81 protein-coding genes, 2 tRNA genes, 1 other RNA gene and 2 pseudogenes (1 of these 86 cut by a window edge) are annotated in these 96,621 nt (G+C 42.4%); 3 read left to right on the top strand and 83 right to left on the bottom strand.

All coding sequences use genetic code 11. The features are described 5' to 3' along the window. Window positions 1–371: 371 nt before the first annotated feature. Window positions 372–1,844, bottom strand: a complete 1,473-nt coding sequence (locus WJP93_RS08000; RefSeq protein WP_337547666.1) for an alpha-L-fucosidase — start codon at window positions 1,842–1,844, stop codon at window positions 372–374. Between the two features lie 185 nt (window positions 1,845–2,029). On the opposite strand from WJP93_RS08000, the gene WJP93_RS07995 reads away from it, so the two are divergent. Continuing rightward, on the top strand, window positions 2,030–2,956 hold the full coding sequence (locus WJP93_RS07995) for an AraC family transcriptional regulator (RefSeq protein WP_337547664.1): 927 nt from the start codon (window positions 2,030–2,032) through the stop codon (window positions 2,954–2,956). Between the two features lie 23 nt (window positions 2,957–2,979). Here the strand turns inward: WJP93_RS07995 and rnpB are convergent. From rnpB to dnaG, 6 genes are all read right to left on the bottom strand, one after another. Then, window positions 2,980–3,321: RNase P RNA component class A (gene rnpB / locus WJP93_RS07990), an RNA gene on the bottom strand. A 253-nt stretch (window positions 3,322–3,574) separates the two neighbouring features. Further along, window positions 3,575–5,260: a nucleoside kinase gene (locus WJP93_RS07985; protein ID WP_308732020.1), complete on the bottom strand. Its 1,686-nt coding sequence runs from the start codon at window positions 5,258–5,260 to the stop codon at window positions 3,575–3,577. Window positions 5,261–5,262: 2 nt separating this feature from the next. Then, window positions 5,263–6,099, bottom strand: coding sequence for a Nif3-like dinuclear metal center hexameric protein (locus tag WJP93_RS07980; protein WP_337547662.1), 837 nt, complete (start codon window positions 6,097–6,099; stop codon window positions 5,263–5,265). Window positions 6,100–6,141: 42 nt separating this feature from the next. Continuing rightward, complete coding sequence (locus WJP93_RS07975; RefSeq protein WP_262537088.1) at window positions 6,142–6,858, bottom strand: class I SAM-dependent methyltransferase; 717 nt, start codon at window positions 6,856–6,858, stop codon at window positions 6,142–6,144. Between the two features lie 54 nt (window positions 6,859–6,912). Beyond that, on the bottom strand, window positions 6,913–7,983 hold the full coding sequence (gene rpoD, locus WJP93_RS07970) for an RNA polymerase sigma factor RpoD (RefSeq protein ID WP_308732021.1): 1,071 nt from the start codon (window positions 7,981–7,983) through the stop codon (window positions 6,913–6,915). Between the two features lie 70 nt (window positions 7,984–8,053). Next, window positions 8,054–9,805, bottom strand: a complete 1,752-nt coding sequence (gene dnaG, locus WJP93_RS07965; RefSeq protein ID WP_337547659.1) for a DNA primase — start codon at window positions 9,803–9,805, stop codon at window positions 8,054–8,056. Window positions 9,806–9,978: 173 nt separating this feature from the next. On the opposite strand from dnaG, the gene WJP93_RS07960 reads away from it, so the two are divergent. Next, window positions 9,979–11,682: a S8 family peptidase gene (locus WJP93_RS07960; RefSeq protein WP_337547658.1), complete on the top strand. Its 1,704-nt coding sequence runs from the start codon at window positions 9,979–9,981 to the stop codon at window positions 11,680–11,682. Between the two features lie 44 nt (window positions 11,683–11,726). Here WJP93_RS07960 and WJP93_RS07955 read toward each other — a convergent pair. The 16 genes from WJP93_RS07955 to WJP93_RS07880 form a co-directional block, all read right to left on the bottom strand. Then, a tRNA-Leu gene (locus WJP93_RS07955) sits at window positions 11,727–11,810 on the bottom strand. Window positions 11,811–11,850: 40 nt separating this feature from the next. Continuing rightward, a tRNA-Leu gene (locus WJP93_RS07950) sits at window positions 11,851–11,933 on the bottom strand. 250 nt (window positions 11,934–12,183) lie between these two features. Next, entirely contained in the window at window positions 12,184–13,032 is an 849-nt protein-coding gene (locus WJP93_RS07945; protein ID WP_337547656.1) for an undecaprenyl-diphosphate phosphatase, read from the bottom strand. 30 nt (window positions 13,033–13,062) lie between these two features. Next, entirely contained in the window at window positions 13,063–13,740 is a 678-nt protein-coding gene (locus tag WJP93_RS07940) for a uracil-DNA glycosylase (protein WP_337547655.1), read from the bottom strand. Window positions 13,741–13,811: 71 nt separating this feature from the next. Continuing rightward, complete coding sequence (gene hisF / locus WJP93_RS07935; protein WP_337547654.1) at window positions 13,812–14,573, bottom strand: imidazole glycerol phosphate synthase subunit HisF; 762 nt, start codon at window positions 14,571–14,573, stop codon at window positions 13,812–13,814. Further along, complete coding sequence (gene hisH, locus WJP93_RS07930) at window positions 14,573–15,190, bottom strand: imidazole glycerol phosphate synthase subunit HisH (protein WP_337547652.1); 618 nt, start codon at window positions 15,188–15,190, stop codon at window positions 14,573–14,575. The genes hisF and hisH overlap by 1 nt, the downstream gene beginning before the upstream one ends. A gap of 52 nt (window positions 15,191–15,242) precedes the next feature. After that, entirely contained in the window at window positions 15,243–15,746 is a 504-nt protein-coding gene (locus tag WJP93_RS07925) for a hypothetical protein (RefSeq protein ID WP_337547651.1), read from the bottom strand. Then, the gene (locus tag WJP93_RS07920) at window positions 15,724–17,265 is read right to left on the bottom strand and encodes a HAMP domain-containing sensor histidine kinase (protein ID WP_308732026.1); all 1,542 of its coding nucleotides are present in this window, start codon (window positions 17,263–17,265) and stop codon (window positions 15,724–15,726) included. The genes WJP93_RS07925 and WJP93_RS07920 overlap by 23 nt, the downstream gene beginning before the upstream one ends. After that, window positions 17,262–17,936, bottom strand: coding sequence for a response regulator transcription factor (locus WJP93_RS07915; RefSeq protein WP_118614423.1), 675 nt, complete (start codon window positions 17,934–17,936; stop codon window positions 17,262–17,264). The genes WJP93_RS07920 and WJP93_RS07915 overlap by 4 nt, the downstream gene beginning before the upstream one ends. A 145-nt stretch (window positions 17,937–18,081) precedes the next feature. Beyond that, window positions 18,082–18,945, bottom strand: coding sequence for a 5-dehydro-4-deoxy-D-glucuronate isomerase (gene kduI / locus WJP93_RS07910; protein WP_227101325.1), 864 nt, complete (start codon window positions 18,943–18,945; stop codon window positions 18,082–18,084). A 58-nt stretch (window positions 18,946–19,003) separates the two neighbouring features. Then, window positions 19,004–20,839, bottom strand: coding sequence for a translational GTPase TypA (gene typA / locus WJP93_RS07905; protein ID WP_066563500.1), 1,836 nt, complete (start codon window positions 20,837–20,839; stop codon window positions 19,004–19,006). Between the two features lie 158 nt (window positions 20,840–20,997). Then, on the bottom strand, window positions 20,998–21,930 hold the full coding sequence (locus WJP93_RS07900) for an SPFH domain-containing protein (RefSeq protein WP_337547649.1): 933 nt from the start codon (window positions 21,928–21,930) through the stop codon (window positions 20,998–21,000). 38 nt (window positions 21,931–21,968) lie between these two features. Next, a complete protein-coding gene (locus WJP93_RS07895) occupies window positions 21,969–22,436 on the bottom strand; it encodes an NfeD family protein (RefSeq protein ID WP_337547648.1) in 468 nt (155 codons plus the stop codon). A gap of 102 nt (window positions 22,437–22,538) precedes the next feature. Further along, window positions 22,539–23,459 (bottom strand): ATP-binding protein, encoded by a 921-nt coding sequence (locus WJP93_RS07890; RefSeq protein ID WP_227101310.1) that lies wholly within the window; start codon window positions 23,457–23,459, stop codon window positions 22,539–22,541. Window positions 23,460–23,485: 26 nt separating this feature from the next. Then, window positions 23,486–24,202, bottom strand: coding sequence for a LytTR family DNA-binding domain-containing protein (locus WJP93_RS07885; protein ID WP_227101309.1), 717 nt, complete (start codon window positions 24,200–24,202; stop codon window positions 23,486–23,488). Further along, window positions 24,202–24,864: a YigZ family protein gene (locus WJP93_RS07880; protein WP_227101307.1), complete on the bottom strand. Its 663-nt coding sequence runs from the start codon at window positions 24,862–24,864 to the stop codon at window positions 24,202–24,204. The genes WJP93_RS07885 and WJP93_RS07880 overlap by 1 nt, the downstream gene beginning before the upstream one ends. 228 nt (window positions 24,865–25,092) lie before the next feature. Here WJP93_RS07880 and WJP93_RS07875 point away from each other — a divergent pair, with 228 nt between their 5' ends. Further along, window positions 25,093–27,666 (top strand): transglycosylase domain-containing protein, encoded by a 2,574-nt coding sequence (locus WJP93_RS07875; RefSeq protein WP_337547647.1) that lies wholly within the window; start codon window positions 25,093–25,095, stop codon window positions 27,664–27,666. A 118-nt stretch (window positions 27,667–27,784) separates the two neighbouring features. On the opposite strand, the gene WJP93_RS07870 is transcribed toward WJP93_RS07875, so the two are convergent. From WJP93_RS07870 to WJP93_RS07575, 60 genes and pseudogenes are all read right to left on the bottom strand, one after another. Further along, window positions 27,785–31,537: a phosphoribosylformylglycinamidine synthase gene (locus WJP93_RS07870; RefSeq protein ID WP_337547646.1), complete on the bottom strand. Its 3,753-nt coding sequence runs from the start codon at window positions 31,535–31,537 to the stop codon at window positions 27,785–27,787. Window positions 31,538–31,764: 227 nt separating this feature from the next. Next, window positions 31,765–32,121, bottom strand: coding sequence for a 50S ribosomal protein L20 (gene rplT, locus WJP93_RS07865; protein WP_066563479.1), 357 nt, complete (start codon window positions 32,119–32,121; stop codon window positions 31,765–31,767). Window positions 32,122–32,202: 81 nt separating this feature from the next. Continuing rightward, window positions 32,203–32,400 carry a 50S ribosomal protein L35 gene (gene rpmI / locus WJP93_RS07860; protein WP_227101302.1) on the bottom strand — a complete coding sequence of 66 codons (198 nt, stop codon included), beginning with the start codon at window positions 32,398–32,400 and terminating at the stop codon, window positions 32,203–32,205. Between the two features lie 19 nt (window positions 32,401–32,419). Continuing rightward, a complete protein-coding gene (gene infC, locus WJP93_RS07855) occupies window positions 32,420–32,917 on the bottom strand; it encodes a translation initiation factor IF-3 (RefSeq protein ID WP_066563474.1) in 498 nt (165 codons plus the stop codon). A 355-nt stretch (window positions 32,918–33,272) separates the two neighbouring features. After that, window positions 33,273–34,295, bottom strand: a complete 1,023-nt coding sequence (locus tag WJP93_RS07850) for an IS30 family transposase (RefSeq protein WP_066556584.1) — start codon at window positions 34,293–34,295, stop codon at window positions 33,273–33,275. Between the two features lie 189 nt (window positions 34,296–34,484). Further along, entirely contained in the window at window positions 34,485–35,060 is a 576-nt protein-coding gene (locus tag WJP93_RS07845; protein ID WP_066556609.1) for a recombinase family protein, read from the bottom strand. A gap of 161 nt (window positions 35,061–35,221) precedes the next feature. Continuing rightward, window positions 35,222–36,016 (bottom strand): DUF6036 family nucleotidyltransferase, encoded by a 795-nt coding sequence (locus WJP93_RS07840; RefSeq protein ID WP_066556580.1) that lies wholly within the window; start codon window positions 36,014–36,016, stop codon window positions 35,222–35,224. Next, entirely contained in the window at window positions 36,006–36,383 is a 378-nt protein-coding gene (locus WJP93_RS07835) for a hypothetical protein (protein ID WP_066556577.1), read from the bottom strand. Before WJP93_RS07835 ends, WJP93_RS07840 begins: the two co-directional genes overlap by 11 nt. A 97-nt stretch (window positions 36,384–36,480) precedes the next feature. Beyond that, window positions 36,481–37,155: a 3'-5' exonuclease gene (locus WJP93_RS07830; protein ID WP_066556575.1), complete on the bottom strand. Its 675-nt coding sequence runs from the start codon at window positions 37,153–37,155 to the stop codon at window positions 36,481–36,483. A 159-nt stretch (window positions 37,156–37,314) separates the two neighbouring features. After that, window positions 37,315–42,045: pseudogene (locus WJP93_RS07825) on the bottom strand (SNF2-related protein); the annotation flags it as partial. 1,638 nt (window positions 42,046–43,683) lie between these two features. Beyond that, a pseudogene (locus WJP93_RS07820) lies at window positions 43,684–43,902 on the bottom strand (ArdC family protein); the annotation flags it as partial. A gap of 129 nt (window positions 43,903–44,031) precedes the next feature. After that, window positions 44,032–45,093 carry a zincin-like metallopeptidase domain-containing protein gene (locus WJP93_RS07815; RefSeq protein WP_337547643.1) on the bottom strand — a complete coding sequence of 354 codons (1,062 nt, stop codon included), beginning with the start codon at window positions 45,091–45,093 and terminating at the stop codon, window positions 44,032–44,034. Further along, complete coding sequence (locus tag WJP93_RS07810; RefSeq protein WP_156500728.1) at window positions 45,093–45,233, bottom strand: hypothetical protein; 141 nt, start codon at window positions 45,231–45,233, stop codon at window positions 45,093–45,095. Before WJP93_RS07810 ends, WJP93_RS07815 begins: the two co-directional genes overlap by 1 nt. A gap of 19 nt (window positions 45,234–45,252) precedes the next feature. After that, window positions 45,253–45,558 (bottom strand): BlaI/MecI/CopY family transcriptional regulator, encoded by a 306-nt coding sequence (locus WJP93_RS07805; RefSeq protein WP_066557638.1) that lies wholly within the window; start codon window positions 45,556–45,558, stop codon window positions 45,253–45,255. 14 nt (window positions 45,559–45,572) lie between these two features. Continuing rightward, window positions 45,573–46,811: a MobP2 family relaxase gene (gene mobP2, locus WJP93_RS07800; protein WP_337547642.1), complete on the bottom strand. Its 1,239-nt coding sequence runs from the start codon at window positions 46,809–46,811 to the stop codon at window positions 45,573–45,575. A gap of 11 nt (window positions 46,812–46,822) precedes the next feature. Then, the gene (locus WJP93_RS07795) at window positions 46,823–47,209 is read right to left on the bottom strand and encodes a hypothetical protein (protein ID WP_337547640.1); all 387 of its coding nucleotides are present in this window, start codon (window positions 47,207–47,209) and stop codon (window positions 46,823–46,825) included. Further along, window positions 47,206–47,517 (bottom strand): hypothetical protein, encoded by a 312-nt coding sequence (locus WJP93_RS07790; RefSeq protein ID WP_066557630.1) that lies wholly within the window; start codon window positions 47,515–47,517, stop codon window positions 47,206–47,208. Before WJP93_RS07790 ends, WJP93_RS07795 begins: the two co-directional genes overlap by 4 nt. 335 nt (window positions 47,518–47,852) lie before the next feature. Next, the gene (locus tag WJP93_RS07785; protein ID WP_337547637.1) at window positions 47,853–48,305 is read right to left on the bottom strand and encodes a hypothetical protein; all 453 of its coding nucleotides are present in this window, start codon (window positions 48,303–48,305) and stop codon (window positions 47,853–47,855) included. 390 nt (window positions 48,306–48,695) lie between these two features. Beyond that, window positions 48,696–49,301, bottom strand: coding sequence for a hypothetical protein (locus tag WJP93_RS07780; RefSeq protein WP_337547636.1), 606 nt, complete (start codon window positions 49,299–49,301; stop codon window positions 48,696–48,698). 39 nt (window positions 49,302–49,340) lie between these two features. Continuing rightward, the gene (locus WJP93_RS07775; protein ID WP_337547635.1) at window positions 49,341–50,279 is read right to left on the bottom strand and encodes a hypothetical protein; all 939 of its coding nucleotides are present in this window, start codon (window positions 50,277–50,279) and stop codon (window positions 49,341–49,343) included. Then, entirely contained in the window at window positions 50,276–51,340 is a 1,065-nt protein-coding gene (locus WJP93_RS07770) for a hypothetical protein (RefSeq protein ID WP_066562654.1), read from the bottom strand. Before WJP93_RS07770 ends, WJP93_RS07775 begins: the two co-directional genes overlap by 4 nt. Then, window positions 51,337–52,203 carry a hypothetical protein gene (locus WJP93_RS07765; protein WP_337547634.1) on the bottom strand — a complete coding sequence of 289 codons (867 nt, stop codon included), beginning with the start codon at window positions 52,201–52,203 and terminating at the stop codon, window positions 51,337–51,339. Before WJP93_RS07765 ends, WJP93_RS07770 begins: the two co-directional genes overlap by 4 nt. After that, entirely contained in the window at window positions 52,193–52,459 is a 267-nt protein-coding gene (locus WJP93_RS07760; protein ID WP_066562657.1) for a hypothetical protein, read from the bottom strand. Before WJP93_RS07760 ends, WJP93_RS07765 begins: the two co-directional genes overlap by 11 nt. A 22-nt stretch (window positions 52,460–52,481) precedes the next feature. Continuing rightward, window positions 52,482–53,744, bottom strand: a complete 1,263-nt coding sequence (locus tag WJP93_RS07755) for a phage tail tip lysozyme (protein ID WP_337547633.1) — start codon at window positions 53,742–53,744, stop codon at window positions 52,482–52,484. Next, on the bottom strand, window positions 53,745–56,198 hold the full coding sequence (locus WJP93_RS07750; RefSeq protein ID WP_337547632.1) for a hypothetical protein: 2,454 nt from the start codon (window positions 56,196–56,198) through the stop codon (window positions 53,745–53,747). It abuts the gene before it with no gap. After that, window positions 56,182–56,499, bottom strand: a complete 318-nt coding sequence (locus WJP93_RS07745; protein ID WP_066562665.1) for a DUF5592 family protein — start codon at window positions 56,497–56,499, stop codon at window positions 56,182–56,184. The genes WJP93_RS07750 and WJP93_RS07745 overlap by 17 nt, the downstream gene beginning before the upstream one ends. Window positions 56,500–56,520: 21 nt before the next feature. After that, window positions 56,521–58,830, bottom strand: a complete 2,310-nt coding sequence (locus WJP93_RS07740; protein WP_337547630.1) for a hypothetical protein — start codon at window positions 58,828–58,830, stop codon at window positions 56,521–56,523. Window positions 58,831–58,855: 25 nt separating this feature from the next. Further along, window positions 58,856–61,369: a type IV secretory system conjugative DNA transfer family protein gene (locus WJP93_RS07735; protein WP_337547628.1), complete on the bottom strand. Its 2,514-nt coding sequence runs from the start codon at window positions 61,367–61,369 to the stop codon at window positions 58,856–58,858. A gap of 22 nt (window positions 61,370–61,391) precedes the next feature. Then, the gene (locus tag WJP93_RS07730) at window positions 61,392–61,565 is read right to left on the bottom strand and encodes a hypothetical protein (RefSeq protein ID WP_337546481.1); all 174 of its coding nucleotides are present in this window, start codon (window positions 61,563–61,565) and stop codon (window positions 61,392–61,394) included. 100 nt (window positions 61,566–61,665) lie between these two features. Then, window positions 61,666–61,935 carry a hypothetical protein gene (locus tag WJP93_RS07725; RefSeq protein WP_156500950.1) on the bottom strand — a complete coding sequence of 90 codons (270 nt, stop codon included), beginning with the start codon at window positions 61,933–61,935 and terminating at the stop codon, window positions 61,666–61,668. Between the two features lie 2 nt (window positions 61,936–61,937). Beyond that, a complete protein-coding gene (locus tag WJP93_RS07720; protein ID WP_337547624.1) occupies window positions 61,938–63,248 on the bottom strand; it encodes a hypothetical protein in 1,311 nt (436 codons plus the stop codon). Beyond that, window positions 63,245–63,415, bottom strand: coding sequence for a hypothetical protein (locus tag WJP93_RS07715; protein WP_337547623.1), 171 nt, complete (start codon window positions 63,413–63,415; stop codon window positions 63,245–63,247). The genes WJP93_RS07720 and WJP93_RS07715 overlap by 4 nt, the downstream gene beginning before the upstream one ends. A 46-nt stretch (window positions 63,416–63,461) precedes the next feature. Then, on the bottom strand, window positions 63,462–64,397 hold the full coding sequence (locus WJP93_RS07710; RefSeq protein ID WP_066562672.1) for a class B sortase: 936 nt from the start codon (window positions 64,395–64,397) through the stop codon (window positions 63,462–63,464). 19 nt (window positions 64,398–64,416) lie between these two features. Next, the gene (locus WJP93_RS07705; protein WP_337547620.1) at window positions 64,417–64,602 is read right to left on the bottom strand and encodes a hypothetical protein; all 186 of its coding nucleotides are present in this window, start codon (window positions 64,600–64,602) and stop codon (window positions 64,417–64,419) included. Between the two features lie 126 nt (window positions 64,603–64,728). Then, the gene (locus WJP93_RS07700) at window positions 64,729–74,859 is read right to left on the bottom strand and encodes a VaFE repeat-containing surface-anchored protein (protein ID WP_337547619.1); all 10,131 of its coding nucleotides are present in this window, start codon (window positions 74,857–74,859) and stop codon (window positions 64,729–64,731) included. 131 nt (window positions 74,860–74,990) lie between these two features. After that, window positions 74,991–76,403, bottom strand: coding sequence for a hypothetical protein (locus WJP93_RS07695; RefSeq protein ID WP_066562674.1), 1,413 nt, complete (start codon window positions 76,401–76,403; stop codon window positions 74,991–74,993). Between the two features lie 19 nt (window positions 76,404–76,422). Next, on the bottom strand, window positions 76,423–77,037 hold the full coding sequence (locus WJP93_RS07690) for a hypothetical protein (protein ID WP_066562678.1): 615 nt from the start codon (window positions 77,035–77,037) through the stop codon (window positions 76,423–76,425). Beyond that, window positions 77,015–77,305, bottom strand: a complete 291-nt coding sequence (locus WJP93_RS07685) for a helix-turn-helix transcriptional regulator (RefSeq protein ID WP_337547616.1) — start codon at window positions 77,303–77,305, stop codon at window positions 77,015–77,017. The genes WJP93_RS07690 and WJP93_RS07685 overlap by 23 nt, the downstream gene beginning before the upstream one ends. Window positions 77,306–77,543: 238 nt before the next feature. After that, a complete protein-coding gene (locus WJP93_RS07680) occupies window positions 77,544–77,837 on the bottom strand; it encodes a HigA family addiction module antitoxin (RefSeq protein WP_337547615.1) in 294 nt (97 codons plus the stop codon). Between the two features lie 42 nt (window positions 77,838–77,879). Further along, the gene (locus tag WJP93_RS07675) at window positions 77,880–78,164 is read right to left on the bottom strand and encodes a type II toxin-antitoxin system RelE/ParE family toxin (protein ID WP_337547614.1); all 285 of its coding nucleotides are present in this window, start codon (window positions 78,162–78,164) and stop codon (window positions 77,880–77,882) included. 603 nt (window positions 78,165–78,767) lie between these two features. Further along, entirely contained in the window at window positions 78,768–79,727 is a 960-nt protein-coding gene (locus WJP93_RS07670; protein ID WP_066562686.1) for a hypothetical protein, read from the bottom strand. Between the two features lie 53 nt (window positions 79,728–79,780). Then, on the bottom strand, window positions 79,781–80,266 hold the full coding sequence (locus WJP93_RS07665; RefSeq protein WP_066562687.1) for a hypothetical protein: 486 nt from the start codon (window positions 80,264–80,266) through the stop codon (window positions 79,781–79,783). A gap of 23 nt (window positions 80,267–80,289) precedes the next feature. After that, window positions 80,290–81,348, bottom strand: a complete 1,059-nt coding sequence (locus WJP93_RS07660) for a ParB/RepB/Spo0J family partition protein (RefSeq protein WP_337547612.1) — start codon at window positions 81,346–81,348, stop codon at window positions 80,290–80,292. Further along, window positions 81,332–82,039, bottom strand: a complete 708-nt coding sequence (locus WJP93_RS07655) for an AAA family ATPase (RefSeq protein ID WP_337547611.1) — start codon at window positions 82,037–82,039, stop codon at window positions 81,332–81,334. Before WJP93_RS07655 ends, WJP93_RS07660 begins: the two co-directional genes overlap by 17 nt. Window positions 82,040–82,251: 212 nt before the next feature. After that, window positions 82,252–82,713, bottom strand: a complete 462-nt coding sequence (locus tag WJP93_RS07650; protein WP_337547609.1) for a DUF6075 family protein — start codon at window positions 82,711–82,713, stop codon at window positions 82,252–82,254. Window positions 82,714–82,717: 4 nt separating this feature from the next. Beyond that, on the bottom strand, window positions 82,718–82,924 hold the full coding sequence (locus WJP93_RS07645) for a helix-turn-helix domain-containing protein (RefSeq protein WP_337547607.1): 207 nt from the start codon (window positions 82,922–82,924) through the stop codon (window positions 82,718–82,720). After that, the gene (locus tag WJP93_RS07640; protein WP_066562696.1) at window positions 82,914–83,345 is read right to left on the bottom strand and encodes a hypothetical protein; all 432 of its coding nucleotides are present in this window, start codon (window positions 83,343–83,345) and stop codon (window positions 82,914–82,916) included. Before WJP93_RS07640 ends, WJP93_RS07645 begins: the two co-directional genes overlap by 11 nt. Window positions 83,346–83,347: 2 nt before the next feature. Beyond that, window positions 83,348–83,536: a helix-turn-helix domain-containing protein gene (locus WJP93_RS07635; RefSeq protein ID WP_066562698.1), complete on the bottom strand. Its 189-nt coding sequence runs from the start codon at window positions 83,534–83,536 to the stop codon at window positions 83,348–83,350. An 82-nt stretch (window positions 83,537–83,618) separates the two neighbouring features. Beyond that, window positions 83,619–84,413 carry a tRNA (guanosine(37)-N1)-methyltransferase TrmD gene (trmD, locus tag WJP93_RS07630; RefSeq protein WP_337547604.1) on the bottom strand — a complete coding sequence of 265 codons (795 nt, stop codon included), beginning with the start codon at window positions 84,411–84,413 and terminating at the stop codon, window positions 83,619–83,621. A 31-nt stretch (window positions 84,414–84,444) separates the two neighbouring features. Further along, entirely contained in the window at window positions 84,445–84,954 is a 510-nt protein-coding gene (rimM, locus tag WJP93_RS07625) for a ribosome maturation factor RimM (protein ID WP_118614405.1), read from the bottom strand. Window positions 84,955–85,043: 89 nt separating this feature from the next. Then, on the bottom strand, window positions 85,044–85,271 hold the full coding sequence (locus WJP93_RS07620; RefSeq protein ID WP_066563466.1) for a KH domain-containing protein: 228 nt from the start codon (window positions 85,269–85,271) through the stop codon (window positions 85,044–85,046). A gap of 58 nt (window positions 85,272–85,329) precedes the next feature. Then, complete coding sequence (gene rpsP, locus WJP93_RS07615) at window positions 85,330–85,572, bottom strand: 30S ribosomal protein S16 (RefSeq protein ID WP_066563464.1); 243 nt, start codon at window positions 85,570–85,572, stop codon at window positions 85,330–85,332. A 37-nt stretch (window positions 85,573–85,609) separates the two neighbouring features. Next, window positions 85,610–86,962 (bottom strand): signal recognition particle protein, encoded by a 1,353-nt coding sequence (gene ffh / locus WJP93_RS07610; protein ID WP_227101298.1) that lies wholly within the window; start codon window positions 86,960–86,962, stop codon window positions 85,610–85,612. Window positions 86,963–86,995: 33 nt separating this feature from the next. Then, a complete protein-coding gene (ylxM, locus tag WJP93_RS07605; protein ID WP_118614399.1) occupies window positions 86,996–87,340 on the bottom strand; it encodes a YlxM family DNA-binding protein in 345 nt (114 codons plus the stop codon). Window positions 87,341–87,603: 263 nt separating this feature from the next. After that, window positions 87,604–89,103, bottom strand: a complete 1,500-nt coding sequence (gene araA, locus WJP93_RS07600; protein WP_066563457.1) for an L-arabinose isomerase — start codon at window positions 89,101–89,103, stop codon at window positions 87,604–87,606. 52 nt (window positions 89,104–89,155) lie between these two features. Beyond that, window positions 89,156–90,139, bottom strand: coding sequence for a family 43 glycosylhydrolase (locus tag WJP93_RS07595; protein WP_337547599.1), 984 nt, complete (start codon window positions 90,137–90,139; stop codon window positions 89,156–89,158). A gap of 20 nt (window positions 90,140–90,159) precedes the next feature. Beyond that, window positions 90,160–91,665, bottom strand: a complete 1,506-nt coding sequence (locus WJP93_RS07590; protein WP_262537043.1) for an alpha-N-arabinofuranosidase — start codon at window positions 91,663–91,665, stop codon at window positions 90,160–90,162. Between the two features lie 384 nt (window positions 91,666–92,049). Then, on the bottom strand, window positions 92,050–93,825 hold the full coding sequence (locus WJP93_RS07585; RefSeq protein ID WP_337547597.1) for an ABC transporter ATP-binding protein: 1,776 nt from the start codon (window positions 93,823–93,825) through the stop codon (window positions 92,050–92,052). Then, complete coding sequence (locus WJP93_RS07580) at window positions 93,822–95,591, bottom strand: ABC transporter ATP-binding protein (RefSeq protein ID WP_337547595.1); 1,770 nt, start codon at window positions 95,589–95,591, stop codon at window positions 93,822–93,824. Before WJP93_RS07580 ends, WJP93_RS07585 begins: the two co-directional genes overlap by 4 nt. Before the next feature lie 160 nt (window positions 95,592–95,751). Continuing rightward, window positions 95,752–96,621: the 3' portion of a carbohydrate ABC transporter permease gene (locus WJP93_RS07575; protein WP_227101276.1), read on the bottom strand. Its footprint extends 39 nt past the window's final position; 870 of the gene's 909 nt are visible here — the last part of the coding sequence; the start codon falls outside the window, past its right edge; the stop codon is at window positions 95,752–95,754.

The following is a 96,621-nucleotide window of genomic DNA, read 5'->3' as shown; positions in this document are numbered from 1 at the left end:
GGCTTTTTAAGAAATCTTCAGGGTTGGTTATACTGTTCAATTATCAAGGTTCTTTTTTTATCAGTTTTAGCACTCATTCGTACTGTTCGCTGACAATTCATTACTTTATCATATCATCTTGTATTTGTCAAGCACTTTTTTCAAACTTTTTTTAGTTTTTTTGTACTAATCGACTGTCTCACAAGCGACTTTGCTATAATAGCACCTTTCATTCTTCTTGTCAACTGTTTTTTCTTAATTTTTTCATTTTTTCGATTATTTCTATTCAGACTCCATTTTCCGCGTTTTTCAGTACTTTTGTAATCAATTTGTTTTCTAATATGAAGAAGGGGCACCTAAGCGCCCCTTCCCAAATCTGCGTGTTGTTGCCATCAATCAATCGTAATACGGAACACAATTGGCTTATCGCTCTCCACTACACACTCAATATGAAGACCTTCCTCGTCTCTTGTCCAAGCAAGCTCTCCATCTTTGCCAAGCACCTCTACCTTGCGAATGATTCCGCTAAAGTTTGCCTTCTTACTTGCATCCTGAATACCAAGTGATTTAATACAGTATGTATGGTCTGTGCTGCATTTTAATACAGTTGCATACAGTTTTCCATTTGCAGTTGTGAAACGAAAATCCTCTGATGTGAAATTCTTCTTGATTCCATCGGAGAATTGTCCCTCAACAATCTGGGTTGGACCTTCTGCGCTCTTGCGCCAAATTGTTGCATCGTAGATTGCCTCTCCATTTACTTTAAGCCAGCTTCCAATTTCCTTTAATACATGCTGATCCTCTTTGGATATGGTTCCGTCTGATTTTGGTCCCACATTTAAGAGCATACGGCCATTCTTACTTACAATATCGACAAGATCACAAATTAAATCTGTCGGATTTTTAAACTGATTATTTTCTGTATAGCACCATGAATTTAATGCAATCGCTGTATCTGTCTGCCACAAATATGGCTTCACATCTGCGAACTGACCTCTCTCTACATCCGGCACTGCTGTTCCAAATAAAAACGCATCATGCTTATAATTAATAACTGCACCAGTTCCCCATTCTGCTGCACGATTATAATAATAAGCTGCTAACTTCTTTAAATATGGCTTTGCAGATGCATGCTGGATCCACCAGTCAAAATATAGAATCTGTGGATGGTAGCGATCAATAATTTCACAAGTACGTACCAGCCAATCTTCCAAAAATTCCTTTGTCGGCGTCGGCTCACTGTTAATATCGTGATGATCTGCCTCCTTCATTGCCGGCCAATAGAAATCACCGCGCTCCATAGGTTCCTTAATGTCACTTTCAAACTCTTTTCCATGACTCATAAAAAACCAATGCTCAATACGGTGTGTAGATGCCCCCATGCGCATTCCTTTTTGGTTACAGCTTCTGCCAAGTTCACCTAATACATCACGCTTTGGTCCCATTTCATAAGCATTCCAATGAGATATCTCACTCTTGTACATTTGGAATCCATCATGATGCTCTGCAACTGGGACAACATATTGTGCACCTGCTTCTTCAAATAATGATGCCCATGCATCTGGATCAAACTTCTCTGCCTTAAACATTGGAATGAAATCCTTGTAGCCAAACTCACTATGCTTTCCATATGTCTTAATATGGTGCTCATATTCTGGCGAACCCTGAATATACATGTTGCGGGAATACCACTCATTTCCAAATGCCGGCACACTATACACGCCCCAGTGAATAAAAATTCCAAACTTTTTCTTCTGGTACCAATCTGGTGCCTGATACTGTGATAATGATTCCCAGGTATCCTTATAAGGACCTTTTTTAATTACCTCATCTATTCTTTTTAAATAAGGTTTCATGTCATACATAAAATATGCCTCCTTTTTGTCCGTTTTGTTTTTATAAGCTGCTGATATCTGCATTATAAAAAAAGTCACCTGTATATTCAAGACAATGCCATGACCTATTTTTTTAATTTATGTCGTGTTTTCGCATTTTTCCATTGACAGAAATCATAATTTCTGACATACTGACGACAAAAGGAGGCTGTTTTATGCATTTAAATCATCTTTCCTACTGTTTTTCAATTGATAATGCGCACTTTCGTGTTTCTATGCTATCAGACGGTGTAATTAATTATGTTATCCCAGGACACAGTCATGCAAAGGGCTGTTATGAAATTCACTGTATCACTGGTGGCAATGGAAGCATTCTTTTAAATAATACACGATTTCCTGTCGCAAAAAGCAGCATATATGTAACAGGACCTCATATTTTTCATGAACAAACGCCAGATCATGCACATCCTATGGCAGAAATGTGTGTCTACATGCAGCTTATCGCATCCCCAGATCAGCATGATGATACACTTTTTGACAAACATCTTGTGCAGTCATTCTTACAGCAGACATGTTGGATTGGGACTGATACTACAGGTATTCTTCCAATTATGAAACAAATCTTTTCAGAAGCAGCTATGCCTGCGCTTGTCGGTCACCAAGCTTACATGTCTGGCCTGTTTATGCAGCTTTTTTGTCTTCTTGTTCGCTGCTATCAGACTAATCCGAATACACCTGCTATGCCACAGCAGCAAAGACAAATAACGCTAAATGAAGCAGCTCAAGATAAGACAAATTTGCTTCAAAATGCGATGTCTCCTCTTGCCATTGAGGAAGCTTTTTTAAACAATTATAAAAGCATCACACTGTCTGATCTGGCTGCTGTCTCCCATATTTCTACCAGACAGCTGCAGCGCATGATTCAAAAGCAGTATGGCACTACATTTCAGAAAAAAAGGACACAGGCTCGCATCAGCGCTGCCTGCATCCTCTTAAAAACTACATCCTACTCTCTTAGCGAAATTGCTGAACAAACAGGATACTCCTCTCCAGAGCATTTTTCCTATGCCTTTCGTCAGCAGATGGGCTGTACACCAGGCACTTATCGAAGAAGAAACAACACAAAAACCCCGAAGACATAATTGCCTTCGGGGTTTTTGTACACGGTTTGACCAGAGCGATAAGCCGGGTTATGTCTGGAGTGATCATCTATCTAGTCCTGATGTTGCCACCAGGCTCAAGCGACCTACCCGAAAGCCGGCGGGCAACCGTATGCTTTCTGTTCGGTCTTGCTTCGGATGGGGTTTACACAGCCTTCTCTGTTACCAGACAAGCGGTAGTCTCTTACACTGCCTTTTCACCCTTACCCTTGCGGGCGGTTATTTTCTGTTGCACTTTCCTGGGAGTCACCTCCACCGGACGTTATCCGGCATCCTGCCCTATGAAGCCCGGACTTTCCTCACCTGCAGCCTTTCGTTTCTGCAGCCGCGATCACTTGTCCTGCTCAAACCATGCCTAACTATTTTACCACATTTTTTGAATTTGTAAAGTGTTTTTTTGAACTGGTATCCCATTATTACAGTTCACGGGACGCCCATTCGCAAAACCGCACGTCCCGTGCGTCGTTGCTAACCGCAAACAAGGTTTGCGCGCAACTTTGTTTTGCTCATGAACTGGCGTCCACTTCGTCATGCTGATCTGTCAAATCTTCATGCAAGCATGAGATTTATCCAGATCTAGCATGACGCGTGAACTGTAAATTACACATTAAAGCAGCTTCCGCCGATAAACTCTCTTAAAATTGAATTGATCGGAATTTTCTGGCTGTCAATACCAACAAAGTAGTCAAAGAATTTCAGCAGGCGTTTTGCCTCTGAATATTCTGGGGCGTTTCTGTCTATTCCAAATAACAGCGGCTCTGCATATGGCTTTAATACAGCCAGTTCATAAATAAGAGCGGAATTAAACACAACATCTGCTGTTTCCTGATATGGAAAAATATTTTTTTCTTCGCCTTTTCTGACATTATTCCACATTGCAATCGTATCCTGTGCTGATGCACCTCTTGTTCTTGCGTCGCGAACCATACGGCGAATCAGACGCCCATCTGTAGTTGGGATTCTATTGTGCTCATCAATATTTAACTGTGTAAGTGCACTGATATAAATACGGAAAATGGATTCCTTTGGCAGTAACGGATAAAGCTTTTCATTCAGGCAATGGATTCCCTCTATAACAAGAATATCTTCTGGACCGAGTCTCAAGAAATTTCCCTTATATTCGCGGCGTCCTGTAATAAAATTGTAAGTCGGCATGGAAACTGTCTTCCCTTGTAACAAATCTTCCATATCCTGATTAAATTGTGCCACATCAATGCACTCAAGATCTTCATAATTATAATTTCCATCTGCATCTTTTGGGCTTTTTTCGCGATCAACAAAATAGTTGTCCACACCAATTGGATGAGGACGAAGTCCTGCTGCCTTTAACTGCACAGACAAACGATAGGAAAAGGTTGTCTTTCCTGATGAAGACGGACCAGCAATAAGAATGATTTTTTTCTGTGGATCCTTTGCAATTGCATCTGCAATATGCGCCATTCTTTTTTCCATCAGTGCTTCCTGCACTAAAATCAGATCCGTAATATCTCTGCAGGAGGATTTTTTATTTGTCTTTCCTGTAATCAGCTCATTAAGCTCACCTACTGTCGCAACACCAAGCTCCTCTCCCCACTTACCAGTCTCTCTCATAACCTTAAAAAGCTTATGCTGCGGCTCAAATTCAGGAATTACCTCTGGTGCTTCCCTAACTGGCATTTGAAGCACAAAACCATCCTCGTAAGAATACAGTTTAAAATACTTTAAATAGCCTGTAGACGGCACCATATACCCATAATAATAGTCCTCCAAGCCATCAAGTGAATAAATATTAACCTTTGAAGCACGGCGAAAGCGAAACAATCTTTCCTTATCTGTCATTTTTGCTTTTCCAAACTGCTCTATAGCAGCTTCAGTACTAATGCTATATTTCTCAATTGGATAATTAGCTTCACGCAGTATCTCCATGGAAGTCTGAACCTGTTTTAATTCCTCTTCGTCTAAAACAAGGCCTTTATCAAAATGACAGAATAACCCCTTGCTCAGCGAGAATTCCACCTTTACCTGATTGCTGCCAAGGCGCTCCTTTGAAATAGTATCTTTTAATGCTTTTAACAAAAGAAGCACGACGCTTCTTCTGTATGCCATGATTCCAGCCTGACTTTGCGTTGTAAGAAAACTTACACTTGCTCCGTCCTTAATATATTTCCACAGTTCCTGAAGCTTGCCATTCACTGATGCCAGTACAATATCATGTTCAAACTGTGGCTGCAGTGTTCTTGCTAACTCTAAATATTTTGTGCTGTCTGCATATTGATACGGCTTTCCATTGTAATAAACAGTTATCATCCTTACTCCTTTCTGCACTTTAAAAAACGGCTCTTTCTTTGCATTGGAATCGTCAAAATCTCAATTGATGAACTCAATACCTCTGACAAATACTGTTCAACACACGTCTCAAATATATGTGCTGCTGTCTCACCAGGCAATTCCAGCACTGCTCTGTGCTCACTGCAAGCCTTCATCGCCTCCTTACTGCTTACGCCGCAGGTAACAATCAATTGAACACCTCGTTCCATAGCAGCATCTATACTCTTTTCATCTGCCCATACAACAACTGCTACATCTGAAAATGTCAGTCCATCATCTCTTTTTGATATATATGCATTGATCCCTTCCAATGAAAATAAATTACAGATCATGTCTGTAAGTTCCTCAAGTGACTTTTTCTTTTTGTAATATCCAATTCGTCCTTTACCACTTTGGCAGACTGTATCTTCCATTCCTGCATATGATGCCTGCGGCTCAGTGATGTACACACCAGAAAGTTCTAATCTTGAGGCAAGCCAATCAGCACTGCCTCCCTTACATTTATCAAAACTGCTTCCTGTCGCGTAACATGCAATATCATGGCGCAGCAGCTGCAGTAAAAGACGTCCCTGATAATTGGTGCTTCCAATTGTTAAAATAGGCTCCTCAATTATTGGCTCGTAAGAAATAATCATATCTGCCTGTGCAGACACAGCGTAATCTATTGTTTCCTGATCAATGCGATAAGCAACTATAATCGTTGAAACATTTTTATCACTTCTGCCTACTATTAATCCCGTATTTTCTTTTTTATCAGTCTGTGCCAATCCTTTTGGAATAAAAAGTTCCAGCTGTTTTTCAATATCACTGCATTTCATATATGTATCATCTGCCTTTCTTAAATTTGTAACTAATCAAAACTATGCGAAGCAACCACAATCGTATACTAACTGTCTGCGTTTTTTCAGACAGGTGATATCCTGATGCAGCTGTGCAATTCGCTGCGCGGCACGATCGTTTTCTGGTGCCTGCTTCATTTTCTCAAGGATCTGCTCATATTGTCTTTCTTCCTTTTCAAGATATGCCAAAAATGTCTTCATATCGTCCTTACAGATATCTTTTCCGTAGCGATACTCTTCCTCTGACCACTCTCTTTCATCTTTTTTTACAAGAACATGAAAAATAAAATAATACTTTCCCTCATCACAAAGCATATGCTCATACTCAATCAAATAACCGTTTGATACAAGATAGCGACGCACATCAAAAAGCTCTGACTGCGGTGATAAAATCAATTCTTTAAAGCTTTTTGCTGTATGCTCCTCATCCTGCAGCAGACGCATCATCAAAATGCCGCCAATGCCCGACATAATTAATGAATCTGCCTCACCTGGCTTTATATTTGCCAATCCATCAGACAGCCTTGTCTGTATTTTTTCTTCTAATCTATGCTCTTTTATATGCTCCTTTGCGCGCGAAAGCGGACCTGGACGCACATCTGCCGCAACAGCCAAAGGTGATATACCCGACTCTACAAGAAAAATCGGGACAAAACCATGGTCACAGCCAACATCCGCAGCGCGGTTTCCCTTTGTCACCATGGATGCAACTGTTTCCAATCTCTTTGATAATTTCATACGTATATTTTATTTCCTCTCTATATTGTATTTCATATTATATTTCTTTACAAATCACTCTAAATAATCCCTTAATTTACGACTTCTTGTAGGATGCTTTAGTTTCCTAAGCGCCTTTGCCTCAATTTGACGAATACGTTCTCTTGTCACATGAAAGATCTGACCGACCTCCTCAAGTGTTCTTGCTCTGCCATCTGTCAGTCCATAGCGAAGACGAAGCACCTCCTCCTCTCTGCGTGTAAGTGTGCTAAGTGCTTCAGAAAGCTGCTCATTTAATAAAACACGTGTTGTCTCTTCAAGTGGAATCATTGAGCCACAGTCCTGAATAAAATCACCTAAATGTGTTTCTTCCTCTTCTCCAATTGGCATTTCAAGAGACACTGGTTCCATATTCATCCTAATAGCATCACTAACCTTTTCCACAGGAAGATCGAGTGCTTGTGCAACCTCTTTAATGCTTGGCTCTCTTCCAAGCTCCTGCACCATACTTCGCGACTTTCGTATGATGCGGTTCATGTTTTCTACCATATGGACCGGAATCCTAATCGTTCTTGACTGATCGGCAATTGCACGCGTAACTGCCTGACGAATCCACCAGGTAGCATATGTTGAAAATTTATAACCTTTTGTGTAATCAAATTTTTCAACTGCTTTCATCAAGCCAAGATTTCCCTCTTGGATCAGATCAAGAAGTGCGAGCCCACATCCATTATAATGCTTGGCCACACTAACGACAAGGCGAAGGTTAGCCTCTGCAAGCCTTCTTCGTGCCTCTTCATCTCCTAGAGAAGCCTGCTTTGCAAGCTTTGTCTCTTCCTCTGCATCTAATAACGGCACCTTACCAATATCCTTCATATAAAGCTTTATCGGCTCATCCTCATCGTAATAAGTGCTTTCTTGCGTATCTATATCCTCTTCTTCCTCCTGACCAATTGAGATCAGGCTGCGTCCAAGAAGTTCTGTCACATGATCTAACCCCTTCTCTGTACGCATGGCTTCCGGAAATTTTTCCTCAATCTGAGAAAGTGCCACAAAACCTCCCTGCGTCTTTCCCAGATGAATCAATTCCATTACTCTTTTGTCAGATTCTAACTTTTTCATTTCAATGTCTGCCTTCATTTTCATGTCTGCCTTCATTCTGCCCGCAGGCTTTTTTGTTTTACTTGTTATGATATCTGACTATATTGTTGCCTTATTAAAAAGATATATTCAAATGATCCAATCCTTTTAACGCTTCCATTACCTCCTGAAGTCTCTTTATATCATCTGTCGTGTCGGCTTCCTTTTGCAGGCTGTGACGCTTTAAGCGAATCACACATTCGCGTATTCCTCTTGTTTTTTCTGATCCAGATGTCTCCTGAACAAGTTCACCATTAAAGATTTTAGCCACTTCCTGATACTGACTTTCATCTTCAATAAAATTTGTTAACAACTCTGCCGGATTTCCTTTTCCCTGCTCGATCTGCTTGTACAAAAGGCGAGCCACCTCTTGATAAAGAGAATCAGAAAAATCTTCTGGCATAATAATATCTGCCAGCTGATTAAGCTGTCCAGGATGATCGCTAAGCCATGTTAAAAGAAGTCTTTGTGCCGCCTTTAACCCCTCATCCTTTTCTCTTTTTTTCTGTACCTGCTTTCTTTCCTGCTGCATAGCCTGAGGTGCTTTGTAGGCATGTTCCTCCACCTTCTGTTTTAAAATTTGATAATCTATGCCGTATGTTCTAGATACTGCCTCTATATAATTATTTCGTTCAAGCACATCCTCAAACGTGCGAAGCTTGTTCGCTGCTTCCTCGAAAAATTCTGTTTTTTTGCTTGGATCTGAAAAATCATAGCCATCTCGCAGCACCTGAATTTCAAACATGAAGGAGGGGATTGCTTCATCAATGCGCTTTTGATATGCCTCAGCTCCCATATTTTTAATAAATTCATCAGGATCCTTATATGGTTTCATCGTCAGCACGCGAGCTGACAGTCCAGCTTCTTTTAGAATCGGTATCGCACGAAGTGCTGCCTTGATACCTGCACCGTCGCTGTCAAATGTAAGCACAACTTCCTTTGTATAGCGCTTAAGCAGCAGACCATGCTGTACTGTAAATGCAGTTCCAAGTGACGCAACTGCATTTGTAAATCCTGCCTGGTGGAGACTGATGACATCCATGTATCCTTCGCAAATCAGAAAATATGGTTTTCTGTTTCTCTTTGCAACATGCATGCCGTAAAGATTTCTGTTTTTTTCAAAAATCGGTGTCTCAGGGGAATTTAAATATTTTGGTTCTCCCTCTCCCATAACACGACCACCAAAGCCTATCACCTTGTTATTTATATCCATAATAGGAAACATAACACGATTCCAGAATTTATCATAACAGCCTCTCTCATCAATCTTTACAAGACCAGAATCTTTAATCTGTGCATCCGAAAACCCCTTCTGCCGCAAAAAGCGATATAAATCGTCTGGGTATTGATTTGCATATCCAAGGCCAAAATTTTTGATTGTCTCATCAGAAAGTCCTCTGCCTCGAAGATAAAGGTAGCCTCGTTTTCCATTTTCACTCATAAGCTGATGGTAAAAATAACGTGCTGCTTCTTTTTGTATGGCAAATAAAATACTTCTATAATCTGCCTGCCTTCTGCTCTCTTCGCTTTCTTCCTCTTGCGGCAGCTCGATTCCAGCTCTTTCTGCCAGCGACGCAACTGCCTCCTGAAAACTTTCATTTTCATAGTCCATGACAAACGTGATAACATTTCCGCCTTTTCCACATCCAAAGCAATAATACATCTGTTTCTGTGGTGACACTGAAAATGACGGTGACTTTTCATTGTGAAACGGACACAGTCCAAAATAGTTGCTTCCTTTTTTCTGCAGATGAATATATCCTCCGATCACATCTACTACGTCATTTCTTGCACGTACTTCCTCTATCACTTCATCTGAATACCGCATGAGCGCCGCTCCTTTCTTTCCCTGTTTTTGTACTTTTAAGTCCTGTTGCATCATACCATATTTTATACAAAAATTCAAGGAAGGGTTAGGTCTGTAAAATTGTAACATCGTAAATATATATGCAGAAATATAACTTTTCATTCTAAAAATTTAAAAATTTAAGGAGAAAATATATGAATAACCCCAAAGCAGATGCCGCTTTAAATTTATCTTTGTCGCTGCCTGAAAGCTTACATGAAAAGTCGACGTCTTTGTCTGCTGTTTTGACTGGCAGTGTATGGGAAATATTAGTGCTGGCATCACAAGATTTGTCTTTTCTAACAAAACAGTACCCTCAAATCGAGGTCTCAATGCTTCTTGAAAATTTTGCACTGCTTCGGCTGCCACCATCACTAATTCCAACAGTTAGCGCACTGCCGCAAATTCTTTATATAGAGATGCCACACTATATTTCTTTTGAAATCCTTTCTGGAAAACGCTCATCCTGTATTACACAGGTAACACTACCGCCACTTTCACTGACGGGAAATGGAGTTTTAGTTGGTTTTGTGGATTCCGGCATTGATCTGACACACCCAGATTTTCAAGATTCAAATGGAAATAGCCGCGTTTTATTTTTGTGGGATCAAACTAGGGATGAAGATCCACCAGATGGATATCTGTTTGGCACAGAATATAATAATGAGCAAATTAATGAGACACTGCGGGCTGGGAAAACTTTGTCAAAAGATGAGTCTGGACACGGTACTGCTGCAGCCGGGATTGCCTGCGGTAATGGCAATGCTTCTAAAGGACGCTATCGCGGTATTGCGCCTGAGACTGAACTAATCGTAGTGAAAATGCGAAAAAATAAAGGGCTGTACCCTAGAACTACAGAATTAATTAGTGGAATTGATTACTGCATAAGAAAGGCATTAAAATTTAATCGTCCTCTCGTACTAAATATAAGCTTTGGAAATAATTACGGTTCACATACAGGAAACTCACTTTCTGAACTTTATCTAAACCGCGTATCACTGCTTGGCCGCATCAGCATAATTGCTGCATCTGGAAATGAAGGTGCATCGCCAATACATACCTTTGGTTTTCTTGATCAGACAGTAAATGTTGATTTTTCTATTTCGGAACGTCAGACTTCTCTTAATATGCAGCTATGGAAAGATTACGCAGATGCTATGCGTATTAGACTAAGAGCGCCTTCTGGAATAGAATACACTCTTTCTGACAAATTTGGAACAAATATGGAAGTGCTGGATCAAACACAAATAGCTTTTTATAATAGTGCACCTTCTCCGTTTCAGCGTCTGCAGGAATATTATTTTGAATTTTTTCCAATAGCTGACAGCTTTTATTTAACTTCTGGTGTGTGGAGTCTTATCATTGAACCAATTTCAATAAAAAATGGTACATTCGAGATGTGGCTTCCTGCTGCCTCTAGCTTAAATGGTGCTACACGTTTTCTTTCTCCCGATCCATATAATACACTCACAGTACCATCTTCTGCTAATTCAGTTATTACTGTAGGAGCCTATGATGCAAAAACAAATACTCCAGCAGATTTTTCAGGGCGCGGAGCTGCTGCAATGCCAAATCTTTTAACAAAGCCTGATCTTGTCGCTCCCGGTGTTTCTGTCACAGTACCTTCATTTCCCGGCGGATATCAAACCGTATCTGGTACATCCTTTGCTGCACCATTTGTCACAGGCAGTGCTGCTCTTTTAATGGAATGGGGAATTGTAAAAAGAAACAATTTATTTTTATATGGAGAACAATTAAAGGCATGGCTGATTGCAGGTGCAAAAGAACTTCCAGGCTATCCCGTACCTAATCCTCGCACAGGTTGGGGAGCTCTTTGCCTAGAGGCAGCTTTACGATAGCATGCAAAAAAGAGAAGACTCTCATCTTCTCTCTTGGCTTGTAATGCAGTTGAGGGGACTTGAACCCCTACCCAAGTACATGGACATGAACCTGAATCATGCGCGTATGCCAATTCCGCCACAACTGCATATTCAATTTTGTTTTTCTAATGATATGCATTAGAAAAATGCAGTTGACGGGACTTGAACCCGTACGAGCTAGGCTCACAAGATCCTTAGTCTTGCGCGTATGCCAATTCCGCCACAACTGCATATTTTGTTTTTGTCTGTTGAGCAACTTCGTTTGTTGTTTCTTTGTTTTCTCTGTTGCTCACCTGACGATATATATATTATCACATGGGCAATGATTTGTCAACACTTTTTTCAAAAAAAATCAAAAAACTTTTTGTAGGTGCCTTTTTGTGTCTCAAAACTAAAAAATACTCCCAAAAAGCAACCAATAGTTTACTTTGTGGGAGTATTCGTGTTTTTTCGTTCTTTTGTTACAATCTCCTGTGTCAATTACAGGCCAACTGCAAAACCAACAATTAAAACAATAATACCAAGTGCTATACGATAAAGCGCAAAGCTGTTGAAATTGTGACGCTTGATATACTGCATTAAAAACTTAATTACAATCATAGAAACGCCATAAGAAACAACCATTGCCAGCAAAACAACAAAGAACTGCTCTGCTGAAAAACCGCCGCCCTTTACAAGGAACTTAACAAGCTTCAGACCGCTGGCACCAAACATAACAGGAATTGCCAGATAGAAGGTATACTCTGCTGCAATAAAGCGGGAACATCCAAACAGCATACCGCCGATAATCGTGATTCCTGAACGAGAAGTTCCCGGGATCAATGCCAATAACTGGAATACACCTATAATAAATGCTGTCTTATAGCTAAGCTGTGTAAACTTTACAATTGATGGACGAACCTTTTGATTTCTCATCTCGATTGCAATAAATGCAATTCCGACTACAATAAGCATAATTGCTACTACAAGCCAATTCATCAGGTATTTATCAATAAGATCATTGAACAATATACCAATCACACCAGCAGGGATACAGCCAATAATTACCTTCTTCCACAGTTCGATAGTATTGTGCTTCTGCTCTTTTGTCTTTCTGGCCGAAAATGGATTCAGCTTATAAAAGAACACCGTGACAACCGCTAGGATCGCACCAAGCTGTATAACAACATCAAACATTTCTGTAAATTCAGCAGTAAACACCTCTGGTGCACTCGTCTTCCAAAAGGCATCTACCAAAATCAGATGTCCGGTACTGCTGACAGGAAGCCACTCGGTAATTCCCTCTACAATGCCAAGAAAAATGACTCTCAGCCACTCAATAATATTCATTTTTTAATTTTCCTTTCTGTTATTCCCTCTTTACATACGATTTTCAATTTGCCAGTCAATTGGTTCAAGACCATTTTCTTTTAAGTACTCATTTGTACGGCTAAATGGTCTGCTTCCAAAAAATCCTCGGTATGCAGACAGCGGACTCGGATGCGCTGATTCAAGGATCAGATGCTTTGAATTGTAAATCATCGGCTTTTTTGACTGTGCCGGTCTGCCCCACAAAATAAACACCATCGGGCGATCCTGTCTGGCAAGTGCTTCAATAGCAGCATCTGTAAACTGCTCCCAACCAATCCCCTTATGTGAGAACGCCTGATGTGCGCGGACTGTTAAAAGAGTATTTAACATCAAAACACCCTGCTTTGCCCATTTTACCAGATATCCATTGTCTGGAATATAACAGCCTAAGTCTTCGTGCAGTTCTTTATAAATGTTGACCAGAGAAGGCGGAATTTCTACGCCCGGCTTTACAGAGAAAGACAAACCATGTGCCTGACCTGGCTCATGATACGGATCCTGTCCGAGAATGACTACCTTTACTTTGGAGAGCGGTGTTAAATTAAACGCAGTAAAGATCTCATCGGATGGCGGATACACCACATGTGTGGTATACTCTTCAACTACTTTTTTATAGAGACTGGCATAATATGGCTTTTTGAATTCTGGACTGAGAGGTCCTAGCCAGTCATTTGCGATTGCTCCCATTCTGTTCTCCTCTTGCTATTTTCTTACTTTAATACCTACAAACGTCTTTTCAGTTCAAAACCCTAATATCATCAAATACGTACACTGATTCCGCGTTCTTTCAGATACTGCTTTAAATCTGCAATCTCAAGCTCCTTATAATGGAACAAACTTGCCGCAAGCGCAGCATCTGCCTTTCCATCTGTGAGCGCCTGATAAAAATGTTCCTTCGTTCCTGCACCACCAGATGCAATGACTGGAACACTAACTGCCTCTGATACTTGTCTTGTCAGCGCAATGTCGTAGCCTGTCTTCATACCGTCGCAGTCCATACTTGTTAGAAGAATTTCTCCTGCACCCATTCTTACAGCCTTTGCTGCCCACTCTACTGCATCAAGTCCAGTATCAATACGGCCTCCGTTTTTATAAACATTCCATCCGCTGCCATCTGCTCTTTTTTTTGCATCAATCGCCACAACTACACACTGACTTCCAAATTTATCAGCTGCATCACTTATAAGCTGCGGTGTATTGATAGCAGATGAATTGATTGATATTTTATCTGCGCCCTCACGAAGAAGCATACGAAAATCCTCTACTGTACGGATTCCGCCGCCTACAGTAAATGGAATAAATACCTTCTGTGCTACCCTGCGCACCATATCAACCACAATGTTTCTGGAATCACTTGACGCTGTAATATCAAGAAATACCAGCTCATCTGCACCTAGCGCATCATAAGCTGCCGCTATCTCAACTGGATCTCCGGCATCCTTTAAATTCACAAAATTAACACCCTTTACAACTCGTCCGTTATGTACGTCCAGGCAAGGAATAATTCGCTTTGTAAACATTAGCCTTCCCTCCTTTGCGCCAAGAAATTTTTAAGAATCGCAAGCCCTGTTTTTGAACTCTTCTCTGGGTGAAACTGACATGCAAAAACATTTTCTTTTTCTACCGATGCGTGGATAGTAACACCATATTCTGTTGTTGCTGCTACGATTTTTGGGTCTTTGGCCTGCAGATAATACGAATGCACAAAATACACATAAGGTTCCTTTTCCAGTCCCTTAAATAATGACGCTCCCTCGCGTACATTCAGGGAGTTCCATCCCATATGTGGAATTTTAAGACCCGGACCTTCTGGAATGCGCACAATCTTTCCCTTAAGAATACCAAGACCAGCTACGCCTGGTGTCTCCTCACTGCTCTCAAAAAGAAGTTGCAGACCCAGACAGATACCTAAAAATGGAATTTTTCTGTTTATTGCCTCATGGATAACATCAATTAATCCAAACTTATTTAAGTTTTCCATCGCATCTCCAAATGATCCCACTCCCGGCAAGATAATATGATCTGCCTGAAGAATCACCTCAGGATCTCTTGTCAAAACAGGTGTCTCTCCCATTGACAGAAGTGCCTTTTCTACACTTTTAATGTTTCCTGCATCATAATCAATAATCGCTATCAACGTGCCACCCCCTGATTCATGTGTTTAAAAACAGCTTGATTATATCATATGATTATTCATGTGACAACTGTTCTGCTATTTCTTTTACAAATTGGATGCAATTTTCCTTCACACCAATACCTCTGCCATTTAAATCGGCCGGCACCTGATACAGCATCGGATGTACACGAATCAGCGTTGCCTTCTGATGCATGGACAGCACTTTCTCAAATGGCCAGCGCATAACCATCGGATCAGCAAAGCCCTCACCAAGCTCTAAAATCGTAAGTTCATGCGTCAATGAGCAGCTAAGCCAGTTCATATAGGCTTCCCACTGCTTTTCTTGTCCTTCCACCTTCGGTGCTGCCGTCAAAAACTTAGAAATTCGCCCATCTAACAGCTTTTGATCCGTATTTGAGGTAATTACAAAACAATTTCTTCCTTTTGCCAGCTTTGCCAGCGTATCATATGCCTCGTCAATTTGTTTTTCATTATCCTCTTTCACTGACAGCTGCGTGCCGATTCCGATTAACAGCATTTCACTGTTTATTATCTTATTCCATACTTCCTGTGTCATTCTCATTCTCCTGTACATCTGTTTCTTCTTTTGGCGCTTTTTTTAAGCAAAACCAGAATGCAACGCCTTCTGCTGTATTATATACACCAAACGGCTGCTTATGAGCATCCATAATGGCTTTTACAATAGAAAGACCGATACCGCTTCCTCCATATTCTCTTGTTCTTGCTTTATCGACCTTATAAAACTTGATCCATACCTTATCAAGGGAATCTTCTGGAATAGGATCGCCCGTATTGGCTACCGTTATCTTTACAGTATCCTCTTGTTCCTCTAGCGTCACACAAATACGCATGTCTCCATTTACATGGTTCATTGCATTGCTTATATAATTAGTACAAACCTCCTCAATTTTAAATTCATCACCAATCACCATACAGGAAGCAGGATACTGTTTTATCACCTTAATTTCCTTCTTTTGCATTTCCAGTGCACTTGAATTGAGAAGTGTTGTAAGCATCTCACAAATATCAAATGGTTCTTCTGTGAGTGCATCCTGTCCAAATTCAAGATGATTGAGTGTAAGAAGCTTTCGCACCATGCGGTTCATTTTTTTTGCTTCATCGACAATTACATCACAATAAAAAGCACGGCTTTCTGGATCGTCACTGATTCCTTCCTGAAGACCTTCCGCATAACCCTGGATCAATGCAATTGGCGTCTTTAACTCATGCGAAACATTTGACAAAAATTCTTTTCGCACTTCGTCAATCTGGATTTTTTCATCAATATCCTTTTTTAACTGTTCATTTGCTGTCTGCAGCTGATTAATTGTACTCTCTAACTGCTCTGACATTGAGTTCATGCTGTTTCCCAAAAGACCAATTTCATTATTCAGATCGCCCGTATATTTGCTCGTAAAATCAAGATTTGCCATATGATCTGCAATCTCAGCAAGCTGCAGAAGCGGTCTTGTCAGACGATTAGATATCACACTGATGACAATAAGTGCAAGCAGCATTCCTCCTAAGCAGGTGAACATGAAAAATTGATTGGAAATCTGTGCACTGTCCTGCACAGCTTCTAACGGCGTAGACATTAAAAAGAAGGTTCCATTGCTCAAAGAACCATAACAGTCCATATAGGAGGTTCCTTCAATAGGATCATAATATTTTAAAATTTTATATCGTTCCCCTTGCTTTAATGTTGTGACTGTGTCCATGCGGTCCCATACCAAAATATACTGCATAAGACGATGACGAAGTTCGCTCGCCTGCATGTTAGATACACAGTTTGCACTCACTTCATCTAGTGACCAGTCTGATGTTGTCTGAATAAAAGAAATATTATCTGCATCACGCATGCTAATCAAAACTGCGCTGACTTTACTATCATTTTCACTTTTATTATTAGTCAGCTGATCAAGCTTTTGATAATAATGAACAACCTTTTCCTGCTTCTTCTGATAATAAAAATCCTTCAGCAGTCCGTTATTTAACCCTATACACAACACCATTGTCAATGTAAGAATTGCAACAAAGGCAGTCATAATCTGTGTTCTTATGGATGATTTCATCATTCTACCTCAAATTTGTAGCCCATGCCCCAGATGGTATGAATATATTCGCCCTTCTCACCCATCTTGCTTCTTAATTTCTTTACGTGAGTATCAATTGTTCTGGCATCGCCAAAATAATCATAATTCCAAACATTATTTAAAATTTTTTCTCTTGACAGTGCCAATCCTCTGTTTTCCATAAAATACGTCAAAAGTTCAAATTCTTTGAAACTAAGCTCAATTTCCTTGCCATCTATTGTTACCTGATGTGCTGCTTTATCTATCACTATTCCGCCGCACTCTAACTTGCTTGATTTTACCTGATTGCTTCTCTTTAATACAGCTCCGACTCTTGCCACTAAAATCTTAGGACTGAATGGCTTGCTTATATACTCATCTACACCAAGATCAAAGCCATGCAGCTCATCCTGTTCCTCACCCTTTGCAGTCAGCATAATAACAGGTACCTGTGAATATTCGCGGATTGTCTTTAACACCTGCCAGCCATTCATCTTTGGCATCATAACATCAAGAAGGATTACTGCAATATCCTTATTCTGGAAAAAAATCTCTACTGCTTCCTCTCCATCTCCAGCCTCGATGACTTCATAGCCGTCTCTTGTCAAAAAGTCACTTACAAGCTTTCTCATTCTGCTCTCATCATCTACTACCAATACTTTTATCTTTTCCATTGCGTATTCCATCCTTTCTTTTCTTTGTCAGCATAATTCGCGTTTGTAAATATTTTATCAAATAAATATGGCAAAGATGTGAACAAAACTGCATGAACAAAAAAAACCGCCCCGGCAAATGCCGGAGCGGAAAATAATGTCTTGATTACATGATATCCTGATTTGCAATACCGTCCATATCATCGAAATCCTGATTCTCGCCAACCATACCCCAGATAAATGTGTATGCCTGAGAACCTGAACCACTGTGAATAGACCAACTTGGAGAAATAACAGCTTCCTCGTTTCTCATAACGATATGACGAGTCTCCTGCGGTTCTCCCATGTAATGCATAACAAATGCATCTTCTGGAATATCAAAGTACAGATAAACCTCCATACGTCTGTCATGTGTATGACATGGCATTGTGTTCCATACGCTGCCTGGCTCAAGCTTTGTCATACCCATTTCAAGCTGACAGCTCTCTACCTGACCTGGAAGGATATACTTGCAGATTGTACGATGATTTGAAAGCTCAAGTGAACCAAGCTCTACCTTGTTCTCATCCTTAACGATGACAACACCTTCCTCTGGTGTACCCTCTGGCTTGATTAAAACAGTTGGGCAGGTACGATGTGCCGGAGCACTGTTTAAATAGAATTTTGCCGGATTAGAAGCATCAGCACTCTCGAATACGATCTTCTGTGTTCCCATTCCGATGTACATACCTTCCTTATAGTCAACGGTATATACCTTTCCATCAACAGTGATAGTTCCCTTGCCGCCGATGTTAATTACACCAAGCTCTCTTCTCTCACAGAAGTACTTTGCACGAAGCTCATCTCCTGCGGTCAGCTCAAGTGCACTCTCTGCCGGTGTTGCACTTCCTGTGATAATACGATCGATATGACTATATACCAGCTTGATTTCGCCTGGTACAAACAGTCCCTGAATCAGAAATTCCTCTCTGAGTCTCTGTGTGGTATAAGTCTTGACATCTCTTGGACTTACAGCAGTTCTTAACTCCATAAAAATCCTCCTTTGCTGCACGGCGCATACGCGCCGCACACATTTTTTATTTATATGCTTACTGCTGCTTACGCAGTGCTGCACGTTTACGAAGTGTTGGATCAAGAATCTTCTTTCTGATACGAAGGTTCTTTGGTGTTACCTCAAGTAACTCATCAGTATCAATGAAATCCATACACTGCTCAAGGCTCATCACCTTCTTTGGAACAAGGCGAAGTGCATCATCAGAACCTGAAGAACGAGTGTTGGACAAATGCTTTGTCTTGCAGACATTAACTTCTACGTCCTCTGCCTTACCAGTCTGACCAACAACCATACCAGAGTAAACCTTCTCACCAGGTCCAATAAACAATACACCTCTTTCCTGTGCATTGTAAAGACCATAAGTGATACTCTCGCCATCCTCAAATGCAATAATAGAACCCTGCTTACGATACTGGATATCGCCCTTGTACTCCTCATAACCATCAAAGATAGTATTGATGATACCATTTCCCTTTGTATCAGTCATGAATTCACCTCTGAATCCAATCAGACCTCTTGATGGGATAGAAAACTCCAGTCTTGTATAGCCGCCCTGTGTTGTTCCCATTCCGTGAAGTTCACCCTTACGGCTGGAAAGCTTCTGGATAACAGTACCGGAAAACTCCTCTGGAACATCAATATAAACAAGCTCCATTGGCTCTAAAAGACGATTTCTCTCATCTCTCTTTGTTAAAACCTCTGCCTTGCTGACTGCAAACTCGTATCCCTCACGGCGCATGTTCTCAACAAGAACTGAAAGATGAAGCTCACCTCTTCCGGATACCTTAAAGCTATCCATGTTCTCAGTCTCCTCAACGCGCAGGGAAACGTCTGTATTCAGCTCGCGGAACAGTCTTTCTCTTAAATGTCTTGAAGTAACAAACTTTCCTTCCTGACCAGCAAGAGGACTATCATTTACCATAAAGTTCATTGCGATAGTCGGCTCAGAAATCTTCTGGAACGGAATCGCTACTGGATTCTCCGGTGAACAAATCGTATCACCGATATGAATATCGCTAATACCAGAAATTGCAACAATAGAACCGATATCAGCACGCTGTACCTCTACCTTATTCAGACCATCAAACTCATACAGCTTACTGATTTTTACGCGGCGCTTCATACTCGGATCATGATGATTTACAATAACACAGTCCTGATTTACCTTTACAAAACCATTGTCAACCTTACCAACACCAATACGACCTACATATTCATTATAATCGATGGTGCTGATCAAAACCTGAGTCGGTGCCTCTGGATCACCTTCCGGTGCCGGAATATGCTCAATAATGGTTTCAAACAATGGAACCATATTCTCTCTAGGATCATCTAAATTTCTAACTGCAAAGCCAGCCTTTGCAGATGCATACAAGAATGGACAGTCTAACTGCTCATCACTTGCATCAAGATCCATCAAAAGCTCTAATACTTCATCTACAACTTCCGCCGGTCTTGCCTCCGGACGGTCAATCTTATTGATACATACAATAACAGACAGGTCAAGCTCAAGTGCCTTGCTTAAAACGAACTTTGTCTGCGGCATTGGTCCCTCAAATGCGTCAACAACAAGAATAACACCATTTACCATTTTCAGTACACGCTCTACCTCGCCACCGAAATCCGCATGTCCTGGTGTATCGATGATGTTGATCTTGCAGTCTTTATAAGTAACTGCAGTATTCTTGGACAGGATAGTGATGCCTCTTTCTCTTTCGATATCATTAGAGTCCATGACACGCTCCTGAACTTCCTGATTCTCACGAAATACTCCGCTTTGCTTTAACAGCTCATCTACCAGTGTCGTTTTACCGTGGTCAACATGCGCAATAATCGCTACGTTTCTTACTGTCTCTCTCTTTGTTTTCATATAGAAAAAACTCCTCTTAATGCTAAAAACTTAATTCAGTTACACAAATCCCCCCCAAACCAGCATCTGTCTTTTTAAACTTTTCATCAGCAAAAGAGAGCTGCCGGTTGGCAACTCTCTTATTGTAGCACAGATAATATTCATTTTGCAAGTAGTTTTCAAGATTCTGGTGCATCCTTTTGCACAGTTTCAGAAAGTGCAGTCAATGTTCCTGCAATCGAAGCCAGATTTGACGGCACAATGATCTTTGTTGCTTTACCGTCAGCTGCCTTCTCAAAAGCCTCCATACTCTTAATCTGAAGAACGGCTGCATCAGCCTTTGCTTCCTTAATATAAGCAATTCCATCAGCCTTCGCCTGAGAAACGCGGCGAATTGCCTCTGCTTCACCTTCTGCCTCACGAAGCATTGCCTCTTTCTTTGCCTCTGCACGAAGAATTGCTGCCTGCTTTTCAGCCTCTGCATCAAGGATTGCAGACTGCTTTTCACCTTCTGCACTAAGGATCGCTGCACGCTTGTCACGCTCTGCCTTTGCCTGCTTTTCCATAGAATTTTGGATGTCAGACGGCGGTGCGATATTCTTAAGCTCAACACGGTTTACCTTAATTCCCCACGGATCTGTTGCCTCATCAAGACTGCTTCTCATCTTAGTATTGATTGTCTCGCGAGAGGTCAGTGTCTCATCAAGCTCCATTTCACCAATAATATTTCTCAATGTGGTTGCTGTCAGATTTTCAATTGCCATCAGCGGATTTTCTACACCATACGCATAAAGCTTCGGATCTGTAATCTGATAAAATACAACTGTATCAATAAGCATTGTAACATTATCTTTTGTAATAACCGGCTGAGGATCAAAATCTACAACCTGTTCCTTTAAAATAACGTTTCTTGCAACGTGATCAACAAATGGCATCTTGATATGAACACCAACTGACCATGTAGTAAGATAACCGCCAAGACGCTCTACGATAACAGCATGTGCCTGTGGCACAATGCGGATACATGAACCAATGATACATAAAATAACAATAACAATAATAACGCCTGCAATAAATTGAGGACTTAGAATAGATGCTGCTAACATACTCATACACTCCTTTTCTCTTAAATGATATACTGCTTATTCTTTTAACTGTTTTCCTGTGCTGTCCTTGACTGCTCAATCTTTGCAACGATCAGTTTGACACCCCGTATGCCTGTGACAACAACACGGCTGCCTGCTTCGATGATTTCATCATCCTTCTCGGCAGCTGCTGTCCACTCCTGACCACGAATTACAGCTTTTCCAAAGCCTTCCTGATTATGTATTCGAGCCGTAACCGTCGCATAATCTCCAATTAAACTATCGACATTTGTCTTGACCGTCTTTGTCTGAAGAAAGCGTCCAGCAATGGGACGAACCAAAATCAATAACAGCATCGACACAGCTAAAAAAACAATAAGCTGAATTTCTAACGATGTCGAAAACAGTGAAGTAATAAATGCTGCAACGGCACCGACAGCAAACCAAATGGTTACAAGCTGAAATGTTGCCATCTCAATCGCTGTCAATACGATAAATACGATGAGCCAAACATAAACTTCGATACTGTCCACATCTAATCCTCCTTTCATCTTCGTTTTTCTTATGCTACCACAAAAATGATTAGTATTTTTCCGACTGTCATTTTTGCCAGATATTTTTGTAACCCTTAAATTTTAAATCACATGATAAATCATCACTCTTAGTGTAAATACATGCTCGTCCCACATTGTTTCAACATTTCCGTCTGCATGCTCTAAAAGCTCATGCATGATGCGAAGCCCCATTCCATGCTCCTGTGGATTTTCTTTGCGGCTTATAAGGCGCCCATCCTGTGCTTTAAAAATGGTGCCATCATAGCGATTTTTAATTTCAATAAAAAGATTTTTTCGCTCAACCTTCATAAAAATCTTCACAAGACGTTCCTTCTCACTAACTCTGTCGCATGCCTCAATTGCATTGTCAAGCGCATTTCCAAGAACACCGCATAATACAGAATCCGCCACCTCCATTTCTCTTGGAATGGAAATAGATTCCTCCACTTCAATCTTCTTTTCTCTTGCCACGGCCTTTTCAAAGTCAAGCACCGCATCTACAGTTCTATTTCCTGTTGTTGATGAGTGCGGTGTCATAAGGCTCTGCTCCTCATTCAAGCGGCAGATTAAAGAATCGAAATCTCCTTTTTTGGCAAGCATCAAAAGCTCCATATTGCGGTTTTTTCGCTCATGGCGCTCCTTTCGCATTGTTTCCTGAAAATGAGAAAGAGCCTCATACTGCTTTGCATAGTACTGAAGCTGACGGCTCGTCATATATTCCCTTCGCCTCGTCTTTTCCTTCCATGCTTCTTCCTTTTGAAACGCAAAAATTGTCTCGAACAGCAAAATAATCGCAGCAACCGCTGCGCTAAATAAGCTTAGAACTCCTTTTGTACGAATCAGAATCAAACAGCACGTATTTAACACACACCATAAAAGGAAATGCGGCAAAAGGCAGCGCCAAGTTTTTTTCTGTTCTTCTTTTTTCAAAACTGCAAGATATTGTGATGTCGTATATAATGCAAAAAAATTGATCAATAATACAAGCAATAAATCTGTCATGTTTCGATCCCTCTCAATGTTTGTTCTTACTCAGAACCCCATTCCCAGAAGCGGCTGCGCACATTAGCGCGGTGTGCCTCACTTATACTTAAAATCGTGCCATCTCTAAGTGCAAGCTTTTCATACTGAAAGGCCTCAACGTGCTCCATATTCACAAGATACGCCTTGTGAATCCGTACAAAATCTGCACTGATTGCTAAAAGTTCTTCCTCTGCCTCATCAAGCTTATGATAATACTCGTATTCTCCACGCACAGTATGAACAATTACCTTTCGCTTGTTGCTTTCCAGATATACAATATCTCGGCAAAGAAGATTCACCACGTTTTTTCCAAAACGAATCGTAAACAGCTCTCTGTGAAAACGGCTGATTCGCTCAAACGCCTTATCTAACACATTCTCAAGTTCCTCTTGCTTTAATGGTTTTGACAAAAAACGAAATGGCTCTGCCTCAAACAGCTGTCGCATATACTGGTCATAACCTGAAACATATATAATAAGTGTCTGGTATGAGCGCTCACGAAGCTTTTTTCCAAGTTCGATTCCATCCATTTTTCGCATCTCAATATCAAGAAACAATATTTCAAAGCCTGCACCGTTTTCAATTTCTTCTAAAAGTTCCTCCGCAGATGCAAATGTTTCAGCCTGCAGCTCCACTCGCTTTTTTTTTGCATAAGCCATTACAAGACTTCTAAGCTGCTCGGCAAATGGCAGTTCATCATCACACATTGCACATGTTATCATTACACTTCCTCCTCAAACAAAAGAAGTTCTTTTCCATTCTTAGCGTAGTACCCATAATCTTCGATCTCTGTCTTAGCACTGCCCTGAAAGCTCTCAAGAAGCTGCTTTTCCATGGATGCGCGTTCAGTAAGAGGTACAAGAAAGCGCACACTTACATCCTCTGCATATTCGCTTTCTAATTGGCTGTAGCCTCGCTGTCCCAACAGATAAAGAAGTGTTCCTATCTGGTTATATGTCACCTTTACTAAAAACTGTACAGCTGGAATTTTTTCAATAACCTCACTTGCTTCAACGCCAGCCTTTGCCGCCGCCGTATAAGCGCGCACCAGGCCGCCCGTTCCCAAAAGAGTACCTCCAAAATAGCGCGTGACAACAACAACCGTATCGCAAAGACCTGCACCCGTCAGCACATCAAGCATTGGCTTTCCTGCTGTCTGTGAAGGTTCACCGTCATCACTGCAGCGCTTTAGCTCCTGTTTTTTTCCGATGCAGTATGCATAGCAATTATGTCTTGCATCCCAATATTTTTTGCGGATCGTCTCAATATAGGCAAGTGCCTCCTCCTCTGACTCCACATGCTCTAAGTTTGCAATAAACCGTGATTTTTTCTCTACAATTTCTGCTGTATCTCCAACATAAACTGTCTTGTAGGCCTCTGACATTTTATTCACCTTATTCCTTTATACTTTTATTTCCATATATTAAAAGCATTTTCTTATTTTTCTCTGCTGCAAAATGCTTTGTAGCTAGTGTATCTTATTTTGCAGCTTCTGTAAAGGTTTGCTTTTTTTCTGGTATTTTTCTCTATTTTTTGATATACTAAAGAATAAATGTCAGTCCATGCTTAGAAAGCGTTTATGCATGAATTTGACGGAAAGGCACTTATCTTTATGATTTTTAATAATGATGCAATAAAAAAGGAGCTGTCAGGTCTTCTTGATACATCAAGGCAGGCCAGACGACACCATCTTATTTTTCTTTTAAAAATAGCACTGGCAATGTTTCTAATTCTTTGCTTCGTCGGCTTTGCTATCGGAATTGGATTTGTCCGCGGAGCAATTGATGCTGCTCCCTCTCTCGATATACTTGATGTACAGCCACAAGGATATGCTTCTCAAATTTACGACGCAGACGGCAATCTAATGCAGACACTTGTCATGGAAGGCAGCAACCGCGAAGAAGTCAGCTTTGACCAGCTTCCTGATGATCTTGTAAACGCTTTTATCGCAATTGAGGACAGCCGCTTTTATGAACATAACGGAATTGATTTAAAAGGAATTTTGCGTGCTGCTTATGTCGGTATTACAAATGGACGATTTTCTGAAGGTGCCAGCACAATCACTCAACAGCTTATTAAAAATAATGTGCTTCAGGGCGGCTACGAGACAAGCATGGCTGACAAACTGCGCCGCAAAATTCAGGAACAATTTCTTGCAGTAAAATTAGAAGATCAGCTAGACAGCAAAGAAACTATTCTTGAATACTATCTTAATACAATTAATCTTGGCGGCAACTGTCTTGGTGTACAGACAGCTGCTCACCGCTATTTTGGCAAAAATGTATGGGAATTAACATTATCTGAATGCACTGTTTTGGCTGCCACCACATCAAACCCATCACGCTATAATCCGCTTACACATCCAAAGGAAAATGCAGTGCGCCGAAAGATCGTTCTTGAAAAAATGTATGAGCAAAATTTTATCACTTATGATCAGAAAAACGATGCACTTGATGATGATGTGTACAGCCGCATTCAGACAGTTGACAATGCCACTTCAGGCAGTACGGTCTTTTCTTATTTTACAGATGCTGTATATAATCAAGTTTGTGATGATCTGCAGTCAAAGCTTGGCTATTCTGCCTCACAATCTTATAAACTTCTCTACAGCGGCGGCCTGCAGATTTATTCAACAATGGATCCGTCCATTCAGGCTATTGTCGATGAAGAGATCAACAATGCTGACAATTACATCTCTTCAACAGGAAGCAGGCTTTTAGAATATTCACTTAATTATGCGCTTACTGTATGCCATGCAGACGGTTCTGAAAGCACCTATACAGAAAATGATCTGATAAGCTATTTTCAGTCAGAAAAAAAACAGGCAACGTTTGCAAATATTTATGCTTCAAAAGAAGATATTTATCGCTCTGTCCGTGAATTTAAAGCATCACTGCTTATTTCTGGTGACTCAGTTACAAACGAAACCATTACTCCTATTCTCGAACCGCAGGAATCTGTCGTTGTCATGAATCAGTCAAATGGTCAGGTTGCTGCCATATCCGGCGGCCGCGGTGAAAAAGAAGGAAGCCTCACCTTAAATCGTGCTCTGCACTGCCACAGGCAGCCAGGTTCTGCTTCAATGATAATCAGCACATTTGCACCTGCTATCGACTCGTGTGGTGCCACTCTTGCCTCCACATATTATGACGCTCCTTATTCATCCGGAAATCAGCAGGTCTTAAACTGGTGGGAAAATCCGTATCTTGGCTACAACAATATACGTCAGGCTATCACATATTCCATGAATGTCATTGGTGCCAGATGCCTGACTTCTCTTGTATCTGATTCTACTGCCTATGATTATTTAGAGCTTTTTGGTTTAGTCGATGCTAACGTGTTTGAATCTTCAGCCTCTCTTGCCTCCGCAAGCCAGTCATATACTGTCACAAACGAAATGCTTACTGCTGCCTTTGCTTCCATTGCAAATGATGGAATTTACCAAAAGCCAACCTACTACACCAAAGTTTTAGACCGCCAGGGTAATATCCTTCTTGAAAGTGTTCCTTCTCAGACAAGAATTATCAAAAGTTCCTCTGCTGCTCTTTTAACAAATGCAATGGAGGATGTGGTTTCATCTGATTCCTCTTATTACTATCAATACGGAATCACACCAACTGGTAAACTTTGTCAAATTGATTCAATGACACTTGCTGGAAAGTCTGGAACAACGACAAGCGGAAGCGACGTATGGTTCATAGGCTACTCTCCTTACTACACCTGCGGCATATGGTCTGGATATGATGACTCAAAAGTACTTTCAAACGGAACTGAATACCACAAAACAATATGGCAGAAAATTATGGCTCGCATTCATACTGATCTTGATAATAAAGATTTCGTCTTTACAGATGAATTAGAATCTGCAAAGATCTGCAGCAAGTCAGGTCTTCTTGCAGTTGACGGCGTATGCAATAGCAGTTCAAGCAACGCTTGTGTATACACAGAATATTTTGCACCTGGCACAGCACCAACAAGCTATTGTGACCGCCACTATGCACTTCGTATCTGCACAGAATCAGGCAAAAGCGCAACAAAATACTGCCCCGGTGATTCAGTCGTGCAGCGCGTTTATCTTCATATCGATGACAATGATCTTTCAAGCGGCACTACGACAGACTCAGATTATCTGGCACCATCGAACCTTCAAAGCTGCGACATTCATACGGGAGATTCTACCCGGTAAGTTTACAAGCGGGCTCCGGTGAAATTTTTGTCGGCGCCTATTTGCTTTAAACATATGAAAACGGCCATACCATTTTAGGTATGACCGTTTTTTTATACTTTTAATAAAGCCGCCAAAATTACTTAAAGTACTTAACACCTGACTCAAACAGCTTCAGATCCTGCTCACCATAGATGTTGATTGCTACAGAATCTCCGATACGCTCTGAATGTGCCATCTTTCCATATACACGTCCATCTGGGCTTGTGATACCTTCGATTGCTGCATAGGAACCGTTCATATTCCACTCTTCGTCCTGTGCAAGATTGCCATTGTAATCAACATACTGAGTTGCAACCTGTCCATTTGCAAACAGCTTATCAAGCCACTCCTTGCTTGCTACGAAACGTCCCTCGCCGTGAGAAACCGGGTTGCAGTAAACACCGCCGAGTGTTGCCTGTGCCAGCCATGGAGACTTATTGGATACTACCTTTAAGTATGCCATCTTGGAAACATGACGTCCAATGGTGTTTGTTGTCAGTGTCGGAGAATCAGACAGCTGGCTGTCAATAATCTCACCATACGGAACAAGTCCTAACTTTACAAGTGTCTGGAAGCCGTTACAGATACCAAGTACAAGACCATCTCTGTTGTTTAACAGATCCATAACTGCTTCTTTGAGCTTCTCGTTTCTAAATGCTGTTGCAAAGAACTTTGCAGAACCATCTGGCTCATCACCTGCTGAGAATCCGCCTGGGAACATGATGATCTGAGACTCGCGGATTGCCTTTGTAAAGATATCAACAGACTCACGAATTTCTTCTGCTGTCTGGTTGCGAACAACCTTAACAATAGCCTCTGCGCCTGCGCGCTCAAATGCCTTTGCACTGTCATACTCACAGTTTGTTCCTGGGAATACCGGAATAAATACCTTTGGCTTTGCAACCTTATTCTTGCATACATAGATTGAATCTGCCTTGTAGATACCTGTATCAACCTTTGGCTGTGTCTTTCCAGATACAGACGGGAATACCTTCTCAAGAGTAGACTTCCAGCTCTTTACAGCCTCATCCATGGAAATTACAATTTCACCGTAAGTGAAGGTTGGCTCTGCACTTACTTCACCAATAACCTCACATGGAACCTCTAAATCTGCGATGCATTCTGCCGGAACTTCTGCAAGAATATTTCCGTATAATGGAGCAAAGAGGAGATTCTTATCAAGCTGTGCATTGATAACTGCACCAAGGCCATTACCAAATGCCATCTTGCTTACTGCCTCTGCGATACCGCCTGTGCCAATTGCATATGAGGATACGATCTGACCATTACGAACAGCCTCGTGAATCTGACCGTACAGTTTCTTCACCTGCTCATAATTTGGAAGGTCATATTCATCCTTCTCAATAGCAAACAGAACAAGCTTATTTCCTGCCTTCTTAAATTCTGGTGTTACAACATCATTTTCAGATGCCACATCAACTGCAAAGGAAACAAGTGTTGGCGGTACATTTAACTCATCAAAACTTCCTGACATGGAATCCTTTCCACCAATTGACGGAAGACCAAATCCCATCTGTGCTGCATATGCACCAAGCAATGAAGCAAACGGAAGTCCCCATGTATGAGAATCCTCTGACATTCTGCGGAAGTACTCCTGGAATGTCATACGAATCTTACTGTAGTCACCGCCGGCTGCCGTAATTTTAGCAATAGACTCTGTTACGGCATAAACAGCACCATGATATGGACTCCATGAGGACAGATATGGATTAAAACCATAGCTCATCATGGTAACAGCATCAGTATTTCCCTTTGCTACAGGAACCTTTGCTACCATTGTCTGAACCTCAGTCAGCTGATTCTTTCCACCATACGGCATTACAACGCTTCCTGCACCGATGGAGCTGTCGAACATCTCAACAAGACCCTTCTGTGAGCAAACATTTAAATCAGCAAGCATAGAAAGCCATTTTTCCTTTACATCAGTAACTTCCTTTGATGCGAAGAAGCTTTCTTCCTTCTTTGGCATACTTACAGTAACATCTGTCTCCTGATGAGCACCGTTTGTATCAAGGAATGCACGGCTAATATTAACAATTTCTTTTCCTCTCCAGCGAAGAACAAGTCTAGGATCCTCACTCACAACTGCAACCTTTGTTGCCTCCAGATTCTCCTCAGCTGCATAAGCTAAAAACTGGTCTGCATCCTTTGGATCTACTACAACTGCCATACGTTCCTGAGACTCAGAAATCGCAATCTCTGTGCCGTCAAGACCTGCATACTTCTTTGGAACCTTATCAAGCTCAACAACAAGACCGTCTGCCAGCTCTCCAATTGCTACAGATACACCGCCGGCACCAAAGTCGTTACATTTCTTAATCAGATGGCTGACTTCCTCACGACGGAATAGTCTCTGTAACTTTCTCTCAGTCGGTGCATTACCCTTTTGAACCTCTGCACCACATGTTTCGATAGAAGACTGTGTGTGAGCCTTAGAAGAACCAGTTGCACCACCGCAGCCATCTCTTCCTGTACGTCCGCCAAGCAGAATAATGATATCGCCTGGATCAGAATTTTTACGGATTACTGCACGTCTTGGAGCTGCACCCATAACAGCACCGATCTCCATACGCTTTGCCACATAATTTGGATGATAAATTTCCTTTACATAACCAGTTGCAAGACCAATCTGATTTCCATAAGAGCTATAACCAGCAGCTGCTGTACGAACAAGCTTCTTCTGAGGAAGTTTTCCAGGAAGTGTCTCAGAAAGCGGACGTGTCGGGTCTGCAGCACCAGTCACACGCATCGCCTGATAAACATAGGTACGACCTGACAGCGGGTCACGGATTGCACCGCCAAGACATGTTGCAGCGCCTCCAAATGGCTCAATCTCAGTAGGATGGTTATGTGTCTCATTCTTAAAGTTGATCAGCCACTCTTCTTCCTTGCCGTCTACCTTAATAGGTACTACGATAGAACATGCATTGATCTCATCACTTTCTTCCTGATCCTGAAGCTTTCCCTGCTTCTTCAACTGACGCATACCCATAAGAGCCAGATCCATCAGACTGATAAATTTGTCATTTCTGCCTTCAAACAATGTTTTATGAGCAGTCTCATACTCACCGTATGTCTTCTCGATTACCGGACGATAATATCCTTCCTCAAATGTAACGTTCTTTAACTCTGTCTGGAAGGTTGTATGACGGCAATGATCAGACCAGTATGTATCAAGTACACGAATTTCAGTCATGGACGGATCACGCTTTTCCTCATCGTGAAAATACTTCTGGATGTGAAGGAAATCCTTAAAGGTCATAGCAAGACCAAAGGAATCATAGAGCGCCTTCAGATCCTTCTCATTCATCTTGGAAAAGCCTTCCAGAATTTTTACATCTTCTGGCTCTGGATGTACCATGTTCAGTGTCTGCGGAATTTCCTCCGATGCTTCTCTTGAATCAACTGGGTTAATACAGTGATTCTTCAGCTTAGCAACTTCCTCACTTGTAAGTGCACCGCTGATCACATATGTGGTTGCTGAACGGATAATCGGCTGTTCATCTTCCTTTAACAGCTTTACACACTGCTCTGCCGAGTCTGCTCTCTGATCAAACTGTCCCGGAAGATACTCTACTGAAAAAATAATATCATCCTTCTCGTGAGGGAAGGTGCCCTCATAAAGATCATCGACCGGCGGCTCCGAAAAAATAGTTCCCTTACTCTTTTCATAAGTCTCATCCGAAAGGTTTTCAACATCATAACGGATCAGCACACGCACCTTCTTGGCATCGTGAATGTCAAGATAGCTGCTCATCTCTTCCATAAGCTCCTGTGCTTTTACTGCATAAGGTTCCTTCTTCTCCGCGAAGATTCTTCTGACGCTCATATCATTCTCCTTTGATTTGTAATTACCCTTCACAAAACGCGTGAATTGTAAGTATATTCAATAGAAGTATATCATAGCTTTGGATTTGAAATCAACCTTTCATATTCCACAAATAATATAAAAAAACGAGCGAAAAGTAAGTAATTTTCACAAAAGCATCACAAAAAGGGAGAGCCAAAGCTCTCCCTGAATTTTTATACACAATATGCGGTTTGATCAACTGCTAATTAAGCAAGCTTGCTCTTTGCAGTCTCAGCCAGCTTTGCAAATCCAGCTGGATCATTAACAGCCATATCAGCCAGAATCTTTCTGTCTAACTGGATGTCAGCGCTCTTTAAACCATACATAAACTTGCTGTAAGACAGACCGTTCATTCTAGCTGCTGCGTTGATACGGGTGATCCACAGCTGTCTGAACTGTCTCTTTCTCTGCTTTCTTCCTGCGTAAGAGCTTGTTAATGCTCTCATAACAGACTGCTTTGCTACTCTATACTGCTTAGATCTGGCTCCTCTGTAACCCTTTGCCAGCTTTAACACTTTGTTGTGCTTTCTCTTAGCGTTCATACCGCCTTTAATTCTTGCCATATCTATCTCCTCCTAAACGATGAGGATTCTCGCGAATCCTGTGCAGAAATGTTTCCCAAACTTACTTATAAAATCACAAAATTATAAATAAGGTAAAATCTTCTTCATGTTCTTTACGTTGGTACTATCTGTCATAGTAGCCTTTCTAAGATTTCTCTTTCTCTTAGTAGACTTCTTTGTTAAGATATGGCTCTTGTATGCCTTCATTCTCTTTAACTCGCCTGTACCTGTTTTCTTAAAACGCTTTGCAGCTGCTCTGCTTGTTTTTACCTTTGGCATTATAATTTCCTCCTGTCAATCACTTGATATTTTTTGCCAATACCAGACTCATGCTCTTACCCTCTAACTTCGGCGGTTTCTCAACCGATGCGATATCCTTGAGGTTTTCAGCAAAGTCATCCAGTATATGTTTGGAAGCACCCATATGGGCCATCTCTCTGCCGCGGAAACGTAAGGTAACTTTTACCTTATCGCCCTTTTCCAGGAACTTTCGCGCATTGTTCACCTTTGTATTCAGATCATTTGTATCGATGTTCGGAGACAATCTCAGTTCCTTTACTTCAATGACTTTCTGCTTCTTCTTGGCTTCCTTTTCTCTTCTGGCCTGCTCATAACGGAACTTGCCATAATCAACAATCTTGCATACCGGCGGCTTAGCCGTTGGTGCAATCTTTACCAAATCTAAACCGGCATCCTTTGCCAGCTTCATGGCATCTCTGGAGGACATAATTCCAAGCTGCTGTCCTTCCTCACCAATTACCCGGACTTCTTTGTCACGGATCTGCTCATTAATCATTAAACTGCTAATTGTTTTGTACCCCCATCGAAAAATGTTGTGAACTGCTTTACGCAAAAAAATGATGGACCGCGACGATCCACCATTAAGATACACAAATATGCAAAATACGATATGTGAACTTAAATATCAACCCGAGACGCCTTTGCGCTAAGGTGAGAGTGAATCCTCTGCTTTCCTGTTTATTGACAACACTAGCAGTATACCGCACTTTTTATCAGTTGTCAAGTGTTTTTTCGGCTTTTTTATTTTTTTGGGTGTTGTCAATAGTAATGCGAAAGATTTTTCAAAAAAATTTTCTAAGTGTAACATGTAAATTACTCTTAGAATGTATTTAAAATTTTCTGTTGTGTCACTAAGCTAAATTTGCAAGCTCTGCCTCAAACAGTTCCTTCGATGTTTTGAATTTAAAGAGTCTTCGAGGATAATTATTGATCCAGTTTTCAATGTACACAATATCATCAGCCGTTCGATCATCAAAATCAACGCCCTTCGGAATATGTCGTCTGATCAGCTTGTTAATGTTTTCATTTGTTCCACGCTCCCAGCTGGAATACGCGTGGCAGTAATAAAGTGCTGTTCTTTTTTCAGCACGCAGACAAGAACGCTCCAATCCAACAGTATCAGAAAACTCAACACCATTATCGACTGTAATCGACTTAAACACAGTCGAAAATAATTTTCCCCACTTTTCTTCCAACATATCCAAAGACGCGACTACAGAAGCTGCTCCCTGATCTGGCATCTTGATTACAATTTCATTTCTCGTTTTACGTTCTGATAAAACGAGTAAGCAGGACTTTGTGACACCGCGCTTTCCTTTAACAGTGTCCATTTCCCAGTGACCGAATTCTTCTCGCGTCATAATTTCTTCTGGCCTTTTCTCAATACTTACACCTGCGCTCGCCCGTTTCTGAACAGGTTTCTGTTTTTCCTTCTTTTTAGCTTTTCCTTTTACTGGAAGATGTGCATTCGTCAATTTCAAAAAAATTCCATCATCAATATAGCGATACAGAGTTCGCACACTAATACACATTTGTTCTCCCTCTTGCTGTAACGCATTTAATGCGGCTTCTGGGCTATATTTTTCATCCAGTATTTTCTTCTCTAGCTTTTCAATATACTTAATATCATTTTTTATTTTTAATGGACGACCTTTTCCGGTTATATACCAATCATGTGCCTGCTGGCCCAAATCACTACTATAACGTTCCTCTTCTGTATAATCAGAGTTACGGTGCATATATTTACCACGATTATACTCACGATATATCGTTGCTTGATGTACATGCAACTGGTTTGCGATTTCTTTCACACTATGTCCTGCATTTAACAATGCTTCCATTTTAATCCGATCTGAATGAGTAAGTCTTGCCATGATTTCACCGTTCCTTTTTGAAAATTCGTTTCGCTTTCGCAAATTAACGTGTTAACATCATCATAGCAAACTTTCATTCTTTTTTCAAGCCTCTGTTTACTGTTTTCAGCACTAAACAGGGGAATCTGCAATTCCCCTACGCTGCCTTGCAGCTACCCTTTTGCCTACGGGCCGTAAAGCAACATCCTTTCAGGATTTTCCTTTATGACCCGTTTCCATCTCTTTAATCAGACGATCTACCGTCGGGCGACTAATCTCCAGCTGCCTTGCAATTTCAGATTTTGTAACTTTGTGATCCCGATACCTTCCATATAATAGTTCAAAGCTATCTGGCTGCTGAATACGCTTCCTCCCCTGATACCGCTTCTCTCTTTTTGCAATCGCGATTCCTTCCTTTTGTCGCTCCAGCAGAATTGATCGTTCAAATTCATTGATTGCTGCAATCATCGTCAGCATCAATTTTCCGGTTGCTGTTGCCGTGTCAATTTGTTCCTGGCAGCTTATCAACTGTATTTCTTTCTGCTGCATTCGCTGTACAAGCCGTAGCAAATCCTGCGTATTCCTTGCCAACCGTGAAAAATCATGAATATAAATGGTATCTCCGCTTCTGGCAAACTCCAACATTGCCTCCAACTGCGGGCGATTCGTATCTTTTGCTGATCGCTTCTCGCAGAACCATTTTTCTATCCGGTATTGTTTCAACGCTTCGCGTTGCCTCGCTTCATTCTGTTCTTCCGTACTGACACGCACATAAGCAATTCGCATTTCATACCTCCATTCAAAAAAGTGTAAAAATAAAGCCTTGATTTTTCCTGCAAACTGCATTTTTCAAAAAATCAGACTCTATTTTTACACTTATCTTTTACTTTTTAAGTGCAGAATAAGGTATACCCTATTCTGCATTAACTATATATTTTTACCATTCTTTACTGATCAAGCTCATCATCTGCTTCAATATCTTGTGCGTTTTCCTGCTTTTGATTTTTCAGCCAGTTCAACGTCTGATTTCGCTTTTGTTTCTTCTTAAAATCAGTTATAATACGCTCTACATTTTCCGAAGTTGTTGCGCCTGGATATTTACTTTCAAAGGAAATCAACAGTTCTTTATTATCCTGTTCTTCCTGACGAATTGCTCCATACGTTTTTTGATATTCACCATTTTGCATAATCTGCTGAATAAACAGCTGAGAGCTTGCTGATATCTGCTCCCAGCCTCCGTATAAATTCGTAACCGCTTGCGTAATCCGATCCATTGTAATCGGCTCTCCACGCTTTTCATGTTCCGCCAAAATACCTGCGATATCTGAACGATCATTCTTATACAAACGACCGGAACGCAACTTCATTGCAATTAAATATTCAGCCTGAACAGTTCTCACACTCAGGATACCGCCAAACGTCCGATAATAGGTAGAATACTGATCTAATTTTGGGGAATAGGATGCAGTTCGCATAAAATCCGTATTTAGCCACCCATTTTGCAAGTGGTATTGGTCTCCAACCGAGTTGATTGCGTCTTTCATCACTGATGCTGCATGAATAATTGCATCAATGTCTGTTGTCATTTCACGAAAACCATAATTTGCAATTACTGCTGCTCCACCTATTAAGATAAGCTCAGCTGGCATAGCTTTTCCGCCCATCTTTTTATATTCTTTTGCTACCGCTTTTAAATAATCATTTAAGTTTTCTCCCGTAAAGACAGAACTATCAGATGACATTTCTCACCTCACTCTCAACAATATTATGTCTTAAAAATTCAGGAATCGAATTTTTTACCGCTTCCTCTTTTATTTGATCATTTTTTAATACATTCGCCGTAACAATAACTCCTGCCGGATATACAAGTTTTTGTAACCGTTGCTGTCTCAGATCATCATACTCACTGCAAAGAGGCGCTCCAATCTCCCTGCTAATATAGTCTACCATTGCCAGCAGATAAAAGCACTCCAGATACCACTTTCGGTTATAATATTCCCGTATCATATCCTTTTCTAATGTTTCAATCAAAAAATCAATATCTCCGCTTTCTTTTAAGCGATGACACACATTGCTTTTAAAGAGTTCAAAATTGCAGCGCTTTTCCATATTCTGATCACCTTCCTTTATTGTTAGTATATCGACATCTTGTTATAAAATCAAGCCATTTAGTATGACAAATTTCTTAATTAACAGATTTATAATTTTACCATTCTTCTTCCTCATCAAACTCATCTTCAGAATCTTCCCAGAAGTAATCCTCGAACAGCTCTCTTTTATTTGAGTGCTGCATCTGATCAAAAATATATAAAGTTGCCCGGACATCTTCCAGACTATCATGCGCCCGAAAATGATACCCATAATATGCCGCAGCCGTACCCAGTTTCTGCCATTTGTAATCGCAGAAAAAATCATTCCACTCTCCATATTCACGAGCAAACGCCAGCATGACATCAAACTGCTTCTTTCCTATCGCCTGAATCCCCCATTCTTCCAAGAAATTCAGATCAAACTGATTATTATACGCAACCAGCAGGTCAGCAGCGGCAAAAATTCCCTTTACTTTTGGGATTAACTCATGTGGGTATGGTGCATTGGCAACCCGATCAGGTGTTATTCCATTCACACGCGCCGCTTCTGACCAGCTCTTTTTCCAATACGGATGTACCAATTCATTGATCAATACATTTCCCAATCCGTCAATAATTGAAATCTGAATAATTTCATCTTCTCCGGGATTCAATCCAGTTGTTTCCGTATCAAATATAATTGTTTTTGATGCGGACAACGAATAGGGCTGTGCGGGCAGCTGTGCCGCCTCCGCTAGCCGTTCTTTTCCTATTTTGATTGTATAAGCATCTGCATCTTGACTACGTTTCATAGCTCTCTCCTTTTCTCAGAAATCAATGTCTTCATCTGCATCTTCCTCTTTTTCATCCTTTTGACGGCGAAAACGAGAAAATCTTGATTGACGAATTCCTGTTGGTTTTGATATTTTCATAGTAGTTTTTTCATTATCTTCATTTTCCTGTGGCTCTCGTCCGGCATCTACATCAAGTTCCACTGCCAGTTCTTCCAGACGCTTTGTTTTTTCTCTCAGCTCATCTTCCTGCGGAAATGGTGTATTCAACTGTTTCTGCGCATCCTCTCTCTGCTGATACAATGCTTCCAACTTACCTCTCTCCAGAATCATTCGTTCTGGAAGCTTATTCAGCGCGGAATCCAAACGTTTTAAGTTTAGGGCTGGAACATCCGATAATTCAAATGGATGACTCAGCTTTCCTTTCACAGCAATCTGGATCTCTGCCGTGATCACATTGACATATCCTTCCAGCTCAAATCCACGATACGAGCCAATCCGTATTGACCTGGTATCCTTACAGGTTTTTCCTGCTTCTAAAAAAGCCTTTGCTGCTTCTTTCTGATCGGTGTACACTTTCCCCAAAATCTCCAGAAAGATGGTGTTCTCAGCAAATGGTGGATACTGCTCTGTTGTTTTTATGTCCGCATCCAGTTTTTGAATGATTCCTTCTTTTTCCCGGATTTGTTCCGGGAATGTCTTAAGCAGCTGATCTTCTAACCGATACTGCATCGACTGATGCTCCGCTTTCAGCATCCGCAATCTTGCAATATCCACTTCCAAATCCATTTTCTCTTTAATGCGATCATCGCCTGCACACAAGGCTTTGACCTCCGCATACGTCAGCACCTGCTCATCCACATCTTCACAGGAACGAACTGGCGATTTACTCGTCATAATCTGCGAAATAAATTTTTGCTTGTTTTCAAGCGTTTGCCATAAGTACGAATCGAATGTTCCCTCAGTAACATAATTATAGACTTGTACAACCGGATTCCTATTTCCTTGGCGGATAATCCTACCATTTCGTTGTATCATGTCTGCCGGACGCCATCCCACATCCAAGTGATGTATCGCAATCAGACGTTCTTGTACATTCGTTCCTGCCCCCATCTTCTGGGTACTCCCCAGTAGAATCCGTACTTGTCCATCATTGACTTTGGAAAAGAGGTTTTTCTTTTTGATCTCTGTATCTGCATCATGAATATACGCAATTTCCATCTCCGGTATCCCTGCTGCAATTAGTTTTCCCTTTACATCATCATAGATATTAAAAGTATTCGGTTTTGGCACACTGTTGTCGCAAAAGATCAGCTGTGTGAGTCGTTTTTCTTTTCCTTCTTCCCAAATTCGTAAAACATTACCGACACAGAGATTTACCTTGCTGGCTGTATCATCCGATAAAAGTGGGTTCATTAAGCGCTGATCCAGTCCAATTTTTCGTCCATCCGATGTGATTTTCAGCATGTTATCTATGGTTGGGTCTACTGCACCATTATGCACAGCTGCCGCTCTCTCTGATAATTCAGCAACCATCTTTTTCTGTAGCTCAGACGGCTGCGCCACAATCGTCTTTGTCTCTACTTCTGGTACTGGAAGATTTAATTGATCTTTCGTCTTTATGTCCGCTGTTTGTTTAAACAGATTCATCAATTCTGGCAAATTAAAAAATTTAGCAAAGCGGGTCTTCTGGCGATAGCCAGTTCCCTCCGGAGCTAATTCGCTTGCTGTCACTGTTTCACCAAAAGTAGATGCCCATGCATCAAACTGAGTCAGTCCACGCTCCTGAAGCGCATCATACTGAAGATAACGCATCATTGTATACAACTCTGTCATACTATTCGAAATTGGCGTTCCAGTTGCAAATATGATTCCTTTTCCACCAGTCAGTTCATCCATATATCGACATTTCATATACATATCTGTGGACTTCTGTGCTTCGGATGTTGACAGTCCAGCTATATTTCTCATTTTGGTATATAAAAAAAGGTTCTTGTATGCATGTGCTTCATCAACAAACAGTCGATCAACTCCAAGCTGCTCAAAGGTAACAATATCATCCTTGCGTTCCTGAGCCTGCAACTTTTCCAGTCTAATCTTCAATGATTTTCTTGTCTTTTCCATTTGCTTGACTGTAAAAGACTGATCGCGCTCATTCATTGATTCCCGCAGTGCATTTTCAATTTCATCCAGTTGTTTTTGCAGCAACCGTTCCTGACGCTCAATCGAAACTGGAATTCGTTCAAACTGGCTATGTCCAATGATGATCGCATCATAATCACCCGTTGCAATTCGCGCACAAAATTTTTTTCGATTCGCTGTCTCAAAATCTTTTTTACTGGCCACTAACAAATTCGCTGCCGGATACAATTTTAAGAAATCATTTGCCCATTGAAGAGTCAGGTGATTGGGAACTACAAATAAGCTTTTCTGGCATAACCCCAACCGCTTACTTTCCATTGCAGCTGCAACCATCGTATACGTTTTTCCGGCTCCAACCTCATGAGCCAAAAGTGTATTTCCGCCGTACAAAATATGAGCAATAGCATTCTTTTGATGGGTACGCAGCTGAATTGCAGGATTCATCCCATGAAATCGGATATGTTCTCCTGAAAATTCCGCAGGGCGCAAGTTATTAAATCTTTCGTTATATACCTGTTCCAGACGTTGACGTCTTTGCGGATCTTTCCAAATCCATCCAGCAAATGCCTCTTTGATTGCTGCCTGTTTCTGCTGTGCCAGCATGGTTTCCCTCGGATTTACAACACTTCTGGTTGTTCCCTCAGCATCCGTAACCCGATCATATACCGTCACAGTTCTCAGATTTAATGTTTGCTCCAGAATCGCATATGCGCCCATACGCGCTGTTCCATAGCGATTATACACACTAACATCATTTTCAAGCGCAAACGTTTTTCCGCTGATCTGCCATTCACCCGTCACCGCTGCAAATGTTAACTTGATTCTCTGCCGCTGATAATACGGCGTATGGAATGTCTCATACATAAATGCTTCAATATACTCCGCATCAATCCAGGTTGCTCCCAGTCGCACATCAATCTCAGATGCCGTCAGATTTTTTGGCTGTGCTTCCTGTAAAGCCCGTACATTTTCTTCATATCTGACATCACGTTGAGCCGCCAGCTGCGCCATCCGAAGCTTATCCCTGACATTTCCACTTAAATACTCATCTGCCGTTTTCCATGCCCGCTGTTCCTCTTTCTCCTGCGGATCACGAAAAATAACACCGCTCAACTCTCTTGTAATTTGCTCTTGTTCCGCTTCTCCTCCTTTTCCCAGAAGATCAGCCATGTATGGCAAATCCACATGACCTTTTTCACCAATTGAGACAGCCAACGCATCCGCAGGTGTTTCCACAAATGTTATTTCTTGTTGTGCGCGGATCGTTCTCTTTGTAAATATATCTGCCTTTGATCGTAGATTTCCATCTTTGTCCAAATTTTCAAGCGAACATAGTAGGAAATAAGACGAATCGCCATCCATCATTAAGGCATTTTGTCTGGAGTTTATCAGTCCATATCTTTTTGAAAACAGATTATATTCAATACCCAGCTTTCTTTGGGCGCGTTGAATTTCCTCATCTGTAGCATCCTCAACCTGAAGCTGTATCACCTGATTTAATGCATCCCTGATTTTCAGCAATCCCTTCGTCCGGTCTCTTGCTGCATCAGAACGGTCAATTTTTCGCATCGTTGAATTTTCCCGATAATATACTTCACCATCTACTAACGTGTATGAAAAATTGCGCACGGATGGGTCTGCGGGAAGAACTGCATTTTGTTGTCGCCTGTCCGAAACGGACACACTTCTAGGTTCTGGCTGCGCCGTTGGTTCATAAGGCTCATAATGTCCTTGAATCTTCGTGACTGCACTCAAAAGCAACTTTGATAAGTCTTGATTCTGGTCAGCTTTTACGGTATATTCCTTTCCAAATTGGGTACTTTGCTCCTCCAATGTACCCAAGATCATTTCCGGATGATCAAGAAAATAAGTATTGATCGCATATCCTTTATCAGTCTGGCCCAGATAAATCCAATCATCTTCCGTCTCCACAATATGTTCCCGCTTCTGAAGGAAAAGAATGTCTGCTACCACTTCTGCTCCCGCATTGGCCCGAAAAGCATGATCCGGCAAGCGGATCGCCCCCAGAAGTTTTGCACGTTGTGCCAGATACCGTCTGGCGGATGGATTTTTGGAATCCATTGTATAATGGCTGGTTACATATGCAATAATTCCCCCAGGACGTATTTGATCGAGTGATTTTGCGAAGAAATAATTATGGATCGAAAATCCCAGCCGATTGTACGCACGATCATTGACCTTATAATTTCCAAATGGGACATTGCCGACTGCTACATCGTAAAAATCACGCTGATTCGTGGTTTCAAAGCCCGCTACCGTAATATTCGCCATTGGATACAGTTTTTGTGCAATGCGGCCACTAATGGAATCCAATTCAATTCCATACAAACGGCTACCCAACAGAGTCGTTGGCAGCATTCCAAAAAAGTTTCCAACTCCCATTGCCGGTTCCAGAATATTTCCTCCTTGAAAGCCCATCCGTTCCAGCGCCGCATAAATTCCCCGGATAATCGCCGGACTGGTAAAGTGCGCATTCAGTGTGCTTGCTCGTGCCGCTATGTACTCTTCTTCTGTCAGCGTTTCTTTTAATTCCTGATACTCATTTGCCCATTGTGCTCGTTTCTCATCAAACGCCTCCGGAATACCTCCCCAGCCGACATATTTCGACAGAATTTCCTGTTCCTGCCAAGTTGCATTCCGTTCTTCTGTTTCCAGTTTCTTCAACATATGAATGGCATCCATATTAGCGCGAAATTTCTGCTTCGGACTGCCCTCTCCTAAATGTTCATCAGAGATGCGGAAATTGATTCCCGAGATACTATCAAGAATCGGTTTCTCTGGCTCTGAAAAAGCAATCGGCTTTTCATCGGCGTTCTGCCCAGACAAGATCGGTTCCTGTTCGACTGCCCCATTTTGTTTTGTGTCCGATTCGGACACAGGCTCCTTTTCGCTTTGAGGTTCTATCAGAGATTCCTGCATTTCCTCTTCATCCAGATTTTCATCTAGCTCTATCTCATCATTTATTTCTGCATCCTCATCCGCCGTCTCTTCTGCTACAGGCTCAACTTCCACTTTCTCTGACTCTAAAAAGTATTGATCGTTCTCGATAAGCTGTCCGATTCTTTTTTCAACTTGCAGCCAGGACAACTTCACAACAGAATTATCCTCATCGTGAAATTTCTTAATAGAAAGACCTCTCGCATTCCAATCCACCCAGCCAGTAACTCCCTCTTCAAACTGAAATGTCCAGCCTCCAATCCCATATTCCTCTTTCAAAAACGCAGCTCGTTTTGCTGCATCCGATTCTTTTTGATAAAAAGCGGCAATGCGAATTTTTCCACCCTCAAATCCAGATCCTCGCTGAAGAATCCGTACAAGCTCCGATTCCGGGATAACAAAAGCAGCCGGTGTCTCTCCGGCTGCTTGCTCTGTCTGTTCTATTTGTATTTCTTCATGTTCTGCTTTTGGTGTGTCCGAATCGGACACATTCTCCCGATCAGTCGGACGAATCTCAAAATAATCGGATAGCGTTAACTGTACACCAGTTCCGTCAGAATAATTTCCTCCACCTGATGGTGGCAGGATTCCATCAGTCCCACCCATTTGAGCTGATCTTTCTGTTTCAGTTCCTCGGTCACTCCCGCGTCCTTGAGCAGTTGCGGTAATACCTGTTCCTTGATCCGATCCGCTGCTTCGTCCACCTTCACCATCTCCTGAAACAGTGTTCCATTCGCTACCAGACTCTCGTATACCTGAAGGTTGTTCTCCTTCAGATAATTTTTCCGCATCATCCCGTACTTCCGTAACTCCGGCTGATTCTCTTCTTTCTCCGGGAGTCCGATGTTCGGAACCAGGAAATCTCCCTCCTGACGATATGTGATCCGTTTCCGAATATCTTCCATTGTCATTTCTTTCATGTTCATTACCCCTTTCTCTTACTTGTTCTCTCTGAACCGTTCGGACAAGTCGGGCTGTCCAACTCAAAATCGCTGAAGCCGCATTTCCAACTCCACTAAACGTCTCCATGTCCAGCTGATTCATGCATGAGAAGTCCAACGATTCTGCTTCCTGCGAGAATCCATACTTTTCCAAAAGCAAATACATTGCACTCGTTGCAGTTGCAATATAATAAGCAGGTATCTCAGTACTTTCGGACTGTGCTGCTGCCTGATCTGGTGACAGATTATAATATTCCTGTGTCATCGACAACGCAATCTGCGACAGTGTATGTTCCAGGTCACCATCCCAACGGGCAGAATCGGCAGCATATGCCGAATTTTCCCTGCTATATGCCGCATTCAGTTTACGGGCAAGTTCCTCTCTTTGCTCTGGTAAAATGGGTTTTGGACGATATTCAAACTCCTGATCTGGCCCAGTTGCTGTCACATCAAAAATATGACGCAGCTTACCGCGCTTTCCCGTTTCATCCAGCAGGACTATACTATGTTCTCCTTTTCGGACATATCGTCCAATCTTCTTCCACTGATCGAATGTGGCACAAGCGGTTGCTTTTGGATTCTGCACATAAATCAATATCTGATCAAAGAATTGATAATGTGTAAACTGTGTGGCAAATTTTAAAAATCCTTTCCACAGTGTTGTATCTTTTCGCAGCACTTCTTTACTGTCTTCCAACAGCTGATTATATTCTTCTATCCTTTGCATGGCACTCCTTTCCTTCTGAAAGCTTTGCCTTGCAGCCTAATTGTATATTATCTGATACAGGTTGTCAAGTGGCTACTTGCATTTTCTTCCAGATTGAGCAATCATTTTCGTGTCCGATTCGGCCACAAATCAATATTCCATTTCTTCCTGCTGTTCGTTTTCCAATTCCTTTTTCCTATGAAAACATCTCTTCTTCTGTGCTTCTGGTGATCTTTTTTCTTCCTTTGGCGTTAAATCCCCTTGTGCTTTCAGTGGCTCCACAGTCTGTTTTACGTTTTTCGTATTTTCAAGATATGCTCCGTATTGCGCCATTAAAAAATCCGATGCTTTTGCTGCATCTGCACTCGCCTGAAACAGCACATTCGGGTTATCCTTCAGTAGACTCATCCAGTTCTGCAAATACGCCGCATGGTTTGTAAATTGCTTTGAGCCAATCTGAACACCCAAATCAGCCTGTACAAATACCGCCGAAAGCTCTGCGACGAGTTCCTCTTTCGCATACGACGTACTTCCAAAGCCACCGCTTATATCCCGTGCCAGCCGGGACGGATGCCCCGTACTGTGTCCCATTTCATGGATTGCGGTTCCTAAAAATTCTCCTGCGGAATAAAAATAATCCCGTGCAGGAAGATGAATCTCATCCCGCGCAGGACTATAATATGCTTCCGTTTCGTTTGCTCCTTCGATTACCGAACACACCGAAGACTTCACAAACTGATCAGCCAGTGCCAACTGTTCATCTCTCGAAAGCGGCTCTTTCTTTTCCTTTTCCGGTATTCCGTCAACCTGATCGGCATTGAACAGAATAAAATAATTTACTTTCGGATGTTCCAATTCCTCATAAACCGTTTCCTTCTCACCAGTAACGGGATCTTCAATTACCTTTTTCTCTTCAAAAATCCATTTTTCACATAATGTTCCCTTCTCACCGCTTTTTATTTTCCATCCCTTGTCTTTCGCCTGGTTAAATGTCACCCAGCGGTTATCCTGAAACTGTCCAAAATGGGATGCAAGCATTAAGCGCAGTCGGTTATTTCCCTTATAGACCGCTTTTGTCACTGGATTATACGGTCTGGTTCCGGTTGTTTTCCATCCTTTCATCCACGGCAGCTCGCCCTGTTCCATTTCTGCAAGCAGTTGTTTTGTCAGTTCTTTTCTGGTTTCTATTACCCGATTATACGCACTTCCCATCACATATCCTCCGTAACAGGGTCAGATTCCTCCTCAAGCTGTTCTTCTGCGATATCGTTTCCCTGATCTGCATAACGTTCTTTTTGCAGCTTACGGATTTGCGGATCGTACTTTACGTTCTGCTGTTCCATTTGTTTCATCTTCGCTCCCTTCTTTCCATTAGATTACACGCATAATTCCGTTTAAATTCCAGCGTTTCTGAAATTCACGCAATTCATGCTTGTAATAATCCTCTTTTGTAACAATCGGATGATACAGCACCTGTCGCTTCTGCTCCACCGTTTTGTACAAATATTTCATTTCCACCAACCGATTTACATAAATCAGTGTCGTGGATCGGCTCTGCGGAGTTTCTCCATGCGCCCACCGGGTCTGCAATTCTTTCATTTTCAGTGGCTCATCCGCCTCCCAAAAACATTGCATCATTTCAAATTCCCGTTGCGATAATGTCTGTAATGCCTGCATTTCTTTCTCCTTTTTTATTCCGGCCCATTTTCCAGCCAGACGGCTTCATGGACATGCGCCTCTTCCTCTTGTAATTGTTGTTGCTGATTCCATTGTGCCTGACGTTGTGCGCGATCATACGCAGCCAGATTTTTGTAGTGGCGATAGCTATCCTCAAAATAACGTCCCAACCTTCGGATACGAAAATGAGGAATCCGGTATCCTCGTTTCTGGTATTTTAAAGATTGTTCCATCCGATTGGCTTTTCTCTTCTCCTGCTCTGCACTTCGCAGCGTTTGCAACACAGCATTTCCACATCGCTTGTATAAATCCTTTTCCTGATTCATTCGATAGGTTTGCCTTCGTGCATTTTTTCCATATGCGCGCTCCTGTTGCTTTTCCAGTGTGTCCCAAGTTTCCTGAATCGCACTCCAATCCTCTGGATGTACCTGCTGTAGCCAACGATCTGTGATCGCATCAATATCCTTTCGGTATGGTGCCATATCCGAAAGTCCATACTTCCATTTCTGAAAATCAGGCACTTCCTGCTCCAACTTCGCAAACAGCTTCTCCAGATCATCCTGAAGAACCATTTCTTCCCCACCCTGTTCCCGAAGTGACTTTACAATACTTTGCCGAATTAGTTCATTTAGCTGTTTCATTACCTGATCGAGATCCAGCAGTTCATTCACAGCAGCAGATTTTGCAGCGCGTAAAGAACGAATGCCCCATGTTCCTTTGGGTTCCCCAGCATATTTGCCATCTGGCACTCGTTCTCGTTGTCCAACCGGATCTACAATCGCCACGTGAACGTGTATGTTATCGGTATTATAATGTACCGCTGCCGTCCAAGATGCCAGCGTCAGTTGTTCCTTGTCCAGCAGCGTCTTCATAAATACCCGCGTCATTCCCCGTACACGGCTCTCATCCAGTGTCTGCGATGTCGGGTCATAAATTTCCAGTTCTTCCAGCCATTGATTATCAAAGCTGAGAACGGTCTGCCAGAGCAGCGAACCATTTTCCTGTGCCTGTCGGAATTGCTGCTTATAGATCTGTGCAGTGTCCTCCGATAACCGATCATAGTCCATGCTGAAAAGTCCGGTTGTTTTCTCCGGGTTTCCCATGTAGTTCTCCGAATAGGCACTATAATCAGGATGGATTTCGCCGCCATGTACCGCCTCATCCCGATCCATGTAATTGATGTAAGAAGCATATACCGCAGATCCCGGACGTACAAATTTTGTGACTGCTACCAGTCCCGGTGTCTTTTCCATGAGGTTCCATCCTATTTCTGCTTAAAATCTTTTGCCTGTTTGAAACGGGCAATCCGGTCTTTGACGGTCTTTTTGGCCTCTTCTACCGTTGGATGTAACATTTGTTCCGTAGAGCGGTACTCATCAGCCCGAAGCTGCCAACATAATGTATTTAAGACTTCCAGCAAAACCTGTCCATTCTCATCAGCACCATTGCTTGCCAATCGAATACGGGTCATTTGCTTTCGATTTTCTTCCCGCAGCTTTTCATTCTCTTCCTGTAGATGCGGATATTCCCGAATCAGGTAACTGATCGTTTGGGAAAAATTCGACAACCCATATTTCTCCTGAATGTTCTGAATGACAAGCAATTCCTCATCCGACAACCGGACGCCTTTAAATGTCTTTTCCACACTCATACAATCGCTCCTTCCGATTCCTCTGACCAGGATTCCTTTTCAAGAAGTCCATCTTCCAGTCTGCAACAGGATTCTTCAACCTGCTCCATTCCCGCAATCAAAAGACTAAGCTGTTTTTGCTGGCCTTCCAGACACTGAAACAGCTTTTGCAGCTGCTGCTCATATTTGCTTCCCAGCGCCCGGTCATCATAGGCAATCCGCTCCAAGCATTGACGCAGATATTCCTCTCTGCTCAGATCATGTTTTTTTGCACTGGTTTCCAGTGCCTTTACCACATTGCTGTTAATGCCACGAATACAGATATCCACTTTTGTTTCCTTTCTTTGTTGCCTTTTTTTGCGCCACGTGTCCGATTCGGACACGATTCAGGCGAAACCTTTTTTACCGCTTTGCGGTCAAAACTGCGTGTTTTCATCTTCCACCCGATTTCCGTGTGGAAGATGAAAAGAGCATAAGAGGTTTTGATATCACCCTGCGGCTGATAGTAGGCAAAGCCTACAAAACCTTGATATCATTTTTGCCCCTGTTATTTTACGCCTGTTTAACATAAAATCGCTCAAAATCTTGATGTTTCTTATGAAACGCAATTTTTGTTTTACAAATGTTTAACGCAAAAAAGCGGTCATTTTTGCATAGTTCCTGTCTATTTCTTCTTTTGCCAAGCAAACAGTCCACTTTCTTTTTCCTCCGTTGCTGGACTCTTTAACGGGGTTCCATTCACCGACTGCTCGATCTTCTGTAGACGCTCCTGAATTGAGCGCAGCAGTTCATTCTTTTTGTGTTCCGCCTCCAATTCCTCTTCCAACTGGCGGATTCGAGCATTTTTTTCTTCTAATTCTCTGCGAATCATTTCCACCAGTTTTGTTACCTGGTTTTCTTTTTCCACCAATAATTCCTCCAGTTCCTTTATTTTCGGTTCTTTTTCTGGATACTGCCAGCGGATTACCCGCTCTCCTTCTTCCGTAATATACTTTGTATTTCCTTTCATAGTCAGAAACGGAGTTATCCAACTGCGCAGCGGTTCCCTTTGCAGCTGCTTTCTTAATGTTGCGTATGGAACCTCCAGTTCAGTCGCCATTTCCTGTATTGTTTTCAACTTTCTCTCTCACTTTTCCCTGCCATTTTGCCCCATACTTTCTGCAAAATCACATGCGGATTTTGTCCCAACGGCAGTTATTTTTTTGTCCCAATCCTGTTCCTGAAAAAGCGATTGTTTGGGACATATACTGGGACAAAAAACAAGCTCTGTAAGACTACATTTTTTGTCCCAGTCTTTCTTCAAACTTTGTCCCAAACAGAAACAAACTTTCTTTCTATTTCAAGATATTCGGATAGGTTCGATTGTCCCAATTTCAGGCAGAAAACTGTCCCAAAAGAATTTATTTCCCTGCTTGCTTTGGGACATACACTGGGACAAAAAAGCAGGCGAATTTCTCCTGCATTTTTGTCCCAATCACAGTTATTTTTTTGTCTCAATCCCATGCGGTTAATCCGCATGGAAATAAATCGCTGTCATCGTCTCAATATCAGTAATCTGGGCAGCAGTTCCGTCTGTTTCCACGGTTGCCGCCAGCATATAGCTCTGATCATTGGCTTCTCCATTTTCGATTTCCCGAATTGTAAAAATGGCAAATGCATGGTATTGGCTATCCTCATCTTCCAGCTCTGTACAATCGCCCTGGTAATAAAATAATTCTCGTTCTGCCTCGTTATAATCCCGACTGTCCGACAATAATTCTATCGTTCTCCATGCATCTTCCGATACATACTCTTCACAGCCGGACAAAAGCGCCTCCCGGCTGTCCGGCAAAAGAAAATAGGCATTCAGAAATGCTGTTATCAGATCATTGACCTGTGTACGTTCTTCCTGTTCCTGCTCTGCCAACTCCGCTCTGGATATCGCCGCCGAATAATCTGCCCGCAATGCGTTGAGTTCCTCAGTATCCGTCCACTGTCCAGCAGATTCCAGTTTTTCTACTGTTTTCAGTTCCTGGACATATAATCCGGCAAAACACAATGTCGCTGCACAGGATACCGTCAGCAGACCCAACATCCGCTTTCGATCTGTTTTTTGTCTGGATTCTTCTTCCATACCTCATCCTTTCTTTTGTGTCCGAATCGGACACGTTTCTTATCGCTCCCAGTCTTCCTCTTCTTCCGGTTCCTCCCGTTTCTGTTTGACATGATGTTGTGCTGAAGAAAACTGCGTACCAGCCTCCCTCGGATGCTCCTGACGAAACACCTTCAGAATTTCTTCATGCAGCCGACCGTCTGAAAGCTCTGCTGCCAGATTATGCCATTGCTTGTTTTCATTACTTCCGCTTGCCTGTGCTGGATACATACAGGATAATCTTCCATCACTGCCACGGCGTATCCGTATCTGATGGACCTTCAAATCCTGCCCTGCCTGCATATCTGCATATCCAATCACAGTTCCTTCTGCTACTGATTTCGTCTGTACTTGAAATGCAGCACGATCAGCAAGATAGGAAACCCGGCATTGATCTTTTCCCTCATGTTCCATTTGCTGGTAGGCTCGCAATACAGCTGCCTGCAGCTGCTGTCCCACTGTAATCAAATCCATTCGTCCTCCACCCGGAACAAAATAAACTGGCACACTTAAACGGACACCTCCGCGTACCCTGCTTGCTACATATAATCCTTCTACTTTCAGATTGTTTCCCCACGTGATCGTTACATCTGCTTTTCGCGTTTTCAACTCGTGACGTGTGATCTGAATCTGGTAATCTCTGCGCTCCAATGGGCGGTCGGTAATATCTGGCTTCAGCAATTCATCCGATTCCTGATCCAACGAATGCTGTTCCATTTCCTGAGTCACAAGTTTCCTTCCATACTTCATGGTGATCTCCGAAAAAAGCTGAAATAATTCTTCGTTTGTCAGCTCAGCCTTAATTTCTTGCCCATCAATCCCGGTTCCTGTCACTGTGTAACCACTCATCTGCTGATCATTGCATCCAGCCCGAATGATCTTCGCTGCATAGGAAAACCAGGCATATTCCTTTTCTTTTTCCGAAAGTGTCAGCTGCACTCTCGAATATTGCGTAATCATAGCGCTCTCCTTGTCCGTTTATGTGCTGATTTTTTCTTTCTGTTTTCTTTTTTTCGTTTGGTTTCCTCTTCTGGGAACAGTCGGCGATACCCAAGCGCAAGATCTTCTTGATCTCTTGCAAACATATCTGGAATATATCCAGCAAATAATGGCATCTGGAAAAATGCTCCACTGACTGCCTCTACATCGGATATGTCAGCAAACGAAAGAATATACGCCGCATCTTTACACAGTGCATTTGCAAGCACATACTTTGTGTGCGTCCACTCCTGTGGCTTCGTCCCTGCAACAATCACACGCTGCATCCGTTCATCGAAAAATAAAGAAGCAGCAAACTGTTCTCGTTCAATGCTTCCAAAATCCAATACAAAATGCTCATAATTCATCTTCAGCATTTCTTGCATCGTTTTCCCGGTGTACATCGGAATCCCTGCATAGGTAATGCAGTCTCCGCTCTCTGCCGCATACTGATATGTTTCAAATAACTTCTGAGGAAAAAAATCTCCCGTTTCTTCCACGTAACATACTCGTTTCCCACAATCTGCAAGATATCCTGCATACTGAATTGCCTGTGTCGTTGTTCCAATCCTCGTCTGCGCACCAGCAAATGCCGTAAAATGAAGCTCTCGCGGCAACTCTGTATCACTCAATTCCCGATCCAGACGATCTGCATTGCTTTCATAAAAGTTCGTAAGGCACCGGGCAAACTTCTCTTTCTTTGCTCCATATGTCGAATCCAATACGAAATTAACATATCCCGCTTTGCGCAGTGCATCAATCACTGGCGTATTTTTGCCCATTCCAGCCGCAAGAAAAATTATCTTTTTCCCATCTCTTGACTGCTGGATGCTGTCAATCACCTCTACAATTTCAAGTGGATCATCATTTAATGGCAGCAGATCATACACCGCAATCTCTGCCTGAGATTCCAAAACCGGATTGATCGTTTTTTCAATCTGATCATATTCTCCTGCCTGAATTATCTCATATTCTTTTTCCTGAAGCACCTCAACAATATAACCGGAATCTTCCTTCAGGCTTCCGACAAATACACATTTCATTTCGTTTCCTCGCTTTCCTGCTCTTTTGTGTCCGATTCGGACACAGACGCTGGTTCTGATTGGCGTTCAAAGTCCTCCAACTCCGATGATTCCAGCAGTTGCTTTTGTTTCTCCTGTTCATCAACCAACTCGGTAATTTGTTCAGTTGCTGCCTGCTGCTTTTCCTGGCATTCTGCAATCTCTTTTTTCCATGTTTCGATACTGTTCTCTGCATCAGTGCGCTGCTGTCTTGACAAATACGGCATACGTTCTGATGTCTGCGTAATCTGCACCTGATACGCTGCGATCTGCTCATCCAGCTCTTGAATCTGCGCTTTTTCCGCTGCAATTTCCTGTTCCAATACTTCAATATTCCGTTGGATTCTAGCCTGATAATACCCAGTCAGATCTGGATAAAAATGCAGACGGTTCACCTGCTCAACCTGATCTATATTGGTATATAATCGCCGTGTCTGCCCCTCCACCATCACACGAAGCGAAATTGCCTGAAAATCCTCTGGCACGGAAGAAAGCTTCAACACATATGTTCCCGATTGAGCCAGTTTCACTTCAACAGGTATGGGATCTCTTGCCTTATCCACCGCGTAAAATGTAACTTCCGAACGGATACCATCCAAATCAAGCTCAACCAACATTGCTTCCTGCTCCGGTGCATATGCCCAGTACACCACCGATACCATACATGTGGTTTCCCCAATTTCCTGCTGGATTCCAAGTGGGGTGTACTCCATGGATTTTTTCTGCCCTGGAAACCACAGTGCAGAAGACAGAAACAAAACATAACCGATAAAGGCAATGCCGGTTGCTGCCAGATACCGATTTCGCTTTCCGGCATGTGCCAGTCGAACCACCTTATAACTCATATGCATTCTCCTTTGTCCGTTCCTTTTTTGGACGGATGGTTGGTACGCAGTCCTCCATCCGGCAGGTATACACCGGAATATGCAGATTTTTTCCGATCATTTGGTATGGATTTTTTTGCTTCATCAGCTTTTCGGATACCCAGATTTCTTCCGCCGCGGATAAAAACTTCGTAAAATATATCCCCTTCGGCGGTTGGATTCCATCAATTTCCTCCTGCGTAATCACCAGGAATACTCGTTTTTGCTCTCCCTCCATTGCCGCTCCTTTCTTCTTTGGCTTATTCGCCAAAGATCATATAAAAATTTTGCGGACGTTCAATTTCCGCCCATGTAAATTCCCGATTCACCGGATATTTCCCGGCCGGATCATTAACTAAAAACAGTCCATCATCCGTTACGCCGCGCAAAACAATAAAATGTCCCACTGGTGAAAAAAAGCTTCCCGGCTGTTCTCTGGCGATTATGGGATATCCATTTTCCAGTGCTTCTACGACACTGGCCTGATCGTGGACACTCCGGTATCCCACTCCATAATGCGCTGCCGCTGCTGGAAAAAATTCCCATGTGCTTCCGGTTGGTGCAAGGTATGTAGTTCCACACCATGCAATCATATCCGGCGGGGTTATCGTGTCACCCGTAAGATACGACATTACCATTGCCAGACAGGTAGGCCCACATCCTGACTTTGCCAAAGTCGTATCTCCCCATGCGACTGATGCATAATTTCCCTGCAAATATAACGGAATTTCCATTCCGCCAGATGGTTCCTCTGATATAATATCTTCCTCTGATTCACTTTCCTCTTCGTCACGACTGGAATTGCCTCCCATGTCACCGCCTTCCATGTTATCAAGATACATTTGCGCATACGGCAGGCGGCCGTGACCATTGCCACAATCAAACGACACCGATAAACAGCCGGATGCAGATGTATATCCATGATTATTACAGCCATCTGGGTATTCTTCCGGATCTTCAAAACAGCAGAAAAAAGCCATCGTTGCCTCATACAAATCGCCTTCCCAGAAATCCGCCTTTGTGACTCCGTAATACTTTCCCATCCCAGTATCATACCAGCCGGAATAAGGATTTTGGTTGTGCAGCGTGGCATCTATTGCCATGCATTGCAGTTCCAGATCATTCCATTCCATGCCCATCGAATCTGCATACCGAACCAAACTATTTGTCCCACTATAAGTAGTCCATTGCGCGATTCCCATTGCAGTTCCGCCTTTTTTTAACTGGGTAAAAGAGTTGTAATCCAATCGTGATTCCCATTCCAGATTTCCCAAAATTGCCGCAATTTGAATATCTGTATATCCGGCATTTGAAAAAAACTCGCAAACGGCAACTGCCGTTTCTGAAACAGAAACCGTTTCGGAAAAACTGACATCACCAGAAGAAGTGGATGATTTTCCAAACAGTGCGATTACAACGCCGCAAATAATTAAAATAAAAATAACAGGAGCCGTAAACAACGATGACAGCAAAAGCGAACCTGCCCATTTCAGGATTTTTTTTAGCGCTTTTTTATGATTCATTTACCGTCCTCCGGCGAACCTGTGGTCTTCGGTTTCTGTAATGAAAATGCGTACCTCTAAATTTTGGTCGCCTGCCGATACGATAAACGAACCCATATCCAGAGAAGGAATCCGATACAGTTCTGTTTCTGTGTACATGCCAGGAAACTTACCTTCCAAAACTGGAATACAAGTCGCAGTCTGTTTTCCAACAAACCGATATGTCGCCAAGTCAAAAAGATCTTGCACTGCCTTTTCTTCTGAAGATGCCTGATCCCCTTTCAAATTGTCCGTGATGAGTTGCGTTGCAAATACAACTCCTGAAAAATACTTTCTCATTTCGCGCGCCATAATGGTAAGCTGACGAACGCAATCCGCGTATTGTGCATTGAGAATATGATGCGACTCATCGACCACCACCATGCTGTGGATGATATCTCGTTCCGAAATCTGCTGTGCCTCATGCAGCGCCTTCATTCGGCTGCCAACGCGGACACAGTGATCCCAATACAGCATCAGGGCATTGTACAGGATACCGGAGCAGATCGCCGGTTCCAGCTTTAACACAGTCGCAATGTTAAAGCATAACAACTGCACCTGGCTGATATTTCGGATACTGGTATGCCCATCCAGCAGATTGCCATAATTTCGCACCAAATTTTCATATGTACTTCGGATTTCATCTGCCTGAAGCAAAAATTTTTTGCCAAGTTCTCCATGCTCGGCATCTTCAGACGGCTTGTACTCCTGAATCCGCTTGTCCAGATAGTTCAGAAAGTCCGACATGGTTGGATACTGTTCTGGCTGTAATCCGCAGACAGGTGTCTGACTGGTGATCTTCCCATCCGCTGGCACAATACCGAAATCTATATAAAAGTCCAGTAACAGCTTGCTGTATGTATTCAGTTCGTTTTGGTTGCATTGATTCTGCCTCCGAAGTCGATAGATCGCCGTTAATTTGGATACGTGCTGCACCCAGCAGACACCTTCATTTTCGTCTACACGCTGAATCTCAAATTCATTTAAAATTCCATCTGCACCATCCAGAGATAAATATTTGCCGCCTAACTCCTGCACCAGTCCCCGATATTCCCCGGACGGATCAAGGACTCGGACATAATCACCGAACAGGGTTTGTGTTTCTATCAGCTTCTTGAGCAACGTAGATTTTCCACTTCCCATCATGCCGTATACAAGTGCATTGTAGGAAAGACGTTTTTTTGTTTTCGTGAAAATGTTAAAATTAAAGCTGCCCATGGTTGGCGTAGACCCCATGTAGCAGCTATATGGATCGGACAAATAAGAGAAATTAAAGGGATTTCCATCACCCAGCACACTTCCTGGCAGAATTTGTCCATCCCGCGCATTATTTAGTTTTTGTTGTTTCCGGTATGGAAGCAATAATGACTGCCATTCCTGTTTCTGCTCATGGAGCATCACCGTACAATGGTATTCTGCGGTTTCCACCGCTCCCTGAATCCGAATGAGTCGTTCTTCCAGATCATCCAGACGTTTTGCAGAAACATACAGGCGAATGGTTACATAACGCAGCGTTTCTCCCTGATTTGCCACTGCATCACGCAGCTCCTTTAGCTCCTGATAACGTCTGGAAGCATCCATCTGCTCTCCATCTTTATGCTCCGTTTGAAAGCGAATTTTCTGTTCCGTGAATGAACGGTCAATCATTCGTTTCACTTCCCGTGCATTCGCTGCTCCCATGTCCACAGCTACAATTACATTGTCCTGATTGACGATTGGTGACAGCCAATGCATATCCAATTCACTTTTCCAATCATAGATTGTAAGTATCGCTCCAAAACTGCTTCCAGTCCGAACGTAAGCCGGATAAAAATGAATCCCACCTGCTGGCTGGATTGCAGAAATCAGAAACGGATCGTACCCATACTTTTCTATCGTTTTCCGGGAGCCAATCTGATTCCGGTTAAAAAAAGCCTGCTCTGGATTTAAAATCTTTGTCAGAACATCTATTTTTTCCTGACGTGAAATCGTCAGGATTAGTCGGGCATCTTCCAAACGTCCGACTGCCCCACCCCTGGCATCTGCCAGCTGCTCCGGTGATTCTGTATACAAGAAAAAATAATATTCCTTCCGCTGCCTGTTCTTCTCAAGCCATTGCAGTTCCTTTTTTCTGGCTACCAGCTCATTCCTACGAACGGTCTCCTGGCAGGACTCCAACTTGTGAGTGACATACTGAATCTGCTCCGTACACCGTTCCGGCATACTCACGCAAACCAGCTTAAGATCTGCCGGATAGCGGCTATAGAATTGCTGAAGCTTCAGGTTTTCATACTCCAGATCAATATCACGAATCGCTTGAAAATCACTGCAAATCACACGAACAATATCCAGACATCCCCAGCCTTCCAGCTGAAAACAGGTATCCCGTTCTGAATAGCTCAAAATTCCCAGTAACTCGGACATACTGGCGGATTCCTTTTTATTTGATTTTTTCATCTGCTGCCTCCTTCTCTCCTACGGGGCGAATCATATGATATGTCTGTAAATCCTCCGTCAGCAGGAACACACACACCTGCCAGACCTGTTTCCCCGGATTACTGGCGGGACGTTGAAGCAACACCAAAATCACCAACACATTATATATGATATATGGAATTTTCAACGTATCCGCAACGAGTCCTCCGGTAAAAAACCACATGATGGTCGGATATAAGACAAGAATTAAAAGATCTTTCAAAAACAGGCTTCCGCTAACCTTTACTTCTGCTTTTAAATCCTTCGTTACGTGGTATGCCATAATACTATCTTCCTCCTTTCATCACATCTTTCTGGCATTTCCCGGCGGCTCTGGTCGTACCGGACTAGTCGCTGACTTTGTATTGCTGTGTCCGTTTTGGACATGCTCGGACTTCTGCGTGGTTGTTCGCTGTGTAGTCGTTTGCTTTGTGCCTGCGGATGACTTTGATTGACTATCTTGTCCAGATACGTTTCTGACAGCTTGTGTTGATTTTGTTTTTTCTCCTATCGGTGTACCTGTGTGTCCGTTTCGGACACGCTCGGAAACAGAGTCCGGTTCTGACTGATCGGATGATGCCGGGAAATCCTGTGCTGTTGGTTCATTTCCTGACATTCCCCTTTCTGGCATTTCATTTTCTCCACTACTGAAAGGAACTGAATTGTTATCTATTTCTCCAGCACCTCCCCAATTCGTTGGTGGTTCTTGTGACTCCATAGCTTCCTGTCCTTCATCTGTATTAGAAGGGAGTGCATCCTGCGATGGCTGCGCTTGTGTCTGTTCCCCAGCAGTTCCTGCCGCTGATTTTTCTCCAGATTTTCCAGCAGCGGCGGCTTTTCCTGGCGGTTCCTGCTTTGTAGATTCCGCTGCTTTTGCCTGTCCGCTTTTCTCTGTTGTTTTCCTTGGTTCAGACGAGCTTCCATATCCTGATTTCTGCTGCTGTTTATTATTTGCCTGTCCAGTTGCCGTTTTTTCCGGTTGGCTTCCTGCCTTTCCTGGCGGTTCCTGTCCTGCTCCTGCTTGTTGCGGAGTCGCCTGCTTTTTGCTCTGATTATCCGACTTGCCCTCCTGCGCAGTACCATATGGCATTTCTCCACCAGCTACTTTCTCAGCCGTAGACGCACCACCCGGAATTTCCGTTGATGATACTCCATGTTCGGTTCCTTCGGATGCAGGATTTCCAGCTGATTGAGTATCACCTGCCGATGTTCCAGATGCGGCATTTGGTTCCTGCCCACTGGATGCAGTATGCTCCTGTGATGCAGCATTTCCTTGTGATGCAGCTTCTGCTGCTTTCGTTGATTCCGCAGATTCCTGACCAGCATGTTTGCTTCCGCTGCTCTGCCGTTCAGCGCTTCCCGGCGGTTCCTGCCTACGATTTTGCGTTGCTCCTGAACTAGAAGAATTGCCTGCATTTCCTGCACCACCCGGCGGTTCCTTTGCTCCCTTGCTTAACCTCTCCTGCTCTTCTTTTCCACCCGGATTTAGCGATTCTTCTTTCACCTTGCTTGCAGCCTTTGCCGCTGCCTTACCTACTCCCGTTGCCCCCAATCCAGCTTGCAGCAAGTGCATAGCTCCTATTGTCTTCATTAGACCATCTTTCATGCCAACGTCGATGCCTAACACTCTTTCAACAATGTCTGGGCCATCAATCATTGCGATTCCAGCAAATGCAATCAGCAAAATGCGGACAAAATTATTGCTGTATTCCTTCGCCACCCACAGCTCAAACTCGCGCCAGATAGCGAAACCCCAGATCATAATCGAAACGCTCCAGAATAAATTTAATAGATACTGCAACGTTTGTTTTGTTTTTTCTCCCGACATAACATCGCCGGAGAAAATATAAGCCAAAATTTCGCCATAGATCATATCCCAGATCAAACGAAAAAGTCGGTACGATGCAAAAATAAGAACCAATATATTTACGATCAGCTCGCCAATGATTGCCATAAAATTGATGGAATAGCGATAATACAGCGGTGTAAGAAATCCAAAGAATCCCTTTTTAATTTCTTTATATTTTACTTTTCCACTGCTTTCATCAACGATCATATAATATTTGAATACCTTATCCGTTTTTTTCTCTACCTGTTCATTCTGATCGATGTATTTAATGGTTTCTCCAGTAAAGCAATTGGGGGACTCAAAAGTCCACCCGTTTTGTTTCAGATACAGCAAGTCAGTCGTATTACTGATAACGGTTGTGTCTGCCACACTGGTGCCATTCGCCATGAAAACATTCTGCTCGATTCCCAATAATTGAACTCCAAGCTGAACACCACCCGGAAGCAGCATGACAACCGCCATTGTAATGATCAAATTTTTCAAAAACGGGGGTCTGCGCTCAGAGTATAAAAATACGGTTCCAACAGCCAGAATGGTAACCAGAAAAATTGCATTCCAAATGGGATAATAGGTTCCCAACTTCTCACTAATCACTTGTGTAAAACTAAGGACGCGAAATACCGCTTCCCAAACAGATTGACATGCATCACAAATCCCACGAAGCAACAGAATCAATTTCCATCCAACAGTCCGAATTGCCGATTCAACAACATCGCTTTGTTGAAAATATTTTGCATAATTAAGTAGGATTTCTTCATAATTCATTCCTATTTCCTTTCTCTCTTATTCCTCATACTAATCCGATTCTCGGCTTTAATTGGGATAATAACGCACCTTTTTTCTCTAACGGTATCTTTGGGTTTTGAACAACGCGAACAAATACTTCACCTGCTGCACATCCCTGTAACAACAATTCGAGCAGCTGCGAATCATATACCGCCAATTCCCTGCAAAGTGCCGCAAACTGTCTTTCATGGGTTGGTGTATGTTCATGTTCCTGCGGCCTTTTAATTCGGGTATCCCACTGGTAAATCTGTTTCTCCGCCAATTCCTGATAGCGCCATTCCATCTGCATTTTCATCTCTTCTAACGCTTGTGCTTGAGTTGCATCCTGCGCTCGCTTTAACTCTTCCTTTACTTCTTGCAGTTGCTTCGGAATCTGCTGGAAATCAGCGGCTTCAAAGCTGATATCATAATCATACATCAGCTCGTCTTCCTGAACCGCCTTCAATGTTGGCAAATGCAGCGATTCCTCCGATACGGTATCCGCATCAGGAAAATATTCTTGTAAATACTGATAACGATACAAAAATGCACGACCTTCCTTTCGAGAATTAAAGATTGGATGAGGTTTGACCGGATTTCCTTTTAAATCACGACGATACATTGTACGTAAAATCACATTTTCACCTTCCTCCAAATCCATCAGCTCACGCGGATTCAGTAAAGGACGTTCTTCTTGTGTCTCCGTATAACTTTTGTTAAGTGCAAATCTTGTTCCAACACGATTCACATTCGTGATCGTTTTGGAACCAAGAAGTGATGAATAAAGTTTTGCGGTTTCCTCTTCGCTGGTTTGCAAATACACCTGGTTTCCGCAGTTTCCTTTAATGACCTTTGCCGCATCACCGTATTTCAGTGTCAGTTGCGCATCTGTCTGAATAATAAGATTAAATATCATGTTCAATCCCAAACAAATGGCAAGCTTAGAATTCAGATCTTGAATTGGTGGGAACTGTGCAATTTCATCCAGATGAAAAATGATTCTTCGGTCACACTTACCAGAACGACTCTGTATACATGCACGCGCATTAGCTTGATAGAGCTGATCAATCATAGAAATTGCAATCGCATCTTTAGAACGATCATAAAACGGAACCTGGAGAAAAAGTGCAATAGGTTTCTTTCCAAAACCAAGTTCTTCTGGAGAAAATGTACTTTCCCGTGTTAATTGTTCCATACCGCCAAAAGTATATTGACTTAGCTTTGTAAGCATTTGGCTGAAAATACTGCCCTTTGTTCGATCCCCTGAAACTTTGATTCCGCTGTACACAACTTTCGCACGATCAAATCTGCCTCGTGCTTCAAAATAATCGTCCAGCTTAGTTGTGTTTTTTCCAGTTGCTTCTCCTGCCAGGTTCGTAAACAAATTGATTACTGACGCCATGCAGTTTTTCTTCAGATTATTTTCCTGTGGCTCAAACGGAACATCTGGAATTGTCTTTGCTGCCAGAACACAGGTTGAAAATGTTTTTTCCTGTCTTAACTGTTGATAGTCCTGATCTGCCTGTTTTTTTGCGTCTTCTGTAAGACGCTCATATGCCTGACGCTTTGCCACAAACAATGCCGCAAGTCTGGCATTTTCTCTCGTATCCTCCCGTATGCAGTCTACCGTATGCGCCATTATGGTTGCTGTAAGCGCACTGGTTGCATTTGACAGGAAGAAATCAGAATTATCATCGCTCTTTCCTCCAGCACTTGCAAAGTGTGGATACGCAAAAGCCTTGCACAGAAGTTCCGCATCTGAATCTCGCCCCTCCTGATAGTAACGTGTAATCAAATAAAGTGGATTATAGCCAACTCCACGCATTGGGTTTTCCAAATTGATGGACATTACTTCGTATCCACGATCCTGAAATGCTTTTGTACACATTTTTCTAAGATCGAATTTCATATCCAGAACGATAAGTGACGGTTGTTTTTCACTTCTGCTGTAGCTATCCAACATACGTAGCGAAAAAACCTCTCCTTTTCCGGCTCTGGTAATCGCCAAAATCAGTGCATTCGTTGCACTTTCGTCAAGGTACATATAGCCGTCCTTACTTGCTACAGGCAAACCACCGTTTCCCGGAATCCGTTTGATGCTTCCATCCGGGTTCTTTTCTGGGATTTCGGCTACAGCCGGATACTGCTCTTTGATTTCTTCCATTGTTGTGAAACGGCTGGTTCCTTTTTGCCCTGCCTCCAAACTACGAAAAGCATTGCGAAACCGATATACGTTCAATATTGCTACTGCAATCGCCACAATAACCAAAAAAATATACACTGGAGCTAAAGCCGGATAAAAAGTCGTTAGACAACTCCAAGAAAAACAGTCTGTTAAATGTCCTTTACAGAATCGAATAAACGTATTAACCAATACATGCAGTACAACAAGCAACAAAAACTCTGCTGCAAGTGTCAGCATAAGTACCCACTGTGGCTTTTCCAGAAGTACATTTCCTTTCAGCATACGATCTGATTCCTTCATCTGGTCTTTCCATTCCTGTCTCTTTCCCTGTTTTTGCTGCTTCTTCTGCTGCATGTTTTCTCCCTCCTTTGCCTGCTCATTTCCAAAACAGCTTTACTACAAACCACAGGCTGCATAAAGTACCGATTACCATACCTATTACACCAAATATGTATAGAACTTTCTGCTCTGTTTGTTTTGAAAATGTAATTCGTGTAATGACAGTTGCACCTGCTACTATTCCAAGAGCAAAGCCAATACTAACTGCCATTCCACTCACCATTATTGTAAATATAATCTTAATAAAATCCATTTTATTCTGAGAAGGTATGCAGGCACTGTCATACCTTCCCTTTCTCCCTTCGCAGTACTCAGAATGTTAACGATGCACCTGCACTTGCTGCAATGTTAAATGCCGACATGATGATTGCCGTTCCAATAATGATATACGGAACCTGTTTTCTTCCTCTCGCTTTGCTTTCATCATCACCGATCAGGAATTTACTGCCCAAAATCAACAATGCAATACAGATTAGTACCCCATTTCCTGCTGTCTGGTATTCATTTGCTAATATAGAAATTGCCGTAAAAAAGTCGGTTAACGATCCTGCTGCTGGTAACATTACATATGTTTCATTCATAGTCATTTTTCTCCTTTTTGTTTGTTTTCTTTTTTGGTGTTAATCCACGCCCTCGGCTTGGGACGGAATTTGGCTAACAGACCAATCATAATCAAGCCCAATGCCACGCTTCCTGTTTCCAAAAACAGCAATACCAGATCCTGCCACGGCATTCCTGCAATCGTTTTATTTGTGTCCGAATCGGACACGCTTTCCACTTGAGCCTGCTCTGATACCGTTTCCGCTTCCGTTTCTGGAGTCTGCGTCACAAGTTCCGCTTCTGTCTCTGCCACCGTACTTTCTGGTTCTGGAAAAATTTCTTCATAGGTTACATTTGCCGTGATTAGATAACCAGTAACATCTGATACATAATGACTGGTATAACGCACCATTGGAAGATCTGCCTCAGCTACTTCACCTGAAAACCATGCTCGTGATCGTTTTATCATTCGATTTCCGGTTGCTTTCACGGATTTCCACCAGCTGCCATCTGCTTCCTGCCAGCCCTCACTATCCCATGCAATTCCAGTAATTTGATTGAATGTTCCATCCAGATTGAGCGATTGCAGAATCTTATTTTCACAACCATCAAACCATGGACTGTCATCGGACGCTGCCGGAAAACTTTCATCACCGACTTCAAACACCCACTGACTTGTTTCCTCATTCCAGCGGTATTTGACCCATTGTTCCAATCCTCCTTCCCACCAATCTGCTCCATCATCCTGCCAATCTGTCCGTGGAATAGTACCGTAGATTGCTTCTCCAGTTACATCATCTGTCGATTCGATGTCAATGGACTCTGGGACTTCCTGCCCATCCAGATAGGTACGCTCAACCGATACAGTCTTGCTTCGTCCGTTTTTTGTCCACTCTTCTTTGGAAGTATCCACAAGTGTATAATGCAGTCCATCTACTTCAATTTCCTGTTCTGGTGTATATTCCGCATATGCCCATAGATCCACACTACTCTTGCTATATTCCTTCGTTAATTCTGTAATCTGATACTGCACATCCTTCAACTGATAGGATGTTCCAGATTTTTCGATCTGTTCAGGAAATGTGTGAGCATCCTGTGTGTCTGCAAGATATGTATAAGTTTCCTGCCAGATTGCTGGAAGTGCAACCTGATCCGTTTCCTGCGCAGATGTTTCTGTTGTGTCCGAATCGGACACACTCTGCATTTCTGTTTCCATATTTGCATCTGATGTCAGCTCTACAACAGAAGCCGTGTCCGAAATGGACACGGCCTCTGTTGCATTCTCTGCATATGTTGGTGATGATACTGCCAACATCAATCCACAAAGCATGATAAGTTTTTTTCTCTGTTTCAAGTGTTTTCTTCTCCCCTTTCTGTGTCCGAATCGGACACAAAATAATTTGCATTCAAGCGTCTGCTTTTTCTTACTGACAGCATACACATAATACTGACTCCCATAAATGCACCTGCTAAAAAAAACAAGCCACAGCCAATCACTAATGAGCTGATGCTAATTGTCATTAGATTCCTCCTTACTAGTTCTTGCCATCCCCCTAAGAAGATCCGCTTATTTATTCTTTCCACTTGGATCTGGAATTGAATCCCCGTCTATATAAGTTCCACACACGATTGTACGGTCAAAACTGTTCGGAACGCATGTAGAAAATACAACTACATGCCCATATTCCTTCAGCTTTACATCTCCCTGCATACTGTTTCGCAGCTTTAATTCACTTTGCCATTTGGAAAAATCTTCTCCCCAACAGTCAAAAGACCGCTGAAAAACATCTGCTGAGCGGTGACACTGAAAAATTGAGAAAATCTGATAGCGGTAGTTCCCTTTGGGTGTCAGAATCCAGAAATACGGTTCCTCATCATACAATTTCTGATCTTTTAGTAATGCAAGATCAGACAGCATTGACCCGTCCCGAACGTTATGTCCATAAATGATGGAATATGGCGATGAGAAATCAGATGCCATACGGTAATCCATGAAAATACTGCCTGCTTTGGAATCATCACTGGATAAATCATATGTCCGGTTTACATAGTATGCATTATCTTCTGCCTGCAAAATTGGGTAAGATATTTGCGGTAATCCGGTAAAGTATACCCAGCCAATAATATCTTCATTGATTTCCTTTAATGCTGCCCAGTCTACCTCAAACGGAGATTCCTCTTTTTTCTTTTTTGTTTGCTCTCTTTTTGTGTCCGATTCGGACACGGATTCTTCTGTTGATAATTCTGGCTGCTCTGACTCATCCGTTGCCTGCAAAACTGCCTCACGAAGATCTCCATACAATTTCTGATCATCCTGATATTCCTGATAATAGCACCATAAACAATATCCGAAATATCCTGCTGCTCCAAGTGCAAAAATCAAAACAACAATCAAACCGAGTGGGATATGACTCTTTTTCTTTTTTCCTTCCTCTTCACAGATTCTTATGATCTCTTCGTTTGTTGACACAACATTTGTTTTGTTATTTCTTTTCCATTTCACTACTCTGCTGTCTCCATTTCTATGCAAAGGATGCAATGATACATAAAATACCAATGATCAGGCTGATATTTCCAGCTAGTGCTGCCACCTTACGAACTATGGATGCTTTCATTGCCTTCCATGTACTGTCATGAATCTCAAAAATACCGGCATATGTTCTTGCCATAATGCCAATTAGTGTAAATACAATTCCGGTAAACAGCATATTTTTGTCCACCTCCATATTTTCTTACAGTCCCGACCTGAAAGCCGGGACTGTAAGTTATTTCCCCAGTAAAATATTTATCACTGGGAAAATGATAAATACGTTTTTTTCAAAACGTCACATCGGTTACTTCTGATTTTTTCTCTTTCTGAGCAGTATAACAACAGCTGCCATTGCTATAAGAACTGCTACTGCCAAGCCAAATACATACGGCATCGGGCTTGAATCATCTCCTGTTACTACTGGTGGAATCACCGGCTGTACCGGTACACTTACCGTCTGGTCCTCATCATTAAGGTCACTGTGAGCAACAATCGGATTACCCTGTGTGTCATACAGTGTCTCAAAGACTACCAGTGTCTTTCCCTGCAGCTGTGTGGTATCAAATGTGAAGGTTACTTCCACACTTCCGTCTGCTGCTTCTGCAGTAAAGGTGGTTTCTGCGGTTACGCCAATCGTCTCTCCGCTTGCCTTATCCATAATGGTTCCCTTTACCACATAGGTCTTTCCTGCGGTCAGACCCTTGTATGTTACGGTATCCACTAAGGTTACGCTGCTTCCCAGGGTCATGGTCTTGCTTCCAGATGCCTGGTCTGCTGCGGTAGTATGAATCTCCGGATAAGAGATCGTCTGGTCCTCATCTGTCAGATCTTCATGGGTTCCAATGGAGATTCCCTCATAGGTGACATCCTCGAAAGCAACAATCTTCTTTCCTGCCAGTGCAGAAGAATCAAAGGTAAACTCTAAGATAATGCTTCCATCTGCTTCTTCGGCAACGAAGGTCTTTTCTGCTGTTACTTCCTTTCCGTCAATCGTTAATGGCTCTCCGGTTTCCTTTACCATCAGCTTGCCGCTTACGGTATACTCCTTGCCCGGGATTAAGTTGGTATAGAATACTTCATCCAGAACGGTAGTTTCCTTTGCGACAACACCATCATGATCTCCTGTTACCTTATCGGTTGCGGTCGTATGAATCTCCGGGATGCGAACGGTCTGGCCCTCATCGGTGATATCGGCATGTACAGCTACTTCCTTTTCCTCTGTATACAGAGTCTCGAAAGCAACCAGGGACTTTCCTGCCAGTGCAGAAGAATCAAAGGTAAAGGTAATGTCGATGCCTCCCTCTTCGGTTTCTGCGGTAAAGGTTTCGCTTGCGGTTACTTCCTCTCCGTTTACAAGGATCGGTTCTCCGGTTTCCTTGTCCATCAGCTTACCAGCTACGGTGTACTCTCTTCCGATTTCCAGTCCCTCATAGGAAACGGTATCAACGATCACAGCCTCTTCCTTGGCCTTTTCGATATGATCCTGTGTATCCTCTCCTACTGCGGTGGTGTGAATCTTCGGGATGTATACAGTCTGATCCTCATCGTCGATGTCTGCGTGTACGGCAATCTCGATTCCCTCATACTCCATGTACTCAAAGGCAACAACGGTCTTTGGTGCAAGAATGGAAGCATCAAAGGTAAAGATGACATCGACACTTCCCTCAGACTTCTCAGCGGTGAAGGTAGTGCTTGCAGTGATTTCCTTATCATCAATTAAGATCGGCTCACCAGTCTTCTTATCCATCAGCTTTCCGTGTACGGTATATTCCTTTCCTGGAAGCAGGTGGGAATAATATACGGTATCAACGATTGTTGCCTTATCATTTGCCTCGGTATGGTTAATCTTTGTTGTCTGATCCTTTGCAGTTGTATGAATCTCTGGGATGTATACCGTCTGGCCTTCATCATCAATCTCATGATGTCTTCCGACTTCCTTACCCTCGGTGTAAAGAGTTTCGAATACAACTGTTGTGGTTCCTGCCAGAGTGATAGCATCCAGTGTATAGGTTAACGTGATGATCATGTCTGCTGCATCTGCGGTGAAGGTTTCCTCAGCGGTAATGCTTTCGTCATTTACCTTCAGCTCTTCTCCGGTAGACTTATCCATCAGAACACCCTTTACGGTGTACTCGTTTCCAATCTTCAGACCGGTCAGAACCACCTCATCGGTGATGATCAGATCCTCATTGGCTCCGGTTACATGATCATGTGTGGTGTTTGCTGCGGTTGCAGTGGTATGAACATCCGGGATGTATACGGTCTGGTCCTCATCCTCGATATCGGCATGAACCGCTACCTCTACGCCCTCATACTCCATAGACTCAAATGCCACTACGGTTGTTCCGGCGATTGCGGATGCGTCAAACTCGAATACGACTTCTACACTTCCCTCAGACTTCTCAGCGGTGAAGGTGGTGCTTGCAGTTACCTTCTCACCATCAATCAGGACTGGCTCTTTAGTCTCCTTATTCATCAGGGTTCCAGTAACCGTATACTCTTTTCCTGGCAACAATGAAGAATACGAAACAGTATCAATGATCTTTGCCTTTGGCAGTGCCTCGGTATGATCAATCTCTGTTACCGCATCTTTTGCCTCTGTCTGAATCTTTGGAAGGTATACGGTCTGGGCATCATCTTCGATTTCTGCATGAACGCCTACTTCCTTTTCCTCAGTATACAGAGTCTCAAACGCTACCAGTAAGGTATCTTCCAGTCCGGTTCCGTCGAAAGTAAAGGTTACATCAACGGTTCCGTCTGTCGTTTCCGGTACGAAGGTGGTTTCTGCAGTAACTTCCTCTCCGTTTACAAGCAGGGTCTTTTCAGCAGACTTATCCATCAGTACACCCTTTACGGTATACTCTCTTCCAACTTCAAGACTCTTGAAAGAAACGGTATCGACAATAGTTACATCCTTCTTTGCCTCGGTTACATGATCTTTTGTGTCCTCGCCGACTGCCGTGGTGTGAATCTCCGGGATGTAAACGGTCTGATCCTTGTCCTCAATGTCTGCATGAACGGCTACTTCTACGCCCTTATAGGTCAGGCTCTCAAAGGCAACAACGGTCGTTCCGGCAAGTACGGATGCATCAAAGAGAAAGACAATCTTAACGCTGCCTTCCGGTTTTTCTGCCATAAAGGCAACTTGGGAGGTAACAGGATTGCCATCAATCAGGATTGGCTCGCCGGTTTTCTTATTCATTAAGGTACCAGTCATGGTGTATTCCTTTCCTGGTAACAGAGATGAATAGGAAACGGTATCGACAATCTTTGCCTTCGGTAATGCCTCGGTATGATTGATTTCGGTAGTGGCATCTTCTGCCTTGGTATGGATTTCCGGTACGTAGACACTCTGCTCCTCATCGGTGATGTCGGCATGAACGGCTACTTCCTTCTTTTCCGTGTACAGGGTTTCAAATACAACGATTACGGTATCTTCCAGTCCGGTTCCATCAAATGTAAAGGTTACATCTACGGTTCCGTCTGTGGTCTCCGGTACGAAGGTAGTCTGGGCAGTTACTTCTTTTCCATCAACAAGGATTGGCTTGTTTGCTGCGCGATCCATCAGCTTACCGGTTACGGTATACTCTCTTCCAACCTCAAGGCTGGTAAAAGCTACGGTATCAATTAAGGTGATCTTCTCATCTGCCTTGGTTACATGATCGTTTGTATCATCGCTGATTGCGGTGGTACGAATCTTCGGAATGTAGATCGTCTGACCCTTATCATTGATATCGGTATGGGCTGCTACCTCTTTGTTTTCGGTATACAGAGTTTCAAATACAACAGTGGTTGTTCCTTCAAGAGCAGTTGCATCAAAAGTAAAGACAACTTCTACGCTTCCTTCCTTTTCTTCTGCTGTAAAGGTTGTTGACGCCGTTACTGGCTTTCCATTTACAAGAATCTTCGCTCCGGTTCTCTGATTCATCAGCGTTCCACTTACGGTATACTCTCTTCCGACTTCCAGTCCCTTATAGGTTACGGTATCGGTAATGGTCACTTCCTTGTCTGCTTCGGTATGATTGATTCCAGTTACATTATCCTTTGCGCTGGTACGGATGGTTGGGATGTAAACCGTCTGGTCTTTATCCTCAATATCAGCATGAACTGCGATCTGGATCTTCTTATATGTAAGGGTTTCAAATGCAACAACTGTCTTAGGTGCTACAATACTTGCATCGAAGGTAAAGATTACATCAACACTTCCCTCGGACTTTTCAGGAGTGAATGTGGTGCTTGCCGTAATCTCTTTGCCATCAGCCAGAACAGTCTTTCCTGTTTCCTTATCCATAAGTGTTCCGCTTACTGTATACTCTCTGCCAGGAAGCAGGTTTGTATAGGAAACTGTATCAACGATAGTGGCTGTCTTATTTGCTTCGGTGTGGTTGATCTTTGTTGTCTGATCCTTTGCAGTTGTATGAATCTCCGGGATATATACTGTCTGCTCTTCATCCTCAAGGTCAGCATGTGCTGCCAGAAGTGCGCCGTCAGAATACAGATTTTCAAATACAACTGTTGTGGTTCCTGCAAGCTCTGATGCGTTCAGAGTGTAGGTTAACGGTATGGTCATTTCATGTGCATCGGCTGTGAAAGTTCTTCTTGCGGTAATTGTATTTCCATTTACCATGATTGGCTTTCCTGTCTTTGCATTCATTAAAGTTCCGCTTAAAGTATACTCTGTGCCAAGCTTCAATGCCTTAAGTGCTACCTGATCGGTGATTGTAACCTTCTCGTTAGCACCGACAACATGATCCTCTGTATCGTTGCTTGTTGCTGTTGTATGTACTGACGGGAAGTACTCGGTCTGTCCTTCATCTCTGAGATCTGCATGGACTGCCACCTTCTTACCCTCGGAATACATATCCTCAAAAGCAACAGTTGTCTTTCCTGCAAGGCATACGCCTGAGAACTTAAAGGTAACGTCAATTGTTCCGTTTGTCTTTTCAGCGACAAACTCATTTGACGCAGTAATCTTATTTCCTGCATCATCAAGAAGTGCATTGCCGGTTTCCTTATCAACAAGGGTACCGACTACTGTGTATTTGCGTCCGATTTCAACACCATTGTAACGCACGGTATCGATCAGAATGATATCTTCGTCTGCCGCGCTGTTATGGCTTCCATTTTCAGAATCAAAGATGGTTGTTCTGAGTTTTGGAACATATACGGTCTGGTCAGTATCAGAAATATCTGTATGAGAAGCAACGGTATTGCCGTCTAACTCAAGGTATTCATAGAATACTAACTTTCGGCCGCCGATTTCGGAAGCATCAAAATTGAAAGTAACATCAACTGTTCCGTCAGGTGTTGTCGGAACAAACTCAGTACTTGCAGTAATGGTTTTTCCGTTAACCATCAGGGCATTTCCTGCGGATGTCATCAGAACACCCTTCATTACATATGTTTTTCCAGGAAGCAGATGTGTATAGGTTACGGTATCCACAACAGTTGCATTGCTATCTGCAAGTACCTGATTTAATCCGGTATTTGCATCCAGAGCCTTGGTGTGGATCTTTGGAATGTAAACAGTCTGATTCTTATCATTGATATCCGCATGAACGGCATATCTTCTTCCCTCATAGGAAATATCCTCAAATGCAACGAGTGTCTTTCCTGCTAAGGAAACGCCTGCAAATGTAAAGGTGATATCAATGTTTCCATCAGCAGTCGGTGCCGTAAACTCCTTAGATGCGGTAATTGCATTGCCGTCATCATCAAGAGCAGCCTCACCTGTCTCGGCATCCATCAGTGTTCCCGTGATTTCATAAGTCTCGCCTGCCTTTAATCCCGTATAAGTTACTGTATCAATGATAGTAACGGAATCAGCTGCATTTGATACATGATCTTCAGTAACATTATCACGCGCAGTTGTCTGAATATCCGGGAAGGTAACAGTCTGATTTTCATCATCCTTATCCTTATGCTCTGCACAGAACTCTCCGTTTACGGAAAGCTCCTCAAATGCGACAACAGACTTACCTTTCAATGCAGATGCATCAAATGTAAAGGTAACATCCTGAATGCCATTCTTTTCTGCCGGAGTAAAGTCAACAGTTTCCGTCATCAGCTCGGTGAGTGCATCGCCTTCCTTAACATAAAGGGTTCCGGTTAAGGTATATGTCTTATCTGTATCAAGGTTCTTATAGGCAACATGATCGGTTAAGGTAATGGAGGATACAGGTTCTGTGAAATGTTCTTCATTTACATCAACCAGTGTTGTTTTAATTCCCATCGGAACGTTATTGACTGTTCCAAGATCAAGAACCTTTCCGTCAGTGTCGATTGTGAATGTACTTGTGTACATCTTCATGTTTCTTGTTGCTTCGGTCTTTAACTCGGTAATGGTGTAGGTTCCATATACAAATGAACCGTAAGAATCATTTGCAGCTGTCATGGTTCCTTCACTTCCCATACCAAACCAAAGTCCGGCATCCTTTGCCAGTGAATCCACAACGCTCTGTGGAATGACATCCTTATCACCATACTGTGAAAGAACTGCATCATTGGCATTGGTATTTGTTGTCTTTCCAACTGCAGAAGTAAATGTACCGTCTGCACTGGTTAAAATGTAATGTGTTTCACCTGTTGTATTATTTGTAATCCTGAACGGAATATAAGCAAGTGTTTCTTCTGTATCTGCATTTTTCTTTACGAATGACAGATCTCCACGAACAACACGGTCTGTAAAGGTAACTGCATTCATGTTTGTTTCGTACTGAATGAAAGCGCCACCCTGATACTCAACAACATTGAAATAATGGATTTGACCATCATTCGTGTAATAATTGTTTGCTGATTTTTCTCTAACAGCATAATGACCAATCGGATACTGAGTAGTCATGGTCACATTTCCCTCAGCATCTGAGGTTACTGTCTCGATTGTCTCACCCTTTTTATAAGTTGTATTTCCAATGATAACAGAATCGTCTAAACAATAAACCTCAAAGGTGATTCCGGCAAAGTTCGTTCCACCCATAGCAGCTTTCTTATTAAGCTCAAGATCATGCTTTTCCATCTTCGGAGTGCCGTTGATCTGGCGCTCAGCATACTGGAGAGTGATTGCTGTTTCATCCGTTGCTGCAGTATCTAATGCATTGCCACTCTTTAAGTAAATAGCAGAATCTTTGTCAACTAAGTTGAAAAGATAAACATTATTAGTTCCAGTCAGTGTAGCACCTGTTGCAGCACTACTAACAACTGCGCCATCTTTGGTAAATCCAGTCGGAGCCTTTGTTTCCTCAACAGTAAGAGTTCCTAGTGGAATAATATAAGTTCCCATAGTATTTTTACCAAACTTCGCACCATCCGAAACACCAGAAACAATATGCGCATCATCTAAAAATGCTTGATAATTTCCACTTGCATCCTTAATAGTTTTAATAACCCAAGTAGTTGCCTTAGCTTCTGGATCTGCTTGAATTTCAGCTACAGTATTATACTGCTTTGGATAATACTTAATCGTATACTCTGCACCAGATAAGTCGGCTGTAGTAGTTCCATCTGCATTGATCTTATTGATTACAATACCAAACGGGTCATTCAACGGTACATCTGTTGTCTCACACATTACCGGAGCTGTTGCTGTCGTTCCTGCTGTTACCTCAATTGTATAAACGGTACTGTTTGTCTGATAGCCTGATCCTGGTTTTGCTTCTGCCTCTCTTACATAGTAAGTTCCTGCTGTCAGTTCATAAGGCTGGCTGTAGCCGTTTGCATCCAGTGTAACAACAGTTACCGGATTTCTGCACTCAGCATCAGTGAAGATACCATACGGAATGCCTTCAAAGTTATAGCAGCTGTTTCCATTGGTGATTGCCGGATCTGCTGAAGATTTATGAATCTGCAAGAATCCGGTCTTTGGAAGTTTTGGCGTGATGGAAAAGGAACCACCTGTCCACTGTCCTCTTGGAGAAGTGCAGTAGAAGAAGAAATACGCTGTACCATCTGGATCTTTGCTGGTGCAAATGATCTTTCCACCTGTAAATGATGGACACTGACCTCCAACCTCATCATTTGCACATGTACCAAATACCCAACCAAGACCGGCAGACAGTGGGGCATCATCCTTCGTGCTTCCAGAGTTGTTTACATCAACGTGAATGACTCCATTTCCCTTACCGCCAACGGTATTAAACCATCCAGATACATCCGAACCGTCTGAATCTCTTGTCACGGTATTAAAATGGCTTAAAAACGTCTGAGTAGTCGCTGATCCTGCCGGTGTAAGATTTGCCAAAGCATTCGGACCAAACATACTAGCAATTTCTCCTCTGGTAGTGTATGTTCCCGGATACTCCTCAACGCTGGCTATATAGCCACTCTGAATTGTAAACCAATCTCCGGCATTAATGCCATCAGTTGAATACTTGACATCGGAATGATTCATTGAATTTGCCGTATGAGTAAAGCTCTTTGCATATGTTCCTGCTACATACTGTTGTGCCATTTCTGTAGTCAAGCCATTCACTCCATTATAAGCCGCCTTAAATTTCTCAGGTGTATTGGAAATCATGTACTTTGCATCTACATCATAGCCGTATGAATAAGATGCATTCGGCATAAACCATCTTACAGTTAGATTTGCATTCTTGTACGATGCTGGAATTTTAACTGTCATTTTTTCAAGATCCACAATACATTCATCTGTAATCGCATGCTCACTGTCAATGCTCATAAAATCAACATATACGTTAAGCTTGCTGACTAAATCAGCATCTTCCGCAAAACCTATATAAGTAGTGATGTAGTCTTCATCCAAGACGGTCTTCATCGTTTTCTGACTTACCCATACCAGATCTTCAGAGCTTCCTTCATAGTTGTAATAAGAAATCTGATGATTGATAATCGGCCCGTTAAAGTCAATGTTAACTTCTGGCTTACTGTAATCAGTTGGAAATACAAGTTTCTCGTCTGCTACTGCTCCATTTACAGTATAGTAACCAGAAAATTTTGCAGCTGCTTCTGATGTGGAATCAGCATGCACATTGAAATCAACAGTTGAACCATAGTTAGAACTTGTGATTCTTGCACCATCTTCATCAGCTGCACCAATGATATAAGCACTTTCGATATTACCCGGCACGAAAAATCTTACATCCATGCCTTTGTTTCCGGCTGCACCAACCACTGCAATTCCTGCGGCTGTTGCCTCGTCAATGATCGAGGTTAATGCTGCATTCTCTGCTGTTGCGACTGCCGACATGGAAAGGTTAATGACAGATGCCTTTTTGTCAATCGCATAACGGATTGCCGCATAGACAGCGGAGATGTCTCCGGTACCGTCAGCACCTAATGCCTTGATGGAAAGAATGGATACATCTGGGTTCTGCTCTGCAACAAGCTGTGCCATCCTGGTTCCGTGTCCGTTCTCATCAGCTGTATTGTCACCGATCATGGATACGGACTCGGTTACATTTGCAACGTCGTTGACACCGGTATCAATGACTGCTACTGCTCCTGCTGCATTCACCGGATTCTCGGCTACAGCTGCCTGAAGTTCTGCAATCGGGTTTTCCTCTGCTGCCATCGGGACTGCTGCATTTGCACTGCCGTCTCCGTCTGCTACGGAAATGACGGTATCCACATCTACAAACTCAGACTTGTTGTAATAGTAAGCATAAGCGTACTTTGCCTGCGTCTCGGTGTCATACTGCATTAAGTACACACCTGCATAGTCGGAAAGTACATGCTCAGGATCAATGATCACTGATTCGTCGGCTGCAACTAAAAGTCGCTTGCTTGAAAAATCAATTGCACCCAGTTGTTCTTCGGTCAGTCCACTTGTCGGATCTAAGCTTGCAAACGGATCAGCCTGAGTACTTTCTTCTGTTGTTTCAGATTCTGATTCAGTCTCAACCTCTGCGCTTGTCTCCTCCTCTGCTGCCTGTGTGGTAGTTTCTATTGTTTCGTCCGGACCGCGAGTCTCATTAGCTTTTGACTCTTCGATATCTTCTCCGGACGGATCGACCTCAGAAGAAAAAGTGGTTTTCTCTTCCTCGTAGGTCACTTCTGCAGTTGTTTCAGCAACAGTTGCCTGCACTTCGTCTGATACCTGTGTTGCATCGTTAGTTGCCTCAGTAGTGCCAGAAGTTTCTTCAATCACTGAATTGGTCTGTTCTGCACTGGTCTGTGCTGTTGTTTCTGATTGAACAGAAACAGACTCTTCGCTTGTTCCTTCCTCGATCTGACTCTCAATTGCTACAGACGATTCCATTTCAGAAGCCATCGAAATAGTTGGCATCTGGAAAGTCGTCGTTACCGTCATGGCAAGCGCCATGATTGTTGATGTCAGCTTCTTTCCTTTTTTATTTTTTGGACTCATCGTCATATCCTTTCTTTGGACACCAGACTCCCTTTTTTGTCTGGCTTTGGGTTGCATTCTTTCTTCCTTCTTTTCGGTGGTGATCTCAGACGATCCATCTTTTCCTCCTGTCATTTTACTTATTATTTTCTCTTAGCACTTCAAGCTTAAAAATGGGTACAAAAAAAGCACCTACAAAAACGTATACACGTCTTTCGCAAAGTGCTTTTTCTTCTGTATCTTACTATCTTTTTTCTTGATTTTACTTATTTGGTTGCTCCGCAACCTGAGCACGTATATCCTGTAACTACTGTCTCATCCCATGCAGCCTGCGTTACCACTGTCTCATAATGCCCTGTTGCATCATGGTGTACAACTGTTGTCTCTGCATCATGATGAACCGTCTGATAAACGGCATCGTGATGAACCGTCTGGTAAACTGCATCATGATGAATAACTTCACCTGTTGGTCGCCATTCATCATGCCAGCTTGACCAACAACCAGCAGCCATATGAACTCCAACATCATCTCCCGGTTGAAATACATAACCACATGCATTGCATATTCCAACCCAACCATAAACCGGTTCATCATACGCATCTGAAATCATCACATTTTCGTCATATGCGTCCTGCACTAATCGCTGCTCATCCCACGCTGCTTTCGTCACAACTGTTTCATCCCACGCTGCTGAGTCCTCTTTCCATACTTGACTTGTGACAGCATCATGATGAACTGTTGTTGTCACAGCTACCCAGTTATGCGTATGTGCCGTTGTCGTTGGTGCTGCTGTTTCCGGTGCCTTTGTTTCTGAAGCTTTTGTACTCGGAGCAGCCGTCGATGGTGTTGTAGTCGGTGCAGTCGTTGAAGGAGTAGGCTTGCTCTTATTTGGTTTTGTCTCCGGGGCTTTGGTAGATGTTGGCTTTGTCTCTGGCGCTTTAGCGGAAGGTTCTTTGCTTTCTGGTACCTTTGCAATTTCCTGTGATGATTCTGTTGGGTCAGTTTCCTTTTCGTCCTCTACCTTTCCCTCAAGTGATTCTGCGGCACTTTCTATTTCTCTTGCTGCATCTTCCGTGTCCAAATCGGACACACCCGTGCTTGCTCCTAAATACAGCACCAGCCAGTGATTTGTTTCGGACTGGTAGCTGACTAACGGCAGACGATTATACTCGTCCTCTGTATACATTGCATCCAGCGTACTTTTTTGAAGCTGTCCGTCTACGCCCTGATACAATGTGATATCTGCATTCTCTGGAATTTGTAAGCTAAAGTCATACGGCTCATCAGCTGTCTGCTGATGAGAAACAAGATCATACAAGGCAATGGTGTCATAGTCCTGATAGTCTGCTGTCTGTGCTAGCAGCTGTGCAATGATTGGCTCATTCGCACTGATTCCAGTTATACTATATTCTTCTTTATCCAAACCCTCCTGAAGAGAAAACAACACAACATCAGGATCAGATTCTACTTCAACCGTTTCTTCTGTTGACAGCTCCGTTTCTGACACACTCTCTGCTGTGTCCGATTCGGACACAGAAACAGGCTCCAGCTCAACAATGATATATTGATCTACTATTTTGCTATTTTCTTCCGCCGTAATTGTACAAGTTGGTATAACTGCAAGTGATACAGTCAATAATCCAGATAGCCAATTTTTTCTATTTGTAAATCCGCTCATAATATCAATGTTCCTCCTCTCAATTTACCTCTGTCTCCGATTCGGACATTACTTCTGTTCCCTGCTCTAATAACGTATCCAGAATCAGCCAGCGCCCACAACCTGTTGACTGATAGGACACAGTTCCATCCGTTACTTCCAATGTTTCGGATACCAGTTCACCATCCTCATTTAACCTATACAGCGTAACATTCGTTTCCGGCTCAACCGTCATTGTAAAAGTAATTTCTCCTGCTGGTACAATTTCCTCTCCATTCTGATATGCCTGGGCATTTGTAATGTCAAAGTCCTGTACCTTCACATCTGGAAGCACATTGGCAAGCAATAAACTAATAATCGGGTCACTTGAGCTGATCTGTGTATAGCTCAATTCTACACCATCCGAAAATCCGATGATTTCCGGCACAGCAACTGTCAACATTTCTTGTGCATCAGTCATTGTTTCTGCGTCCGCTTCCGACGCACTTTCTTCTGCTTCTATTTCCCCTTCTACAGCTGTATTATTTTCCTGCATATCTGTTGGGTCTGCAAGTTCTATGATGATTGTCTGTGCGCCCTCTGGCTTTTCCTGGCATCCTGCCAGCCATGTGCAGCCAACCAATCCGATTAAACTATAGATCAGTTTTCTTCTCATTCTGCATTTCCTCCATCTCTTCATATTCGCTATCACAAATCGGTACAATATCTAATCGGTACCCCATGGTAACAAGCAACTGATTCACAGCCTGAACTGACGGCATAATCTTACCATTTTCATATCGGTTGATCGAAATCCGCGATACTCCAGTTATCCGTTCCAGTTCCGACTGGCTTAACTTATGCTGCTTTCTTAATTTTATATAATATTCCAATAAGCGCTTTGTCTGTTCTTCGGCAAGCTCTTTCAACCAAACATCATTCATAGAATCCCTCCTAACAATATTGTATCTTATAATATACAGTTTGTCAAGGGGATCTACTGGTTTATAAAGAAAAAGCACTGCCGACTGTGACCAGTTTCCGGCAATGCTCTCTCTTTATCCACTTGGTTCGATTATAGAATATCACACATTGCAAATGTCTGCAACTGTCACGAACTGTCATGAACTGTCACCGACTGTCACCAACTGTCACCAACTGTCACCAACTGTCACCCAACTGTCACCCAACTTGACAAACCGGAATCTTAGAAATTTCATTTGCCAACTGAATTTTTAAATTTCGTATATCAATATCATTTTGGAGATCCAAAAAGTAGCGATCAGATACTCCAAAAAATTTTGCCAGTCGAAGCGAAGTATCTGCCGTAATTTTCCTTCGATCATGCAGGATATCCTGCACCCGAGACAGCGGAACATTGATTGCCTGTGCCAAACGGTATGCTGAAATACCCAGCGGCTCCATGAACTCTTCTCTTAATATTTCACTTACTGTAGGAGTTGTAATATATTCCATAGATAAACCTTCCTTTCTGATTTAATTTCAGTATACACACTTTTACGAATGATAGTCCACAATCTCAACGTTAAAGAAATCATTTCCATCAACGTTGAAGCAAATGCGGTATTGAATATTGATACGAATGCTATATTGTCCCTCACGATCACCATGCAGCAATTCCAAGTGATTCGCTGGCGGAACTCTCAGATCCTCCAAACATCTTGCATTGTCGATCATCATCAATTTCCGCAATGCAATACGCTGTATTGTCTGCGGTAACTTCTTCGAAAAAATTTGGTTATATACTTTTTCTGTTTCTTTGTCTACAAAACTCTTTATCATACATCTATATTATACCTGTTTTACGTGCGCATGTCAAGCAGGTGTATGATTTATTTTTCTTGATGTTGTTTTTTGTCCGCTTGCGGACACCTTCTTATAAATAAGCGCTTCTCTTATGGTTTTCCAATTTCTTTCCGAAGCCACAGGAAGCTAAAACGGAAGAAGATATGCTGTTATGCAGCTTTTATTCTGCAATAGATTATCATTCATAAGTCAGGAAGGGTATAAAAGAAAGAAGGAGATATTCACCAGAAACTAAAGTACCTAAAAGCCTTGTTTTTACTCAATTTTTCTTCTCGCCTGCTGGAACAAAATTGGAATAAAGTTATCCACAATTATCCCACTTTTTAGAATGACCTCCCATTTTCGAGCCTCAAAATTAGAATGACTTCTGGAAACAGACCTCAAAATTGGAATGACTTTGATGTAAAAAAGCAGCTGACATGCCTGGTAATCTCCATGTCAGCTAGCTTCCCTATTTTATTGAGCGCGACCTTTCATTAATCTCTTCTCTCAAACAGTTATCTTTTGTTTTACTGTACGCAAAAAAGACTGCCTTCGTTCAGCCAGCCATTTTTACCGATTATCCATTATTTTGGGATTTTACATCATGCTCCATTGTGCTAATACTTTTTCCATGTAGTTGTTGTTTGTACGCCCTGTGAAATTCTGGAATGCCTGCGTGCCACTGGCAACTGCCATTTTCTTCGCACGTTGGAAGTTTGCAATTTCATTTCTCAGTACCTTATGTATGTACTTAGGATTCAGTTTTCCGGCTAATCCATCTCTTGCCTTTCCAATCAGGTACCCGAAAATATCTTCCGGCAGCACACCTGCTTTCTGCATTTCTGCAATGTCCTGACGGTACTGTTTCGCCAGTTCAGCAGTATCCCTTTTGGCAGCATCGGATTCATTGATCTTATTTCGGTTGCAAGCTGCATGTACTTTATGCCCAAGCTCTAATTCTGTATCTGTAGGCGCTCTCCACACTCGATCTGCTACGCCACGACGAATTGTGATCAAATACATTTTATCTTTAATTCCAATGTAAAACAGTTCTTTTAGCGCTGTCAAATATTTTTTTACTGCGCGAAGTCCGCATCCAAGCATCTTTTTCATTTTGTCTAAGAAACTTGCTTTTGCTTCCTTATATGTGCGTTGTCCAGAGCGACAGTATACCAATAATCGCATTGCCATAACTTTTTCATTTGCCTTCAACTTTCTAAATTTCTCCGAGGCAAACAGGCCATCTGCAACGGACAGATAGCCTTCCTTCTTTACTGACTCAATATCAGTACAGTCATTTCCTATAATCTGGATATCCCAGTCAATTTTGTCTGCCTTCCACAGATTTATTAATCCACAGTCACGCAACCGATACAAACTGGAATAGAAGCTTTGATTCGATATTTTCAATGCATTGCAGATATCCTTATAATAGATACCGGATACTGTTCCCGCATCTGTCTGGTACTGACAGATATGCAGAAAAACTGTAAGCTCTTTATTTGTCAGTCTGGACTCCTCCACTTTTCTCAGTACGCTTGCACGGATTTTTCTCATCTTCTGTCACTCCCTTCTTTCCAGTTTGTATCCTTACCAATCTTCTGAACTGATCATTTTTGTTCTTCAAACCGCCCCGCATTATACCAGTCCTGTATGTTTTTTAATGCTTGTCTCCGCAGGCGATGAATGGTTGTTTCCGAAAGTCCTGGGCCTTCCAATTCCTTATACATCTTCTTTTTGATGTACAGCCCCTCTAAGACAGCTTTCTGTTTTTGTGGCAGATGCAAATAGCACAAATGCACCTTCTGTACCCGATTATACGCTGCTAGTACACGCTGCATTTCTTCATACACGGCTTCACGGTATGCTTTCCTTTGTTGTTCAACTGCCTGACAAATCTGATCTAATCCCTTCTGGTTACTTCCTCCTCCGGTAACACCCAACCGAGGACTGCGCAGCTGGGTCAACTCAATTAGCTCATCATCTGCATCGTATTCTTTCGTCAGTTCTTTTAGTTGGCTGCGATATAGTTCCAGTAACTCTTCTTGCCGCAACAGAATCTCTACAATCTCTTCATATGTCAGTCCTGATTCCATAGATTCCCCTTTCCCCAACTCTATTACCTAATTTGCTGAAAATAATCAGCCAATCTTCGATGCATTTTTTCCCATTCTTCCAGCGCTGCATCTGTCTTTTGATACAATGCCAGGTATTCGTTTGCAAGATTCGTGGGAGACTCTTCTTTCTTTTCTTCCTTTTTTACTTCTTGCTCGGCATTTTGTTCTTCGTCCTCAATCAGCTCAAACGCATTTGCTGGTTCTGGCATTGGAATATATTCTTCCATATTCATTTGCCCTGGCAACTGCTCTTCCGTGTCCAAAACGGACACTACCTTTGGCTCCTGATTGGGACTCTTTGTCGTCTCTGTAATTTTCTTTTTAGGCAGCTGAACTTTCTCGCCTTTTTTAATCTGTTTCGCTGCCTCCTGTTGTTCTTCTGGCGCCATCCTTGCCAGCTCATCGGCTGCTGAAATTCCGATTTTACCTTCCTCCAGCACTTCCTTTAACTCCGGCTGCAAACTCGAATTGATATGCTTTAGTCGCGCGACATTTGTCTCTGACAGACCAGCTGTCTTTGCCACCAACTTACGCAATACGCGAGCTGTTATATTTTCGCTTTCAAGTTTGATTCCAGTAATCCGCGAAAACTTTGCACGTTCATCTGCTGATCCAGCAGCCAGCTCCTGAAGCAGCTGCTCCAACTCAACCACTTCCTGCATCTTTACATATGCAGATTTTTCTCTTTGTGAGTTTGTTATGATCAGGTTGATTCTCGCAATCAAATCATTGCCATCCTGCACATGACAAGGGAGCATTGCAAACTTTTCTTTTCCCTGATCAACCAGATATTTTGCCGCTGTCCAGCGGCGATGACCAGCGATGATTTCGTAGCGTTGTCCTGGTGCCTTCCGGCGCACAAGGAGCGGTTGCAGGATGCCTCCTGCAAGCTCGATTGCATCTGCCAACTCCTCAATTTCGGACATCGGATAAAAATTATAAGCAGATTCTTCTAAGTAACTATAGTTGATATACTGCACCTGATATCGCTGGTTTACAACTGGGGTTGTTTGTGTATTTTTATTCTTCATGCTTGCGAGTGCATCAGTTAACGAAGCCATATCCACATACCTCCTCTGTCAGATCTGCCATATCCGCAGTTACCCAATGGAACTTAGCTTTTTTCGCCATCGGTTTCTTGCGAAAGTTAGCGGCATCTACCATTGTGGAATATCTTACTAATGTCTCACACAATGGATAATTGTATGTCTGTACCAGTTTTGCCAAAAAATCTCTGGAAGCTCTGGACGTTGAAAACTCATTAATTACAACGTGTGCTGTTGATGGATCTGCCAGCTTTGACAATACGGTATCGATTCCTTCAATCGAGAAATTATCAAGCTTGATCGGAATCATAACCTGATCAGACGTCTGCAAAGCTGCTTTGGTCAGCTTTGAGAAAGCCGGTGCGCAATCCACTATACACCAATCATATTTCTCTTTGTACTGCTGGAGTACGCTTTCCATATTTTCTGGTTGCGGTGTCAATGACTCGCTATAAATGTTTCCTGGCAAAATATCTAATCTCTTATATGCGGTACGATACACGCAACGCTCCTGTCCATCTAATGCCTGTGCCAAACTTTTTTTCGTCAAATCGTAACGATCAAAGAATGATGACAAATTTCCCTGCGGATCACAGTCCATCATCAGCACACGATAGTTCATTGCTGATAAGTTATATCCTACATTTGCTGCCAGCGTCGTTTTTCCCACGCCACCTTTATTGTTGTAAAATGCGATTGTTTTCATTTTCGTCTGCTCCTTTTATTTTTCAATTCATTTTACAGTTACTTGTTGATATCTTTCTTTTTTATTTCTATATAAGACCTATAATTGTCGCTTGCTTCTTTGCTTATATATAGCTTTGACATATCTAAGACCTCAATCTGAAGGTGATTCCTCACAAGATTCTGGAACCATGCAATTTCGTTCTTCGTTCCGATTACCCTTATTTTCAGCACTCAATCTGCTCCTCCTAACAAATCGTACAACTCGTGATCATAGGAAACATACTCTGGGTAACGAATTTTGACCGCTTCCCAGAAGAATGGTGCATACATACAGCAAAATAATTCTTCTACTACATATTGCTTACATTCATACAGCTGCTTTTCTACGGACTCATTTTCATCTACGCTAGGTGTCCCGCCGCAAAAAAGATTGAATGCCATTCTGACTACTTTTTTGCTTCCACTTGTCTGCCAGCCTTCTTTCAGACATTCCGGCTTAATACAGTCTGTTTGCCAATCATAGATATTTTCAAAATTTCGTCTCGTATCACAGTTAATACCCAGGCAGTAAAAAAGTGCTTTATGATATTCATCTGGAGATTTATGGTATCTCTCTTTAAATTCCACTACCTTCCCACAAAAGAAACTATCGTGGGGGCTGCTAATAAAACAAATTTGGCTCTCATTATTCATCCGATTACTCTCCTGTTAATCTACGCTGTGCCTCATCAGCACTATAAGGTGTTCCGCCTCTTATGATTTCACGGTAAATTGTGGAAAAATGTACACCAATTTTTTCTGCAATTTCTGTTTTGGTACACCCTTCTTCAATCAGTCGCTGAATCTCTATTCTATCGACATACTTTAGTCTTGTGTGCTTTGTCTTTTTCTCTTTATTTTCCATTCAGTCTCCATTCTTTCAGCAGTTGCAACTCACCCAAAAGTGGCAGCGCTGCCTGATTTTCTTTCGCATAAGAAGCGTATATTTCCTGTATCAATGACCAGCTTGTTTCCAACTGCTCCACAGTTTTAGCTGCTTCTTTTTCTTTCCTTTTTGCATATGCAGCTGAAATGTTTGCCTGATAAACAATTACTTTCTGGAACAAAGATGCTACAAAATCGAGCTTTTCTTTTTGCGCCAAATAGGAAAGAAAATTTTTCCTTTGATGTTGTTTTAACCAGCCATCCAATGCACTATTTCCTGGTAACTCTTCTGCAAATGCCTGTATTACATCTGCTACTGGCATTCCTGCATTTGCTGTCATTCGGCACAATGTTTCATATTGCTTTTCTGTTAATTCTACCGTCACATGTCTAAGTACCATCTTTACGCACCTACATTCTTCTGTGCCTCATCGGCACTATAAGGCGTTCCACCTCGTTTTAACTCAACATAGATCGCTGCTCGTGTGACGCCAATCTCTTCTGCTATCTGCGATATTGGTAAATCAATTTTTACCAACTGTTCGATTTTCTGTCTTTCCTTCCAAGTGATTGTCTTCCCTTTTTTTCTCATTAGAATCAATCCTCCTTCCTTTTGGGGTAAAAGAAAAAGCGCTAAGGCTTTTTATCCTTAACGCTTTATATTTCTATAATTTCTATGAGAATGCGTCAGGATTTTTTCCTTTCGCATTCATTTTACAACTTACCGCTTTTTTATTTTTTTTAATTAGCTGTTCCCGAAGCCAATTCTTCTCTTTTTGTGTAAGCTCAGCATTCTTAAGAAGATCTGGGCGTTTTTTTGCTGTCCGAAGAATTGACTGCTCACGTCTCCACTTATCAATATTGCCATGATGACCTGATAGAAGTACAGGCGGAACTGACTCGCCCATGAAAACTTCTGGTCTTGTATATTGTGGATACTCCAGCAAATTTCCTTCAAATGACTCATCCTGCGCAGATGCTTCATTATTCAGTACACCTGGCACAAGACGCGAAATACAGTCAATCATCATCATCGCTGGAAGTTCACCGCCTGTAAGCACAAAATCGCCTGCTGAAACTTCATCCGTTACAATGAGATCAAGCACACGCTGGTCAATTCCCTCGTAATGACCGCAAAGGAATATCAAATCTTCTTCCTTTGCATATTCTTCTGCCAGCTTTTGAGAAAATGGTTTTCCCTGAGGTGTCATAAACAGCACACGCGGCTTTTTTCCAATGCGCTCTGTCAGATCCTTCCAGGCATCGTACACTGGCATAGGCTGCATTACCATTCCAGCGCCGCCGCCATATGGATAATCATCGACACGGTTATGTTTATTTGTGGAATAGTCACGTATATTGATGGCCTCCACTGAAATCAATCCTTTTTGGGATGCGCGTCCAAGAATACTCTCGCCGCAGGCGTTTGTAATCATCTCTGTAAACAACGTCAGCACATAATAATGCATGGAATTACCTCTTTCTTTTCATATTCACAGCTTAGTCAATTAGTCCAGCCATAACATGAACTGTCATTATGCCTTTTTCCAAGTCAACATCTAAGATACAGGAAGGAATAGCCGGGAAAAGCACCTTTCTTCCATCTAAAAGCTCTATCTCATAGACATCATTTGCGCCCGTCTGAAACACATCAGTACATTTACCAAGCTCTTCTTTATTTTCATCAACTACACGAAGTCCAATTAAATCAGTAATAAAATTCTCATTTTCACCACATGGAGTTGCCTGATCTCTTGTTATATAAAGCTCTGCCTGACGCAAAAGCTCCGCCTGATTTCGGTCTGCAATCTCCTCAAGAGAAAGAATGACCATGTTTTTAAAATACTTTGCACCGCGCACATGAATCAGACGGCTTTGTTTCTTTTCAACCAGACGCAATGTCTTCCAATGTGCAAACATTTCCGGCTCATCAGTTGTCGGGAATACATTAACTTCTCCCTTAATTCCATGAGCAGAGGAAATCACACCTACACGCAATAAATCTTCCATATTTTCTCCTATGATAGCATTACAGCTCATATAACTCATACATTTTAAAAATAAAACGTGCACCCCATCTCTGAAGTACACGTTTTTGATTACTCAATCTCTACACTAACCTGCTTGTTTTCTCTTGATGCCGCAGCTTTTACCACAGAACGGATTGCTTTTGCGATCCTGCCCTGCTTACCGATAACTTTGCCCATATCACTAGGCGCTACCTTCAGCTCAAGCACAAGTCCCTTCTCGGTTTCCTTCTCAGTAACCACAACTTCATCTGGGTTGTCAACAAGCGACTTAGCGATAACTTCTAATAGTCCCTTCATACATCTCTCTCATTCTGCTGCGCCCGCAACATTTGATAAAAGGATTCGGCACTCTTAATTATTTCTCAATACCAGCAACCTTTAATAACTTTGCAACTGTATCTGTCGGCTGAGCACCGTTTGCAAGCCACTGCTTAGCAGCCTCTTCGTCAAACTTGATTACGCTTGGTTCCTTAGTTGGATCATAGTAACCGATCTCTGCGATGAATCTTCCATCTCTTGGAGATCTCTGATCTGCAACTACTACTCTGTAGAAAGGAGCCTTCTTCTGTCCCATTCTCTTTAATCTAATCTTTACCATTGTAAAATTCCTCCAATTATTTAAAATTAATTATTTATTAAAAAGGCAGTTTAAATCTTCCTTTTTTTGCCTGCTTGCCCATCATGCCGGGCATCTGCTTCATGAGCTTGCGGCTCTGGTCAAACTGCTTTAACAGTCTATTGACCTCTACAACATCGACTCCTGCACCTTTTGCAATGCGGTTTTTTCTGGATGCGTTGATGATATCTGGATTGGTTCGCTCCTTCATAGTCATGGAACGAATGATTGCCTGGATTTTTTCCATCTGCTTCTCACTCTCATCCATGTCCGGCATATTTTTTGCATTTAAATTCATGCCCATGCCAGGAAGCATCTCCATGATCTTGCTAAGACCACCCATACTTTTCATCTGTTCCATCTGATCCAGATAGTCGTTTAAATCAAAGGATGCTTTGCGAAGCTTCTGCTCCATCTCCTTTGCTTTCTCAGCATCGACCTGTGCCTCAACCTTTTCAATAAGGCTCATGACATCTCCCATGCCAAGGATACGTGATGCCATGCGATCTGGATAAAACTGTTCCAAATCGGAGAGCTTTTCGCCCATACCAATATAAAGAATCGGCTTTCCCGTCACCTGACGAATAGAAAGCGCTGCACCACCTCTGGTGTCGCCATCAAGCTTTGTCAGGATTACTCCGTCTACGCCGATACGGTCATTGAAGGTAGTTGCCACGTTAACTGCTTCCTGTCCAGTCATCGCATCTACGACGAGCAACGTCTGCGTAACGCCAGCTGCCTCTTTCACATCTACAAGCTCCTGCATCATGGATTCATCAATCTGCAGACGACCTGCGGTATCAAGGATGACCACGTTTTGTCCGTTATTCTTTGCATGCTCGATTGCTGCCTTTGCAATGTCAACCGGACTGTGATTTGTTCCCATCGAGAACACCTCAACACCCTGTTTTTCACCGTTAACTTCCAACTGCTTGATTGCCGCCGGACGATAAATATCACAAGCAACCAAAAGTGGCTGTCTGCCTTTCATCTTCAGCTTTCCTGCAATCTTTGCTGCGGTAGTTGTCTTACCAGCACCCTGAAGACCAATCATCATAATGACTGTCACCTGATTTCCAGGCATCAGTGCAATCTCTGTTGTCTCAGATCCCATCAGGGAAACAAGCTCTTCGTTTACAATCTTTATTACCATCTGTCCAGGATTTAAACCATTCATTACATCCTGTCCGATTGCGCGTTCTTGGACTGACTTTACGAAGTTTTTTACTACCTTGAAGTTAACGTCCGCCTCGAGGAGCGCGATCTTTACTTCCTTCAAAGCAGCCTTTACATCCGCTTCTGTCAGACGACCCTTGCCGCGCAGATTTTTAAATACGTTCTGAAGCTTTTCAGATAAGCTCTCAAATGCCACTTTTGCAGCTCCTTTCTGCCTTTAACTTTACAGTTACAGCTCTTCGAGTATTGTCTGGCAAAGCCTGTCAATCTGTCCAAACAGCTTATCGTCTCTGCTCTTCTCATATGCTTTTGTAAGTTCTCTTAATTCGCTTACAGAAGATTTGAGTGTCACAAAGCGCTCTACCAGATGCAGTTTGTTTTCATAACCTTCCAGCAGCTTGTCACAGCGCCTTACCAGATCATGAACTCCCTGCCTGCTGATGCCGTGGATCTCTGCCACTTCACTCAGCGACAGATCCTGAAAAATAATGCTTTCGTAGATTTCCTGCTGATGCGGCGTAAGCAGCTCACCATAGAAATCATACAGCATATTGCGTTCTACAATCTTTTCCATCAAACATCACCTTCGCTACTATACACGAAAAAAGGAGAGCTGTCAAGTGTTTTTTCTTGACAGCCCGAAAGTTTTTCTATATTTGTTTCTGTTCACGGGACTATATTTCTAAAGCCCTTCGGTGTAATGGTTTCGTCGACGGACCAAATTCCGCAGGTTCCTGTTATATTCTTTCTCATTATACATTATTTTGAAAGACCTGCTTCAAGTGTCCGTCTCGTGAAATCCATTCACCTTCGGGCTTGGCCGTGAACTATATTATTTTACTTTCTGTATACAAGATTTCCCAGCATCAGATCCTTCTTCAGATTGCGAATGGTTGTCTCGTTGTCGATGTAGACAGGCTCGATTCCCATTGCTTCTGCCCAGTCGCCCATCTGCTCTGCTGTGAGGTCGTAGGTGAATGCTGTATGATGAGCACCGCCTGCTAAGATCCATGCCTCTGCTCCTGTAATAAGGTCTGGCTGTGGTGTCCAGAAGTTTGTTGCTACTGGAAGCTTTGGCATCGGCTTTTCTACCTTCTTGCAGTCAACTGTGTTGATTAACAAGCGGAAGCGATCTCCTAAGTCTACTAAGGAAGTTGCAATACCTGTTCCTTCCTTAGAAGTAAATACAAGACGCGCCGGATCTTCTCTGTCGCCCATGGACAGTGGCTGGCACTTGATGCTGATCGGACCGTCTGCGATAGATGGGCAGATCTCAAGCATATGAGCCTCTAAGATGCCTTCCTTGCCTGGAACAAGGTTGTAGGTGTAATCCTCAAGCATGGAGGTTCCCTTTGCATCCTTCATTCCAGAAGTCATGATCTTCATCAGGCGTACCATTGCGGCAACCTTCCAGTCACCCTCTGCACCAAAGCCATATCCTTTTTCCATAAGTCTTTGAATTGCAAGACCTGGCAGCTGCTTTAAAGCACCCAGATCACCAAAGTGAGTTACAATTGCCTGATAATTTTTTTCCTCAAGGAATCGCTCAAAACCAAGCTCAATCTGTGCCTGAACTGCTACATGCTTTCTAAATTCTGCCGGATCTCTTCCCTCCAGAAGAATATTGTACTTGCTATAATATTCATCCACCAGTGCATTTGTGTCTGATTCGGATACAGCAGCTACAGATTCTGCAATCTCGTTTACTGGATAAGCATCAATCTCCCAGCCAAACTTTAACTGAGCCTCTACCTTATCACCCTCTGTTACTGCAACATTTCTCATGTTATCAGCAACACGCATAACGCGGATATGACTGCTCTCTACAACACCAATTGCTGTGCGCATCCAGCTGCCGATCTTCTTTTGAAGCTTCTCGTCAGACCAGTGACCAACTACAACCTTACGCTCAATGCCCATACGTGTTACCATATGACCAAACTCTCTGTCACCATGTGCGGACTGGTTTTCATTCATGAAATCCATATCGATTGTGTCATATGGAATTTCCATGTTAAACTGAGTATGAAGATGAAGCAATGGCTTTCTGTACTCCTGAAGACCAAGAATCCAAGACTTTGCCGGAGAGAATGTGTGCATCCAAACGATCACACCTGCGCACTCATCATCGATATTTGCCTCGTTAAAGGTACGACGAATCAGCTCGTTTGTAATCAGTGTTGGCTTCCAAACAACCTCAAATGGAAGATTTCCAGACTCATTTAACTTCTCTACAATAATCTTGGAATGCTCTGCTACCTTCTGTAAGCACTCGTCACCATACAGATCCTGAGATCCGGTGCAAAACCAAAACTTATAATTTTTTCCTGTTTTCATAAAAAAACCAGTCCTTTCTAGTAACGTATTCTGTCTTTTTACTAATTTTTAATTAATGCTTCTGATAATCAAAGATTGGACGTCCATTTTCGTCGTACTGCACCTTTAACAGATGAGCATGACGATTTGGATCATACAGCGGATCCTTTGTCTTGATGCCATCATATGTTCTTGCATGGTAGACCATGATATCATTGCCATCTTCATCAGTTGTAAAGCTGTTATGTCCTGGTCCATACAGACCCTTCTTTTGATCTGTTTTAAGTACTGGCATACGCTCCTTTGTCCAGGAAGCCGGATCCAAAAGATCTGCATTTTCATCAGCGCTTAAAAGGCCAACACAATAGCAGGAGCCTGTTCCGCTGGCAGAAAATGTAAGCCAGATCTTTCCACCATGCTTTAACACTGCCGGTCCCTCATTTACCCAAAACAAAATACGCTCCCAATCATAATCTGGCGTTGTAATCATCTCCATTACAGTTGCTAACTTATTTGGTGCTGCCATTTTTGCAATATAAAGATTGGAAATGTTAGATGCCTTCTGTGCCCAAACATAATAATAATCACCCTTGTGTTCAAAGATTGTTGCATCCAGTGAAAAATCTGTAAAGGAAAATGGATCATCATCACAGCCCTTCATAGGACCAAGCTCGCTCCACTCGCCTGTCATCGGATCACCATCGCACTCAAGTACATATGGGCGAATCTTCCACACATCCTCTGCCTCACCTGCTGCAAAATAGATATACCATTTTCCATAGACAAAATGAAGCTCTGGCGCCCAGATATGGCAGCTCATAAGACCATGCTCATGCTTTACCCAAATCTGACGCTCCTTTGCATCCTTTAAACCATTTAAAGTCTTGCTGCTTCGAAGTAGAATACGGTCATAAGCCGGGTAGGATGCAGTAAAATAATAGGTGCCATCGGCAGCCTTGCACACAAATGGATCAGCACGCTGCTCAATGAAAGGTTCATTATACTCGGTGATAGGTCCATTTTTTTCAAGTGACTGCCAGTTTGTTTTCTCATCCATTACTGATACCCCGCTTTGACTTATTTTACAGTTACAGTAAGATGAAGAACACTGCACTTTGGAAGTGTAAGCTTAAGTCCATCATCTGTCAGCTTAACATCATCGAATGATGTGCACTTTACCTGCTCTGGATTATCAAAGGTGTTATGTTCATGCATCTCACCAGTTAAGATCATACCCTCAACTGCTGCTGCCTTGCCACTGTCTAAGATTACATCAATTGGGTAATCCTCGCTTACAGACTCGTTTGTCAGTGTGATGTGCATCTTTCCATCCTTGCCCATTGATACAGACTCTGTCATGTTAGGTGCCTGATGACCCTCTGGTCCAACCATTGCTGTCTCAAGTGTACTGTCAAGAAGCTCAGCATCCTGATGAGCCTGATACAGATAAAATACAAACCAGGTTGGTGTCTTAATCATACGCTCACCATCTGTGAGAATTACAGACTGAAGTACATTAACCATCTGTGCGATATTTGCCATCTTAACGCGGTCACAATGTTTATTGAAGATATTTAAGTTAATTCCTGCAACAAGTGCATCACGCATTGTATTCTGCTGATATAAGAAGCCTGGGTTTGTGCCTGGCTCTACATCAAACCAGCAGCCCCACTCATCAACGATCATGCCGACTTTCTTTTCTGGGTCGTACTTATCCATGATTGCACCGTGACGTGTCACAAGCTCCTCCATGTAATATGTACGCTTCATTGTTTCATACCACTCGGTCTCAGTGAAGTCTGTTGCACTTCCCTTATTCTCCCATCCGCCTGGATGTGTATAATAATGAAGAGACAGACCATCCATTGCACCGTGAGCTTCTTTTGGCATGCGGCGATTTGTTGTCTCTAATACCTTCTCTGTCCACTCATAATCATCAACATTGGAACCGCAGGCAATCTTTGCAACTGGTGCTGCATTATTATAATTTCTCACATATGTCTGGTAACGGCGATACATCATACCATACTGCTCTGGCAGCATATTTCCGCCGCAGCCCCAGTTCTCGTTGCCGACACCAAAATAGTCAACCTTCCATGGCTTTTCATGACCGTTCTTTGCACGAAGGTCTGCCATTGGTGATACACCATCAAATGTCATATATTCAACCCATTCAGACATTTCCTGAACAGTACCGCTTCCTACATTTCCGTTGATGTAAGTCTTGCATCCAAGCTGGCGGCACAGTTCCATAAACTCGTGTGTACCAAAGCTGTTGTCCTCAACAACACCACCCCAGTGGGTATTAATCATTTTCTTTCTATTTTCCTTTGGTCCAATACCATCCTTCCAATGATATTCGTCTGCAAAGCAGCCGCCCGGCCAGCGAAGCACAGGAATATGAATCTCCTTAAGCGCTTCAACTACGTCATTTCTCATTCCGTTTGTGTTTGGAATCGGAGAATTTTCTCCTACGTAAAGACCCTCATAAATGCAGCGTCCAAGATGCTCAGAAAAATGTCCCTGAATTTCAGGATTGATATGTCCCTTAACAACGTCTGGACGAATATGTAATTTTGCCATAACAAGCCTCCCTTGTATTTATATTTGTTATCTTAATTTTACAACTTGTACCCTCGTATTGACAAGTTGTTTCTTAAAGAAATACAAGTTTTTCACCGTAACCTATATTAGTGTCAACACTTCCTGATATCCTGCCATCTTTTCAATGCGCATACGCGCCACTGTACCAAGCAAACGGCTGTCTGTTATCCGATCTAGCTGTTTTAGTCGTGTGTCGGAAATAGGTTCTTTTGACAGACATTTTAGGAATCTGGCGGTTCCATGAGTCCGGTAATTGACTTTTATCATGAAGGAGCTATGCACCGCATGGGCGTGGAGATTTCATTTACTATTATACTTCATTTTTTCAAATCTATGAAGACTGCTCTTTACTTGGAATGCAAATTATTCCTGTGCATACAGTCCTGCCTGCAGATGATACATTGCCGCATACTTTCCGTTTGCTTTCATAAGTTCTTCGTGCGTGCCTTCTTCTGCAATTTTTCCATTTTCAATATAACAGATGTAATCTGCCTTTCTCGTGGAATAAAGGCGGTGCGAAATTAAAATCAAAGTACGGTCTTTTCCTGCTGCAAACATGCGCTCATACATCTCGGCTTCTGCTATCGGATCTAAACTGTTTGCAGGTTCATCAAGAATTAGTACACCCGCATCCTCGTATAAGGCACGCGCAATCGCAAGCTTCTGGCTCTCGCCGCCGGAAAGCTCGATTCCTTCCTCATCAAACTCTTTTCCGAGTACACTATCCATTCCCTTTGGAAGATGACTCACTCGCTCCCAAAGACCGCTCTCCTCAAGCACCTTTTGAACACGTCTGCGGTCGGTATCATTTTGTACTTCTCTTAACAGGATATTTTCTGCGATTGTGAAGGAATAATGTACTGGCTTTTGCATGACGGTGGCGATGCTGCCCCGAAGTGATTTTCCGTCAAATGTTTCAATTGGCGTTTTGTCAATTAAAATGCTTCCGGCTGTCTGGCGATATAAGCCCTCGATCAGCTTGATTAATGTCGTCTTTCCAGCTCCGTTTTCACCCACTAATGCAATCTTCTCGCCACTTTTAATATGCAGGCTGATTCCATCGGTTACCTCGCGTGCAACGTTTGCACTGTAATGGAAATGGACATCCTGCAATGTGATTTCATGCATACCTGGTGCAACAGACACAGTTCCTTTTGCTTCTTGTGTCTTGTTTAAAAAATCCTGTAATTTTTCGATGTAAAGTGCATGTTTTTTCATCTCACTCAACTCATTGCTGACCCAGCCCACAGAACCGCTCATCGTCGAGCATGCAAACATAACACTTGTAAAAGCCGATGCACCAACGGTACCTGCTGCAATATCTCGTGCCATAAGAAGTGCGCTGAGTCCAAAATTCAGCGTAAAAATTTGCAGAATATTCAGATCGTTCCAGTGCGCGATGGTAGGCTGGTGACTGCGAAGCACCTGCTTAATATCACTGACACTCTCGTCATATTTCTGGAGCAAAAATGGATTGGCATTGGTCAGACGAGTCATCTCATTATATTCCGGAACATAGAAGATGCGCTTAATATAATCACGCTTTCGCTCATGACGAATCAGTTCTTCACGCTTTTGTACTTCCTTCTGTGCGATTTTATTTCCTGCAACTGCGCCAATGACTGCTGACAGTGCTGCAATCAGGATAAAGCGAATATCAAGTGTGAGAACAAAGATCATTGTGACTGCGATATTGCAGATTCCAGTTAATAAATTTTCGGTGCTCTGAAGAAAACTTCCGCTTCTGCTTCCGATTTCCTCCAACACAATCTTGTACTGGTCATACATCTCTGCATGGTCAAGCTGTTCAAGCGATAGTACTTCTGCCTGACGAAACAGTTCTGCACCAAGCTGCTTTTTGATGGTATTATTCTGAATTTCTTTGTCAAGCCAATCAATTTTACATTCAATTAACACAAGTAAACTGGACACCATACGCTCCGCTGCGACAAAACCCGCCAGATACCAGAAGGAATGATACGTCACGATGCAGTCTAACGCCACCTTGATTGTGATGACACTAAGCAGTGTTTTGATTGCACGAATAAAAATCAGCGCCGCCATACTGCCAAAGCGTTTTTTGTCATACTGATAGAGCTTCTTTAAAAACCACCAATTCATCTTCATTGTCTTTTTCATTGTGTCGCCCCCTTTGCATATAAGCTGGCCTGCAATTCATACATTGCCGCATACTTTCCGTTTGCTTTCATAAGTTCTTCGTGCGTGCCTTCTTCTGCAATTTTTCCATTTTCAATATAACAGATGTAATCTGCCTTTCTCGTGGAATAAAGGCGGTGCGAAATTAAAATCAAAGTACGGTCTTTTCCTGCTGCAAACATGCGCTCATACATCTCGGCTTCTGCTATCGGATCTAAGCTATTTGCGGGTTCATCAAGAATTAACACACCTGCATTTTCATACAATGCTCGTGCAATGGCTAGCTTTTGGCTTTCTCCTCCCGAAAGCTCAATTCCATCCTCGTCAAATTCTTTTCCAAGTACGCTGTCCATTCCTTTCGGAAGATGACTCACACGCTCCCACAGTCCGCTCTCCTCAAGTACCTTTTGAACACGTCTGCGGTCAGTATCGTTTTGTACTTCTCTTAACAGGATATTTTCGGCAATCGTGAAGGAATAATGCACCGGTTTTTGCATGACGGTGGCGATGCTGCCCCGAAGTGATTTTCCGTCAAATGTTTCAATTGGCGTTTTGTCAATTAAAATGCTTCCGGCTGTCTGGCGATATAAGCCCTCGATCAGCTTGATTAATGTCGTCTTTCCAGCTCCGTTTTCACCCACGAATGCAATCTTCTCGCCTTTTTTGATATGCAGGCTGATTCCATCTGTTACCTCGCGTGCAACGTTTGCACTGTAATGGAAATGGACGTCCTGCAACGTGATTTCATGCATGCCAAATGCAAGTGTATGCTCGCCTGTAGTTTCTTTTTGTACGGATAAAAATGTTCGAAGATTTTCGATATAAAGAGACTGTTCCCGAATTCCTGGAATGATACACCAGATGCCAAATAAACTACTGCTCAAGTTTGACACACCGATCACGCCCGTTGAAAACTCACCTATTGTTGTAATTCCCTGAAAAACCTGCCAACCTAACACAAGCATCGGAATTCCATAATTAATTAAAGAAAACAAATTTGCACCCGATGCCGATATCAAAACAATTTTTGGCATCTGCGCTTTTGTTTGGCTACTCACCTCGTCCACGGCATCATGGTAACGCTTCTGCAAAAGTGCATTATCATGAAGGCGAATCTCCTCACGATATTCTGGTTGATAAAATAATCTTGTGATGTACTCTGCCATACGGTTTGGCTTCACACAGGACATGTTGTACTGATATCTCATTTTCACGATCTTCAAATTTACCAGTGCAGATGTGCAGACTGGAATGATTGCAAGCAGCACTAAAATCCAGTTCATTGATGCGATAACCGCAATGATTCCAAATATGGAAAATAAATTTCCAAACACTGCCTGAATGGTGTTTAACACAGCTTCCGTTCTCATATCTGATTCATCGAGTGCCTTTTTATATGCATCGTAGAACTTCGGATCTTGCACCGTATCCGCCGACAATGACTGATACTGCTCATAAATTTCCTTTGATAGTGATTGCTTAATCGTCTCATTCCAAACTGGGTATTTTACCTGCGTCAGATAGTTGTTTACTACGCTATGAATGACATGTACTGCCAGATAGATGCCTACCACAATCGCCATTTGCCTTAACACGTCCTTCTGATACAGCGCCTGCACCGCATATTTATAAAACAAAATGATGTTCACAGCATTCACGGCATCTAACAGCGTCACTAGCAGCATGGCCGGCAATCGCTGCGGACACGCCTTTGCGCTCTTTTGTAAAAGCCAAATACAATTTTTCATTCGCTCACGCCCTTTCATATGACTACTTTTTTTTAATTTGTAGTTGTTTTTCTTTATAAAAAAATATGGTATTTGATTTCATTTTCTCTTGTTTTCAAATACCATATTTTCATGTTCATCTATTCTATTTTCTTCTCTCCTTTTTTGCCTTTTTGGCCCATTAACCCTTAACGGCTCCGATCATGACACCCTTTTCAAAATACTTCTGTACGAACGGATATACACATAAGATCGGGACTGTGGATACTATGATAACCGCGTATTTAACCTGATCAGCTGAAGACTGACCATAACCACCCTGTACACCACCGTTTCCATTTGCATATGACTCATTCAGAAGAAGAATCTGACGCAGAACTGTCTGTAATGGCTGAATCTTTGCATCATTATTGGTATACATCAATGCAGTAAAATAATCATTCCAATGATAAACTGCATAGTAAAGAACTTCTACAGAAATAATTGCCTTAGAAAGTGGAAGGACAACCTTTCCTAAGAATGTAAAGTGACTGCAGCCATCTAGCTGTGCTGCCTCATACAAATCGTTTGGTATTGTATTCTGAATAAAGGTTCTTGCAATAATCAAGTTATAGGTATTGACAAGTACCATCAGAATCATAATCCATCTGTTTCCAATAAAACCAATGCTCTTGATCGTCATGTACAACGGAACAAGACCACCAGAGAAATACATCGTAAAAACGAAATACATCATGACCGCATTACGAGCCTTAAAGTCCGGTCTGGACAGCGCATACGCTGCTGGAAGTGTTACCACCAGATTCAGAACGGTTCCGACTACTACATAAATCAATGTATTCAGATAGCCAGTCCAGATACGGGAATCTTCCCAAATCTGCTGATAACCGTAAAAACGAATATCTACTGGCCACAAAATAACCTTTCCCTGATTAACCATGTTTGAATTACTGATTGACGCAATCACGATAAACCAAAGTGGATAGGCAATTACAATAAATGTCGTAATACTTAAAATAATTACTGCTGCATTGAAAATTCGGTCCGAAGC

The organism is Anthropogastromicrobium sp. (assembly GCF_037349415.1).
Classification (GTDB): Bacteria; Bacillota; Clostridia; order Lachnospirales; family Lachnospiraceae; genus Anthropogastromicrobium; species Anthropogastromicrobium aceti.
The sequence above is the reverse complement of the archived record's forward strand: the minus strand, read 5'-3'. Positions and strand labels throughout refer to the sequence as shown.

Excerpts from the sequence above, each read along its gene's own strand:
- WJP93_RS07730 (WP_337546481.1), bottom strand. The coding sequence starts at position 61,565 with ATGGCAGTTAGTATTGGCTTTGCTCTTGGAATAGTAGCAGGTGCAACT.
- WJP93_RS07715 (WP_337547623.1), bottom strand. The coding sequence starts at position 63,415 with ATGACAATTAGCATCAGCTCATTAGTGATTGGCTGTGGCTTGTTTTTT.
- WJP93_RS07705 (WP_337547620.1), bottom strand. The coding sequence starts at position 64,602 with ATGCTGTTTACCGGAATTGTATTTACACTAATTGGCATTATGGCAAGA.
- mobP2 (WP_337547642.1), bottom strand. The coding sequence starts at position 46,811 with ATGGAAAAGACACCGGGACTGGTAGCAGTCACAAAATTTGTACGTCCG.
- WJP93_RS07890 (WP_227101310.1), bottom strand. The coding sequence starts at position 23,459 with ATGACAGATTTATTGCTTGTATTATTGATCAATTTTTTTGCATTATAT.
- WJP93_RS07870 (WP_337547646.1), bottom strand. The coding sequence starts at position 31,537 with ATGAGCGTCAGAAGAATCTTCGCGGAGAAGAAGGAACCTTATGCAGTA.
- WJP93_RS07755 (WP_337547633.1), bottom strand. The coding sequence starts at position 53,744 with ATGAATCATAAAAAAGCGCTAAAAAAAATCCTGAAATGGGCAGGTTCG.
- WJP93_RS07925 (WP_337547651.1), bottom strand. The coding sequence starts at position 15,746 with ATGACACAGGAAGTATGGAATAAGATAATAAACAGTGAAATGCTGTTA.
- WJP93_RS07640 (WP_066562696.1), bottom strand. The coding sequence starts at position 83,345 with ATGGTACTTAGACATGTGACGGTAGAATTAACAGAAAAGCAATATGAA.
- WJP93_RS07815 (WP_337547643.1), bottom strand. The coding sequence starts at position 45,093 with ATGGGAAGTGCGTATAATCGGGTAATAGAAACCAGAAAAGAACTGACA.
- WJP93_RS07620 (WP_066563466.1), bottom strand. The coding sequence starts at position 85,271 with ATGAAGGGACTATTAGAAGTTATCGCTAAGTCGCTTGTTGACAACCCA.
- WJP93_RS07900 (WP_337547649.1), bottom strand. The coding sequence starts at position 21,930 with ATGAGTATGTTAGCAGCATCTATTCTAAGTCCTCAATTTATTGCAGGC.
- rimM (WP_118614405.1), bottom strand. The coding sequence starts at position 84,954 with ATGGAAGATTTATTGCGTGTAGGTGTGATTTCCTCTGCTCATGGAATT.
- WJP93_RS07810 (WP_156500728.1), bottom strand. The coding sequence starts at position 45,233 with ATGAAACAAATGGAACAGCAGAACGTAAAGTACGATCCGCAAATCCGT.
- WJP93_RS07580 (WP_337547595.1), bottom strand. The coding sequence starts at position 95,591 with ATGAAAAATTGTATTTGGCTTTTACAAAAGAGCGCAAAGGCGTGTCCG.
- WJP93_RS07590 (WP_262537043.1), bottom strand. The coding sequence starts at position 91,665 with ATGGCAAAATTACATATTCGTCCAGACGTTGTTAAGGGACATATCAAT.
- WJP93_RS07735 (WP_337547628.1), bottom strand. The coding sequence starts at position 61,369 with ATGCAGCAGAAGAAGCAGCAAAAACAGGGAAAGAGACAGGAATGGAAA.
- WJP93_RS07780 (WP_337547636.1), bottom strand. The coding sequence starts at position 49,301 with ATGGAAGAAGAATCCAGACAAAAAACAGATCGAAAGCGGATGTTGGGT.
- WJP93_RS07875 (WP_337547647.1), top strand. The coding sequence starts at position 25,093 with ATGATTTTTAATAATGATGCAATAAAAAAGGAGCTGTCAGGTCTTCTT.
- WJP93_RS07915 (WP_118614423.1), bottom strand. The coding sequence starts at position 17,936 with ATGGAAAAGATAAAAGTATTGGTAGTAGATGATGAGAGCAGAATGAGA.
- rpoD (WP_308732021.1), bottom strand. The coding sequence starts at position 7,983 with ATGAAAATGAAGGCAGACATTGAAATGAAAAAGTTAGAATCTGACAAA.
- WJP93_RS08000 (WP_337547666.1), bottom strand. The coding sequence starts at position 1,844 with ATGTATGACATGAAACCTTATTTAAAAAGAATAGATGAGGTAATTAAA.
- WJP93_RS07585 (WP_337547597.1), bottom strand. The coding sequence starts at position 93,825 with ATGAAAAAGACAATGAAGATGAATTGGTGGTTTTTAAAGAAGCTCTAT.
- WJP93_RS07940 (WP_337547655.1), bottom strand. The coding sequence starts at position 13,740 with ATGGGAGCAATCGCAAATGACTGGCTAGGACCTCTCAGTCCAGAATTC.
- WJP93_RS07690 (WP_066562678.1), bottom strand. The coding sequence starts at position 77,037 with ATGAGAAGAAAACTGATCTATAGTTTAATCGGATTGGTTGGCTGCACA.
- typA (WP_066563500.1), bottom strand. The coding sequence starts at position 20,839 with ATGAAAACAAAGAGAGAGACAGTAAGAAACGTAGCGATTATTGCGCAT.
- WJP93_RS07645 (WP_337547607.1), bottom strand. The coding sequence starts at position 82,924 with ATGGAAAATAAAGAGAAAAAGACAAAGCACACAAGACTAAAGTATGTC.
- WJP93_RS07650 (WP_337547609.1), bottom strand. The coding sequence starts at position 82,713 with ATGAATAATGAGAGCCAAATTTGTTTTATTAGCAGCCCCCACGATAGT.
- WJP93_RS07845 (WP_066556609.1), bottom strand. The coding sequence starts at position 35,060 with ATGCGAATTGCTTATGTGCGTGTCAGTACGGAAGAACAGAATGAAGCG.
- WJP93_RS07685 (WP_337547616.1), bottom strand. The coding sequence starts at position 77,305 with ATGAATGATGTTTGGTTGAAAGAGCTTGCCGAAGAACAGACAAAGCGC.
- trmD (WP_337547604.1), bottom strand. The coding sequence starts at position 84,413 with ATGCATTATTATGTGCTGACGTTGTTTACAGAGATGATTACAAACGCC.
- WJP93_RS07830 (WP_066556575.1), bottom strand. The coding sequence starts at position 37,155 with ATGAAACGTAGTCAAGATGCAGATGCTTATACAATCAAAATAGGAAAA.
- WJP93_RS07770 (WP_066562654.1), bottom strand. The coding sequence starts at position 51,340 with ATGAAATGTGTATTTGTCGGAAGCCTGAAGGAAGATTCCGGTTATATT.
- rpsP (WP_066563464.1), bottom strand. The coding sequence starts at position 85,572 with ATGGTAAAGATTAGATTAAAGAGAATGGGACAGAAGAAGGCTCCTTTC.
- WJP93_RS07655 (WP_337547611.1), bottom strand. The coding sequence starts at position 82,039 with ATGAAAACAATCGCATTTTACAACAATAAAGGTGGCGTGGGAAAAACG.
- araA (WP_066563457.1), bottom strand. The coding sequence starts at position 89,103 with ATGAAAACAGGAAAAAATTATAAGTTTTGGTTTTGCACCGGATCTCAG.
- infC (WP_066563474.1), bottom strand. The coding sequence starts at position 32,917 with ATGATTAATGAGCAGATCCGTGACAAAGAAGTCCGGGTAATTGGTGAG.
- WJP93_RS07805 (WP_066557638.1), bottom strand. The coding sequence starts at position 45,558 with ATGCAGGCATTACAGACATTATCGCAACGGGAATTTGAAATGATGCAA.
- ylxM (WP_118614399.1), bottom strand. The coding sequence starts at position 87,340 with ATGGAAAAGATTGTAGAACGCAATATGCTGTATGATTTCTATGGTGAG.
- kduI (WP_227101325.1), bottom strand. The coding sequence starts at position 18,945 with ATGGAGTTAAGAACTGCTGTAAGTCCAAGAGATGTCAAGACTTATACC.
- WJP93_RS07725 (WP_156500950.1), bottom strand. The coding sequence starts at position 61,935 with ATGAATGAAACATATGTAATGTTACCAGCAGCAGGATCGTTAACCGAC.
- WJP93_RS07740 (WP_337547630.1), bottom strand. The coding sequence starts at position 58,830 with ATGAATTATGAAGAAATCCTACTTAATTATGCAAAATATTTTCAACAA.
- WJP93_RS07840 (WP_066556580.1), bottom strand. The coding sequence starts at position 36,016 with ATGTCATCTGATAGTTCTGTCTTTACGGGAGAAAACTTAAATGATTAT.
- WJP93_RS07795 (WP_337547640.1), bottom strand. The coding sequence starts at position 47,209 with ATGAGTGTGGAAAAGACATTTAAAGGCGTCCGGTTGTCGGATGAGGAA.
- WJP93_RS07660 (WP_337547612.1), bottom strand. The coding sequence starts at position 81,348 with ATGGCTTCGTTAACTGATGCACTCGCAAGCATGAAGAATAAAAATACA.
- WJP93_RS07760 (WP_066562657.1), bottom strand. The coding sequence starts at position 52,459 with ATGGAGGGAGAGCAAAAACGAGTATTCCTGGTGATTACGCAGGAGGAA.
- WJP93_RS07680 (WP_337547615.1), bottom strand. The coding sequence starts at position 77,837 with ATGGAATATATTACAACTCCTACAGTAAGTGAAATATTAAGAGAAGAG.
- WJP93_RS07835 (WP_066556577.1), bottom strand. The coding sequence starts at position 36,383 with ATGGAAAAGCGCTGCAATTTTGAACTCTTTAAAAGCAATGTGTGTCAT.
- WJP93_RS07960 (WP_337547658.1), top strand. The coding sequence starts at position 9,979 with ATGAATAACCCCAAAGCAGATGCCGCTTTAAATTTATCTTTGTCGCTG.
- WJP93_RS07675 (WP_337547614.1), bottom strand. The coding sequence starts at position 78,164 with ATGATAAAGAGTTTTGTAGACAAAGAAACAGAAAAAGTATATAACCAA.
- WJP93_RS07975 (WP_262537088.1), bottom strand. The coding sequence starts at position 6,858 with ATGAAATTATCAAAGAGATTGGAAACAGTTGCATCCATGGTGACAAAG.
- WJP93_RS07745 (WP_066562665.1), bottom strand. The coding sequence starts at position 56,499 with ATGGCATACCACGTAACGAAGGATTTAAAAGCAGAAGTAAAGGTTAGC.
- WJP93_RS07750 (WP_337547632.1), bottom strand. The coding sequence starts at position 56,198 with ATGAAAAAATCAAATAAAAAGGAATCCGCCAGTATGTCCGAGTTACTG.
- rplT (WP_066563479.1), bottom strand. The coding sequence starts at position 32,121 with ATGGCAAGAATTAAAGGCGGTATGAACGCTAAGAGAAAGCACAACAAA.
- WJP93_RS07980 (WP_337547662.1), bottom strand. The coding sequence starts at position 6,099 with ATGAAATGCAGTGATATTGAAAAACAGCTGGAACTTTTTATTCCAAAA.
- WJP93_RS07665 (WP_066562687.1), bottom strand. The coding sequence starts at position 80,266 with ATGGAATCAGGACTGACATATGAAGAGATTGTAGAGATTCTGTTGCGG.
- WJP93_RS07920 (WP_308732026.1), bottom strand. The coding sequence starts at position 17,265 with ATGATGAAATCATCCATAAGAACACAGATTATGACTGCCTTTGTTGCA.
- WJP93_RS07995 (WP_337547664.1), top strand. The coding sequence starts at position 2,030 with ATGCATTTAAATCATCTTTCCTACTGTTTTTCAATTGATAATGCGCAC.
- WJP93_RS07880 (WP_227101307.1), bottom strand. The coding sequence starts at position 24,864 with ATGTCAGAGGCCTACAAGACAGTTTATGTTGGAGATACAGCAGAAATT.
- WJP93_RS07635 (WP_066562698.1), bottom strand. The coding sequence starts at position 83,536 with ATGAGAAAAAAAGGGAAGACAATCACTTGGAAGGAAAGACAGAAAATC.
- WJP93_RS07670 (WP_066562686.1), bottom strand. The coding sequence starts at position 79,727 with ATGAGAAAAATCCGTGCAAGCGTACTGAGAAAAGTGGAGGAGTCCAGA.
- WJP93_RS07765 (WP_337547634.1), bottom strand. The coding sequence starts at position 52,203 with ATGAGTTATAAGGTGGTTCGACTGGCACATGCCGGAAAGCGAAATCGG.
- hisF (WP_337547654.1), bottom strand. The coding sequence starts at position 14,573 with ATGTTTACAAAGCGAATTATTCCTTGCCTGGACGTACATAACGGACGA.
- WJP93_RS07850 (WP_066556584.1), bottom strand. The coding sequence starts at position 34,295 with ATGGCAAGACTTACTCATTCAGATCGGATTAAAATGGAAGCATTGTTA.
- rpmI (WP_227101302.1), bottom strand. The coding sequence starts at position 32,400 with ATGCCAAAGGTAAAAACAAGCAGAGCAGCTGCAAAGCGTTTTAAGAAA.
- WJP93_RS07700 (WP_337547619.1), bottom strand. The coding sequence starts at position 74,859 with ATGACAGGAGGAAAAGATGGATCGTCTGAGATCACCACCGAAAAGAAG.
- WJP93_RS07985 (WP_308732020.1), bottom strand. The coding sequence starts at position 5,260 with ATGATAACTGTTTATTACAATGGAAAGCCGTATCAATATGCAGACAGC.
- WJP93_RS07595 (WP_337547599.1), bottom strand. The coding sequence starts at position 90,139 with ATGGATGAGAAAACAAACTGGCAGTCACTTGAAAAAAATGGACCTATC.
- dnaG (WP_337547659.1), bottom strand. The coding sequence starts at position 9,805 with ATGCGGTATTCAGATGAAGTGATAGAGGAAGTACGTGCAAGAAATGAC.
- WJP93_RS07885 (WP_227101309.1), bottom strand. The coding sequence starts at position 24,202 with ATGATAACATGTGCAATGTGTGATGATGAACTGCCATTTGCCGAGCAG.
- WJP93_RS07945 (WP_337547656.1), bottom strand. The coding sequence starts at position 13,032 with ATGAATATTATTGAGTGGCTGAGAGTCATTTTTCTTGGCATTGTAGAG.
- WJP93_RS07695 (WP_066562674.1), bottom strand. The coding sequence starts at position 76,403 with ATGAGCGGATTTACAAATAGAAAAAATTGGCTATCTGGATTATTGACT.
- WJP93_RS07775 (WP_337547635.1), bottom strand. The coding sequence starts at position 50,279 with ATGATTACGCAATATTCGAGAGTGCAGCTGACACTTTCGGAAAAAGAA.